Below are 115,343 nucleotides of genomic sequence, written 5' to 3'. Positions count from 1 at the left end.
GTCCCTTTAGGGACTTGATATGTGCCTTATCATATTCGCCAAATTCACCATAACTTCTGTAGGTAACACCTGCTCGCTGGCAATAGTCCCATATAAAACCGTCTTTAGGATAGGTAACAGGGCGCCCACCTTCAAAATTTGTTGTTCCACCGCGGGATCCATAACTCGTCGGCCATGTTTTTTCTACAACATCTGTCGCATACGCAGCCATACTCCAGTTATGTCCGTCGGCACTTACTTCGGCATCAACATAAAAGTTATCCAGCAACACATAATCTTGTGCCAGGGCGTGCTGGTTAGGCGTTATTTTTTCCCCGAAAAGACATAGCGAGGGATCACCATTCCCTTTTTCAACATCACCTAGTACTTGATCATAGGTTCTATTTTCTTTAATGATGTAGAAAACGTGCTTAATAGGTGATTTTTCGCCTTGTTTGCTTGGAATAGGATTGTCAGCGTCTCTTGCAGCAAAAGATGATTGATCGCCAGTAAACGGCGTATTTGCATATACCTGTTTGGTATATACTTTTTGTAGTTCTGGTTTTGGCGTGTCAATAAAAGACAATGTGCCCTTAAATAAACCTGCTATATATTGCAATCTGCTGTTCGAGGTGCTTCCCATTTGATAACCACTATTATCGGCAGGGGATATTGGCTGTGGACCCTGGGGGTTAGCCATGGAAGTGTTTCCCTTTCCATTTGTCACCAGAATTTTCGATCCCAATACTTTGACACTGGTAGGATACCAGCCTACGGGAATGAAACCTCGGCTCTCACTGTATCCAGGCTTTGTTACATCAAAAACCGCAAGACAATTGTTATCTGCATTGGCAATATATAATGTTTTTTCATCCTGACTTAATGCTAATCCATTGGTAGTAGAGCCGGTTAGTTGGGTGGGATAGAGGGTAGTTGCAATGGTCTCCACAACCTTATCGGTCAAAGTGTTAATTACCGATACGGTGTTATCATTGGCATTGGCCACAAATAGGAAGTTTCCCTTTTTATTCAGTAACAATTCGTTTGGATGATCGCCCACAGGAATCAATCGCTCCAGAGATTCGGTGAGTAGATTGATCACAGCTACAGTATGTCCTCCCCAAAGGGAGATGAATAATTGCTCACCGTCGGGAGCGAGGACACAGCTGTAGGCGATAGCCGGCAATTGAAGTTTTTTAAGGATTTTTTTGTCTGAGGGGTTGATGATGTATAGTGTGCTGTCTTCTTTTGTAACTGTGTAAAGCCGTGTGTTATCTTTATTTACGGCTATCCCTGCGGGGCTGATTTTTCCTTTAGGCCAAACAGGTCCTAATTTAATCGTATCACAGGTGTTTAAGTCGTAATTGGCTAAGTTGAAATTTAAAATCCAGTTGTCGTTTCCTCCCGAAACATATAAATGCTCCTGGTCTTTACTAAAGGCAAGCCCATACCAGGATTTACCTAAGTTCTTTTCTGCAATAATTCTTTCAGTTTTTGGATTGATCAGCTGAACAGATTGTGTACTTTGTCCGTTGTTCGTAATAGCCACATATTTCCCAGCAGCGCTGATTTGCATATTTAACGGTAAATCGCCAAGATTAATGGAATGTCCCGCCGGACTTAGCTTCCATCCGTTAGGTAAAAGAATTTGTTCCGTATGTTTAATCTTTCCAGGTAATTGGGCACTAGCAAATTGTACACTGCATAATAACCCTAAAACTAAATGGTATGCTTTCATGATATAAAATAAGGGCGAAAAGTAAAGGTCTTATATTTACCTAAAACAACCTCAGTGTTACTATAAAGTTAAGTCAATGAATTTATTCTTTATACACAATTTGATTTTTATTGAGTTGATTGGGATTGATGCAAGATGCTATTATACTGACCTTCCTCCATTGTACCATTGCTGATTCAAGATGCTTCTTGATCTGGCTAAATCGGCAACACCGGTGACCGGTCTTTCCAGGCTTCGGTACTGATAGATTCCAGAAATGCGATTACTGCCGAGCGTTCATCTTTAGACAGATTCAATCCTTTAAGTAATTTATCTTTCACTGGATACTTCGGATCGTTAAGTTGTTCTGGTTTTCGTTTTTGCTCTGGCATCCCTGCATTGTACATGTTCATCACACCTTCCATGTTACCGAACAGGCCGTTGTGGAACCAGGGGGCTGTCCGCATCACATCACGTAGTCCTGGTGTTTTGAATTTACCCACATCTTCAATCTTTTTAGTGACGTTATATCTGCCCAGATCTTCATATTTCCGTCCATAATAGGTGAGCCCGGCGTTGTGGAATTCGTTGTCGGTAAACAATGGCCCATTATGGCAGTTCATACACCTGGCTTTGGTTCTGAAAAGATGTAAACCTAGTACCTGCTGATCGGTGAGTGCCTTTTTGTTGCCTTCCAGGAAGCGGTCAAATGGGGTTTTGCGACTTACTATTGTTCGCTGGAAAACCGCCAGACTTTCAAATATTCTTTTGGTATCGATTTTATCATCCCCAAATGCAGCAGTAAAAAGTGGATGGTAGCCCTGGATCTTTTTTAACTTTTTAGGCAGCTGTTTCATGTCCTGATGCATTTCTGTAACCGATGCCACAGGCCCTTCTGCCTGTTGTTCCAGACTTTCGGCCCTGCCATCCCAGAATAATTTCTTGAAGAACCATACATTTTCCAGTGAAGGTGCATTTCTGCTTGTATTGGCATGATCATGGCCTACGGAAACTTCACGGCCGTCTGTATAGTTCAGATCGGGCGCATGACAACTTGAGCAACTGATCTGGTTGGATTCAGAAAGCCTGGGATCAAAAAATAAGATTCTTCCGAGCGCGACTTTATTTCTTGTTTGGGGATCTTTTAGGTCGACAGGCGAAGATGGCAATACACCCAATTCAGAAAATGTGACGCCAGAATCGATGGTAGCTTTAGGCCAGTTCAACGGGTTTTTTGTATATACCGTACGTAATGAGTCGATAGATAACTCGTCACCTGGATGGAAATCATATGAGCGAAAGGACAAGAAAACCAAAACTGCCATGACGCCTGACAGTGTAAGGAATACATTTTTCATAAAGCTATAAATATAGGTTGAGGGATAATTTTAAATCCAGATAACCCTGCTTGGGCACAAATGTAGCATTATAAACATCAGCTACGGTATTCAAGGGCTTCAGGTAGCTACTTTCCAACCCAAAACCTGTCTTGAATTTTTTTACCACACGCTCTGTCACGTAATTAAACCTGAAAGATGCTCTGGCAGCCTTTGCAGACCAATACAGGTAATCGGGGAATACAACACCTTTTGAAAAAACTGTCACCTGAGTTGGAGGGACGTTAAGCTGCATATCGAAAGGAATTCTGGCAGAAAACTGAAGTCCTGCGGAAATTAAATCTTTAGCATGGTTATGCCAGTACTGGCTGTGTCCTAATTGTGGCTCCAGCGTATTGTAAACCAGTTGGTGACTTGACGTAGCATCACGCTTACTGTTGTATAGGTAATTTAGTCCGGCAGACCAATCAAATTGGTGGTTAACGGCCTTGTTGTTTAGCCAACTGTAGAAGATTACTCCATTGCGACTCTCATATGTGAAATTCCTTGCGCGTTGCTGATTCAGGTTGTCATTACCAGATTGTTGTTCAAATTGTACTTTTAGTTGATGTGAGCCAAAGGTTCCACGTTTGGTCAGCAATAAATCAAAACGCGTTGTTTCCAGTTGGAATACACTAATCGTGGTATTGTTTACATTTTTATCAAGTTCGTTCTGATTTGACTCTTCATTAACTTCATAGGCTAATTTAGCATTTACAGACCAGGATTTTAACATACCGGCATAACTTGCGTTTAAGCCAGAAAACTTGTTTTTACGTTTAAAAGCAGTTGTTGAAATCTGATAAAAACCATATCCATAATTGATATAGGGGATTCTTAAGGCATCCGTGGGTAGGCCAGCGTAGTTTTCATTTTTAAACTTCATTTTTTGCACGTCCTCGTCTCCATAACCAGTAAGTAATCCTAAGCCGAGAAAATTCGACCCTAACTTATAAGTTAACTCGGGACTGAATTTGATGCGGTAGGTATAGACTATTGCTCTTGGATCTACTGATCCGGCACTTGAGTTGTAAAAGTAATCCACTCCGGTAGATAGAAACATTTTGTCCTTCAATAATGCATAAGAAATAATCCCGCCACCGTTATAAGTCTGGCGCTCGTAGTTCGAAGCTTTCTTGGCCATAAAATATAGGGGCTGTGGAGAATCCTTGATTCCCTTCATATTGAAAGAAAGACTGTCATCCTTAGTCCTGGAAAAGTTAAAAAATCCGTGCAGCTTGAATCGTCCAAGAGTATTTAAACCATCTGTATTGAAACTGGTCGAAGTGGATTTTTGGGCTTCCTGAGCCACTCTGTAGGAACCGGTTGCCTGCCTGTAGGAGATACCCGCAACGCCAGCTTTCTGCAAGGTTGAACTTTGAAGTTGCGTAGCACTAAGTCTGATAAACTGTAAAATGTTATTGCTTTGCGTATAGCTGTACAAACTATCAGCTGCCGCCTCGGCTTGAGCGAGGCAGGCAACCGGTAATCCTAAAATGAGGACTATTATCAGTCTTTTTAACATCAATTTATTTAAATACAGTTTTAGTTGCGTCTGCTAATGTCAGGTAATCAAAATCTTGCGTAGAGTTATTGGTATCTTTAAGTACTTTTCTACCGGCAAGCGTTTTACTGGTTTTGCGGATTACAGACTGTGACGAATATGCCCCAGCTGCGGTGAAGGTGAAACCGGCGTCAATAGCATCTGGTAAACGTTTGGCTGCTCTGCTTGACGCAACGGTGTGCATGAGATCAACTCCATCAATGATAGCTGATGTGGGAATCTGTAAATATAATTTACTGGCGCTGGTTAATGTTACTTCTTCAGGGTCAGGGAATTTTGGCCAGGCCAATGGATCTGTAGCAGGTTTGTATATGACAAGCGCCTCATATCCATTGTTATTCAAAATCATATCCCTGATATATCCTGTTAATAAAACATTAACGTTGGGAATGGTTGGATTATCGACATCAGATGATAAAGGATTTACACCAGCAATATTTCCGTAGTAGACTTCAAAGTCAGCCTTACTAAGATCGATCGTTAAGCTAGGATCCCTTACAGAGATAGCTGCGCCATCTGCGCCTACATAGGCGGATTTATGGTTTTGTGCGTTTTGCGCAATGATGATGCTTGATCCGGGTTGTACTGGATATTGAGTTCCGCTTCCGGGGATTTTAAATAACGTTACTCCGTAAACATAATCCGTATTGGCAGTAGTACCAGTCATACCAATGGCTTTAAGCCAGTTAAATTGACCGTTTGGAAGATAGTATGGTTTTGTGATGTCTACACTCGACGTCCGCGTGTTTTTACCGTGCACCTGAGAAATACAAAGTCCGTCGGCGTAAAGGACTTCATTAGAATTGTTAAACAATTCTACGAACTGGTCTCTGAATAGCGCGGCTTGAGTTGTGCTGGATCCTCCGTAATAGATTTGTTTGATTACCCAGTTACCCAATCTGCCTGATTTCAAAGTTAGTGGCAGAACTGCGGTTCCAGATACGATGTTTGCTTCCAGACTCGCATTGAAACTTACGTCTTCTGCGGTATAGGCGCCCGAGATCTGGCTGTATTCGGCTGCGGTAACGAGTAAACTGGCTACAATACTATAGTTACCGGGAGTTACGCTACTAAAATTTACTAGACCTTTAGCGTCGGCCTTCGCTTTAAGCACAAGTCCGTTGGCCTTATTGGTAAGCGTAAGTTCCGTATTGGCAAATGGCAGTCCAAGGTCTGCACTTTCTGTAGCAAAGCTTAGCTGGAATGATTGCGAAACCGGCTGAGCTTCTTCTAGTACATCTTTTTTACAGGAGACAATAAAAAGCACCAAAAATGCGCTCAGTAACAGTAGTTGTTTTTTCATAATGATTAAAATTTAATTGATAATTCTGCCCCTACGCTTGTGGGTGTAGAGTAGGTAATTTTCGAGCCCGTATTGGGGTTCAGGTATTGGGTTTTTATATTTAAAAAGTTATAGGCGTTTACTGAGAACCGGATCTTTTGTCTGATTTCTTTCGAAATTCTGACCGAGAGGTTTGCAACAGGAAAAGGCAAACTTGTTTTGGTATTGGCATCGCTGCTCATTTTCAGGAATCCATAGTCGGGATTAGTTGCGTCAAAAACTGGAATTTCATAACGCGTAAGCTTTTCATCTAAATAAGCAGTAGGTATTACATTGGTCAGCTGTGTTTTAGTTTCCGTTTGCCAGGTAACATCAGCCAGGAAATTGACCACGAATCCAAGTTTAGGTATATGCGTTGTTGTACTGATTTTTGTCATTAAGTTCCAATTGGTATATGCAGTTGGTGGATAAACACCAAACCATGCTTTTCTGCCAAGGTCTATATAAACCTGCTCTGCAGGGAGCACACGTTCAGTCGCGTTTTTGAAATCACTGTAACTAAAGGAATTGTTCAGGTTAATGGACGTTTCTATAGCCCTGATCTTTGGAACGGAAATACTCCATTCGAGACCGTAATTTTTAGAGTTCAGATCGTTTGCTACGTTATTGACAGCCACATACCGATTTCTGTATTTGCCATTTGGGGTAACTATTGGAGGTCCACCCTTAACATAGGTGTAATCAAACTCAGGGAGGGTGTAGGTATTATAGCTTGTCAAATTGCTGAAGCCATCTAAATCACGTTTGTAGTAACCAAACAACGATGTTGTAAAGTTGTCTTTCTTATAATTTAACCCAAGCTCCAGCTGGTTAGATTTGCTGGATTTCAATTTGGAATTATCAGCAACAATTTTATCGGTGTAAACCAGGAAAACACTTTCATTTACATATCCGGTGAAGTTATTTAACAGTACCAAATCGACGTAACTGGGCGCCGGATACCGGTGTGCCAACGATGGTCCTTTAACAGAAAGTCCATATGCTGCGTTGAAGTTGATATTGTCGTTAAGCGCATAGGACATATTTACTCTGGGCTGAACATAGCCTTTGGCATTCTGTACATCGTAACGAACACCGGGATTGAACGTTAGTGGCTTTTTAAAAAGATTGACTTTGAAATTATCTTGCAGATAGATACCATAGTTCAAAATATCCGGTAAGCTTTCATAGCTATAGGGTCTTTCATTTTGATAATTTTGATTTGCCCAGCGTGGTTTTGTCGGATCAACAATTACGCCCTGACCGTGATTTTGAGCATAATACAAATTTGTACCCAGGCTAAGTTTATGTAAAATCTTGCCGGTATAAACATCATTGGACAAGCTTAGGTTACCATTCATATTGACAGGGTTACCCTTGATGTGCTCTACAGAGAGATAGGTGCCAGGAATATAATATCCCTGATAAATTTCATTGTCAGTATCCTTATCAGCCATTCCTTTTACTTCACCGTTAAAAAACCGCTGGTTATAGGTCTCGCTGTAATTATTCGAGTAGCTAAGACTAAAATCTATGCGCTTTAGCAGATTACTTTCGACCGTTAAAGAACTTCTATTACTAACACTGAGGTTTCTGCTTTTTGCAAATGTTCTTATGGCCTGGTCGTCATCTGGATCAATTCGCACATCATCTGTACGTGTACCATAATCCAACGAAATCGTATTTTTAAAGTTCTTGAATAAATAGCTCGTCCACATCAGGTTAGCACTAACGCGTTCATAAATCTTTACCTTATCACTAGGATCTGGGTTGGCGTACAAATAATTCAGCCCATAATTGATTGCACCCCATTTTTTATCAAGGATGTAGCCTTTGGAAAGTGAGAAATTGGTGGATGCGCCATTGATCCTGGTTGAAAACTGATAAGGAGTTTTTCCGGCCTGTCTGTTCACGATGACTGCTCCTGAAGTGAGGTCGCCATATTTTGCCGGAGCCACACCAGTGATAACCTCCACACTTTCGATATTGTCTACTGGTATCTCCCGAATGTCTAAACCAGAAAATGGCACATCAAAGCGGCCGTAGGTGGTAGCTGATATTGCGGACGAATTGACGCCCCATTTTCCAACACTCCTGTTTTGCATATTGGCATTGTTGGATTGTTGTATGTCGTCAATGATAATGGCGACGCCAAAAGAATTGTTCATTGATTGCAGGCCATCTGCTTCAGAACGCAGCGTAATGTTCTGTACATTTTGTAAAGCAGGGGGTGCGAATTTTTTGCCCGGAAGGTTATTTAGAACATCGCCAAGACTAAAAGCCTGAGTTTGTTCTAATGCCTGGCGGTCAAAGATGATTGAAGAATTAGAGTTTTGTGATCGCCTAACCTGGTTGATTTCTATTTCGTTGAGGGTTAGGCTGAGGTCGACCATGTTAAAGATAGCCCCTTCAGTAAGTGTTTTAAGGCTAATTGGTCGTTCAATAGTCCGTTTTCCTACCACAGCAATTCGCAGGTCGTAGGTTGGTAAAGCCAATTTTTTGCCCACCTTGAAACTGAATCTACCAGCACTGTCTGTGAAGGTAATGGCGTCAATGTTTTTTAACGTTACCGTTGCATATTCAATCGGTTTTGAGTGCTCATCGTAAACAGTACCTTTAAGTATTGTCTGCCCTCGAACAAGAGAAAAAGAAAGTAAAAGGAAGGAAGTAAGTAAAAAGTATCTCAATTTAGAATTATTCTTAACGGCGTCAAAGGTGTTAAATTTTGAACATTATCGCAAGTTATTTAGACTAATTCTAATCAGTTGGTTGATTTGTAGCAGAATTGATACTGTTTCAAATTAAGATGAAATGATTTTAATAATTGCTAAATTGGTTCTGAAAAACCAGGCATATATAAATCTGAATGGAAGCAAATAGTGTTCACGAAATTACGATCAGGACAACTTGTGTAGCTGATTTGGCTACGCTGTTCGAGTTCCAGCTCGATGGTGAAGGACAATATCTGGCTGCTTTTATGCCTAAGAATGCTTCCGATAAAGCAGCATACATTGATAAATACACAAAATTCCTTTCTGATCCTTCAATATTTATGAAAACCATAATGATAGGAGAGACGATAGTCGGAAGTATAGCGAAATATGAAACAGAGGGAAATGCAGAAATAACGTATTGGATAGATAGGAAGTATTGGGGAATGGGGGTGGGAAGCAAGGCCCTCGAATTGTTCCTTATCCTTGAAGCTACAAGACCAATTTATGGTCGGACTGCCTTTGATAATATCGGATCACAAAAAGTGCTGGAGCGATGTGGCTTTAAAAAAATAGGTACTGACCGGGGTTTTGCATCTGCAAGACAGATGGAAATAGAAGAATACATTTACTTGCTTGCGTACAAAGCTGATCGTGCATTTATTTTTGTCGCTCTTTTAACAGCCTGTCCAGTTTTTCTTTGGTTTCAGGGATGGTAGTCAGCGATAGTGCTTTTTCGAAACTTTTGATAGCCTCGGTTTTATTGTCGGTTGCCAGATAGAAATCTCCTAAGGAATCATAGCAGTTTGCGCTTTCGGGATAGTTGACTACATTAAGCTTGAACAAGGTCTCTGCTTTCTTGAATTGTTTTGTAGCAATCATTTGATAACCGAAATTGTTGACTAAACTTTCGTCGGGCTTAATCAGATAGCCCATTTTCTCAGAAACATTGTTGAAGTGTGAAGTCAGCAGTGCGTCCAACTTGAAGTCTTTGTTTGTCAGTTCACTATCGTAGACTTTGAGTTTGTAGAAGTCAAACACAAACCGAAGCGCATCGTATTCGCCAATCAGCCTTACCGAGGGATGATTATCATCTTTATAAAACCTGGATTTGAAATGTAGACTGCTCTTGTTATTTTTGGACAGTGTTTTGATAAATGCTAGATTGCTACGGATGAGTGATGTTGAACTACTGGTGTCTTTTAATACGCTCAAAGTATCAACACCCCTTTCCAGTCGGTTGGCCATGGCCATAAATAATGATTTACCCTTGTAATTATGATTAGGTAAAATCAGGCGCGCTTCTTTTACGACTTTTTGATTATCCCACCATAAGGCACCGTCAAGGGAAACGTATGCATTAAATAATTCGGGTTTGTGCAGGAATGTATTGATAACCGTGAGGCCTCCTACGGAGTGACCAATGAGCGTTTTATAACTGGTAGTAGGGTAATTCGTATTGATGTAGGGAATAAGATCTTTCTCTATAAAAGACATGAACTCATTGCCCATGCCAACCTGGCCGGGAAATTCTTTATCTGCGCCAGTTGTTAATTCTGCCAGTCTGTTTTCCTGAACTATCCCGACTACAATTGTTGGCGGACAGAGGCTTGATTCGGCCATGTGTTCTGTAATGCTCACAACAGTATTGAAATTTTCACTTCCGTCCAACAGATAAATTACCGGATAACGGCCTCTGTCTTTAATTTTATTTCCACCGTTACTGATTGGAATATGGATCCAGACTTTCCGGTTTTTAGCAAGTACCTTCGAGGGAATCGTTTCCTCAAAGCCTGTGTTAAAAGGACTGTTTTCCTGTGCGCTTGCACAAAAAGACATCAAAAGTAGGGTAATTGAGAGGAGAAAAAAATTCCAATTTCTGGATCTGTTTACAATGTTGAGCTGACGCATTTAGGTTTTTTTTGTAAATAGACAGATCTTTTTCTATTAAGTTGCATCTTAATTGGAAAATTATTGGTGTAGAAAGTCTAGTACTGCCTTGTTAAATAGTACTGGCTTTTCCTGAGGTACATAGTGGCCGGCATCTTTAACAACCAACAATTTGCCATTTTTAATCTGATTGGCAATTTGTTGGGTATGCGCTGGCTTGACAATATCTTTTTCACCTGCTATAACCAGCACAGGCACTGTAATCTGCTTTAAATCACTTTCGGTGATGTGCGGTTCTGTGAGGAGTAATTTGAGCAAACGCTGACCGTTGTTATTGGGTTCAGTCTTTGTTTTCTCACGCTCAAAATCAGCCTGAAATTTGTTTAATAATTTAGTTTCGACGCCATCTGGGGAGCGTACGGCACCAACAGTTACTACTTTACTAACTAGTTCCGGATATTTTGAAGCCATGATTAACGCGGTGTTGCCGCCATCACTCCAGCCCAGAAGCGCTGTTTTTTTGATCTGCAGCTCATCCAGCAGTATTTTCATATCTGCCGCGAACTTTTCATAGGTGAAGGGGGCGCTGGTTTTGTCTGTACTCTTTCCTTGCGCACGTGTATCAACAGCAATCACCTGGTATGACTTGGCCAATACGGGAATTTGCTGGTAAAAGGCAGCTAGTGAAGATCCGTTTCCATGTAATAAAAGGAGTGGAGTACCTGAGCCATAAGTTTCATAATAGAGTTCGCCGTCGGGTAAATGCAGGTATTTTCCAGTTTTGCTGCTGTTGCCGTAGCCGGATGCAGCAGCTTCCGCTGCATACTTGCTGTAAGCGAGCATCTCTTTAAGACTATCAGTTATGCTTTCTTTTTCTTCAATTGCTGCGTCCTCTTCTTTTTCTTTATTCGGTTTATAGCTATTCGCAGTGATGTTAAATGCGACATGCGCTGGTGAGATCTTTTCCCAGTTTGCCTGACTTTTTTTTCTGAAAAAGACCGAGTGGAAGGGTGTCGGGAAAACAGATACACCAAAGGCCGAGCGCGCTGCAGTATCTGTCTTTACGCTTTTTATCCATTGAATGGCCACGGCAATCTCTTTATATCCTTCCAGATAAATATTGTAGCTGGTTAGATCAACCTTAACCCACCCTAATTTTTTCGTAACGTCAAAAAGAATGTCCTTATCAACAATCAGCTGATCTGGAAGGCCGTTTTTAACGCTATAAAAATTGAGTCTGAATTTCACGCTTTCAAAACGGTTGAAGGTTACCCACATATTGAAATCCTTGATAAAACTGTGTTTATCGATGGAGAAGATAGACGCTTGTTCCCTACCAAGGTTATCGCTGATCAGATTTGACTCAGTAAACATATTAGCCGTCATGATGGTATTGGCGCCGGTTCTGCCAAAAACTTTTGTTTTGTATTTTTCGGGCTTAACTGTTACAGTTTGTAAGAGTGCATCCAGCGGGGTCAGGTTAATGGTTTGTTTACCTTGTTTGAGTTTTTCGACTGAAATGTTGCCAGGTTTATACCCTATGCTGGAAATAACGAGTTGTTCATCGGCACTGATAGCCGATGGGTCAATCTTAAAGCTGAAAATTCCATTTTCGTTTGCTACCGTACCAATGCCTTTGCCCTTTATTCCTAACGTAGCAAAGGGGACTGGCTGATTCGTTTTCGCATCATTGACAACACCGGCTACAGTTAGCGTTTGGGCGAAGGCGATTTGGCTGGAAACACATACTATGATGAGGAAAGCAAGTTTAAATTTCATGTAGTTGTTATGGTTTTTGAATCACCGCTAAACTAAGGATATACATGTTATAGCTCGAACGCTCAGAAGTTAAAGAATGTTAAAGTCTGTCCAAAAAAGGCCAACATGACGCTTAAGTTGGGGATTGATCCTAATTAATGATCGGAAATAATCACTTGCTCGCGCGGTTTGTCTGAACGCTTTTTAAATACGAATATCAATAAAGGCAGGACGACAATAAACATAGATCCAATGAGACTAAAAGAATCGATATAGCTCATCAGGGTAGATTGTTTGATTACCGCAAGATCGATTAAGCTCATCGCTCTTTGTCTGGCATCAAGGTAGCCTGAACCTTTCTGTTGAAAGTATTTTGTGTAGGAATCCAAACGGCTGATGAAGGCCGGATTGGTAGGGGTAATGTGTGTTAGCAGATCGCTGCGGTGCTGTGCGGTCATCCTGAATGAATAGGTATTGATAATTGAAATCCCAAAAGACCCGCCTAGCTGTCGCATCATATTATTTAAGGCTGCACCTTGTGGAATATGAGCAGGTTCGAGTGACGAAACGGCAAGTGCTGTGAGTGGAACTGTAAGAAAAGCCATGCCTATTGCTCTGAAGATCAGGCAGACTGTGATCTCGGTAGCCGAAGTGTCCAATGTAATGCCTGTCATTCTCCAGTTGAAATAAGCAAAGCTAAGCAGTCCGGTGCCTACCAGTACGACTGTGGGCACACCACGTTGCATCAGCCTGCCACATAAAATCAACACAAAGATAGCAATGATGGCACCAGGCAGTAGCAGCTCACCTGATTGTGTGGGTGTAAATCCAAGTAGGCGCTGTGCCAGCACTGGGGTGATGTATACTGAAGTGAACATGCCTATACCGGTGATAAAGGTGAGCACAGCAGCGATACTTAGTGTTCTACTTTTGAGGACCCTGAGGTTTACAACTGGAAATTCGACCCTCAATTCCCAGATTACGAAGGCTACCAACGATAAAACTGAAATCACTGTAAAACAAATAATGTAGGGTGCAGCAAACCAATCTTCAGTTTCGCCACGTTCCAGAACTGTCTGGAGTGTGCCAACTCCTATTGCCAGTAAACCTATGCCCGTCCAATCAATTTTTCTAAGCATTGGTTTTTCTGCAGGCTCAGTCAGCAGGAAATAGCATGAAATGGCAGCAGCAATACCGATGGGAACATTGATGTAAAAAATCCATGGCCAGGAAAAATTTTCAGTAATGTATCCGCCGAGGGTCGGGCCAATAGTTGGGCCGATAAATACGCCGATTCCAAATAAAGCGGCTGCGGTACCATGTTTTTCCTTTGGGAAGTTCTCAAATATTACGGCTTGTGAAACAGAAATCAATGCGCCACCGCCTATTCCCTGAAGGAAACGGAAAAGCACGAGCACCCAGATGTTTTCTGCCTGCCCACACATGAAAGAACAAAAAGTAAAAAGTATAATTGAGCCGATATAGTAGTTTCTGCGTCCAAGTTGAGCAGTTAGAAAACCAGTCATCGGAATGATAATCACATTAGCGATCGCATATGCGGTGATGACCCAGGAGGTATCCTCCAGCGTTGCACCAAGGTTCCCACTCATATGAGACAGGGCAACATTCACAATAGAAATATCTATAAGTTCCATTACCGCTGCCAGTAATACGGTAAGAATGAGTAATTGTCGTCTAAGTGGTGACATAGTTTGTATTACTTTAATATACCGTTCGGTATATTTATGGTTAAAAAAAATGCCATTAAAAGGCATGGAAGCGTACAAAGAAATTTGTAATTATTAGTACAACAATCCGTTTGTGGCAGCAAATGTAAAAATACCATTTGGTATATTTTTCAATTCTTGGAAAAGAAATTGAATCGTGACAGTAATTTGATCAGTATTCCAGGTGCAAACAGTCGTAACCCGCTTTTTTAACCAGTTGTTCGATACTTTCGGGACTGAGATTTTCTGATTCTATACGTAAAATGTTGTCTACATCTTCTACATCGACATTCCAATCGAGAATGTAAGGCTCTGATATAAAAAAACGGCTGATCACGTTAACATCGCCTTGCTGACCAATAGTAGTCTTAAATATGAATACATCCATGATGATTGGTATTAGTTTGCCAGCAAAATTAGTAGTTGAAGGCGTGCCTGAAGTACTCAAATAACATGAATAGGTGGACAAATCACAGGTATTGTTAAGAAGCGAACGGGCGCTCGCTCCTTAACAATGAAAATTATTGAATTTTATTAACGATCAGGTCGTCGAAATAGATGTAACTGGTTTGGCTTGAGCCCCAAACGGCAACATCTTTTCCGCCTCTGAAATTGTGGAAGGATAACCTGTTGATGAGCCTTTGTGCATCGTTTGTTGTCCAACGGATCGACTGATCCAATACCGTTGTACCGTTGATGAGCACTTGTACCCAGCCATTTTTGCTGGATCCTGTGTTACTTTTTACGTATAGATGCACGGTATAGGTATTTCCTTTAACCAGGCTGCCGGATGTAGGATACGTTTTTCCGAAGGTATCTCCGCAAGGGCCGGCCATATCTCTATGGTATACATAAGGCTGGAAGTATACTCTGGAACCAGAGTTGTACCACATCAGTCGCAGACTGCCACCATTTCCGTCTGTCGCAATGTCGCAGCCAGTATTACCTTCACCAATGAGGAAGCCAAAGCCTACTTTACCACCTCTGCTCCAGTCAAACTGGCTATGAAAACGTACTTTGAATGTTGCTTCGTAGGCAGACCCATCAGAGATGTCGGCCCCAGCAATCAATCCGTTAGAAACGGAGTTTGGCGCCAGCGTTGCCCGGGCCCATCCACTAGAAATGTAAGCGCGGTCTTCATTCCAGCCGGTCAATGAGGCACCGCCGAAATCGCCGCTTGCCTCACTATAGGAGAAGGATCCGTCGGGATGATTAAACTGCGTATTGATATTACTTGGGTATGCTTGTGCTGCAGCAACAGCCATACTTTCATTTCCTGGTCGCTTTTCGGTAGGTGTGGGAACCTGATTTGATTCTGCGGCATCTTTAGAACAGCCAGCAATTGCAAATGAAAAAATTAACAAAGCTATGCCTGCTAATCTGGATGATTTAGTTTTTTTGCTCATTTTAATTTCGGTTTAATTTAATATTTGGTTAGCTAATACTGCGCAGTTGATGTCCTGGACACGATGCTGCAAAACGACGGTTAAATTTCTGGTTGCTGGAATTTTTTAAGATAATAGATGTGTTAATTGAGTGTTAAAAGCGGCAAAGTATTGTTGCTGAATAAGCAGTCCCTGTAAAAGGGACTGCTTTAAAAACCGAGGCGTATAAAAACTAAGGCAATTTGTCGAGAGCGGGTACGTTGAGTTCGTAACCAGCATAGCCTTTATTCTGATTGATTCGCCCTTCTGTATTAAATCTTTGGGCGCTTGCTGGAACAGGCCATAATACATGGTAAGGAGCGATTTTATAGTTTACACCTTGTAAGGTTGGTACTTGATTTTTATAGAAATCATTTTTTTCTATAATTCTGTCGTACATAAAATTATTATCTGAGAAGGCAGCAACGGTATAGGTCTTGCCATTGTATGCTGGTTTTCCTGTTTGCGCGAAGATGTAGGCTATGCGGGCTAGCTCAGTTTTACGTGGTTCTTCCCAATACAGCTCGCGGGCTCTTTCATCGAGGATCGTACCGATGGTAATCTGACTTGCGTTTGTGAGCAAGGTAGCATTTGCACGACTTCTAACTACATTGATGTCGGCCATAGCGAGTGCCAGGTCACCCTTCCAGTAATATGCTTCGGCCCTTAATAAATAAGTTTCAGCCAATCTGAAAACGTACCAATCGGTATTGGTACCGCGTGGCGGCGTCCAATACGGGTCGTTCGCCAGCGCATTTGTAGAGTTGATAAACACTTTGTAGTGCGGCCATCCAAACCAATGTCTGATAGTATCTAAAGCACCATTTGTAAATCGTTGTTTGATGTTAGCAGATGAGTATTCCTGAAGTGGCTGACCGTATAGAGCACGATCGGCGGCATTGGTTGATGTTTTTAATGCAGGGTTATTGTATACCAGGTCAGTCATTTCCATCCACATACCTTTTGCATGGCGGTAATCCGTATTATCTGTCCAGATGTATTTAGTACTGTACGGTGTTCCGCGGTAGCGGCCAATGCCTCTTCCATACATTCTGGTAAGTGGAATTTCCGCTGTTACGGCATCAACGATTGCAGTTGCACCAGATGGCGTTTTCACATTGGCGAAATGCCAGGCAGGAACAGTATTTCTCATGAGCTGAGACCCAAGAGCGGTAAATCCGGCGAAGGCTTCTCTATCTATCACCAGAAACAAGGCTTCGCGGTTTGATGCAATGGATTTATTGTCCATCCGATGTAAATCCCAAACCACATTCTTTGTAAGATCCGTAGCAGTACTACCAAAACGGGCTGTCATCATACCATACTTTCCACTGCCAATTACATTGGTTGCTGATGCAATAGCGTCATCAAATTTACCGAGTGCTAAGTTGACTTTTGTTAACAGGTGACTTACGGCACCTTTAGTTACTTCGCCTTTATTTCCGCCATCTAAAACCCAGGTTTGTGCAAATTCAAGGTCTGATTTCATTTTTGCGAGAATGACCTCTCTTTTGGTGGAGTAGAAATCGGCTTTCGGATTTTCCAGGTCTTTTAGCAGGAGTGGAACGTCGCCAAATTGATGAACCAGTCGGTAATAATTATAAGCTCTGAAAAAATAGGCTGCCCCGAGGATTTGATTTTTTTCAGATTCTGAGGCATAGGTCGGTCTGTCGATATTTGTGATGATTGTATTTGCCTGTCTTACGGCAACAAATTCATTGTCCCAATACCAACCGATTTTATTGAAATCGTCGCTATTTAAATTTGCGTCAGGCGTGATTCTGGAAATAAGGTCCTGTGCCGGCGTATTTTTATCAGTGGTACCATCTACGGCGACGTCGGAAAATATTGATTCCGTTAGCAGAGGTGCTGAGTCGCCAAAGAATTCCCTTCTTGTGGCCAAGCCAAGTCCATTCAACGCGGCTTTCATAGCCACAAGGTTGTTTAGGTTTTCTGGTGCATAGCTGGAAAGCTGTTCAGAATCCAGGTAGCTTTTCTTACATCCTGCGGCCGAAACCAGGGAGAGGAATGCAAGCAATACGATTATATTTTGATTTAGCTTTTTCATTTTCTTTTGACTTATAAGTTGATGTTTAGGCCCAAAGTGTAATATCTAGGTGTAGGTCCATTATTTTGTGGATCCCAATAGGTCCATTTAGGCGCGTAATAACCGGCATTATTTACGTTTGCATAAATTTTAGCACTTTTTACACGCAGTTTGGTCATTAGGTTGGAAGGAAGTGTGTAGGATAGGGCAACGGTATTTAATCTAATAAATGAGTTGTCCCAGTATACATTATAGCTTGTTCCACTGGATCCTGAATTTAGTCTCGCGTAATCGTTAATCGGGTTACTTGGTGTCCAATATGGAAGCACATAAGAAGATGAGCGGGCGAAGCCAACACTTCCAGGTTGATTTTTAGCAGAATTGTATTGCTTTAACTGTCCCCAGTTCGCCAATAATTGGAAAGAGAAGTCGAAGTTCTTGAAGATGTTAAACTCATTGCGCATCGCCAGAAAATATCGCGGAGTTTTATAACCCAGGAATTTTTTATCGGCGTCAGAGTAGGCATAATCGCCATTGATGTCCTCCAGTTTAAAATCACCTGGCTTAATAGCTGCTTTGGTAAACTTTGCTGCTTCGGTCATTTCGTTTTCCTGCCAAACGCCCTGGATATTATAATCCCAAATTACGTCAATGTCTTTACCAATAAACCAACCGTTACCAGGGTCGTCTGTTGGCAACGCAAGGGCAACGATCTTATTCCTGTTTAAGGAGAAGTTGAAGTTGGTATTCCACTTGATATTGCCAGACACCAGGTTTTTTGTAGTCAGACTGAATTCGCCACCTTTATTGTTGATACGGGCAAGGTTAGAATATACGTTAGCATAACCACTCACATTGGGTAAGGTCTGCCTAACAAGCAAATCACTGGTTTTCTTGTTGTAAGCCTCAATTGAGCCGCTGATTCTGTCGTTGAAAATAGAAAAATCAAGACCAATATTCATGGCGGTAGTTTCTTCCCATTTTAGGTCAGAGTTTGCCATTTTTGATCCGATCTGAACGGTATTTACGTCAGACGCGCTTCCGCTTGAATTGACAGTCTGGTATTTGCCACTTGCCAATTGTGCCAATGCAGCATAAGGATCTACTGTACCGTTGTCAGGATTGCGCAAATCGCGGTTTCCGTTTACCCCATAAGAAACCCTCAGTTTTCCATAGTTTAACCAGGTTTGGGATTTCATGAATGATTCATCTGTAAAGATCCATGCAAGGGCAGCGGCCGGGAATGTTGCCCGTTTAAAGTTTACGCCGAACACGGAATATCCATCTCTACGTAGCGAAAGTGTCAGAATGTATCTTGATAACAGGCTGTAGTTTAATCTTGCCATCAGCGCATCACCTGTGTAGACCTTATCTTCACTATTCGTTGTTGGTTTAATGCCGCTGGAAAGGTTATGATATCCCAATACATCTCCGGGTACGAATCCTTCATTACCAGCTTGTGTCCACCAGGTTTGGTATTTCTCAGCATTAGCAAGGAGGGTAACGTCTATCGCATGGATATTTGCAAACGTTTTATTCCACTTGATCAGGTTATCTACCTGCCAGTTGTATCGGGTTTCTGTGGCACGGGTTGCAGAACCTCCAGGGGTTACCACATCAGGGTTTTTGGAGTTCTTCCAATCGAAAGTCCTGTAGAAGTCTAATCCAGGACTAAAGTTCAGTTGATAAGTAATTCCAAAGGGTAATTTTACTTTTCCATATAGACTGGCAAAAATGGTATTTTGCTTATTCATCCGACCGTTGTAGGTCATACTTAAAAATGGATTTCTCGCATTCAGTCCGCTGTCATCTGTAGGGATTCTTCTCAATTGACCGTTAGCTTCATACTTATCGCCGTAAGGAGATAAGCTGGTTAACTGATTCCAGTCGGCCTCAGTAGATCCATCTCCTGTTCTGGCTTCGTCACGATCAGCAAACTGAACGTTGGCGCCCAGGGTAAGAAACTTTCCTGCCTCACCCTCAAGATTAATCCTTCCCCTAACAGCAGTATAATCACCGCCTTCAATAACGTTCTGGTTTTTCTGGTAATTTAGGGACATGTAATAGGTGATCTCTTGCTTTTTGCCACCAAGACTTAATGTATGATCTTGTCTGAAGCCAGTTCTGAAGATATCATCATACCAGTTTGTTGTTTTTCCGGCTAGGTAGTTGACTTTTTCATTGGCTACCAGGCCTAATCTGTTTAACCACAGGTCTACCGGATCCCCACTCTGACCATTGAGCCACTGTGTAATGGAGACTCCTGCAGGCAGGTTTCTTGGGTCGTTATAAAGGTATTCAGGGGTTGTCGCACCACTTCGTAGTACATCGCCACGCCAGGCCAGAAAGCCTTCACCATCGTAAGGCCTCATATTTTTTGCCAATTGCGCCAGACCTATATTGGTATTGAAGGTAATCGTTGGAGCATCACCTTTTCCTCTTTTGGTCGTTATAGCAATAACTCCTGTTGCGGCTTTTGCACCGTAAACAGCGAGTGAACTGGCATCTTTCAATACATCGATGGCATCGATATCATTGGGGTTGATATCTGCCAGTTGTCCGTTGTAGATGATACCATCCAGGACGATCAATGGCGAGGTACCGGCACTTAAGGTAGATTTCCCCCTAACCAATAAATCGCCACCACCTTTGGCACTAGAGCTGAGCCCTACTGATAGGCCTGGAATGTTTCCTTTAAGGACATCAGCGATGCTCTGTGGATTTTCATTTTCAAGTTGTGTGGCCTTAACGCTCGAGATTGCACCTGTAGCGTCTCTTTTGGTAGATGTTCCATAGCCGATCACGACTACTTCGTTCATCGCCTGTACTTCTTCCAATAGGGTAATGGTAATGTTTGTACGCTGATTTAAAGCGACCTCCTGGGTTGAAAAGCCAACTGCTGAAAATACAAGTGTTCCATTTGAGGGGGCAGTAATGGAAAAACTTCCGTCTGGCCCTGATGAGACAGCGGTACGGGTGTTTTTAACCTTAACAGAAATCCCTGGTATGGCTGTTCCGTTTTTGTCTTTAATGGTTCCCCTGACATTTATGTTTTGCGCAAAGCAAAAGTTAAAGGCAAGGCAAACCAAAGTAATAAGTAGGGTAAATTTTCTTCTCATGTTCAATCTGGTTTATAATGGTTAAGCACAAACCTATCCTTATTATCACCAAAATGCAAGCAAATTTATTTGTAAATATCTAGTATATAGTTAGTTGTGTTAAATAGTAATACGTTTCATACGCATTAGGTAAAATGGAAAACAGGCCTTGAAAATGTTTAAGGGGGCTTTCAGTTTTATTGACTAATACGCTTCGTAAGCATTGATTTTTTTTAAAAAATCTGATGTCCAGCTACCGTTATGATTTACTGGCGCATCAAAACGGATTGCCCAGTGCCATTTTGCTCCAGCCCTCTTCACCTGCTTTGAGCAGTTCATCTTTTCGCTCATGATACAGCTTCTGCATTTTTGAATTATAGGTCCAGCAGGTACTTTGTCTGATGGTCAGGATCTGGGAGAGTTTGTAAGACGAAATTGTTCCTTTAGAGTTGTAGACCAGAAAAAGCATATAAAGCGCTTTGTTGATCGGAATTCTGCTATTTTGAAAAACGGTGTTGGCTATAACGGATTCATCGTATCCGCATTTGGTACATCTTCTGCCATAGAGTGTTTGTCCGGATAAATAATGCGTATTTGTACATTTTTTGCAGGCATATCCTTTATTCCACTTCAGGTCAGACAGATATTTGAGGCAATGCTCCTTGTCTGGATAAACCCTGCTGAATTCTTCGAAATCGACGATCTTGGAGGTCATTCTCGCCTTTGTAACACGTTCAATGTTTAAATTTAACTCCTTATTATCTTTTTTGAGCATGGAGTTCATGATGGAGATATCCAGATTTTGCTTTTCAATAATTGCCGCTTTGGCTCTGATCTCAACTGTTCGTTGCTCAACGAGTTCTGTAAGCTCTGCATTGAGTTGCTGATTTAGCTGTTCATTAATCTGAAGTTGCTGGATGATTCTTTTTTGTGCTCTGTTTTTCTTTTTCCTGAGCGATCTGATGCTATTACCGATAGCAAATGAGACCACGACCATTTCGACAAGAAAACACATGCTTAGACTGTAATAGTTTAGTACTCCATAAGGAATCCATTGCAATTGCAGCAGGATTTTAATCGTGAACCCTGCTACTAAAAAACCGTAACCAAGTACAAGAAAACCAGCAGGTTTATAACCTTTTCTGTATACATAAATTGCTGCGGCGAAAACGAGCAACAGTGGAAAAAATTCGATCACCTTCAGGTCAAAAAGCGTGGTGTCAAAAAAGCAGGCGATAAAGAAAATCGATCTTAGCACTACCATGAGGAGCATAGCCTTGTAAAACTTCGGTGCTTTAAATTTCAAGTAAAGGAAATTAACGGTAAACAGTATGCCAAAGATGCTGCTGAGAAAGAGGGCGATACCGAAACCGTATGAATTTAATTGCGGGTAGGAGGGCCATAAGTATTGGAACGCAATTCCATCATTGCACATCTCATAAAGACCTATACTGAGGTTGTAAAGTACATAAAAAAGGTATTGTTTCCCTTTTATCGCAAAGTACATGAGGAGATTGTACAGGCAAAATACGAGGATCATCCCATAAAAAAGGCCGAAAATAAAATATTCACTCAGTGCATACCCCAGAAACCAACGCAGATCGCGAAGTACAACGATTGCGCTGACGGGATTAGGTGATTTTAACCGAATGTAATAGGTGAGGAGCTTGTCTGACTTGTTGTTTAAATCGTAGGTGAAATTTTTATGTTCGTATACGCGTTTGCCAAACCCATAATTTGTGCCAAAGTTATTGACTTCATAACTATTGAATCCGTCTGGTACGAAGAGCTGTAAGTCGGCAATAGACTGATCAAAAAACTCCAGGATCCAGCGTTTGGAAGAAGATGCGTTATGGCCGATCCTAAACCTATACCAATAAACAGATTTTGTATTTACATTTTTTGGTATTCTGTTTGAATTCGGGACGAATTTTTCCTGGTAAGTCTTTGTCAGTATTTGCCCTATATTCAGATTGCCTGAAGGATCCTCAAGTATGTCGAGTTGGTTGAAAGTGAAGATATGGTTTGAAGCATCGTCGGCAATCAAAACAGGAACCTGTGCTAGTGCGTGGCTCAGCAGAAATATCGCTGGAAACAGAAAATAGATTGTTCTTTTAAGAGTAGCCCATCTTTTTGCAAAGTGAGCGGGGCGTTCCGCGGTAATTTCTGACATGAATACATTTGGTTAGAATTCAACATGAGTATACTGATAATTTCATGCTGCGGAACCAAAATCAAGTGTTTGGGAAACGAATATTGTGTTTAGGCTGATTTCAATCGTTTGAAATGTTTTGTAGGGTTTTTGCTAAAATGTTCTTTGTAGATAAAGGAAGTATTACTAAACCTCATAAACCTATCCTGTCTGCGTTACCGGTGAGGACTAGTTATGCGTATGTGTTTCGTAATAATCCTGAACGATGTCGAATCTGTTTTTAAGTTTAAACTTCGCTTTTTGCAGTACTTTTTTAGCGGCAGTATTCTGCCTGTTAACTACCGCTGCGAGTGTTGGTATGCCTTGGTCGAGAATACTTTCTACAACCACTGGCAGGAGCTGGGTCATAATATAACAGCCACTGGCGAAACTGCTTAAATAGAATTCTATGAAATAGGGGTAGCGGTCAATTTTATAATGCTCTTTAGCTACAGCTGGAGAAATCAAATCTATAATTCCGACTACTTTATGTTCCTGTTTGCTTGTGATAAAATGGAGGAAATTGCGGCCGGTGTGAAAATTTACCAACGATATTCTGAGGAAAGCTTTGGTTTCTTCCAGATTATTAAGCCGCTTGCTTGGAATAAAGGTGAGTGTTTTTTCATCAGATAAGATAGCAAAGATTTCTTCGGCTAATTGATCCAGGCGTTCAAACTCTTCCGCACCAAAAGGGTGGATCACAAAATTATCTGTTTCAAAGTGGATCGGCTTTAACATAGGGTGGCCTAAAATAGAAAAAAAATGAATCCGAACTGATTTGTACAGTTGTTTTTTGTTCGGTCATTGATTTATTTGTATGTTAGCTAAAGGCTTATAAATATGTAATCCGTATTGTTTCAGTGGTTTGCATTCTGCCTCGGTAAGGTCAGTCATTATAAAATTACATTTCTATGCTTACAGCGTCAGCGATTCCGGAAACCAAGTTCCGCATCGAATCAATAGATATCCTGCGTGGGTTGATCATGATCATTATGGCGCTGGATCATACCCGTGACTTTTTTCATTTGTTTGGTACCGACCCAACCAATCTGGCTACAACAACACCAATCCTGTTTTTTACACGTTGGATTACACATTTTTGTGCTGCTATATTTGTTTTCTTGAGTGGTGTATCGGTGAATCTAAGCAGTGTCCGCAGGTCTAAAAAACAGTTGAGCATCTTTTTGCTCAAGCGTGGACTTTGGCTGATTGCCGTAGAATTTGTGTTTATTACTTTTGCTATTACACTTGATCCACTTTATCATTTACTCATTTTTCAGGTGATTTGGGTTATCGGTGTAAGTATGATTTTACTGGCCTTACTGATTTGGCTGCCCCTGCCTGTCATAGCAGGCATAGGTATACTGTTATTCTTTGGGCATGACCTGATTACTGGCATGAACTTACCGCTCAACGGGGTGAGTGGATTTCTCTGGAAATTGTTTTTTACAGCCTTTGGTGCTTTTATAGAAATGAATAAGACACATGCACTTATTATACTTTATGCTATTCTTCCTTGGACAGGAGTGATGCTTCTTGGTTATGTGCTGGGAGAGGTTTACCGACCAACTTTTGATCTTAAAAAACGAAAGCAAATAGTTTTGACTTCAGGTATTACGCTAACGTTATTATTTTTGCTACTCAGAACGTTTAATATCTATGGGGACCCTGCACCCTGGAAAATTCAAAGTACCACAGCCTTATCGGTTATTTCATTTTTTAACGTCAGTAAATACCCGCCGTCATTGATGTATTTATGCATGACTATCGGTCCGGGGTTAATATTCTTATCTGCAGTAGAAAAAGTTGAAAATGCATTTACCCGTATGCTGGCTCTTTATGGGAGTGTACCATTTTTTTATTATGTGCTCCATTTTTACCTGCTCAGGGTGTTGAATATTGTACTCTTCTTTATTCAGGGATATGGTGTTTCTGACATTGTGACGAAGGATTCGATTATGCTGTTTCGTCCCGAACAATTTGGCGTTAATCTATCGGGTGTGTATCTGATCTGGTTGTTGGTGATCGGGATCTTATATTTTCCCTGCCGATGGTTTAGCAAGTATAAGAAATCGCATCAGCAGTGGTGGTTAAGTTATTTATAGCTTTGCGGTTGCGTTAAAATCTGTTAAATAAAAAATAGTGAGTACCGTTAGTATTAGTTTAGACGAAAACTTAACGACCATGCGCTTATTACTATTTATCCTGCTGTGTGGGGTGGGAACTGCATCCTCACAAAATAAATCGCTGTATCCTGATACGCTTTACAACCTTGATTTTGAAAAAGTATTGACAGGTAAAATTGATGGAAAGCCAATTAGTGAAGTGGGATTAAAGAATGATTGGGACCCAGAACTTAAACCATCCATCCCTTATGGAAACAATGCTTTGGCAAGTGGGAGGGTATCTGTAAAGGATGCAAGTATTTATTATGAGCTATATGGAAAAGGCGCCCCATTGCTCTTATTGCATGGCAACAATCAATCCATCAAAGCGTTCAAGAAACAAATTAAAGTATTTTCGGAAAAATATAAGGTTATCGCTGTTGATACACGTGGACAAGGTAAAAGTACAGATACCAGCACTGGCGCACTGTCGTACGATCTTTTTGCAGAGGACATGAAAACGCTGCTTGATAGTCTGCACATTCCTAAAGTAAATATTTTAGGCTGGAGCGATGGTGGGAATACCGGATTGATTATGGCTTATAAATACCCGTCTTATGTACACAGGCTTGCTACCATGGGAGCCAATACGGAGCCTACCGAACAGGCGTTGCCGAGGCATATCCTCGATGAGGTTGCAAAGCAATTGGATCAGCTGAAAAAATCATCTGATCCAAAGGCTAAGACGACGGTCAGACTTTATACTATGATTTTACAAGAGCCACATGTCACTACAGATGACCTGCATCATATTCAGGCACCGGTGCTTGTGATGGCGGGAGAGCAAGATATGATTCTGGAGAAACATACCCGCTACATAGCGAAGGAGATTACAAATGGCAAATTGTTGATTTTTAAGGGAGCAACGCACTATGCTCCTGTCGAGATCCCAGACGATTTCAACAGTGCTGTCATTCGTTTTTTATCAATGAAAGATGCCGAAGTTGAAGACATGATGGACTTTACACCTGGGAAGTTTAACTAAGATTACCAATATACCTGACTTAGCGCTTTTTTATATTGTTCTTCATCGAAGCGATATAAGTTAGGTGCTTTATGTGCACCGCCCTTACGCGGTTCATCCAGCTTGATCAGTATATTGTACCTCATGATTTTTCTGTAAAAGTTACCACGATTAAGCTGTTCTCCCAAAATAGTTTCATAGAGCGATTGGAGCTCAGGCATGGTAAATGTTTCCGGCAAAAGATTATAGCCGATAGGTTTATGGCTGAGTTGCTCGCGCAAACTTGTTAAAGCGGTTTGTACGATTAATCCATGGTCCATTAACATAGCCGGAAGCTGATCAACAGGAAGCCACTCACAACGATCAGAAAATTCATCTATTGCCGGTGTCACGGCAGTTTGATCTACCAGTGCATAATAACCGGCAGTAACAAAACGCTGCTTGTGCCAAAGGGTATCATCGTAGGCATCGAAAAAAGATTCAGATCTGTTTAGTCCTCCGAAGATGCCGAAGGCATGGAGGAAGATTCGTTCTGCGCCACTTCGTTCATAAAGAATCCGTCGCGCGGCGTCTTCCATAGACTCGTCTTTGAATAGATACCCCCCCGGTAACATCCATGCTTCTTCTCCTTTCATTCTTAACAATAGTACATTTAAGGAATCGTTGTGAAATCCAAATACCACGCAATCTATCGATACACTCGGAACAGCTTTTTCCCAGAATATCTTGCTTAGTTCTATAATCCTATCGTCTTTTTTCATCAAACTCTTATTTTTTTATGTGGACTATTCTGACCACATAATGCCTCTTTTTAATTGTTTAAACACTGTTTCTGCAACCGGTTGCCTAGAGTTAGCAATAATAGGACTAAAATAATTATTTGCAAGTGTAAATAAAATATAATACTATTGATTCATAATGAAACAATGAGAAAGTAAAGGTCTTTTACTTTTCTAAGCCAGATATTGAAATTGCTGTTATGAACAAGAAACTACTCGTCCTCTTACTTGGGGCTTCTGGATGCTTTACCATGAGCGTTCGTGCCCAAGACAAAAAAAACACTGCTGACACCGTTAAAGTCAAGCCTGCTAAATCTTCAAACAAAGAGGAGCAAAACAGAAATGTGATGTTAAATGCCGCCAATAATACCGGCCCCAGGGAGGTAAATATCGGCCTGCCTTCCAGCGTGGGTGGAATAACAATTCTGGAAAATAACATGCCCGTTGTACATTTCTTCTGGCCTGAACTACCCACATCAAGCTGGAGACAAAGTGTAAGTCTGGGACAAACAGGTTTATTAAAACTTGGAGAAGTTGCTATTACTCAAGGTGCACTTGGATTTGCAGTTAATTCTTATAGCAGGGCCGGGTCCGATAAAACTGAGGTTTTTGGTACACTTTCCTCGAATCAATTTGGCTGGTTAAAAGGTGATTTGAGTGTATCTGGAAAGATTTCAGATGGCTGGTATTATACAGCTGGAGTATATGAAAATTTTGATCCTTCTACATACGACCTCGGTTTTGCTAAATATGTAGACAAAACACAAATTTACAGGGCAGGGATTAGCAAACACTTTAAAAAAGGGGAAGTTAATCTTTTATATAAGCATACAAAATCTGCGTCTTTAACCAATTATAGTATTTTCAATTATCAGGAAGGTGGAAATGCAGAAGAGCTGGCCAACTTCAGAATTGGCCGGGATTCTTATTTTATCAATAGTGGAATGCTGAGGTTTAAAGATGTGTTGACTGGAGATTACAAAAATGTAAGTCTGGCAGATGATGCTTATACCACAACAAATACTATCGACATTACCGGGAACTACCAGGTGAGTGACCGTTGGAAACTTAATTTTAATGCCCGCTACCATGGCGCAAAGGCGACGCAGTTATATACTATTCCATTAGCCACGCTGAGCCAGGCTGCAAATGATCAGTTTACGTATGCAAACGGATCGAAATATACAGGCGATGTACAATCTGTTTTGGGTATGCACAGTCCAAATGTACCCACTCAAACAGCAATGGCGAGGGTGGATTTAGTAAATAAAACAGCGCGGCATAATTGGCGGGTTGGGTTAACAGAATCTTATTATAATGTTGACAAATTCACTTCAAACAGAACGTTTTATTATCAGGAAGTAGGGCCTAATCCTGCTCAGCTGTTTAGGAATACCCCTGGCGGTGGTGCTTCAAATACCGATGCTGCCGGATTTTATTATTATAATGTGGGCAGTGAATACCATGACGGTTATGAGAATAAACTTGCTGCATTCTTTTCTGACGACTGGACAGTGTCTGACCGGCTATCTGTTACCTATGGACTAAATCTGCGCTATCACAAGATAAATGGTAATTACAGTACACAAGACCGGACCGATGGCGTTGTGTTGGGTAATTATCCTACGACGCCGTTAAACCACGACTGGTTTCACACTTCGTTAGATGTAAATGCGGTGTACAAAATAACACCTAAGTTCGGTCTGATTGCCGAGTTGCTTTATACCGAGAAGAATGGACAATTAGAAAGTTATTCTGGTGCTGTTGTACCTAATCTGGCTAAAACAAAAATGCCGTATGGTAGCTTTGGATTATACCTCAATGGCGATAAATTCAGTCTTGTGTCGTCCGTAAACTATCTCACACAAAACAACAACCTAACGCGTTTAAACCTGGTAAACCCAGCTAATAGTAGTCAGGCTACCTCAACAACAGTTTATTATGGCATCAAAACCATTGGCTGGACAACTGATGTTGTAACAACACCATTCAAAAACTTTAGCCTTCATTATCTGATCACGCTGCAGAATCCGATTTACCAGAACTATACTTTCGGGGCCTTTGGCAACAACTATGATTACAATGGTAAAAATGTATTGGGTATCTCTAAAACATTAATGGAAATCGATCCGAGCTATACCATGAACAAGTTCAGGTTTTGGGCAAGCTTAAGATATTATAGTAAGCAGTTTGCCAATCTGACCAATGTACTTTATTTTAAAAGTCGTTGGGAAACTTTTGCCGGCACGACTTATAAAATCAATAAAAACTTCGATTTTGGGGTTACTGTGGTAAATCCATTAAATCAGCGCGGCGCTTCAGGCACTATCTCTGGTGCTGAACTGATTACAGATCCTTCATCTTATTATAATACCATCCTAAATGGTTCTTATATTAGACCTTTCACTGTTGAAGGAACCTTAAATTTCCATTTCTAACCAAATATAAATATGAGATCAAATTACACACGTGCCAGCCTGGTTATAGCATTAGCTATTTCTGTTGCAGGCTCTCTAACCTCCAAAGCCCAGAAAGTGGAATGGGTAAGCACAACTGCCACTGCAAAATGGGAAGTTCAGAAAGATTCGAAAATTTCCAGGGACGGTGTTGCTGATGCGACTGTATTTACAGAAAAGCCGAGGCAAACGATAGAGGGATTTGGCGCTTGTTTTAATGAATTGGGCTGGACATCGTTGAGTGCACTTTCGGCAACCGACAGGAGCAGCATATTCAAAGAACTGTTTGCACCTGGTGTTGGCGCAAATTTTACAGTCTTCAGAATGCCAATTGGCGCAAATGATTTTTCGCGTCAATGGTATTCGTATAATGAGACGGCCGGTGATTTTGAAATGAAGAATTTCAGTATTGATAACGATAAAGAAACCCTGATTCCATTTATCAAGTCTGCTTTGAAATATAATCCGGAGTTAAAACTTTGGGCATCTCCCTGGTCTCCGCCGCAATGGATGAAATACAACAAACATTATGCTGGTGCGGCATTTCCTAAAAACGGGGTGACTGCCTGGAGGGACTTACGTTTTAATTTTGCCGGGCTTGACAATGGCATTCAGCCAAATCAAGTAGGGAAGGCAGGAACCAATATGTTCATTCAGGAACCCCAGTATTTCGAGGCGTACGCCCGTTACTTCTCGAAATTTATACAGGCTTATAAAAATGAGGGTATTAAGATCGCTATGGTGATGCCGCAGAATGAATTTAATTCGCCACAAACCTTTCCAAGTGCAACATGGACCGCTAAAGGACTTTCGGATTTTGTGAGTTATCTGGGCCCGGAGATGAATAAACTTGGCGTTGACATCTTTATGGGAACTGTAGAAAAGGGTAACCCTGCATTAGTAGATACGGTATTAACGACTGAAAAAAGTGGTGGCTTTATCAAGGGTGCTGGTTTTCAATGGGATGGTAAAATGGCCATTGGAGATATCCATTCGCGCTATCCGGAATTGCCGTTGTATCAAACGGAGCATGAATGTGGCAATGGGCTGAACGACTGGGCATACGCTAAGTACTCCTGGACGCTATTACAGCAATATCTCAATAATGGAGTAAAGACCTACGAATACTGGAATCTGTCTTTACCGGTAGGCGGAAAAAGCACCTGGGGATGGTATCAGAATTCATTAATTACAGTTGACGAAAAAGCAAAGACATACACTTACAATTACGAGTATTACCTGATGAAGCATTTTAGTCATTATGTGAAAGCGGGAGCGAAATATCTGGAGACTAGTGGACTGGACAAAAATATTATTGCTTTCCGGAATCCTGACAAGAGCGTTGTAGTGCTTGTACATAATGAAGCCGCTACTGACCGTAAGGTGAACATTAAAATCGGTGGATTTTCTGTTTCAGCAACCTTGAAAGGTGATTCTTTTAACACATTACTTATTAAAGGCTAACAAATAAACAAGGAAATATGAACTGGATTTCAAGTTTAAGGGTTGCAGCTGTGCTGATGCTTGGCTACAGCAGTTTATCAGCGCAAACCTATAAGGCAGATCGGCTGCTTTTTGGCGTCGCGTATTACGAAGAGTACTTGCCATATGATCGTTTAGATCAGGATATCAAAATGATGAAGGATGCGAACATCAATGTTGTTCGGATTGCGGAGTCGACCTGGAGTACACTGGAGCCGAAAGAAGGAGTGTACGATTTCTCGCATATTGACCGCGTACTGAATGCGATGCATAAAAACGGGATCAAGGTGGTGATAGGAACACCAACCTACGCTGTTCCTACGTGGCTGATTAAGAAATACCCGGCAATACTCGCCGTTACACCACAAGGACAGAACCAATATGGTGCACGTCAGAATATGGATATCACTAATGTGGATTTCAGGAGTCATGCTGAGACGGTAATCCGTAAAATTATGGAGCATGTTAAAAACCATCCTGCCATCATTGGCTATCAGGTGGATAACGAGACCAAAGCATATAGAACCAGTGGGCCAGGCGTGCAGAAGTTATTTGTGGCTTACATGAAAAAGAAGTATCCTAATCTGGATAGCCTTAATAAGAAATTCGGATTGGATTACTGGAGCAACAGGATCAACAGCTGGGAGGATTTTCCACCTGTAAATGGCACTGCGAATCAGAGTATCAATGCTAGCCTGAATGCGGAGTTTGCCAAATTTCAGCGGAAAGAAGTTACGGATTATTTAGCCTGGCAGGCTGCAATTGTGCGGGAATATAAGCGTAAGGATCAGTTTGTAACGCAGAACTTTGATTTTGAATGGCGTAATTTTTCGTATGGAATACAGCCGGATGTAGATCATTTTGCTGCAGCCAGAGCAATGGACGTTGCAGGGGTAGATATTTATCACCCTACACAAGACAAACTTACTGGGAATGAGATTTCTTTTGGCGGCGATATGGGCCGGTCTATGAAAGGGGGGCTTCCTTATTTTGTTTTAGAAACTGAGGCTCAGGGTTTTCCTCAGTGGACACCGTATCCTGGACAGTTAAGGTTGCAGGCATTTAGCCATCTTGCATCAGGTGCCTCAATGCTGGAATACTGGCATTGGTCTTCTATTCACAATTCGGCCGAAACCTATTGGAAGGGTTTGCTGAGTCACGATTTTGAACCTAATCCCACCTATGAGGAAGCAAAAACTATTGGTGCGGATTTTAAGAAACTTAGTCCGGAATTGCTGAACCTAAAGATCGATAATCAGGTGGCAATCTTATTTAGCAATGAGGCGCTCACTGCTTTTAATGCTTTTTCTTTTGGCTGGGGTAGAACGGAAAATTACAATGATATTTTACGTCCCTTCTATGACGCTTTATACCGGACAAATACTGGGGTGGACTTTGTGGATCCTTCAGTAAAAGACCTTTCGAAATACAAGTTGCTAGTGGTGCCTGCATTGTATGCGGCATCCGACAGTTTGCTACATCGCTTAAATGCATATGTTAAGGCAGGAGGTAACATCGTTTATACTTTTAAAAGTGGTTTTTCAGATGAAAATGTAAAAGTGCGATCTGGCAAACAGCCTGGATTAATTAATGAAGCCTGCGGCATAAGCTACAGTCAATTCACCTTTCCGGAGAACGTTAGTTTGAAGGGGGATCCTTATCAGGTGGGACAGGAAAACAACAAACCACAAAAGTGGATGGAGCTGATTACACCGGGAACGGCGAAGGTGCTTGCGGGTTATGAGCATCCAGTTTGGGGAAAATATGCTGCGATTACGCAGAACAATTTTGGTAAGGGTACGGCCACCTATGTGGGGTTTATGCCTGGCGCTAAGTTGTTAGACAAGATTATGGAGCAAGCGCTTAAGTCGGCAGGACTATGGTCGGCAGATCAACAATTATCTTTTCCATTGATCACAAAAAAAGGAATCAATCAACAAGGAAAAGTTATCCATTATTATTTCAACTATTCGGCGGCGAAACAATCTTTTGATTATCCGCATGGCAATGGGAAAGAACTGATTTCCGGGCAACAAACTCCAAAAGGGGCGGGAGTATCCCTGGAGCCCTGGGGTTTAAAGATTATTGAAGAAAAAGCTACAGTTAATTAATATATGATGGCGTTTGTCGCCTTTAACCAATAATAAAATGAAAAAGCACATTAAAAAAACCGCGGCCGTGCTACTATCGGGTGCGATGGTTCTCTCTTTGTCGAGCTGGAAGTCGGCTGTTAAAGCGACGGGCCAGAATTTAGTTGTTGACGGTCTGCAGTTTATAGACCTTAACGGAAATGGCAAATTAGATAAATACGAAGATACACGCTTGCCGCTGGCAGACCGCATTGTTGATCTGATCAGTAAGATGACGGATGAAGAAAAAGCGTCGATGTTGATGGGTACCGGGATGCCAGGTTTTGATGGTTTAACGCCCGTAGTTGGTGCGGTAGAAGGGCGTGTTCCGGGAGCAGCAGGAATCACTTATCAGGTAGACAGATTAGGAATTCCGGGAATTATCCTGGCTGACGGGCCTGCAGGTTTACGGATTAAGCCTATCCGGGATAACGATAAACGTACTTATTATTGCACGGCTTTTCCTGTTGGTACTGCTTTGGCTTCGAGCTGGAATACTGAGTTGATAGAAAGTGTTGGTAAAGCGATGGGTAATGAAGTTAAGGAATACGGCGTAGATGTATTGTTGGCACCTGCGCTTAATATCCAGAGAAATCCCCTTTGTGGAAGGAATTTTGAGTATTACTCTGAGGATCCACTGATTGCCGGGAAAATAGCCGCTGCTATGGTGAATGGCATCCAGTCTAACGGCGTTGGTACGTCTATCAAGCATTTTGCTGCGAACAATCAGGAAACAAACCGTTTGTCTATCAATGAGCATATTACAGAAAGAACGATGCGTGAACTTTACCTGAAAGGTTTTGAGATTGCGGTTAAGGAATCACAACCCTGGACAGTGATGTCATCTTATAACCTGATCAACGGTACATATACATCGGCTAGAAAAGATCTCTTAACAGATATTCTTCGCGATGAATGGGGTTTTAAGGGAATAGTGATGACAGACTGGTTTGGTGGATATGCGGGATTTAATTCCCTTGCCAACGGTACCAGCAATGTTGTTGAACAACTTGATGCAGGAAACGACTTGCTGATGCCAGGCTTGCCTGCACAGAAAAAAGCGATTCTTGAAAGTATGAAAAGCGGCAAACTTTCTAAAGCAGTAGTAGACCGTAACCTGACCCGCATTTTAGAGCTGGTATTTAAATCGCCGCTTGCGCTGAAATATAAGTATACCGATCAGCCGGACCTGAAAAGGAACGCTGCGGTAACACGTGCAGCGGCAGCAGAAGGAATGGTGCTGTTGAAAAACAGCAATAACTTATTGCCATATACAGTTAAAGGGAAAGACATCGCCGCATTTGGTGTAACATCTTACGATTTCATTGCCGGAGGAACAGGGAGTGGCGATGTTAATGAGGCATATACTGTTTCTTTAATCGATGGACTCACCAATGCTGGCTACACTGTTGATCAGGAGTTAAAAACCATGTACACGCCATTTGTTGCCAAAGAAAAAGCTGCTGAGTTGGAAAGCCGGAAGAAACGCGGGATCCTGGCTTTGCCGGAAAGATTACCGGAATTGGAACTAAGCAAGGAGCTGATCGACCAAAAGGCGGCTTCATCGGCACTTGCGATACTTACTGTGGGTAGAAATTCTGGCGAAGGAGGTGATCGGAATGTTGCTAATGATTTTAATCTGGCAGCAGACGAAGTGTCACTGATTGACAAAGTTAGTGCAGCATTTCATGCTAAGGGCAAAAAGGTTGTTGTTATTTTGAACATAGGAGGAGTGATCGAAACGGCGAGCTGGAAGGACAAAGTAGATGCGATTTTATTATCATGGCAGCCGGGTCAGGAAGGTGGAAATTCAGTAGCGGATATTTTCTCTGGTAAGGTAAACCCTTCGGGAAAATTGACGATGACTTTCCCGGTGAAATATGAAGACACGCCATCAGCTAAAAACTGGTTGGGTACCCCAGCAGCGAATCCAGAAAATGTGACTTATGCTGAAGGTGTTTATGTGGGATATCGTTACTTTAACACCTTCAAAGTTAAGCCTTCTTATGAATTTGGATTTGGAGGTTCTTACACCAGTTTTGCCTATTCAGATCTTAAGTTAAGTAGTACCGTTTTTAATGGAAAGCTTAGTGCTACGGTAACGATCAAGAACACTGGTAAGGTTGCAGGAAAAGAAGTTGTTGGGCTATACCTTTCTGCACCGCATGAAAAATTGGATAAGCCAGCATCGGAGCTTAAGGCATTTGCGAAAACGAAGCTGTTGAAACCGGGGGAATCTGAAACGATCAATTTAACACTGAGCCCTAAAGACCTGGCGTCGTTTATGGAGAGCAGGAGTGCATGGGTGGCTGAGGCCGGTAGTTATACTGTAGCTATTGGTGCATCTTCTTTAGATATCAAAAAAACAGCTGTATTTTCTTTAGCCAAGGAAACAGAAGTTGAGAAGGTACATAAATCGTTTGCATTGACCAGCCCTGTTAATGAGCTGAAAGCAAAATAATAATTCGTTCTTTTAAAAGGCGTTTTGTGGTTTTCATAACTGCAAGGCGTTTTTTGATATGTTTAGGGTTTAAAAAGAACCTTTAACCAGTATTTACGTTAATCATTCATGAACAAGATATGCACAGCGATTTTATTAATTGCACTTGCGATCAGCTCAAATGCTGGTCTGGCGCAAAGTAAAGACCTTAAATTAGTCTTCATCAGGCATGCCGAAAAGCCTGCCGACGGTGATAATTTAAGTTGTCAGGGTTTAAACCGTTCGCTTCAACTGCCAGCTGTGTTGATGAAGAAGTTTGGCAAGCCTTCTGCCATTTACGTTCCGGCGCTGAATCTCGGGAAGACCACTAAACGTATGCGCATGCTGCAGACGATTACGCCCTTTGCCGTTAAATATAACCTGGCAATCAATTCTAAATATACTGAGGAGGATCCCGGCGCTATGGGCGATGCCCTATTGAAAGAGGCCGGTATAGTGATTATTGTATGGGATCATAATTCCATCCAGCCGATGTTGAAGAAGCTGGGAATGAAGAAAACAGGGTCTTTAACGTGGTTGGATAATGATTACGACAGCATGTGGATCGTCTCATTCAGCACGGGTAAACCCGTGCTGAGTAAGGATGCTGAAGGAATCAGGCCTGCTGCAGGATGCAGCTTTTAGTCCATTTTATTTTTTTGAGATCCTGTAAAATTTACCGCTGTCGGTAATTGCATATAGGGCACCATCTTTACCTACTGCGAGGGCACGGAAGCGTTCTTTTTCATCCTGAAGCAGTCGTTCTTCGCCAACAACCTTATTGCCTTTAAGTACGAGTCGGGCGATATGCGTGCTGCTTAATCCACCCACAAAAAGATTACCTTTCCACTCGGGGATAACGTTGCTGTTATAAAACACTATTCCCGCTGGTGAAACTACCGGATCCCAGTAATATACTGGCTGTTGAACACCGTCTTTCTGTTGGATGGCATCGCCAACTTTTTGTCCGCTATATTCAATTCCATAGGTTACTACAGGCCAGCCATAATTTTTTCCCGCACGGATAATATTGATTTCGTCGCCTCCTCTGGGACCGAATTCCGATTCCCATAATTCGCCGGTGGCGGGATTAATCGCGAGACCTTCGGGGCTACGCAGGCCGTAGGCATAAATTTCGGGTCTTGCTCCGGGAGTTTTAGCGAAAGGGCCTCCGGCAACAGCCTTACCTGTTTTGGTGATATGGATAACTTTGCCCAATGCGGATTTCAGATCCTGAGCTTGCATACGGATATCCATTCCCGAGCGCTCACCAGTAGTTATGAAGAGGTTTCCACGCTTATCAAATACGATTCTTGATCCAAACTGGAGTGTTCCTTTATAAGCAGGGGTAGCACGGTAGATAACCTGGATGTTCTCGATTTTACTTTCGTCGGCAGCGAGTTTACCTTTGGCTACCGCTAACAGCGTACCTTCCGGAGTTTGTTCTGAGTAATCCCAGTATACCATTCTATTTGTGGTAAATTGCGGATCAATATTTACGTCAAGCAGTCCACCCTGACCGGCGGGTACCACTGCCGGCAAACCGGTGATCTTTTTTACTGTTTTACCATCTGCTGTCACAATTGCCATGGTTCCCATCTTTTCAGAGATCAGGAAACGCCCATCGGGTAACAAGCAGATTCCCCAAGGGTGATCCAAAGACTTATTGATTAGGGTAAAATTGAGTGGGGTTTTTGTTTTTACGCCACCAATACGCGTTTGTCCGGCAAAAGCAGGTTTGTATGTCGTGTTTGCAGGCTTTGTTTCTACAGGAGGGTAGGCCGTTTGAGCCTGACTGGTGTTAAAGGCAAATACAGTGGAGGTCAAGAACGCAAGGCAAAGCACTTGGTTTCTTTTGAATATAGCTAGTTGCATGAAGGTTGGTTGTTTGATAAATTAAAGCTACATCTTTCACCTGACAGACACAACATCCACATTAATTATCATACATCAAGGTTTGCGGTTTTTGAAAGATTTATTTTTGTAACATATAAAAACACATAAATTATGGAATTAGGTATAGGTATGTTTGGCGATTTATCTTTTGATGCTGCGACAGGAAAACCGCGGTCAGCAAAATTAAAGCTGCAGGAGATTCTGGAGCAGATCAAGCTTGCTGATGAGGTTGGATTGGATGTATTCGGTCTTGGCGAACACCATAGGCCTGATTATGCTGTTTCATCGCCAGAGATTATGCTGGCGGCGGCGGCAAGCATCACCAAAAATATAAAGTTAACGAGTACCGTTACCGTGTTAAGTTCTGCGGAGCCAGTTAAAGTTTATCAGGATTTTGCTACGCTGGATTTAATTTCCAACGGACGAGCAGAGATTGCTGTGGGGCGTGGAAGTTTTATTGAGTCTTTTCCCCTGTATGGATACAACTTGAAAGATTACGATCAGTTATTTGAAGAGAAACTAGATTTATTATTGGCTATTAATAACAACGAAGTTGTGAATTGGAGGGGGCAGCTGCGTGCGCCGCTGATCAATCAAACAGTGCTGCCAAGGGCTACAAACGATGGAAGGTTACCTATCTGGATCGCAGTTGGGGGAACACCGGCATCGGTACTGCGGGCGGCCAGGTTAGGCTTGCCTTTAATCGTGGCCATCATTGGTGGCATGCCGGAGCAATTCCAGCCCTTGGTCGAATTTTACAAACAGGAATATATTAAAAATGGGCATGACGTGTCTAACATGCAGATCGGGATACATTCGCACAGCTTTGTAAGTAATGAGATGGCAGTTACCGATGGGTATTTTAAGAACTATGCCTCGCAAATGGACAGGGTGGGAGCCTCACGTGGTTGGGCTCCGTACACAAAAATGCAGTACAATGCCGGCCGTGCAAAAGACGGTGCATTGTTTATCGGCAATGCATCCGAGGTAACAGAAAAAATTCTATATATGCATGAATTGTTTGGAATCACCCGGTTTCTCGGACACATGGACGTAGGTGATCCTTCACATGAAGACATGATGAAGTCTATAGAAGTCTTTGGTAAAGAGATTGCTCCTGCAGTAAGAAAAGCGTTAGCAGTTACATGGGGAGGCTGAAAGAGAATGTTGAGCCCTCCCCAATTTTACTTTCCACCCAGATTTTTCCGTGATGTCTCTGAATAACTTCTGCACAGAGATATAATCCTATTCCGAAGCCAGCAATGTTGACCGGTTGGTCTTTGACACGGTAGTAGCGCTCGAACAGTTTTTGCTGATCTTCTGGCTTAATGCCGTTACCTTGATCACGCACAGAAATTTGCGCCTGATTGTTTACTGTTGTGCAGGCTACATTGATAGTACTTCCGGCAGGTGAATATTTAACGGCGTTGCTTAGAAAATTATTGATCACCTGACCAATTTTATCCCTGTCGGCATTCACAAAAGTTTCCTCCACAGGAGCGAATATTACCGTGTGACTGCTCACTGTAAGAATGGTTTCTCCTTCAATTTCTGCCACGAGAAGTGCCATGTCAAAATGTTGATTTTCAATATGTATTTTGCCGGATTCCAGTCTGGATACGTTGAGGAAACCGTTGATCATAGTGGTCATCTTTTTCGTCTGGTTGCTGGCTTTTTCCAGCGCTCCTGCGGCAAAATTATCCCCATTAGATTTTGCTTTGGCCTGTAGAATTTGTATGTAGGCTGTTAACGAAGTGAGCGGTGTTTTCAGTTCATGGCTAACCATGGCGATAAAGTCGTTTTTCCGCTGTTCGTCTTTCATCTGTTCAGTAACATCTTGTAGCACACCGCTAAGACGAACTGCTTCCTGCTTATCATTAAACAGGGCTTTACCTTTTGCCCTGACAGTTTTGACTTCCTGCGTATGTGGATTTACGATAGAATAATGGCTGTCGTAGTTACCACCGGAATCAGCATTTAGCGCATTTTGTATCGCTGCGACAACCCTATCGCGGTCAGCCTCAGCTATTACATCTGTAGCTTTTTGTAATTCAATCTCATCCTCAGGCTGCAGTCCGAACCAGGATTTGATGAGGTCATTTCCCTTGAATTTTCCCGTTATGGGATTAAGGTCAAATGTAGCCATTCCTGCAGCATCTATCGCCAAATTTAGTTCATCCTGACTAACTTTTAATTTGTCATTCAATATTGTAAGCTGATCATTGATTAAGGCCTGTTCTTCGTTTGAAGCTGTAAGCTCTTCGTTTACTGCTGCCAGCTCTTCATTGATGTTTGCAAATTCCTTATTTAACAGGTCCAATTCAGTAGCTGATTTTTCCAGTTGTAATTTAGATAAGACAACATCAGTAACATCCGCGGCAGTATTCATCACACCATAAATCTCTCCGGATTCATTTCTCAGTGCGGTAAAGTTGTAGTTGAAATAGAAAATTGTCATTTTTCCATTTACAACTAAATCTATCCGTTGATTTCTGGCTTCAAAGGAAATCCCTGTCGTAAATACAGCATCCAATTGCGCATAAACCTCCTGATTATCCAATTCAGGCAAGACTTCGGAATATAATTTACCAACAACGTTATAGCCTTTACCCCAAACATCCATGATTGATTTGTTTACGAACGTGATCCGCATGTTACGACCAGTGTAAACGCCAATTGGAAAAGGAGCACTTTCGATGATAGACTGTGTCCTGTAATTGCTGGCGGCTAATGCATCCAGGGATCGTTCCAGATGCATTCTGCTTTCAGATAACTCTTCATTTGTCGAAACAAGCTCTTCATTTGATGCCCTTAATTCTTCGTTAAATGCTTCCAGCTCCTGGTTAAGATCAATGATTTTTTTAGTACGCTCTTCCACACGAATTTCCAAATCCCTGTTGAGTACTTGCAGACTTTCCTGTGTTTGCTGAAGTTCTTCATTGGTAGCACTTAATTCTTCCAGGGCTGCAGCAAGCTCCTCATTTGCAGCACCCAGTTCTTCATTAAGTACTTGTTCACGGTTTAATGCCTCCTGTTGTTCTTTCGCGTGCGCGATCATATTGCGGCCAAGATTGAGCTCAGTAACATCAGTAGCGGTATGTAAGATGCAGTCGATTTCTCCATTCTGATCTTTTATCGCACGGTATATGAAATCGAAATAAAACGTTTGCAATTTGCCATCAACCAGTAGTTGGGTTACTGCATCTTTACTTTCGTGGGTAACTCCCGTTAGCCAAACCTGTTTTAACAAGTCAAGAAAAGGTTGGCCTGCGAGTTCTGGAACAGCTTCTCCCAGCGGTTTCCCAATCACACTCCGATCTTTACCCCAAAAGCCGATCATTACATCATTGGCACTCTGTATAATACTCTCTTCGCCAGTGTAAATTGCTGTCGCATTTTGTGACAGTGAGAGAATCTCCAATAATTTTTCATTGGTAAACCGGTGGGACTGGGACTTCATTAAGTAGTGTTTTTTATGAAGGGATAAATATAGAAAGTGCGTGGTCGAAAAGCAAATCGGGGTTTTTAACAATCTTTTTAAATATGGTTTGGTTTTTGAGCCCATGTTGGTATGAACTCTATTATTCTCTCATCCAGACGTTATTGCCTTAGCATGTTGCTATTTAGCATAGTCCTGTTGGCTATTGCATGCAATGGAAATACAGCGGCTGAGCAGCCTTTGTCTGCTGAAAAGGTTGTTGTGTCTAAACACAGTGATCCATTTATGGATTACCTGAAACAGGTGGTAGGCTTGAGCATGAATGAATTTAATACTGAACACATCAAGTCAATTAACAGACAATATGCTGCTGAATTGCCGCTTGCACTTTATGACGGGCAACATGAGCGACCAGACTCAATCCAGGTTTCTGTCACAGCAGGCAGCGATAAAGGGCCGGCAGAACTTATACTATTACTTCCACCCGCATCAGCTGCCAGGCCGACTGTTGGCACGATCATCAAGAATTTTGGTAAGCCCGACTCGTTACCAAAAGATTTCCCAATGCCTAAAGATCCATTGCCGTTACGTTTTACGCAGTTTGATAAACAAACGGAGCTTACGATACGGTCGGGAGCAAACCAGGAAGCTTCAGCACGTGTTGAAACAATAGTTATTTTAAAGAAAAAATAGATTCGAAAAAATGCCTGAAAAATCACTCATTAAAATTAAGGAATTTGATGCCCACGGAGGTCCGACTCAAAAAATAATGGGGGCCGACGGCCATTCCCAGGATCCTACCAGGGCTGGGCGGTATGTTATCGGTGTTATAGAAAAGCATATCAGTGGAGGTAAGTATGTGATGTGGTCTGGCATTGCGTGGGGATCAGAGCTAAAAAAAACCGGTGATGTGGTTTCTGTGAAATACCGCGGTGTATGGACAAAACTTACTGATGTAAATGCTGAGTGGGGGAAATATAAGAAAAACCAAAAGGCTGTTGTCGATCTGATTACGAGATATTACCAGGATCTGCAGCCAGGTGGTGGCTTTCCGGAACGATGGATATTTAATGATTTTGGGCATATCTCGGTTAAATATTACAAGGATCTGAACAATGACAGACGTATGAATGGAAAAGAACGGATTATGGGTGATTTTATACATACTACCCCATACGATGAGGTAAGCACGACAAGGAAGGTTCCTTTTCAGCTAGGTGAGTCTCATGGCTGTATTCATGTTCGTCCATTGGAAATTGACGAAATGATCAATAATGGTTATCTTAAAAAAGGAAATACGATAGAGGTCCATGATTACACAGAGCGTCATGTGCGCAGTCTGATCAAGAGGGATAATCAAAATGTACGTTATGAGGTTCATTTTTATCCGGGGGTACATAAAATTGCAGTTTATGAACCGCTGCGCTAGCTAAAATTCGAAAAGTGTATTTCTTATCCTACATCAATCTTGGTGGAAGTAAATAGGTTTAATTTTGCTTTTATAAATCAAGACAGATATTATGAAAAAGATTTTTTTATTCATGCTTGCCCTTTCTATAAGCGCAGCATCCTTTGCACAAACTAAATGGTCAGTAGATCCAATGCATTCATTCGTTACTTTCGAAGTGAAGCACATGGGTATTTCTTTTGTTGATGGTTCTTTCAAGAAATTTGAAGGTACAATTGATGCAGCAAAGGCAGACCTTACCGATGCAAAAATTAATTTTACTGTTGATGTAAACAGTATCAATACAGACGTTGAACCTAGAAATAACCACCTGAAAACGGATGATTTTTTCAATGCTGCAAAATTTCCAACGATGACTTTTGTTAGTACTTCTTTCAAGAAAGTTAAAGATGGTAACTACGCGCTGAGCGGCAAACTTACAATACGTGATGTAACGAAAGATGTTGTTTTCAATGTTGTTTATGGCGGTACTGCTAAAGATCAACAGTCAAATGTTAAGGCTGGTTTTAACGCGACAACAACCATCAACAGGTTAGATTACAATATCAAATACGACCCAACCGGAATGGGTGTAGCTAAAGACGTTAAAATTACCTTGAACCTGGAGTTTGTACAGGCTAAATAATTTTACTGGTTAGAATGAGAGGGCTGTTGGGTGTAAAAACCTGACAGCTTTTTTGTGTCAAATGACATTTTATTCCTCCTATTACCGATAGAAATAGTTAAAATTGGACTATGAAATTTCTTCCTGCTATAGCGCTGTTCCTGCTTTGTTCGACCTGTTCTGCGCAGTCTTTGCGCACGAGAACGGCGAAGCTGATGGGAGCACGTTTTGATATTAGCATTGTTGCGAAAGATACTGCTGCTGCTGAGCGCAATATAGATACCGTAATTGCAGAAATAACGCGTATTGAAAATCTCATTTCAGACTGGATCCCTGCATCGCAAGTATCTCAGGTAAATAAAAATGCCGGAATAGCTCCTGTAAAAGTGGACCGCGAAGTTATTGAGCTAACCGAGCGGGCGCTTAAACTTTCTGAAATTACCGGTGGGGCTTTCGACGTGAGTTTCGCTTCTATGGACAGGATATGGAAGTTTGATGGGTCGATGACAGAAATGCCCTCTGAAGAAGCAATTAAGAACTCTGTGGCCAGAGTGGGCTACAAGAATATTATTGTCGATAGGGAGCAATCTACTATATTTTTAAAGTTGCCGGGAATGAAAATTGGTTTCGGCGCTTTAGGGGAGGGCTACGCGGCCGACAAATGCCGGGAGATGATGTTGCGGAAAGGCATTCGTGCGGGAATTGTTAACGGCTCTGGTGATATGGCGACCTGGGGGAAACAACCTAACGGAAAGCCATGGAACATCGGAATCACCAATCCTTTTGATGACCATCAGCTGGTTGCTGTTGTTCCATTGCGTCAGGGTGCGGTGGTAACTTCTGGCAGCTATGAGAAATTTGTAGAGTTTAATGGTAAGCGGTATGCGCATATCATCAATCCGCATACAGGATATCCTGCCACGGGATTATGCAGCGTTACCGTATTTGGGCCGAGTGCGGAAATGGCAAATGGCTTTAGCACGTCGATCATGGTTCTTGGAAAAGAAGCAGGTCTCAGGCTCATTAAAAACTATCCTGAGTTATCCTGCATCTTAATTACTGATGATGGGCATTTTTTCTCTTCTGATAATCTGGATTTGAAAAAATTCAAGCCTGCTAGAAGTTAATAGCAATCCATCAATACCTGGTTGTGCGACTGGTAAAAGCTGAGGCTTTTATCATTTTCGGACTGGCAGATCGTTTCCAGGAATTCGGTTACATTCTGCTGCATGGCAAGCGATCCGCAGATCATGATGACTCCATTTTCTTTTAATGTCTTCGCAATGAAGAATCCGTCGCGGTGTAAAAGATCCTTCACATATTGTTTTTCCTGTTCCCTGGAATAAGCGACGTTGAGCTTAGTGAGTCGTTGCTGAGCAATATGGCTATCCATCCCTTTCTGATATAATTCAAAAGATGAGGCTCCACGGAATCCACAATATAAATGGCAAGGTACGTTTCTGGTGTTTTGAGCGATCATCCCGAGAAATGGCGCGATGCCCGTCCCGTTAGATATCATGATAACCGCTGAAGCTTTCTTAGGGAAATGGAAGTGGCTATTGCCGATAATACGTGCTTTAATGGTATCTCCAGGCTGCAGGTTATATAGAAATCCTGATCCCAGTCCGTTATTATGCAGCTTCACGCTGAGCTGTACATCCTGAGCGACGCGGCCGATAGAATACTGGCGCTCCCGGTAGTCATTTGCCGGATAAATGGCCAGCAAATCACCCGAAGTAAAAGTTGTTCTCCCAGCGGGTTTTAATCGAATCAGGAAAGCACCGTCTTCATGGCTGATCTCTGTTTTTGAAATGACTGAAAGTTGTTTTAAGCGTTTTGGTTTTGACGCAAGCAGTTCCGGGGCAATGTTGATTGGTAGTCCAGATTTTTGTGACCATACATCCAGCCAAAGCTTAAAATCATCAGGAGATTTATCATTTACAGTATGGATTTCTGTTAATGGTACAGCCCATTTCTGTAAAGAAAGGTGATTGTTAACTTCGTAGGCAAACTTGCAGAAGTCGGGATAAGCATGTGAGCCAAAACCCAATACTGAGAAATTAACGGGCTGAAGCTGCGGTTTCTTTTCCAAAAGTGCCAGGAACTTACCTGCATTAGTAGGTGGATTACCAAGGCCGTATGTAGCGGTAAGGATGATGATATGCTCTGCTTTGGGATAAACGGTATACGTGTTAAGTTCGCCAACATAGGATGTGGCACCGCTTTTAAGGATCTGCTCATGAAGGGCGTTCGCATATTTGAACGTACTGCCGTTTTCTGATCCGATCAAAATGATGTACTGGGACTTGTCGCTCTTGAACTTATTTTTAATCCTGTTTTTTCTGCGGTTTAGCGTGATGGCAAATCCAGAATAAATGAAGAACAATATGTTGGCAGAGGCAAGCGCCAGGACAAGTGCCCAAAGGATGTTGGTACGCCCGGTATGGAGATCCAGACTCAGCGTGGCCATCATTGTAGTTAGTGGGTAGGGGATTTCATCGATAACCTCGCCGGTAAACTGATTTACAACAATTTCCCTATCCTTTAATTTCAGCAGGAAATAATCTTCTACATCTTCTGAAAAAGGGAATTCTACAGACTGGACGTCAGATAGCTTTGTTTTTTTGAAAATGCTGAAATCCGTCAGTTTGACTTCAGGCGCTTCTTTTAAGCTATCGAAGTCTATTTTATGACTGATCTTTTTTTCATGGATCACATTGAAGCGAACAAGGGATAGGTAGGTTCCACTGCAGGAAATGATCAGGATGGGGATTAATAGAAGGCGGCCAAGAACAACATGATAGTATTGGGCGAAACTTTCTTTAACAATTTTCTTAAAAAAGTGCTTGATGCCTCGCTGGCGTTGCAAGATCAGGACGGTGCCCGATGTTGCAATAAGAAATAACAAAAATGCAGTGATGCCGATAAAAAACCTACCTGTTTCGTGCAGGAACAATGATCGGTGCAGTGTAGTTACCCATTGGAAAAAAGCGGTTTTTTTCTCTGGTTTCCCCAGTACTTTTGCCGTTAGCGGGTCGATATAGGCTGAAACGTTCTTGCCATCCATATCTGTACCCTTGAGGGTGACAAACTGATTTGCGTCAACAGAGAGTTCACTTATTTCGAGATACTCTTTTTTGAGTACGGGCAGGGTTTCTGCCAGACTGATTTGATCAAAATTAGCGACGCGGTAGGGTTGTGTTTTTTGAAGAACAGGATCGAAAGAAAGAATGATACCACTTACAGATGCGAGTGTAAGCAACAGAAAAGAAGATATAGCCAATACTAGGTGGCTATATCTCCATATCGAAATTGTCATAGATTTACAGGCTTATATCGAACTTAAGCGTACGTAGCGGATATAGCCTTTACCTTCTGTTTTCCCTGAAAGACCTTCAGTACTCAAAGGCACTTCGATGTCTTTAACATGATATTCTTTATCTTCAACAGCAGCTTCAAAGCGGATAGAGTAACCTGCGTTCAGTTTGGAGTTTTCAATCTCCAATACGGTTACACTTCTATCTCCACCAGTGATTGACGCACCGGTAATCGCGCTGATGTTACTTGGTTTTTTTGAATAAAATTTATGCCATTCTTTGATGTCTTTGTACCATTTTTTATCAGAACCCATTACGTAAAGGGTTTTCTCATAAGCCCCTTTAGGGTTGATCAGAGAAACGGCGATGTAAGCACCTTCACCGAGGTAATTGGTCATTTGAACCAGGCATTTGTATTTTGTGGTTCCGGCAGTCTGTGCATTTGAAATGCGGGGTAAACAAAGTACTAAAAGTAGGGAAAAGCAGATTTTATAGAAATTGCGCATGATATTATTTTAGGAAATTAACAGATACATTCTTTTTAGTCAGGTATTCATTTTCGCTGGCCAGATCAAAAGGACTTTCTTTAAGGTCTGTAAGAACGTCTTTTTTTGCACCAGAAGCGATCAGATATTTCAACACGGTATCGTCATGGGCAATCAGAGCTGCTTTATGCAGTGCTGTCATGCCTTCTTTGTTTTTACCGTTGATATCTGCGTTGAATGATCCAACACGTTTGATCAGCGCCATATCATCTTTCGCTACGGCAAGGTGATAAACAGTATTGCCGTTTTTTTGAGGAGCGGCCATATCCAGACCTTTGTCCTGCAGAATTTTTACTTTAGCTTCAAATGCTTCAGCACGTTGTGGGCTGTAAGATTGAATTACATAATAGCCCAGGTTATCGCCAGCTGCATCAACAGCATTCACGTTTGCACCTTTAGCAATCAGTAAGCTAACAACTTCAGGGCTGTTGCTGCGTACGGCCATAGCTAATGCAGTAAGTCCTTTTTTGTTGGCAATGTTGATGTCTTTTATCTTAGTACCTAATAATTCGATCACTACAGGGTCTGTGTTAGATGCAGCAGCCAGCATAAAAGGTGTATTACCATCATTATCGGCTTTGTTCACATCGACACCCTTGGCAATGAAGTGGTTAATCAATTCAGCTTGTTTCGGTCTGCGTGCAATAGCGTGCAGTACGTTTTCTCCATTTTTACCAATTACCGTAGGTTTGAGGTTCAGGCTTTCCAGGTATTGAAATGTTTCAAGTGATCCTCCTGCGGCACCACGTGCTCCCTGTGCGGCTAATAAAAATGCGTTGTCGTTATATTTTACCCCTTTTTGTACCAGTGCTTTCAATAGCTCTATATTTCCTGTTCTGGTTGCATAAGCAAAGGCGGTATTACCGTTTGCATCAACAGCATTGATGTCGAGTCCTTTGGAAACAAAGTAGTTCATTAATGCAAAGTCTTTATCATTAGCGACAGAAAGCATTAATGCATTGGCACCATCACTGTTTACGTCTTTTTTAACATTGACGCCATTTTTAATCAGGATGTCGTATACTTTGGTGTTGGCCTGACTACCTGCAGCGAAAGTTAGCGGGGTAGCACCATGGCTATCCATGATATTTGTTTTTGCCCCTTTGCTGATCAGGTATTCCATAACGTCGGTATTGCCACGCATAGCCGCCCAGAAAATATAAGTTCTGCTGTCGTGCGTAATTTTATTGGCATCGTTTCCTTTTTGATCCAATAAAAATTTGATGGATTCTGTTGGAGCTTGTGAGTTGATGGCATATACCACAGGGTCAAACATGTTACTGGTAGTTTCGGCAGGATTGGCGCCTTTAGCTATTTCTGCCTGGACAGCAGCAACATTGGGTTGGTTTTTCCAGAATGACTGGTCTAATAATGCATTTTTTTGAGCCTGAGCACCAAAAGCACATAGAACGAATGCGGCAATGAAAAGTTTTTTCATAATTCGGTTATAGGAGTAGGAGTTAATATTTTATCGATTTGCTTATGCAGAATCTTAGATAGGGGCAAATCTAATAAGAATGATTTTAAATAAGAAGCCTAATTTAGATTAATTTCAAATTGTCACAAACAATTTAGCTTATTAAAAAAGCATTATAGATTTAATTATCAGGTGGATTTGCCATTATTCCGGATAATCATGATTAGGTTGAAATAAAATTAGGAGTTTAAATAATTTTTATAAATTTACAGCAACTTTAGGGGTGTCCACATATGGACTGAGATAATACCCTTTGAACCTGATGCAGTTAGTACTGCCGAAGGGAAAAGTGACAACAACGGTGTCGTCGTGCGCGTTGTTTTTTCTTTCCTCCATACGGGGCCATTCCTAAAGATTATTTTTTTAGCTACAGAATGGAAATTACCGTAAACCACCAAACGTATCAGGTTACCGATGTATGCAGTATCGAACAGATGCTTAATGTCGTATTGCCTTTATCGCAATCCGGCATTGCCGTTGCTATTAACGAGGTTATCATCCCAAAAAAATCCTGGTCATCTGAGCTGATCAAATCAAACGATCAAATCCTAATTATTAGAGCCACACAAGGCGGATAAGCCTAAAAAACATTCAGATGAAAACAGAAAAAATCCCAACAGCACAGGTATTAACTACCACACCGTTTCCGGCGTCCCGAAAAGTTTTTGTTCAGGGGCAAATTCACGACATACAAGTTGCTATGCGTGAAATCAGTTTAAGTGATACTAAACTACATGGGCGGTTTGGGGAGACAGAACCCAACCCTCCGATAACCGTTTATGATACCAGCGGACCGTATACAGATGTGGATGCTGACATTGACGTTAAAAAGGGGCTTCCGCGCCTGCGCGAAAAATGGATTATGGATCGTGGAGATGTGGAGCAGCTTGATGAGATATCCTCGCAATATGGACAACAGCGGTTACATGACAGTAATCTTGATGCCCTGCGTTTTGGTTATGTGAGCAAGCCTATGCGTGCGAAAGCCGGAGAGAACGTTTCGCAGATGCATTATGCCAGGAAAGGTGTTATCACACCTGAGATGGAATACATCGCAATCCGTGAAAATCAACGTGCTGATCTGCTGAAGGAACAGCTTAACGACCAGTATGCGGTAATGAACCATCAACACCAGGGGCACAGCTTTGGTGCAAATACACCCAAAGGAGAAATTACGGCCGAGTTTGTTCGTCAGGAAGTAGCTGCCGGACGAGCTGTCATTCCGGCAAATATCAATCATCCTGAAATTGAGCCTATGATTATCGGTCGAAATTTTCTGGTTAAGATCAATGCCAATATTGGGAATTCGGCGGTAACATCCAGCATAGAGGAGGAAGTAGAGAAAGCTGTATGGGCATGCCGCTGGGGAGCAGATACCATCATGGATCTTTCAACAGGTAAAAATATCCATGAAACACGGGAATGGATCATCCGTAATTCTCCTGTTCCTATCGGTACTGTTCCAATTTATCAGGCATTGGAGAAAGTAAACGGCAAGGCCGAAGACCTTACCTGGGAGCTGTTCAGGGATACATTAATTGAGCAGGCGGAGCGGGGTGTCGACTATTTTACCATCCATGCTGGCGTATTGCTGCGGTATGTTCCGTTGACGGCCAAGCGGATTACGGGCATTGTATCCCGCGGAGGCTCTATCATGGCGAAATGGTGTCTTGCACATCACAAGGAAAACTTCCTGTACACCCATTTTGAGGAAATCTGCGAAATCATGAAAGCATATGATGTCTCGTTTTCTTTGGGCGATGGGCTGCGTCCGGGCTGTATTGCTGACGCTAATGATGCCGCTCAGTTTGGAGAATTAGAGACGCTTGGAGAGCTGACTAAAATTGCATGGAAGCATGACATACAGACGATTATTGAAGGGCCAGGTCATGTGCCTATGCATCTGATCAAAGAAAACATGGAAAAGCAACTGGAACATTGTTCGGAAGCACCTTTTTATACCCTTGGACCGTTAACTACGGATATTGCACCGGGCTACGATCATATTACCTCCGCCATCGGCGCGGCTATGATCGGTTGGTTTGGGACGGCAATGTTGTGTTATGTAACGCCTAAAGAACATTTGGGCTTACCAAATAAGAAAGACGTAAAAGATGGTGTAATCACCTATAAAATCGCTGCCCATGCTGCAGATCTTGCGAAGGGGCACCCAGGAGCGCAATACCGTGATAATGCTTTAAGCAAGGCCAGATTTGAATTTAGGTGGGAGGATCAGTTTAATCTATCGCTGGATCCGGATACGGCTAAGGAGTTTCATGACGAGACGCTACCTGCTGACGGAGCAAAAATTGCCCACTTCTGTTCGATGTGCGGGCCGAACTTCTGCTCGATGAAGATTACACAGGATGTGCGCGAGTATGCCAAGGAGAATGGAATGGAAGAAAATGATGCTTTAGCAAAAGGAATGGCCGAGAAGTCGAAAGAATTTGCAGAAAAAGGAAGCGAGTTATATCTATAATGAAGCTAATTGTCATTACGGCACCCTGGGTTGTAGCGCAAGAAGCACAACTGATCAACGCGCTATTTGATGCCGGAATGTCTTGTTTACATCTCCGCAAGCCAAACTGGAATGTAGATCAGTTTGATAAACTGCTGCGGGATGTAACGCCGGCCTTTTATCAATATATTGTTTTACACCAGCATCATGTACTGGTTGATGAATTGAAGTTGAAAGGGGTTCACTATCCGGAATATCAGCGGTTGAAAACTCCGCCAGCGCTTATTTCTGAACATAGGAAACAAGGGCTAACTGTCAGTACGTCGATCCATAACATCACTTCACTGGCGGATACAAGCGCATTTGACTATGTTTTTTTTGGTCCGGTGTTCAACAGTATATCCAAGTCGGATTACAATGCCTTGCCTATCGAAGCCGTAAAAGACCTCCCTAAAGGGCAGGGGCCTGAAATCATAGCCCTTGGAGGTATCAATCTGGATAACCTTAGCGGGGCTTTGGAAATTGGCTTTGATGGCGTTGCCGTATTAGGACACCTTTGGATGGAACCTGAAAAGGCGCTGGAAAGATTTAAACGACTACAAACTAAATTACGATATGAATTTGGACAAACAGATTAGCAGACTGCATTATATATCTCAGGAGTCTGCAGATAAAACACATATTGCTGCGATACTTACTGCCCTGAGGGCGGGTTGTAAATGGATTCAGCTACGGGTTAAGAACCGTGCAGAAGAGGAGGTTTTAAAACTCGCTTTCGAAGTCCGGGATCTATGTAAGGAGTACAGTGCGCAGCTTATCATTAATGATTATCCTGAAGTTGCGCTGCAGGTAAATGCGCATGGATTACATCTGGGCCTTTTGGATATGCCTGTTGCTCAGGCGCGGCTGATCGTAGGCACTAAACTTGTGATTGGAGGTACTGCGAACACCTTTGATCATGTTTGCCGACGGGTAGCAGAAGGGGTTGATTACATTGGTCTGGGACCATTCCGCTTTACCAGGACAAAGGAAAATCTAAGTCCTATTTTGGGCATTTCAGGTTTCAGGACGATCATGAAACAGGTTCAGATGGCGGGCATTGCTACTCCTATTATTGCTATTGGTGGAATTACCGCGGCAGACGTACCGGAACTTCTTGATGCGGGTGTTTTCGGTGTGGCAATGTCTGGGGCAATAACGCAGTTTACCGAACCAATGGATGAGGTTGACCGCTTACATAAACAATTAGATCAAATATCATTCACGAACAGCTAACATAAAATGTTAAAAATAGCAGATAAGACCTTTCAGTCCAGATTATTTACTGGTACAGGTAAATTTAGTTCAGCCAGCCTGATGGAAGAGGCATTGCTGGCCTCGGGCTCCGAGCTTGTTACAGTAGCACTAAAAAGAGTTGATTTTAAAAATAACGAATCAGATAATCTATTGCGGCATCTGGCGTTTCCACACCTCAATTTATTGCCTAACACATCGGGTGTCAGGACGGCTAAGGAAGCTGTATTTGCCGCCCAGCTGGCCCGTGAAGCATTGGAAACCAACTGGATCAAATTAGAAATTCATCCTGATCCAAAATACCTCATGCCCGATCCGATAGAGACGTTGAAAGCCACAGAAGAACTTGCCAAGCTTGGTTTCGTTGTGTTGCCCTATATCCATGCCGATCCGGTGTTGTGTAAAAGACTGGAGGATGCTGGAACCGCTGCGGTAATGCCTTTGGGATCTCCAATAGGCAGTAACAAAGGCTTAAAGACTATAGATTTTCTGGAGATCATAATAAGTCAGAGTACCGTACCTGTTATTATAGATGCCGGCATTGGTGCTCCGTCGGATGCCGCCTGGGCAATGGAGATCGGTGCTGATGCAGTATTGGTAAATACCGCAATTGCTGTTTCCGCAAATCCGGTGCTGATGGCAGCAGCTTTCAAGATGGCTGTAGAAGCGGGAAGGACGGCCTTTGAAGCCAAATTGGCACAATCATCTCCACATGCGGTTGCAAGCAGCCCTTTAACTTCCTTTCTCGATGCATAACTTTGCTCATATATTTGATCAGTATGATTGGGATCAAACCAAAAAAAGCATTTACGCTAAAACTTCGGCAGATGTGGAACGGGCGCTGGCGTCTGACAAGCGTACATTAGAAGATTTTAAATCCCTGATATCGCCTGCGGCATCACCATATCTGGAAAAGATGGCGCAAATTAGTCAGCAGCTAACCCGAAAACGGTTTGGCAAGGTTATACAAATGTATGTGCCGCTTTATCTTTCTAATGAATGTAATAATATATGCACCTATTGCGGATTTAGCTACGATAATAAAGTAAGGCGTAAAACACTATCTGCGATAGAGATCATGCAGGAAGTAATGGTAATCAAAGCAATGGGTTTTGACCATGTGCTGCTGGTAACGGGAGAGGATAATCAACATGTTCATGTCGATTATTTTAAAATGGTACTCGAATTAATCCGGCCATATTTTTCGCATATTTCTATAGAGGTGCAGCCATTAGATACCGCAGATTACGAGCAACTGAAACCCTATGGACTGAATACGGTATTGGTCTATCAGGAGACCTACCACCGGGAGGATTACAAGAAACACCATCCCAAAGGAAAGAAATCCAACTTCGGGTACCGGCTGGATACTCCTGATCGGTTAGGTGCATCGGAAATTCATAAGATGGGTTTGGGAGTTTTGATTGGTTTGGAAGACTGGCGGACGGATTGTTTCTTCACTGCGCTTCATCTTGACTATCTGGAGAAGCGCTATTGGCAGAGCAGGTACAGCATATCCTTTCCGCGGTTGCGGCCATTTAGTGGTGGAATGGAGCCGAAGGTAGAGATGAGCGATCGGGAGTTGGTACAGCTGATTTGTGCCTATCGTTTATTTAATGAAGAAGTGGAACTATCTATCTCTACGCGGGAGACACCAGAATTCCGGAACCATATTATTAATCTGGGTATAACGGCCATGAGTGCGGGATCTAAAACGAACCCCGGAGGCTATGCAGTGGCTCCAGAATCATTGGAGCAATTTGAGATATCTGATGAGCGTAGTGCTGCGGAGATTGCTGCAATGATCAGCGCTCAGGGATATGAGCCTATCTGGAAAGATTGGGACAATTGTTTAACACATTAAAAAATATGCTGAGCAGGGAAGAATTGGGAAGATACAGCCGGCAGATGCTATTGCCAGAGATCGGCATTGCAGGGCAGGAGAAATTAAGATCGGCCAGCGTATTTGTTATTGGTGCCGGAGGACTTGGTTGTCCGGTTTTGCAATATCTGGTTAGTGCTGGAGTTGGCAGGATTGGTATTATAGACCACGATATTGTTGATCTAAGTAATCTGCAGCGGCAGATCCTATATAATGATACTGATATAGGCTTATCAAAAGCATTGACTGCAAAAAGGAAACTAGAGCTGCTTAACCCGTTTGTCATGATTGAGGCTTATCCAGAAAAGCTCGTTGCGGAAAATGCGATGACCTTGATCGGTAGGTATGACCTGGTAATTGATGGTTCAGATAATTTCCCAACGCGCTATCTTGTCAACGACAGCTGTGTTGCTGCTGGCATACCGCTTGTTTTCGGATCTATTTTAGGATTTGAAGGGCAGATTTCCGTTTTTAACTATAAGGGCGGACCTAATTATCGCGACGTTTTTACGGAGGCGCCGGACGAAGGTGAATCGCCCAACTGCACGGAGATCGGCGTAGTCGGAGCTTTACCGGGGGTTATCGGAACATATATGGCTGCCGAAGCGATCAAGATCATCTGCGGGTTTGGCGTAATCTTGTCTGGTAAACTTTTGATCCTGAATATGCTGAATCATCAGCAGCATATTTTTACCATAGGCAGCAAGAGCACGCAGTCGGAATCGAAAGCCTCTGTGAAATTCCAGGATTGCGAAATCGATATAGTCAGATTCAGGGCGTTGCAGGATGATGTTTCAGAAAATATATTTTTAGTTGATGTACGCGAAAATTATGAATTTGAAGCCGAGAATATCGGAGGTATAAATATTCCGCTTTATGAATTGCGGGAACAAATTGCGACTTTACCGTTAGACAAGAAACTGGTTTTCATTTGCGAAACAGGACAAAGGAGTAAAATGGCTGTTCAATTATTACGCCCGATGCTGTCGGCAGAGCTATACTACTTAAGCGGAAGATTTTCTGGCTAATTCAAACAAAATCGTGGTAATTTACCAGGGATGTTGTATTTTGGTGGTCAACCAAATAACAAGCACAATGCGTTTTTTTTCTATTTTAGCTGCCTTACTTTTAATACACCTAGCTGCCGGTGCGCAAACCCAGCAGCAAAGCAGTGGCTGGTTGTTTTTGCTTAACAATACAAAGATCGCAGAAAAATGGGGTGCCTATGCCGATATGCAAATCCGCTCTTCAGATAAGTGGGAAAACGTAAGGAACTTCCTGTTCAGACCCGGGGTGACTTATTACGCGAATAGCAAAAACGAAATCACATTGGGTTACCTGTTAAATCAAACTTTTACCCACAATATCGGTTCTGCCGATAATATGCTGACAGAACATAGAATCTGGGAGCAATACGTGTTCAAACACAAGATCAGTACGATCAGCGTAGCACACCGGTTTAGGATGGAGCAGCGCTTTATCGAGCGTAATGGAAAAGATGATCTGTTTGCGCAACGACTTCGTTATTTCTTCAGATTTATCTTGCCATTAGAGCAGGGGAAGCAAAACTTCGACAAGGGTGTATTTGCCGCGTTGCAAAATGAGCTGTTCTTCAATGTACAAAGCAAAGATCAGCTCAATGGTAAACTATTTGATCAAAACAGGGCTTATGTTGCAGGAGGATATCGGTTTAATAAACATCTGGATGTTGAGCTTGGTTATATGAATCAGGCGAGTAAAGGTTTAATATCGAATACCTCAAATAACATCTTGCAATTTGCAGTATATACCAAGTTTTAACAATGGTGAACCATCATCAGGATACCGCACGTGGAAAAAAATCAATAAATTTTCAGTTTTTAAGCGGTGATAATTCAGTTTAAATTTCTTGGGTAAGCATCTCTGGATGTCAGTAAAACACAAATTTTAGAATTTAATAATTATTTTAAATATCTTAAAATCAGTGTTTTGATTGTCTTTTAGCGGAGACTGCGCGTTAAACAACTTGCTCTTTTTTTTGTTTTTCGATTCGTACACCATTAGCTACTAAAGCACTCTGTTGGGTTGTTCGATTAAAAAAACTCATCGGATATTTCTTTCGTTAATTCCAGTACAAGATCGCCGCAGGCAACTGAGGTTCTTGTTAAGGGATCGCTGAAAACCTTTAAAAGAGTAGGCATTATTAAATTTTGTATTATGAATTTCCAAGAGTTAAATCAGAACGAAATGACAGAAATCAATGGTGGTGGATTATTTGGTAACAATGATTCATCAAGTACTGGAGGATTGTTAGGGAACATTGGAATTGGTAATTTATTATCATTTTCAAGTTCGACCCAAGACGGAGATGAAAGCTCTAGCTCATCATTCTCTGTAGGTAACGGTATCAACCTAGACCTGGGCGGATTGTTTAACAGCTTGTCAAGCTAAGAAACAAATTTTAATTACAAATAAAAGGGAGCACTTAACCGGTGCTCCCTTTTTTTGAAAAAACACGCTCCAATTTTTCATCCGGTTTATCCTTGATTCATCATTATGGAACACCAGCACTATATCTTTCCACAGGAAATTGTAGAAAATACAGCAGAATACCATTTCCAGCGGAACCGCTCAACGACACTCATTATTTATCAGCTGATTTTGCTTTTTCTGACCTGCGCTTTGCTAGCCATATTTTTTGTCAAGGTCGACGTAAATGTACAGAGTACGGGTCTTTTCAGACCGATACAGGAACGCACCGATATCAAGCCATTGATTAGCGGCCGCGTTGACTCCGTTTTTATCAAAGAGAATAGCCATGTGAAAGCCGGGCAGGTACTACTCACCATCAAGAGAGAATCGTTAGAAAGTAAGAACAGTTTGGTTAATCTGCAGCAGGCAGATGTGAATGCTCAGCTGGCCGACCTAGGTCAGCTTATCCATGCTTACAAGATCAACGATTGGTCTAAAAAGCTGGAACTTGAATCAGGATTATATAGTCAGCAGTACAGTTTATTTATGCAGCGTATCGTAGAGGCGCGATCGCGCTTGCAACTGGCTGCAAAGAATTACGATCGCTTTTTATACCTGTATAGGAAAAAGGCTGTTTCTGCGGCAGAATATGACGAAGTAAAACTAAAGCTCGACAACATCAAGAATGAATTGGGCCTGATAGCAGAAACACAGGGAAGTAAATGGCAAACTGAACTTAACGCGCTGAATATGCAATATCGGGAATTGAGTGCGCAGGATGAGCAGTACGAAGAAGATAAAGGATTTTATACCTTGAAGGCAACAGTTACGGGATCGGTACAGCAATTGAAGAGTCTTCAGGCGGGAAGTCTTGTTAGTGCAAATGAGTTGCTGGGAGAAATATCTCCCGACTCAGGTTTGATTGCCGAGACTTACGTTCTGCCAAAAGATATCGGCTTATTACGCAACGGTACAAAAGCCAAGTTCCAGATCGACGCCTACAACTACAACCAATGGGGGATGGTTGAAGGAAAGGTAATCTCCATATCGAGCGATATTTTTATGGATAAGGGCAACCAGCCTTATTTTAAGGTCAGGTGTATGCTGGATAAGCACCAGTTGAGCCTGAAAAACGGATATATAGGAAAAATTAAAAAAGGAATGACACTGCAGGCCAGATTTTTTGTAACACGGAGAACGTTATTTCAGCTCTTATACGATAAGGCAGATGACTGGCTCAATCCCAATGTTAAAGCAGTTGGAGATAAAGATAATGCGGCATGATGAAAGCTATTGATAATTTTAAAGAGCGACTGAAGAGGCGCTTTGCCGGGCGCAGAAAACAAAAACGTATCAGTGTTAAGCAGCATGATGTTACCGATTGCGGTGCCGCATGTATTGCTTCGGTAGCGGCCTATTACGATCTTGATCTTCCTATTGCGCGGATCCGGCAATATGCGTCAACCGACACGAAGGGGACGAATGTTTTGGGTTTGATTGAAGCATCGGTGAAGATTGGTTTCAGTGCGAAAGGATTAAAAGGAACCTTTGACCAACTACATACCGTGCCGTTGCCTGTTATCGCTCATGTTGTAGCGCATAACATGGCTCATTACATCGTTATCTATAAACTCAATAAAACGACTATTGAGGTTATGGACCCGGCGTATGGCGAAATGCAGGAGCTGAGCCACGAGGCCTTTCAGAAAAAATGGTCGGGTGTGCTGATTATGCTGCTTCCTGGTGATGATTTTTCTGGTGGCAACGACAAAGTGAGTATCGAACAGCGCTTTATGTACCTGCTGATGCCACATAAAGCCGTTTTGCTGCAAGTATTGGCCGGTGCAATTTTTTATACCATCCTGGGGCTTTCTACGTCAATTTTCCTTCAAAAAATTGTAGATAATGTACTGCCAGAAGGCAACAGCAATCTTTTAAATTTAATGGGGATTGTGATGATCCTGATTATCGTGCTCCAGGTCTTTATCAACCATGCTAAAACTATGCTGACTATCAGGACGGGCCAGCAGATTGATGCCCGACTGATTCTGGGATATTATAAACACCTGCTGAAGCTGCCACAACAGTTTTTCGATACCATGCGGGTTGGAGAGATTATCTCCCGGATGAATGATGCTGTAAAAATAAGGGCTTTCATAAACGACGTCCTTGTCGGTTTCCTTGTGAATGTATTTATTCTCATCTTCTCATTTGTACTGATGTTTACCTATTACTGGAAGCTGGCGCTGATTATGTTGATTGTAGTTCCTCTATATGCGGTGGTCTACTATTTCTCCAACAAACTGAATAAGCAAACGCAACGTAAGGTAATGGAGAAAACTGCTGAATTGGAAAATCAGCTGGTGGAGTCAGTCAATTCGGTCAGTACGATTAAGCGTTTTGGCCTGGAGGATTTTTCTAATTTTAAGACGGAGATTCGATTTATAGGCTTACTTAAGACTATTTATACCTCGGGTGTAAACTCTTTGTGGATTGGTAATTTCAGCGGGTTGATCTCTAGTTTATTTGCTGTTATTTTATTGTGGACGGGAGCGAGCTTTGTCATTGGCGGCGTAATCACACCCGGAGAGCTGCTATCGTTCTACGCGATCATCGGTTATTTTACGGGGCCTGTGCTCAGTCTGATCGGTATGAACAAAGTGGTTCAGGACGCACGTATTGCAGCTGACAGGTTGTTTGAAATTATGGATCTGGAACGGGAAACTACAGGAGCAAAGACTGAGCTAACCAGAGACATGGTTGGCGATATCAAGATTTCAAATATCAATTTCAGGTATGGATCGCGGGTTACAGTTTTTGAAGATTTCAGTTTGGGGATTCCAAAAGGCAAGATTACGGCTATTGTGGGGGAAAGTGGATCTGGTAAAACGACGTTATTGTCGCTGTTGCAGTTATTGTATCCATTACAATCAGGCAGTATAGAAATTGGTGAGTACGATATCAAATACCTGACTACGGGTAGTTTACGGAAAATTGTGAGTGTAGTGCCACAAGACGTGCATCTTTTTGCGGGTAATGTGATAGAGAATATCGCAGTGGGGGATATGGAGCCTGATATGAAAAGAATTATCAGTATCTGCGGTTCTATTCACATTATGGATTTCATAGAAAAGCTGCCGAATGGCTTTAACACGTATTTGGGTGAGAATGGGGCGAGTCTTTCTGGTGGGCAGCGCCAGCGACTGGCTATAGCGCGGGCGTTGTACCGTGATCCGGAAATCTTAATTCTGGATGAGGCAACGTCATCGCTCGACTCAGCGTCTGAAGAGCACGTTCACCATACAATTGAACTCCTGAGGAAGGAGGGTAAGACAATCATTGTGATCGCCCATCGACTAAGCACTGTTGTTGATGCTGATAAAATTGCTGTACTGAGTCAGGGTAAATTGATGGAGGAGGGAACGCATCAGGAGCTTCTTGATTTAAAAGGACAATATTCTGCGATGTGGGCTAAACAATACCGGCTTTAGGCGGGGTAATTCTATGGTGTTTTATTTTTGTTTTTTTCTTCAATCCAAAGTGCCATGTACTTGCTACTATTCAGCGTATTCATTTTGAGGATTTGTCCGAGGAAATTCTGATTTCTGTGGGTGACGAGTTGGGCGAAAAGTATGTTAACTGCTGCAATGAAGGCTTTTGAAAAGAGTTCTGAATCGTAGCGTTCATTTATAATCCTTATTCCATTTTGCTGCGCCTGCATCCAGGAAGCTTTATCTTTATAAAGTTTAGCTGCGGATTCAATAAAACGCTGAGGTTCATTCTCTATTGCACCTGGCCAGGGTAGCTTTCCAGACATTGACTCGGCACCGATATCGGTAGTTACACTCGGTGTGCCGGTTTGCATAGCATCGATAAACTTGCCCTTAACGCCGGCACCAAATTGAATCGGAGCGAGTAAAACCCGATGTTGCTGAATTGTTTCCTGGGCATGACCGGCACGGCCATGTACATAAAACCGTTCTTTAGGATTATGAAGTTGAGTAACCTTCTGACTGGTGTAAGCGCCATAAATGTGCATACCGGCATCAGGATGTTTTCTTCGGAGTTCTGGCCAGATTTTGGTTTTTATAAATTGTGTGGTATGCCAGTTAGGTTCGTGTAAAAAATTACCTATGAAGACGAATCCTGTGCGATCTTCAAATGATCTCCATGCTGATATGTGTTCTTGATTGATTTTGTTTTCCAGAAAGGGAAGGTAATAGAGTAGCGTTGCGTCTATGCGGTATTGATCCTGCAATAGCTGAATTTCATATTCGGAAATAATCAGCGACATGTCGCAGCGTAAAATGGAGGCAATTTCGCGTTTTGCGGTATCGCTTAGCGGCTTGGAGTTAGAGGTGCTGTTCAAAGCATGCTGTCTATCACGCCGTAAAAAGTGCAGGTCTTCGGTGTCAAGGATTTTTAACGCATCAGGACAAGTTTCTGTTATCCGCCAGCCATATTGTTCTTCAATCATAAATCTATCAAACAGTACAATTGAGGGATTGATCTCTGCTGTCAAGCGATCAAAAGATGCATCATTTAGTGTGATTGGCAATTCGGTTATACCGATTTCGGTAAGATTAAAACTAAATTCACTCTTGCTGGCTGCAGAGGCGAAAAATACGGCATATCCTTCATCAATAAACAAGGTAACTAATTGAATCATCCTTGTACCTGCGGCGGAGGAAGTCGGTTCTGGCCAGACCATTCCAATAATCAGCATACGTTTATCACTCATAGCCTGCAATGTTAGGCATTTGTTGACGGATATTGTTTTTGGAGAACGCTTACAGATTGCTGTACCAATGTTTTCAGGACTTCTGTATTTATATCTGCCAATTTTTTAATATAGATACAGCCTTTACTAGACTTATGTTTGCCTAATTTTGCAAGGAGATCATCGCGAAGCATGGGGTCGGATGCGAGGTAGAGCACCATTGCCGAGGTGCGTGGAGAAAATGCGGCAAGGGGTGCATCTCCGGAATGTCCGCTGGCATACACATAATGGTAACTGCCGAATCCTACAATGCTGGCACCCCACATCTGTGGCTGAAGTCCTGTTTGTGCGCTAAACAAGTCTATGATCTGATAACAATCCTGCCTTTTTTTTAAATCTGTTACCGAGTCGATAAAATCATTTACACTGGCTGCGGTTATTGTTGTTTTGTTTTTAGCCATTTTATTGGATTTAACCTGGTCAAATATAGTGGGGATGCGTTCAGATAAAAAATTGTTTTTAAGAGAACAACCAATAATTGTTAATTTTGCAACAAAGAAGGAAGACATGCTTGGATTAAAATTGCTTACAGACCCACGCTGGGCAAACATTGCTGAATCAAATCTGGGAGAAATTTTGACTGACCACGCCTGGTGTGAGCAGAAGGCGGCAACAAATGCCATTACATTGATCGCCGATAATTCTGAGCATATTGATCTTGTCGAAGAACTGACTGCGATTGCGATGGAAGAACTGCAGCATTTTCAGATGGTAGTAGCTATAATCCAACAACGTGGATACACTTTGGGGCGCCAGCGCAAGGACGATTATGTTGGGAGGTTAGTTAAGTTTAGTCGTAAGGACGGCAGCAGAAATGCTTCTTTTATCGACAGGTTATTGTTTGCAGCGATGATTGAGGCACGCAGCTGCGAACGGTTCCGGGTATTATCACAAAATATCAGCGATCCGGAGCTCGCCAAGTTTTATCATGACCTGATGGTTTCTGAAGCAGGTCACTATACAACATTCTTAAACTTTGCACGTAAATACACCATCGACATTGACGTAGAAAAGCGTTGGAAAGAATGGCTGGAATTTGAAGGGGAGTTGATTCAGAGTTATGGTAACAAGCAAGCGATTCATGGTTAATTTTTAAGCAGTCGTTCCTTTAGGTCCTTATATCTCGAACGACCAATTGGGAGGCTTTCGCCACTTTTTAAAAGTAAATCGTACCTACTTCCTGGGGCAACGATGATTTTTTCTGCCTGTTCTACGGGAATGAGATACGACTTGTGAATCCGTTCAAAATTTGAAGGAAGGAGTTGTTCCAACTTTTCTAGTGATTTATCGTGTAATGCGGAGGTTCCGTTCTTAAGATGGAGCTCTGTGTAAATTCCAGCTCCTTTAATATATTTCACCTCCTCAATATTTATGAGTTTAATGCTTCCTGATTTCTTTACCGAGAGAAATTGCAACGCTGCCTCTTGTTTTTTCTTAGGCGTTGTTAAGCGCATAAATGCCTGATCAAGGCGGTCTTCAGTAAAAGGTTTAGGCACAAAATCCAAAACGCCGTATGCAAATGCAGTGATTGCTTTTTCAGTATATGCAGAAATGATAATAGTATGAAAGGAGCAGGCTGTTACTGTTTTAAGTAGTTCAAATCCATCTTCTCCATTCAGGTTTAAATCTAACAACAGAAGATCTATTTCATGCGACTGCAGGTATTTTAGCGCTGAACCGAGTGAATCCATTACCTGAATTTGCGCTAAGTTACCACCAAAGAAAAGTGTGGTCATTCTTTCCAGTCGGCGTGCAATCCTGGCTTCGTCTTCAACAATAAGTATGTTCATCATGTGTAGATAGTAATGGTGTTTAACCAGCCGGTTTTGGTAGCCCCGGACTGGAAATCCCAGTTTTTACCATAGCTTTCTTCCAGTCGGGCTGCAACATATTTAAAACCGGTGCCACGGTTGCTGGTTATCGTTTTTTCACGATTGCGGGCGATAGTTTCCAAACTATAGATCCGTGAGTTAAGTGTTTTTTGATAGTTCAGTTTAAAAGCGACGGTATGACTGGTGTCTGGAGCACTATGGGTTATGCCATTTTCCAGAAGTGTGTGAATTATTGCAGGCGGGATCAAGTCATGCGGATCAATCCCTGACTCCTGCCAGTCGTAATTGATTTCTTTCCTAAAAGACATTAGCCTCAAATGTGTCTTGCAGAGATCTATCTCCGTTTGCAGGGGGATTAGTGTTTGGTCGGATATCGTGTTGAATAAATCAAACTCCTCGGCGAGCGCCTGGAGGAAAACGGCTCCCTGGGCAGGAGATTCTTCAACCCAGTCTATCAGTGAAGTTAGCGTATTTTTAATGAAATGGGGCTGTATGTTCTTTTTGATGAGCTCCAGTTGCAGTCTTGACGATAGTTGGATTGCAGCATCATGTGCTTTTTCCGCCTCCCTGGTTTTGACGGTGTGCAGATAGAGCATGCAGATTACAATAATGGTAAAGCTGATGAAAAGGCCAAAATCATAAACAAGAAAATAGTTGACTACTGCACTTGCAATTAGACCTGATAGAACGATGAGTCCGCCGATTTCTTTCTTGCGAATGGCATTGAGTACAATGAGTACTGTGGTGGCCCACATGGTATAGCTGAGGTACATGGCAGTGATATCATAATGTCTGAAGTTGTACCAATAAACAGCTAATAGTGCGATTAGTAATATGCAAATTATTAGGAGGCGATGCTTCAAATTGAATTGAATGGTAAAATAAAAAGGCACCAGAATCGCGATGGCGAAAGTTATCCAGCCGATAAATTCAAGTCGGAGATAGAACTTTGTATAAGGAATGTCGACATAGAATTTTACGAACTCCAGAATTAGCAGGGTGAAAAAAAGCAGACATACGACTCCAAAAACCAGAATTGAGAGATCCTTCTTGTTGCTGTTCATATACAACAAAAAGTAATAAAGCGCCGCGATAAAGAATGCTCCGGCCATGAGGTTCATGAATGACATGATTATTAATGGCACGCGTTCCAGATTTTTATAGCTATCCAGCTTGATGTCAAATCCTCTTTGTGTTGTCTGTTTGTGCGCCTGGGTAGCCCTGATAGCGATGACGTGATTTCCATTTTGGGATAAACTATCGGGAACCATGTAAGTATGGTATTCGGTGCCCGGACTTTCAGGTAGCCCTTTCATGGCCAGATTCCCATTCTTGCCGATACGTACCCCATCCCAATAAACTTCGTGTGCACCAAATGCAAACACGATCATGCCAAGCGTTTCGGTGTTTAACCCGCTTATCTGCACTGGGATTCTCACCCAGAAAACACTGTCGCGTGTAAGTCCGCGGTCAGTACGCCATCCCGCTGATTTATAATTCGGTTGTGCCCATTTCAGACTATCTCCTGTGCGGTAAACGACTTCAGATTGCTCATAGTTAACTGCAGGTGTATAGAAGGCAAAGCCCAATGAGATCAAAAGGTATAAGGTTAAGCGCATAAAGTAAAGATAGGAATAACTTGCATTGATGAATTGCAGTAGAAAAGGATATAGAGCAGTTGGCAGGTTTGTATTACACTATTGATAATCGGCGGCCTATCCTTGCTGAAGAAATAAATCAAATCATGAAATTACACGCCTTTTTATTCTTGTTTATCATTATTCAACTGCCAGGTTATCTTTTTGCTCAAGATGCAGGTACCTCCATTATTTATGGCAAAGTACTTGATTCGGTTACCAAAGCGCCAGTCCCGTATGCTACAGTTAGTATTTATAATACCAATGCTACATTGGTAGCTAGCTCCATCACTGAAGAGTCAGGCTTATTTAAGTTGGAAAAACTTCCGAAAGGCGGCTTCCTATTGACTGTTAGTTACATGGGATACCAGTCGATCCGCAAGGCGGTAAATATTACCGACGGTACACAAAATGCGGGCGGTTTGATGTTGACTCAGGATCCGGCGATGTTGAAGGAGGTTGTTGTAAATGGAGATAAGCCCGCTGTTAGTTTTAAGCTTGATAAAAAGGTGTTTGAAGTGGGTAAAGATATATTGGCACAGAGTGGATCGGCAAATGACATCCTGAATAGTGTACCTTCAGTATCAGTAAGCCCTTCTGGGGGGATAAGTTTACGGGGAAACAATAATGTGTATGTGATGATCAACGGCAGGCGCTCAGGGTTAACCCAAAATGATGCGTTGGATCAGATTCCGGCTGCTCAGATTGAGCGCATCGAGGTGATTACAAATCCTTCGTCGCGTTATGACGCTGCCGGATCTGCAGGAATTATCAACATTGTGCTGAAGAAAAACAAAAAGTCAGGTTTTAACGGGCAGGTGAGACTTGTTGGTGGCAGCCCGAACGACTCACGTATTAATCCAAGTCTTAATTATAAATCTGAGAAGATAAATATATTTTCGACGTTTGGGATCAGGAAATCAGATTATGTAGGGTTATATACAACTAATCAGCAAACGATCGTATCGGGACAGAAATCATTTCTCGATCAGGTTCAGCATGAGAAGAGGCATGATGATGGAAAACTACTTTATATGGGTGCTGATTATCTGATCAATGATAAGAACACCATTACTGCGGCGTTTCTACTGAATGCTACGCGGGATCACGACAGAACAAATCTGGACTATAATTATAGCAAAGCGACCGGAGTTAAGGATAGCGTATTGAGCAGATCAGGGGAGTCCTGGGAGAAGCGGAATTATAATCAGGTAGAGTTTAACTACACAAAACTTTTTACCAGGCCTGGGAAAAAATTTACGGTTGATATGCAATATGATTTTTGGAATAGTGACAAGGACTGGCAGCTGGCGACACAAAAGACTGAACCAACGGCGACTTTGTTTCCTGGAATCCGTACGAGCTCGATCGGGTCGAGTAAAGATTTGTTGGTGCAGTCAGACTTGGTACAACCTTTTAGCAAAGATGGAATTGTGGAATTTGGGCTGAAATTAGAAAATAGAAAGGTAACGACAGACTACCAGGCCGAACAGGAGGTGAATGGTGGGTGGCGCATCTATCAGAACATTGATAATCAATTAACCTATAATGAGCTCATCGGCGCTGCGTATGCGCAGTTGGGAAATAAGGTTGGTAAGTTTGGTTATCAGCTTGGGTTGCGGACTGAGCTAACCCGGATAAGGATTGCCGATGCAAGCAATATGTTTAATACAGAGAAAGATTACACGCGGTTATTCCCTACAGTGAATATGAGTTATGCTATTACTACCGGCGCTACAGCGCAGTTAAATTATAGCCGCAGAATTAACAGGCCGTCGCTCAATTCTTTATACCCGTTTAATGAAATCACAGATTTTAACGCGCAATATGTTGGAAATCCCGATTTGAATCCATCGTATGCACACGTTGTTGAGCTCGGCTTTATAAGAAACTGGTCAAAACTTACCTTTAATCCCGCGGTTTACTATCAATATAATAAGGGTTATATTCAGGATTATACATTCAGAAATAGTAGTGGCATTTTTATCACTTCACCAATCAACATCATTAGTGAGATCAGAAGGGGAGTGGAGCTCTCTATGTTATATAGTCCGATGAAATGGCTGCAGGTAAATGCAGAAGGGAATTGGTACGACTTTAAGCAACAAGGTCTATTTCAAGGGCGTGATCTGGATTATACCGGTCAAATTTTAACAGCCAGGCTCAACGCGCAGGTTAAATTTACTGGAGGCTTTGGTTTGCAGGGGCGCTATAATTTTAACAGTGCACAAAGCAATGCGCAAAGCCGCACTGCGGCTATCCATTTTGCAGATTTTGGGATCAGTAAGAATTTGTTTAATAACAAGTCTACATTGGTGTTTGATGTGACAAATGTTTTCAATTCCAGGAAATTTAATACGCAGACTACGGGTGAAAATTACGTCCTCAATCAGATGAACAATCCTAATGCAGCACGATATCGTTTGAGCTATGTTTACCGGTTTAACTTAAAGGATGCTAAAGAGGTGCGGCAGGCAAAAACCGGAAACCGGAATTAAATTGCGTGCGATCGCGGGAGGAAGTCTGGGTTAAAATGACCAGGGTTTTGAATAATGGAGTGATTATTGTATCTGAATTTTCAAATCTCAAATTATGCTATTTATTCTTTCCTTACTCTTAAATGCCGCAGTTTTGTTAGGGCTTTCCACCATGATGTCGACGGTAACCATTAAAAATTATACAACAGGAATTATTGTTGCATTGGTTATTGGTTTGCTCAATGCGACGATTGGTTTCATTATCAGTTTTCCTATCAATGTGATCACTTTTGGCATTCTTTCCTTCGTTGTCCACCTGGTTGTAACGGCATTAATGATTAAACTAGCAGATTACCTGCTGTCAGATTTTAAGGTAGTAGGATTCAAGCCGGCACTTATCATCGCTGTAGTTATGGCTTTTGTAGATTTTTTGTTAATGGTTTTGTAATTTTTTTATTTTAAAACTGTTATTGTCTGTTTTTCTGGTTTTTATTCTGGTATTTACTGATTTTTTAATGTAATAATTAGAATATATTGATAATTTCGGGTTATACTGGTAGTTTTTGATACTTTATTGTGTTAAATTCGCTGTATAATCTTAATATTAGTTTTGAAATCATTAACCAGGCGCGATTTTTTAGGTAAAAGTTCTATTTTGGCTGCTGCAAGTTACCCGGCGATGTTGGCTTTGGGTATTTTAAAGGCTGCACCAGCACATGCATTTAATTTTGAAGGCAAAGGTAACGGGAAAAAGCTAATTATTTTAGGTGCCGGGCTTGCTGGTATGGCAGCTGCTTATGAGTTAAATAAGCTCGGCTACCAATGTACGATTCTTGAAGCTCGGGAGCGGACTGGAGGACGATGCTGGAGTATTCGAAACGGGAGTACGCATGAAGAAAGTGGCCACGGCCCTTCAAAAGCGAAATTTGATGAGGGTTTATATTTTAATGCCGGCCCCTCAAGAATTCCACACAACCACGAGCTTACCCTTCATTATTGTAAAGAACTTGGTGTGCCCATCCAGGTATACAACAATGTGAATGAAAGCACCTATTATTTCGCCGAAGGGAAGGGGCCGTTATCAAACAAAAAAATCCGTAATCGCGAAATTCATAATGACATCCGTGGCTATATGGCTGAGATGCTTTCTAAAACTATGGATCATGGGAATCTGGATGCACCATTAACTAAAGAAGACGGACAGAAGATCATTGAGTATCTGATGGCTGAAGGAGGGCTTGATGCAGATAAGTTATATAAGGCATCTGCAAGGAGAGGTTATATCGAATCTCCTGGAGCTGGTGATAAACCGGGTCGTATTGCTGATCCTCACAGTCTTGCGGATATTATCCATTCCGGGTTAATGGATCCCGATTTCTATAACGTGGCCGAATACACCTACGAGTTACAAATGACCATGTTTCAGGCTGTTGGTGGGATGGATAAAATTGCTCAGGCCTTTGAACGGAAAATTGCACCTATGCTCAAAACCGGGGCCGAGGTTTCGGCTATTACCAATACTGACACTGGTGTAAAAGTAGTTTATAAAGATAAAACTGGTACACACGAAATGGCCGGCGACCTATGTATTTGTACCCTTCCTTTGCCGGTACTCAGCAATTTGACTACTAATTTTTCTCCTGCGGTAAGTCGTGCGATAGACTACATCACCTACAACCAAACCGGCAAAATAGGATTGCAGATGAAACGTCGTTTCTGGGAGGAGGATGAGCATATCTATGGAGGTATTACACATACCAATAACGAGCTGACTCAGCTTTTTTATCCTTCTTATGACTATTTAGATAAGAAAGGTATTTTAATCGGTTACTATAATTTTAACGAAAAGGCACAACAGGTTGGCGAATTGAGCTATGCAGACCGCGAGCGTCTGGCTCTGCAAAAGGGACGTCTTATCCATCCGCAGTATGACAAGGAATTTGAAAGTTCATTTTCTGTGAGCTGGCATAGAACGAAATATAATATGGGCGGATGGGCAGTTTACTCGGCGGAGACGCGAAAAAATGCTTACCCAGCATTATTGAAGCCCGATGGGCATGTATATTTTGCTGGAGAGCACCTGACGCATCTTAATGCCTGGATGGCCGGGGCGTTGGAATCCGCAAGGAGTGTTGTTGCCAATATCCATAGCCGGGTTACAGAATCACGCGTAAACTACCCTACAACAGAAATCAAAGGATAACCAAAATAAAAACAATCAAAATTATGGCAAACTCATTCAACCGCAGGACCTGGATTAAATCTACAGCCCTGATCGCCGGAGGCGCGGCGTTTTTCTCAGGAGGTATTACTCAATTGATGGCTATGCCAAAGCGTCTGCAACAAAGTTGGAGCGATAGACTTAATGATGAGGCGGCGGTATTGGAGCCAGCACCGGTAATGAAAGCTAGACTATCTGCAAACGAAAACCCTTTCGGCCCGTCGCCGGCAGCAAAGAAAGCTATTCAGGAATCTTTGGAGCTAAGCTATCAATATCCTTTTATGCGGATGCGTGAGCTGACTGGTAAAATTGCCGAATATGAAGGTGTTAAGCAGGATCAGCTGTTTATGGATGCCGGTTCTTCGCCGATTCTGCTTGCTGCGGCAATGTTCTATGGTAAAAATGGAGCTGAAATCATTTCTGGTGATCCTTCTTATAACGATCTTCCTTCAGACGCACAACGGCATGGGGCTACCTGGATCAAGGTTCCGTTGACAGCAGATTATAAGTTGGATCTGGACGCAATGGAAGCCAAAATAACCAGCAAAACAGGTTTGGTCTATATCTGCAATCCCAATAATCCAACTGCTACAATGCTGGACACTGCTAAACTGAAAGCTTTTTGTGAGCGGGTTAGTAAAAAAGTTCCTGTGTTTGTTGATGAAGCCTATATCGATTATATTCCTGATCCACAAAGTGTAAGTATGATTGATATGGTGAAGAAGGGAAATAACGTTATTGTTGCCCGTACCTTTTCCAAGCTATATGGCTTTGCGGGACTGCGTTGTGGTTATATCGTTGCCCAGCCCGAAGCGATCAAGGATATTTCCAAATATGCTGTGGGTTCAATGAGTCTGTCGGCACCTACTGTAGCTGCTGCTATCGCGGCCTATCAGGAGAAAGAATTTCTGCAAGATGCGCTGAAAAAGACGATGGCTTCAAAAGAATATCTGTATAGTGTTCTCAAAGCAGAAGGGTACACTTATATCCCCTCCTCGGCAAATTTCGTTATGTTCCCCTTGAAAATGGAGGGGTCTAAATTCTCCAAAGAAATGTCTAACCGTGGTGTGAGCATTCGTACCTGGAAAATCAACGGTGCCGAGTGGTGCCGGGTAAGCATTGGACGCATGGACGAAATGCAAGCCTTTGCCGAAGCTTTTAAACAACTTTCTTAATACCAATTAATTATTATGCGTAAATTATTACTCCTGTTGTTATTGTTGCCTGCTACACGATTTGTATATGCTCAGGCAAAACCTGTTAATCCCCGGCCGATTACCTTGGCGGAATATGAAAAGGCGAAAGTGTATTCTGTTGCTGACCTCGATAAGGATACGTACGTAAAGTTTGATAATATGTATGTTCTGGATAGATATGAGGGACGTAAACCTTATTTCATTACCGGTGATGACGGCTTGAAAAAGCGGATAGACTTGTATAAACTTATTGCTAAAGAAGGAATGCAGGAGCTTGGACTGATGGTGTTTTATACTACAGAGAAGGGGAAGATCTATAAAGCACTTGTTCCCGATTTCACGGCTGATGGGAAGGTTTGGGAAAAGTATTTCCAGGATATCGATAACATCAATAAGGAAGAGAAGAATTTTGTACTTAAACTATCTTATATCCTGTCCAAGGAACTGAGTTTTCAGCAGTATAAGGTGTTGAACACTGGAAAGGATATTTCAGAGGAAGCAGGTACCTATGGTAGTGACATTTGTTTTCCAGGTGATGAAGAAGTGGCAATGGCTGATGGTTCAAAGAAAATGCTGCGGGATGTTAAGGCAGGGGATGAGGTAATCACACTTGATCCGATGACAAATGTGCCATCGGCGGTAAAGGTGAGCGAACTGACTGTGCATGAAGCAAAAAACTATGCATTGACCAGTTTGGTGTTAATTTCAAGCCATACAAAAGAGGATTTAAGTGGGAAGCAGGTTTCTCTAAGCACTAAGGTGTTACAGGCTACGCCAAATCATCCGATGGAAACAAAAGCAGGTACAATTAAAATGGGCGAAGTAAAAGTTGGTCAGGAGCTGATCTGTCTGAATGAAAAAACCGGAAAATATGATGTTTATACCGTGTGGGATCGTGAAGAAAAGGCTGGGGGTACACAGAAAGTATACAACATGGTAGCTAGTGGAGGTACTACGTTTATTATGAACGGTGTTATGGTAAGACAAAAATAAAGCCCGTTCCTGGAAAAAAGCGTGGCCGGTTCTTATGCCGGCCACGCTTTTTTATTTTGTAATTCCTTCGAGACTGAAGATGAAAGCGTAGTTTAGTGCGACATCTTTTAGGTAGTCGAATCTTCCTGAAGCACCTCCGTGTCCGAAATCCATATCAGTTTTAAGTAAAAGGAGATGTTTATCTGTTTTTGTCGCCCTCAGTTTGGCAACCCATTTTGCAGGCTCAAAATATTGAACCTGACTGTCGTGCAGACCCGTTGTGACTAACATATTTGGGTAGTCTTTTTTCTCCACATTTTCATATGGCGAATAACTTTTCATGTACTGATAAGCATCTTTGTTTTTAGGATTTCCCCATTCATCAAATTCATTGGTCGTTAAGGGAATGCTTTCGTCTAGCATGGTGTTTACCACGTCGACAAAAGGCACATGTGCCAGAATCCCATTCCATAGGTTTGGCGCAAGGTTGGCAACAGCGCCCATTAGCAAGCCGCCGGCACTACCACCTTGAGCATACAAATGCCCCTTACTGGTAAACTGTGAATCGATCAGGAATTGTCCGCAGTCGATAAAGTCTGTGAAGGTGTTCATCTTTTTCATCATTTTGCCATCATCGTACCATTGACGTCCCATTTCCTGTCCGCCGCGTATATGTGCTATTGCATATACGAAACCTCTATTCAATAAGCTAAGGGCGTTGGAGGAGAACGCTGCATCCATGCTCATGCCGTAAGAACCGTATGCATAGAGCAGGAGGGGAGCTGTGCCATCCTTTTTAAGGCCTTTTTTATAGACCAGCGAGATAGGGATTTTTGTTCCATCCTTTGCCGTCGCATAAATGCGTTCAGTGATGTAATCTGTTTTGTTGTATCCACCGATTACTTCCTGCTGTTTCTTCAGTATCTGCTGTTTTGTCGACATATTGTAGTCATATGTTGACGAAGGTGTCGTCATAGAAGTATAACGGTATCTGAAGGTGTTGCTGTTAAATTCAGGATTGGCACCCACGCTTGCAGTATATGTTGGTTCATCAAATTTGATATAATGTTCATGACCATTGAAATCCATCACGCGTAGCTGTGCAAGGCCATTTTTACGTTCGGCAAGAACCATGTAATCTTTAAATTCCTCTACACCAGATAAAAGTACGTCTTTTCGGTTCGGGATTATTTCCTTCCAGCTGTCTTTGCCGGTATTGTTAAAAGGAGCTTCCATCAAACGAAAGTTATGTGCGTTCCAATTGGTCACAATCAAAAATTTGTGTTCCAGGGGAATAATATCATATTTAACATCCTTCATCCTTGGCTGAAATACGTTAAAAGGAGCGTCAGGCTTGTCGGCCTCTATCATCCTGATCTCGTCAGACATTGTTGCGGAGGAATAAATGAAGATGAATTTTCCTGATTTTGATTTAGCTACACCGATATAGTTTGATTTATCTTTCTCTTCATAAACCACAACGTCATCTTTTGGATCGCTACCAATCCTATGTTTTTTTATTTTTTCACTTAATAGTGTGACAGCGTTCTTATCCGTGTAAAAAATCGTTTTATTGTCCTGAGCCCAAACGGCATCTCCCTCAGTATTGGGGATTTCATCCTTCAATATTGCGCTAGTTTCCAGGTTTTTGATGTACAGTGTGTACTGTCGGCGGGATACCTCATCAACGCCATATGCCATTAGTTTGTTGTCAGGACTAATGCTAAATCCCGACACGCTGAAATAAGCATGTCCTTTAGCCATTTCATCTACATCTGCCAGGACTTCTTCTTTGGCATCCATGCTACCTTTCTTACGGCAATATTTATAGTATTGTTTACCGTCTTCAGTTTTGCTGTAATAGAAATACCCATTTTTGAAGACCGGAACTGATTCATCTTTTTCCTTGATCCGACCTTTTAATTCTTTGAAAAGATCTTCCCTGAATGCTTTGGAACCGCTCATCATGGTATCCAGGTATTTGTTTTCGGCCTTTAAATAATCGACTACCTTAGTACTGTCTGGACCCTTTTTGAAGTAGTCAATCATCCAGTAGTAGTTGTCTATCACGGTATCTCCGTGCAAAATACGTTTGTGCGGGTTAATTTCGGCTACCGGAGCGTTGGCATCCGGCCATTTGTATTGCGTCATTTTTGTTTCTTTGGTGCTACAGCTTATTACTGTAAAAGGTAATAGCAATTGGATTAGTTTTGTTTTGATTGACATCCGAGTAAGCTTATAATCAGATGTTAAGGTAAGTTTTTTTACCTGGATTCCATATTTCTGATTATGCATAAGATGTTTGCTCCGCCAATATCTATATTTATCTCCGGATTAATAAATTATTAAAGGCGATGTATTTCGAATTCGGATTAAGAAGTTCTGTACTGCTGATATTTTTCACACATCTGCTGGTTTACGCCCTGCTTACCTGGAGGAGAAGTATTAAACAGAGCCGCCTATCAGATCGTTTTCTTGCCATTTTCTTATTGCTTTCTGCGCTTTTTATTTTTCCATGGATGTCTGGCTTTGCCGGTTGGTACGATACACAGCCTTACCGGGAAATCCTTTTCTATACACCTTTTATCCAGGCTTACTTTTTCGGGCCGCTACTGTATTTGTATGTTAAAAGTTTAACGGATGCGAGCTATCGCATACAAAAAAGAGATTATCTGCACTTTATTCCTGGTTTTCTTTATCTGATCTGGTCTGTCGTTGTAGTTATTGCCGATAAATTCATAATAGGGCATTACTTTTTAATGAACGGGCGAACTGACCCTGATTTTGATAAATGGTATGGTTATACCTGGTCTTTAAGTGTGTTGATCTATCTGGTTCTTACAATTCGCTATTATTTAAAGTATAGGATATACACTTATTTTGAACTATCATTTGCTGATACCGCCGGATTTAAGTGGTTAAGGAATTTTCTTTATGCATTTTCCCTGTTGACTATTTTATTTGTTTCAGAGCAGATCATCTCCAGTTTCGTCAATCTGATGTATATCCGTTCCTGGTATTATTTCTTTGCTTTTGCCATAATTGTGTACTGCATGGCTATCGGTGCCTACCATGCGCCAACGACAGGATTGTTAAAACTCAATTTTAAACCTGAGCTTTTATCGACATATCAGCAATTTGAGCTCGAAATTGAGAAATCGGATATTGATATAGACTATGAGCTGGTGACCTCGGTTGCACGAGACCATGAGTGGATGGATCCCTGGGAGCAAGCGTTACTTTATCAGATTAGCGTCGAGAAAGTCTACCTCAATCCTAGTCTGACATTAACAGAATTGGCGAAGAAAATGGGTACAAATGCTTCTTTGTTGAGTAAAGTGATCAATAGCCGTTTTGGAATTAGGTTTAATGAGCTGATTAATAAATACCGTGTTAAGGAAGTAATCACGTTAATGAAAGATCCGGCTTATAAAAATTTGAATTTGCTTGCCATTGCATACGATGCTGGTTTTAATTCTAAATCGACTTTTAACCGGGCTTTTAAAAAATCTACAGGTGCTAGCCCAAAGGACTATCTGGTGCGATAGAAATTCGGCCCAAATTGGTGTCAAATCATGTTTTGAAGCGATCGACAATTATTTACTGTTGATTTTGCGATCAAAAAAAACATGAAATCATTTTTATTTACTGTGCTCAGCATATGCTGTCTTCAGGCATCTGCACAAACAGATACCGCTAAGATCAAACTCAACGAGGTTAAGATTGTTGGAAGGCAGTCGCTGATCCAACAAAGGACAGATCGGTCTGTTATAGTTGTTAACAACCAGATCAGGCAACTTGCAGATCACGCGTTAGATTTGCTTAGACTGGCTCCGGGGATCACAATATCTGATAACGAAGATGCGCTGCAGATGAACGGTAAAGATGCTGTTGAGGTCATGATTAACGACAAAGTTGTGAAGATGTCCGGTCGCGATTTGGTTAAGTTGCTCAAATCGCTGCCGATTGCTACTGTAGCGCAATTGGAGATTATGACGAATCCATCAGCGAAATATGATATATCGGGAAATTCCGGGTTACTGAACATTAAAACTAAGCGGATCAGTAACAATGGCATTACTGGAAATGTAGATTTATCTCACTCGCAGGCGGGTCATAGCATGGGTGATTTATCTAATACACTTAATTACGGAGCCGATCAACTCGCGGTATCGTCTTATCTGGCTTATCATTACGGTAATTATCCTAGCAGGAGCAATCTGGAACGTTTGGTGGATCAGGGAAAGCTGGATCAAGTTAAAAATAGTGCAGATAAATGGCGGGATCCGGCCTTACGTTTGACGGCTGAGTACTACATCGATGATAAACAAATACTTGGGGCTTTACTAGCCTATGAGCGGAGCAGAAATACAGGTTCGTATGAAGCTGATGCAACCCTCTTTCCAGATTTTGGCGTACCAACAAAATCCCACACACGGTCGTTTGGACCTAATACCAGCAATTGGAAAACTTATAATCTGAATTACCGGTTTGCGGATACGCTAGGTACAGAATTCAGTCTGGATCTGGATAGGTCCTTATTCCATAAAGATAACCTGAATACAGTGACTACAACGTTTTCTATTCAGGAATTGGACGATATAAATTACCAGACTTTTACTGGTATTGCAATCAATTCGTTGAAAGGCGATTATTCTAGAAATTGGAAAACTAAACTGAAACTGGAAGCCGGTTTCAAAATCTCTGGGGTACGCACTGATAATGAGCTTTCTGTACATGCGGCCCCAATGAAGGGTGGCTTGGTTGAACGTAGCAAGGATAACTTCCTCTACCGTGAGGATGTAAACGCTGCCTATGTTAACCTTGGCAAAAGTTATCTGAAATGGGGATGGCAAATGGGATTACGGCTGGAGCACAGTAAAATTAAAGGAATGGCCACTTCGGATAACGAGTCGGTGCTGATAAAACCTGATTCGGTATATTGGAACCTGATGCCTGCGGTATACCTTACATTCAGACCATCAAGTGTGCACAATTTCAGACTTTCAGTTAACCAACGAATTAAAAGGCCGAATTATACAGCATTGAGGCCGTTTACCTATCAGATCGATGCATTCAATGTGGAGACTGGTAATCCCGGTCTGAGGGTTCAAAAAAACACCAATGCAGAATTAAGCTATAGCTTTAAAGACAGAATTACGATCAGTGCCTCCTATGCACATACTGACGATTTTTTTACGCCGGTGCTTTTTTTGCGGGAAGATGTATTTTACCAAACTACGGCGAATGCCGGAACGATGGACAATTGGAATTTCCTGTTGAACTATCCGGTTAAGGTTAGTAGATGGTGGAATATGGTCAATAAGCTAACTGGTTTTCATAATCAATTTAACGGACAGCTTTTTCAAGGTGTCCTTGATGATGGTAAATGGAGCTACGGAATGTCGACTGCTCAGCGTTTTAATTTGCCTAAAAACTATCTCGTAACATTGAATGCGCGGTATACATCTTCGTTAAAAAACTTGATTTACAGTCAGAGGGACAATGCGAACGTCAGTATTGGCATCAGCAAGAAGTTATTTAAAGAACAGGCAAGCTTTCGTATTGGTGTGAGCGATTTGTTTGAAACACAACGGACCTATACCGATGTGAATTTTATGAACCTGATTTATTCAGAATGCGAAACCTGGGAAAGTCGTAGGTTTTCGATGGGATTTAGCTGGCAGTTTGGGAATAAAAAGGTAAGGCAGACTAAGGAAAGAAGTATCGGTGGTGCGGATGAAAAGAGCCGGAGTTAGCTGTTAACCCGGATGTCACTAAACAGACAAAGCAGACCTATGGCCTGCCTGTCAGTTTAGTGACTAGCTGTCTCCGTGATCGCCGTTTTTTCAACCGGGGTTGTTGGAGTAGCGAACTTTATCGATATCGTTTTGTTTGCTGTTACTTGTTTGTCTTTTTTAACTATTGGAGGTGGAAACTTGACCTGATCTGTTTTTTTTACACCAGACTTTGGCCTCGGTTCAATTGGCGGTGGCGGCGGTGCGATCTGATCAGGTTTCTTTACATTGGATTTTGGTCTTGGTTCTACAGGTGGGGGTGGCGGTGCGATTTGATCTTTTCTTACAATCGGAGGGGGGAATTTAACCTGATTTTGTTTTTTTACTTTGTTTTTTGGCTTAGGTTCTACTGGTGGCGGTGGGGGAGCCTGCACATCTGATTGATGTTTGATGTCGATGACAGTTGGAATTCCTGATTTTTTTGTTTGGATATCAAGTACTACAGGAACTTCTACCTGGTATGGCGTCTGTGTTTTCCTTGTGGTGTCTTGAAGGTTTGCATTAACCGGATATAAATCCAGTACGCCATAATCTTTTGTAAATGCCATAGTCGACATGCAGATCATGCCTCCGGCAATGGGCAGCGCCAGCAGTAGTTTTAGTCTGGCTGCTCCGCCTGATTTTTGTTTGTTTAACATGTTGATTCTTTTTTTAAGTACAGATTGATTAAATATTTGATTTGTTAGTGAATTCGATGGGGCACCAAAGGAATGCTGGATCAGCAACATTGCATACTCATGTTTTGGAATGGCAGCCCTGGTTGTGAGGTCATCCGCAATATATTCGTGGATCAGTTTGATATCCTTTTTGTACAGATAGGTAACAGGGTTAAACCATCCAGCAATTTGCACGAGCTCAAAGAACAGCACATCGATACTATGCTTTTGCTGAATATGAACCAGTTCATGCCTAATAACTGCCTCCTTTTCGGGGATATTGGGATTTATAAAGAGCAGTCCGAAGAAGGAGAAGGCAGTCTGTTCACCTTCTAGTTCCAGGTAATGCATTTTGGAATATTCTTTCCTTTTTGCAGTATTAGCGAAGACAAGAATCCGGATAATTCGTGTTGCGAGTGCAGTAAACAGAACCGCAGCAATAGCCAGATATGTTAGTGGAAGAAGGAACTCCGGGGATAAATAATCTATTTTCCCGACCATCTCAGCTGCTGTTTCTGGATATGCTTGCATATTTTGGGCTGGGAATCCGAACAACGTGAACAGGTATCCAATTTGTATCATCGGCATGCCAAAAGCGAGAACCGTTGTTAATAACAGGTAGTATCTATTAAGTGTATAGAAAGTTTCTTTTTGAAGAAATAGTCTGTAAAATGTATAGAAAACAACCAGATAAAGATTGGCTTCTAAAAGATAGTAGATCCAGTTCATGATTTCTTGTTTTTAAGTTGTTCGGCCAATCTGATCAGCTCGTCCAGATCATCCATTTCCATTTTCTTCTCATTCACCAGAAAGGAAACCAGACTTTGGTAAGAGTTTTCAAAATAGTTGTTCATCACCTTGTCCAGCGCAAAATGTTTGTATTCTTCTTCAGTAATTAATGGAAAGTAGATGTGCGTGTTGCCAATTGCTTTATGGTTGATGAAACCTTTATTTTCTAAGACACGAATTACAGTGGATACCGTATTGTAAGCCGGTTTAGGTGCATCCATTCGCTCGATTACATCTTTAACCAGACCTTCTTTCATCTCCCATAAAATCAACATTACTTGTTCTTCAGCTTTAGTCAGTTCTCTCATTACTATTGTTTGTATCGTTAATTAAAGTTACGACTATTTTTATAGTTGACAAACTATTTTAATAGTTTGATTATATCTATCTGATTTATAGATGTATAATTTTTTATTCAGCCATTAGGTAGATGAATATGATCCTAATCAGGCTCTAACTTTTTCCTTCTCTTAATGATTTATTTCCATTTTTGACTATTAAAAAGTGAAGGATATATCCTGGAAAAAGAAGGACAACGCAATTGCCTTACTTTGGGATGACAATCCACATATGCATATTCGACACGGGGTCGACAAGGCATTAACGCGCCCTTTAGCCGGGGTAATGCCGCGTCAAGGGCGCGTCAACCCCCCGTGTGTGCCCCGTTTGCCTATAATTTGTCGATAACGTTTTAAAAACTTGCCCTAAACTAGCTGCGACGCCGGCAGCACGCTGCCTTCAGCTTTCTTTTACCCGGATTACTGCCTTTGGATTAAATAAAAAAAACTAATTTTACCACTGATGAAATTGTTTGGCAACGCCCAGAATTCAGATCCTATGACCGATGAATTGCTTTTGAAGCGATATCTTGAAACAGGTGATCTTAAGTTTCTGGGTACCTTGTATCAGAATCATGCGGCGATGGTGTATTACGTATGTATGAAATATCTGCAGGACAGTGAACTTAGCAAAGATGCAGTAATGCAGATCTTTGAAGAGCTGATCGTGAAGGTGAAGAAGCAGGAAATCAGGAATTTTGGCAGTTGGCTTCATATCGTAAGCAGAAACTATTGTTTGATGCAATTGCGGGCAGGTAAAAAAATGCAGCAGGTTTCTTTCGATGATGTTGTGGAATTTCCTGTGGATTTGCATCAGGAGGAAGCCGGTGCAAAAGAAAGGCAACTTACGGCACTGGAGCGCTGTGTTGAACAACTTCCGGAGAAACAAAAGCAAAGTATAGACCTGTTTTTTCTGAAGGAAAGGTGTTATAAAGAAATAGTTGATGATACTGGATATAGCTTAAATGATGTTAAAAGCTATATACAGAATGGAAAAAGGAATTTGAAAATTTGCATGGATAAGAATCGTGAAGCCTAACAGACCCGACATATCACTAATCAGGAAGTACCTAAACGGGGAGCTTGATGAAAGAGCTATGTACCAGCTGGAACGGCAGGCACAGGATAATCCGGCATTGCTGGATTTGATCGAAGGCATGGGAATGGGTGATCAGGTCAGAGATGAAGCTACTCTGCTTGAAATTAATTCATTAATTCAGCAGAGATCCCAAGCCGAAAAAACTGTGAAATTTGTGCCATGGAAAACATGGTCAGTAGCCGCATCGCTCTTGGTTTTATGCGGTGTAGGCGTATTGTGGCTGCAACAAAGAAAGCCAGACGCCACACAAGTTGTACAGAAAACGAAAAAAATGCCGGTACCGCAGGATCAGCCCTTGATTCCTGAAGCTGCAGTCAGTGCAAAATTGTCAGAGAATAAAGAAGTTATTGCATCGGTCATCCATAAGCAAAAAGCAAAAATACCTGAGATTAATACGTTAATACGTATAGAATCACCGGCAATGGAAAGTGCTCAGCCTGCGCCGATCGAAGCTAACAAAACAGCATCGGCGAGGATGTCGACGAGCGTATTGGCGAAGAGAATGGATTCAGCTTTCCAGTCAGATGGGGATTTACATGAAGTTGTTGTCGCAGGTTATGGCGCACAAAAAAAATCAGTTGATGCCAGGAGTATGTTGAAACCAGATTCCATTGTTGCTAGTACTGCATTAGCAGGAAAGGTAGCTGGCGTATCCGTACAATCGGCTGACCAGCGTGCAATTCGTATCAGGGGGAAAAGTTCCATTGACAACGCCGAGCCTGAATCAGGCTGGAAGGCCTACTCAAGATATCTTGAGAAAAAGGCCAAAAAAATTAATGGCGTTACCGGGATTGTTGTGTTAACTTTTAATCTTGATCAGGAGGGTAGGCCCATTGAAGTCGTAGTGCTAAACGGGCTTACTGATGCAGCTAACCAAAAGGCCATAGCGCTATTAAACAAAGGATCGAGATGGAAGCGGCAAGCGGGTACTGACGGTAGAATCACATTAGTTATCCAATTTCATTAATTAGTGTTTCACCTTGAACTGAAGTAACGCCCAGGTAGGCAGATCAAGGTATTTCAGTAATGTCCTTTCATATTTATCCTCCTGAACAGATTCACAATATTTCCTGATCCGCGGCACTAACGATTTGTTCTTAGCAGGGCTGTTGTTATAGGGATCCAACTGAATTGTTTTAAAGAGAAGTTTTTCTGATTTTAGTTGTTTTAATTTTTGTTGAAAAAAGCGTTTGTAGGACCTGATTTCATAAGTGAGAAATGTTGCATTTTTCAATTCGTAATGAATAATGATCTGGAGTAGCCGGACAGCTTTATATACTGGAAGAAGTGCATACTGGGCGCTTTCTGGAGTAATATCAATCAGATATTTTAGCGCTTTTTTATACTCCTTCTGCCCAAAGAACGCTAGACTGCAATAAAAATGAAGTTCCATTCTTTTCTCTACGTTGATCAGGTGGTATGCAGCCCAGAGGTTTGGTTCCAGTGTTTTAATATAGGCGATTGCTTCACTATAGTTCTGATTCTGGATTAACAGCTTTAGGCTGTAAACGGCAATTGTTTTTTGTAAGAGGTAGCGAAAATGGTCTGGACACGAGGTTACGTCGATTCCACTGATCTTATCGATGTAAAACGGCATTTGTTCATAATGTTGATTGGAATTCAAACTATCCAGAATGCCATCTAGCGAACTAAAATAGGCAATTGGCGGGTGTTCCTGTAAGTCAGTATTCTGCTCGAAAAGCTTATTTAGCTCCTGGAAAGTTTTCAAAGCAGATTTATGGTCGCCTGTATGTGTAAAGAAGAAACTTTGAAACAGGAGGTGGAGTTTTCGCGATTCAAAGCTGTTTTTAACCTTGCCGGCTACAAGGCTAACTTCGCTCAGCAACAGGTCATTGAGTTTCTTTTTGTCGTCGTCGGATTTTATGCCTCCATAATGAATCAATCTGTATTTAAGCAATTCATATAGTGAATAATGGCCTTCTATATGATGCATGGTACGTAATGATTCTTTAGCTTTCATCTGCATTTCCACAAGGTAAGTATCGCTCATGCCCGGAAAATCAACTTCGGAAAGATAATTCAGCTCGTATCGGAATGTCATATATTGTACAAAGTGGTTTTGAGATTCCTCGGCTTTCTTTCTGATTTTTTTTAATTCATGATGTGCTTCTTCTGCCAGTGAGCGTTCTTGAAGGATTTTAACACGCATCAGGCGCTGGAACAGATGAAAGAGGTTATCTTTTTCAATTTTAGACTGAATCAGCGAGTCGGTTATGAGTTTGACGAGATATCTTGACGCCGTATCCAGAGAAGACCCTGGAAACATTTTTTGATAGGCCTGGGCAATCGATCTGGTGTCTGTCAGCGCCTGATCAGCAATGAGGTCAAAAAGTCCCTGATAGTCTTTTTCGCCCTGTTGTTTTTCGGAGAATAATTTAAAATGTCTCTTTTCAGATCCTGATAAGGAGTTGATGAGTTTTAATGCGGTGAATGTGCTCGACATAAATCCTGCGGTCTATAATTTGGTTGTTATAAAAATACGATCATTTAAGCGTATGTTAATCAGATATATAAATTGTATTATAAAAATTACCTATTGAATCAGCATTATGAATTTTTATGAATTTAGGTGAAATATTAATATTTCAATCTGATATTTTTGATTCATAAACCATTTATAAACTTTCTATGGACCAAAAAAAAATTATCGTAGTTGGTAGTACCAACATGGATATGGTGGTTAAAACGACACATATTCCTGTACCCGGAGAGACCGTACTCGGCGGCTCATTTTTCATGAATCCAGGCGGCAAAGGGGCTAATCAGGCAGTAGCAGTAGCACGCTTGGGTGGCGACGTCACTTTCGTTTCCAAGATGGGGAACGACGTTTTTGGAAAACAGTCTTTTCAATTGTTAGTAGAAGAAGGTATCAATACAGCTTATATTGTTTCAGATGATGAACTGCCTTCAGGCGTAGCGTTGATTACTGTTGATGAATCCGGACAGAATAGTATTGTTGTTGCTCAGGGTGCCAATGCGACATTGATTCCTGAGGACATCAAACAAGTATTACATGAAATAGAGCACTGTACAATTGTGTTGTTGCAACTGGAAATCCCAATGGCTACTGTTGAGTTTCTCGTGGAATTTGCTGCTGCTAAAGAGACCACGGTGATATTAAACCCTGCACCAGCTGCACAATTATCTGATGCCATGCTTAAGCATATCGACATCATCACTCCTAACGAATCGGAAGCATCTATTTTATCGGGAATTCCCGTAACGGATATTGAGAGTGCCAAGCAGGCGGCTTTGGCAATCCAGAAACTTGGCGTTAAGACAGTGATCATTACATTAGGCCCACAGGGGGCTTTAATTCTCGATCAGTCGGAATTCCAGATCGTGCCAGCTAGGGTTGTAGAAACTGTAGACAGCACTGCAGCTGGTGATGTATTTAACGGCGGACTTGCGGTAGCTCTTGCCGAGGGTAAAAGCATTGCCGATGCAGTTGGTTTTGCCTGTGAGGCAGCAGCTTTTTCTGTAACCCGGTTGGGTGCGCAATCATCAATACCGTATCGGAATGAACTCATTGCAAATACACTAGCTATCTGATCAGACATATTATTTATACTTAGCAATCCACACCATGTTTATTGTAGAAAATTATTCTTTAGCCATTTTGTTTTGTTCGATCACCATGCTCTGCTGGGGATCCTGGGCAAATACACAAAAACTCGCCACTGGGAAATGGCGCTATGAACTCTTTTATTGGGATTATGTTTGGGGTATTGTCCTTTTCGCAATTATTTCTGCTTTGACGATGGGTAGCACCGGAGATCAGGGCAGGGGATTTATTGCTGACATCCAACAGGCGAGCGTGAGCAATATGACCAGCGCATTTATTGGTGGCGTAATCTTCAACCTGGCGAATATCTTATTAACATCTGCGATCTCAATTGCAGGGATGTCGGTAGCATTTCCGATTGGAATTGGGATTGCTTTAATCCTGGGAGTCGTTGTTAATTATATCGGAGTACAGAAAGGTGACCCAGTACTTCTGTTTGCAGGGGCGTTTCTGATCACTGTAGCAATTGTACTGAATGCTGTGGCTTACCGCAAGGCGAGCTCTGAAGCAGCGCAAAAAGCAAGTAAGAAAGGGATCGTCCTTTCTATTATTGCTGGTGTGCTGATGTCATTCTTCTACCGTTTCATTGCAATCGCTATGGATCTGGAGAATTTCGTTGATCCCGCACCGCTTAAGATGACACCATACAGCGCATTTGTAGTATTTGGCATCGGAATCTTGATTAGCAACTTATTTTTTAACACCATCATGATGAAGAAGCCTTTGGAAGGGCCCCCACTTACCTATAAGATGTATTTTAGCGGTCGGTTTTCTTTGCACCTCATTGGAATTTTTGGTGGCGCGATCTGGGGATTAGGCAACCTCTTCAATTTATTAGCGGCTGGCAAAGCAGGACCGGCAATATCATACGGACTTGGGCAGGGGGCGACACTTGTTGCTGCAGTTTGGGGCGTATTGGTTTGGAAAGAATTTAAACATGCCAAAACAAATGTAAACGGACTATTGATCGGTATGTTCGTTTGCTTCATCGTCGGACTTGCATTTATTATACGATCAGGGGCTTAACCAACCTCGAAAAATCTAAACAGATTAACCAAATATAAAACTTGTTGAATATGAAATTAAAACTAAAGCTAAGCTTTAGCGCGTGCCTGCGCACGCTCTTTTGCTATTTACTCTTGGTTTCTACACATGCTTTTTCACAGTCCGGTACCACAAAACAGGTAAAAGGAATCGTGAGGGATAAAGTAGGACCGCTTCCCGGAGTAAGCGTTAAACTAAAGGGAACAAATCAGGGAACAAGTACTGATGCTAACGGGCAGTTCTCTATCGGCATTCAAAATGGGCAAACACTCATTTTTACAGCCATAGGCTTCGAATCCAAAGAAATTGCCTACAATGGGCAGGCACAGGTAAGTACAACGCTGACCGAAACCTTTGCTAATCTTGATGAGGTAGTTGTAGTTGGATACGGTACAACAACTAAAAAGGAGGTCACCAGCGCCATTACTTCTTTAAAGCCTGACGATTTTAATAAAGGAAATATTGGAAACCCAGTAGGGCTGATCCAGGGTAAGGTAGCTGGCTTGAACATCTCAAGACCTGCGGGTGGTGATGTGAACGGGGGATACGACATTCAGCTCCGCGGCTTAACAACTTTATCAGGTGGTCAAGGTCCGCTGTTCGTAATCGATGGGATTATTGGTGGGGACCTCAACAGCGTAAATAATGATGAGATTGAGTCTATCGACATTCTGAAAGATGGTTCGGCAGCTGCAATTTATGGTACACGTGGTACCAATGGCGTAATCTTGATTACCACCAAGAAAGGGAAGGCTGGTGTGAATTCCATTGAATATTCTAACTATGCCTCTATCCAAACAGTAGCAAAAAAACTAAGAAATCTGAATGCGGACGAATTCAGGCAGGCCATTGCTACACAATACCCGGGTAGGAGTAAGGAATTTGATTTTGGCGCCAACACAGACTGGTTTGATGAGATTACGCAAACCCCGGTTGATATCTACAACAACGTATCTATGACTGGTGGTACAGAAAATTTCAATTATCGTGCTGCGGTGAATTACCGGGATGCAAAAGGTATTGTGCGTGACAACAATAATAAACGGATGCAAAGCAAAGTCTCTATCACTCAAAAGGGTTTCAATAACAAATTGACAATCAATTATAACTTAAGTTATACAGATACGAAAAGGGATTTTACAGACCAGCAGATCATGCAACAGGCCTTCAGAAGGAATCCAACGGAGCCTGTTTATGATCCGGCAAATACTATTGCGGGTGGGTATTACAGGAATACTGGTCCATTTGAGTACTATAATCCTGTGGCAATGATCAACGAGGAGATTAATGGCGGAAAGCAGCAGACCTTTACCGGGAGTGCTAAACTAACCTATGCTATTTTGGATGGCTTCAATGTGTCTGCTTCGGGCAGTACAGTTAGGGACTCGTATAAGAATGCACAATATCAATCACGCTATTATCCAATCGGCATAGGAAATAACGGACGAGCGTACATTGGTACCGGAGAGACAAATAACAGGCTGCTGGAGTTAAGTTCTGATTATCGTAAGAAGATCGGCAAACATGATATTCAGGCTGTTGTAGGTTATTCCTTTCAGGATGCAACGGATGAAAGCTTCACCGGATCAAATAACAACTTTGATGTGGATTTGTATACTTTTAATAACATCGGTGCGGGCGCTGCCTTGTCGCAGGGTTCAGCATCACTATATAGTCATAAAGAATCAAACCGGCTGATTGCCTTCTTCGGTAGGGTGGTGTACAATTTTAACGAAAAATACCTCGCTCAGATTTCGTTAAGACATGAGGGTTCATCCCGATTCGGTGTGAATAACAAATGGGGTAACTTCCCAGCAGCGAGCGTGGGCTGGAGAGTTAATAAAGAAAATTTCCTGACCAATGTGAGCTGGTTATCTGACTTAAAATTACGTGGTGGTTTTGGGGTAACGGGAAACCAGGATATCGGAAATTACCGGTCGCTACAACTCTTGGCTGCAGGGGGAAGGATCTTGTATAATGGAACATGGATCAATACTTATCCGCCAGCGAGTAACCCCAATCCGGATTTGCGTTGGGAGAAAAAGGAGGAGCTCAATGTCGGCGCCGATTTTGGTTTCCTGAAAGGGAGAGTTAGCGGTAGTGTGGATTATTATGTGAGAAATACAAAAGATTTATTATGGACATATGCTGTTCCGGTACCACCAAATCTGTATAACACTTCCTATGCAAATGTGGGTACGATAAGAAACAGTGGGCTTGAAGTGACATTAAACCTGATCCCTGTTAAAACAGCATCTTTTTATTGGAATGCTTCCGTGCTATTTAGCAGAAACAGAAATAAACTGGTATCCTTCTCTAATCCAGATGCGGGTTATAAGCTGAACGACCTCAAAACCGGTTATATCGGATCTGATGTTCAGACCTGGACGCACCAAATTAAAGAGGGTGGGGCATTGGGAAATTTCGTAGCGCTAAAATTTCTCGGTATCGATGGCGGAGGAAATCCGATTTATCAGGATACGGATGGTAATGGCGTGATTAACGAAAATGACAGACAAATTGTGGGGAATGCATATCCTAAATTCCAGCTTTCTTTTGCTAACACTTTTAACTACAAGAATTTTGATCTGTCATTTAATTTCCGGGGATCTTTTGGAAACGATGTGCTCAACATCCACCGGTTATATTACGAGAACTTCGGTTATCTCGGTGGAAAGAACATTCTTTTAAGTGCACTTGATTTTCCAAATTTTAAAGGCAAGGCAGAGTATTCTTCACGGTATGTAGAGAAAGCATCATATGTCAAACTAGATAACCTTTCTCTAGGCTATAATTTCAACATCAATAAACTGATTGTAAAAAAGATCAGGATTTATGCCACAGGGCAACAGCTGCTAACATTCACTAAATATAAAGGAGTTGATCCTGAAGTGCAGCTTGCGGGATTGTCGCCGGGTATAGACGCCTATAATTATTATCCGCGTACCAGAACATATACTTTGGGTTTAAACATGGTTTTTTAGGTCTAGTCAATTCGTATCATTAATTAAAATACAATGAAAAATCGCATATTTAAATGCATCATCATCGCAATTTGTCTGTCGAACTTATGTTCCTGCACAAAGCTTGATGAGGAGGTGTACTCGTCTATACCGGCAGATAACTTTTTTAGAAACGAAGCAGAGGTAATTACTAATGTTGGTCGTATCTACGCGCAGATGCGCAAAATCACTGATCGTTTTGGCGCCGGAAGCCTGGATCTGATCGGTACCGATGAATGCATTATTCCATTTAGAGAGACCAATCTTTGGTATGATAACGGCTTATGGATAGCACTGCATCGTCATGCATTTAACCCAAACTTATCGGTAATGAATGGTGGTTATACTTTCTGTTTTGATGGTATTGCCATGTGTAATCAGATTTTGTACCAGTTGCAGGAATCTAAAGTTGAGTTTGCAGGGAAAGATAAGATCTTCGCTGAGGTGAAGGTAGCCCGGGCATACTTTTATTACAAGGCGATGGATTGGTTTGGTAATATTCCAATATCCACAGATTTTAAGGATGTCACTTTACCAAAGCAGCGTACGAGAACAGAAGTGTGGAATTTTATTGTAAAGGATATCAACGATAACCTGGCTCTATTAGATGACGCACCATCAGCAAAAAATTATGGCAGAACGAGCACAAAGGCGATGGCAAACATGCTGCTTGCAAAGTTATACCTTAATGCTGAGAAATGGACCGGCGTGGCAAAATGGGATGAAGCCATTGCTGCATCGGCAGCGGTTATTGCAACCCCGGGCTATACGCTTTCTCCTGATTATTTTACTAATTTCAAGGCGGTAAACAATGCGTCTACAGAGAATATCTTTGTGGTGCCTTACGATAAAACCCAGACTCCCGGGGCTATATTACAGATTCATTGCTGGACATTGCATACACTTAGTCAGCAGACCTTCGGCCTGATTGCATTTACCTGGGATGGTTATGCAGCAATGGAGGATTTTTATAAATCTTATGATGCGCAGGATAAACGCATCGGTTCGTGGCTTGTGGGGCCACAAGTTAGCTCGGCAGGAAAACCATTAATGCTTTCTTCGACGCGTCAGTTGGATTATCGGCCTCATATCAAAGCGTTATATAACACACTAGATCCCGCATTGGTTGATGATGGTGTACGTTTTAAGAAGTACGAATATGAAGCGGGGTTAAAAGACAATGAGAGTATGAGTAACGACTGGGTTGTGTTCAGATATGCTGATGCACTGGCAACAAAGGCTGAGGCATTGATGCGTAAGAATGGCAATCAGGCAACTCCTGAGGCTGTTACGCTGATGAACCAGATCAGGTTTCGGGCTTTTGGCGATCATAACCATGATTATACTACAGGTACGTTGACCATGAACGAATTGTTGGCCGAAATAGGTAGAGAGTTTGCCTGGGAGTTTCACCGCAGGCAGGATCTGATCCGCTTTAACAAATACAATGATGCCTGGTATGAAAAGACTGCAGGAAGCGCATTTCAAGAATTGTATCCTCTACCAACTAATGCATTAAATGTGAATTCCAACCTAAAACAAAATCCGGGTTATTAACACTTAACGAAAAATCAATATGATGACTTCAATTAAAAAAACAATGCTGGTGGTGCTTGCAATAAGTTGCAGCCTTGGAGCTCCAAAAATGCTATCAGCACAACAGCCTTCTACAGGATCGGTATTACGCTTAACAAAAACAGCACTTCAGGATAAAATTAAAGGTGGCTGGGCCGGACAAACCGTTGGCGTGACCCTTGGTGGGCCATATGAATTTAAGTTCAATGGGACTTTTATTCAGGACTATCAGCCGCTTACCTGGAATAAAGAATCATTAAAAAAAGCGATGACAGAGAGCCCGGGACTATATGATGATATCTATATGGATTTCACTTTTGTACATGTACTGGAAAAGGTTGGTCTGGACGCTCCGGTAGATTCTTTTGCAAATGCATTCGCCGGTGCTGGATACGACTTATGGTTCGCCAATCAGGCGGCACGGTACAACCTGCTCAATGGATTAAAGGCACCACAGTCTGGACACCCTGAGCATAACCTGCACGCTGATGCGATTGACTACCAGATCGAAGCTGACTACTCCGGATTGATGAATCCGGGTATGCCCAATTCGGCCAGTACAATTAATGACAAGGTAGGACACATTATGAACTATGGTGATGGTTGGTACGGAGGGGTATTTGTAGGTGCAATGTATAGCGTAGCTTTTACTACCAACGATGTATCCACTGTAGTAAGCGAAGCCCTAAAGACTATTCCAAAACAAAGTGAATTTTACAAATGTATCAATGACGTTATAAGCTGGCATAAGCAATATCCTAAAGACTGGACGATGACATGGTATGAACTACAGAAAAAATGGGCTGATGATAAAGTTTGTCCACAAGGTGTGTTTAGAGCGTTCAATATCGATGCGAAAATTAATGCCGCTTATGTCGTTTTAGGTTTGTTATATGGAAATGGTGACTTTACTAAAACTTTGGAAATTTCGACCCGGGCAGGACAGGATGCAGATTGTAATCCTTCGACTGCCGGTGGGGTTTTAGGAACCATATTAGGGTATGATCATATCCCGGCATATTGGAAGCAGGGATTAAAGGAGATAGAGGATATGAATTTTAGTTATACTACCATGTCCCTGAATGCGGTATATGGAATCAGTTATAAACATGCATTGGAGATGATCAAACGGAACGGTGGAAAAGTAACGGATACTGGCGTCGAAATTAAAGTCCAGACTCCGGCTACCGTGCGATTTGAAGAAAGTTTTCCGAATGTTTATCCGTCGGAGAAAACAGGGATATCTGATAAAGATGGCAAAGGAGTAAGCTTCAGTTTTGAGGGAACCGGTTTTGCTTTATTGGGCCAGGCCATGAAATTACAAAAAGATGCGCCCGATTACGTTTTTGAAGCAGATTTGTATATTGATAATGTAAAAGTGGAAACTGCCAAATTACCGACGGCAATGCGAACACGCAGACATGAATTGTTTTGGAAACTCAATCTGCCAAAAGGGAAGCATGATGTGAAAATGGTAATTAAAAATCCAAATACTGCTTATAAACTAAGGTCAGAGGAATATGTAACGTATACAGACCAGCCTTATCAGGCAAAATACTAATTGGGGGTTGGCACATGAGCAGGCTGTTTAAATAGCAGTCTGCTCTGTTGTATTACTTGTGAAGGCCTTACTTTGACCGGATGTGTTGTATTTCTGATTTAAGCTCCTTCATCTGGATATTCATTTGTCTGTTTTCCAGGTAGAAATAAATAGCGAAACCGAGAAAAATCTTACCAAGCACAAACACTGCTGCAAAAACCCATCTCCAGAGCTTGTGGATACGCATATGGCTTGATGCACCTTCAACTTCTATAAACTGGCTAGGCGCTTTATCTGCGTTAGGATTATAGGTTTTTTGTTCAGCGGGCGTGGTTACTTTAAGTTTATTTGATGAGCTGCGGACAATTTCATTAATACTATCTTCTACTTTCAACCAGGTTGTTGGCGGTGGAGTAATGGCCATGTGTTGCGCAATGCGTTCAAGATCCAACTCCAATTCCAGTAGTGCGTCGTCTACCTCTGCGTATCGTGTTCTCAGCTGGAGCAGCTCTCGTGTTTCTTTGTCTGAAGCCGAACCTAATACATATGCTTCAAGTATTCCGCTTTCTATGTATTCATTAATTTCCACCACTTCTTCTCATTATAGCGAAAGACTCTTTTAGAATCTTCCTGGTTAAATCCTCTGATTGGTTTAATTCTACAGCAATTTCATGGATCGTTCTTCCATGGTAGTATACATCACAAAAAATTCTTTTTTGTTCCTCATTAAGTATTTCCAAATACCTATTACCTGAAAATTGTTTTAGGCTGGCCTGATCGATAGGATCACATGTTTGTATAGAACTGACAAACACCGCCAATCTATTTTTAGCAAAACGCTGGAGAAACATCCAATTTTCTGCGGCTTCCAGATTCCTATCGTCCGGTTGCATTGCAATATCCTGGAAAATCTTAACCAAGTAGTCTTCTGCAATTTTGTGATCCTTTACAACCTCGTATATATATCCAAATAGCTTGCTGCTATGCCGGGTATAAATTCCCCGTAGCCGCTCTTGTTTTGTTTGTATTAAGGTATGTTGCTCAGTTTTAAGCATAATTTTCGGTATTCATCAGCACAAATCTTCTTCTCCCGGGATACTCTCGGTTAACTAAGATACTTTAAAGCTATGAAAGTAAGTAATTTTTGTAATATCTGAAACTTATAAGAACTTTATAATCTCTTAGTTTCCCAGTCAATTAACCTCTGAATTAAATGGTCATGAATTTCCTGTTAGTGGGATTTTACACAGTTAATACAGTTAAGTGAGTGGCTGCACATATATAAAGAAATGAGATTATAGCGGCGATTTTATTTTTTATAAAAAAAATACCCTTAAATTGATAATATCTTGTACTCGTGGTGTAATACCTTTTGATTCTTTCAAAAGAAAAATTTTAAAGTGTGGGATACAGTTTAAATTGTTTCTGAGTTTTTTTTGCTAAACTTACAAAAAAATGAAATTTTTGATCTATTAGTTATGCTAAAAAAGATAACTCAGTTATTTCTTATTGTGCAATTATCTGGAAGCTTAGTGGCATATGGACAGTCTGTGCCTAATGATACTTCACTGATAAATAAGACTTATCAGCAAGCAGTTTTGAATTTTAATAAGGGGATAGGTCAGCAGTCCAGGTTATACAATGGCCCTGCCTACGATTTTTATCCATTTAATTCTGAAACTTCGGCATATTTTAATGATTTACGGACATTTGACCGGGGGACAGTTGTTTATGATGGTTTTAGATTTACCAACATCCCATTATTATATGATTTATACAAAGATTTGGTTATCACTATACTTCCAGACAGTGTATCAAAATATAGCCTGATCAGTGAACGGGTAACTGATTTTTATCATCTTGATCATCATTTCGTACGGGTAGTACCAGATAGTTTGTCTGCTAAAAACGGTTTATCATCGGGTTTTTACGATTTAACTTACGACGGTAGATTGAAGATTCTCGTTAAGCGCTATAAAACTATTAGCGAGACAATTGACAGCAGAGAGTATAGGAAATTCTTTGTCCCGGGTGTGACTTATTTTTTGGAGAAGGATAATGCTTATTATAGAGTTAATAGTGAAAGTGCATTCTTATCATTATTTCCAGCCCGAAAGAAAGAGCTTCAGCGTTACTTGAAGTCTAAGAATATAAAATTCAGGAAGACACCAGAGCTTGCGTTACAAACGCTTGCAAATTACTACGACAATTTATCTAATTGATATGCGTTATTTTTTACTTATAGCTTTCTTTTTTTCTTTTGGTACTACTTTCAGTCAGGATATTGGAACCAGGTTGGTTAGTGTTGATTATAGGCAATCGGACATTAAGAGTGTGGTCTCCGATCTTGAATCTAAAACCGGACTTCGGTTTTATTACGATCCGGTAGTTATGGACAGCCTGAGCGTTACATTTAAGGCTGACCAGAAGCGGTTGAGTTTGGTGCTGGATCAGATCTTTACAAATGATTACCACTATATTTTACAGCAAAATACTGTATTTCTGACCCGGGAGCGTCAGATTCGTACGCAACTGGCGCCAGGATTTTTGCCAGAGGGGGCTGAAAAGCAACGAAAACCTGCATCATCAGAAATTTTGGACTATGTAAACACCGGGGCAGGTGAGAAGGTGCCTGAAGCAACGACAGAAAATAAATTGTATGCTATCGGCGTCAGATCAAATGACCTCAGTGGTAAGGCAACTATGGCAGGATATCTTCGAGATAGTAAGACGGGTGAGCCAATTAATGGTGCAAGTATCTATGCTACCGATGTTAAGATAGGTGGGGTTTCAGATCAATATGGATTTTATTCATTAACACTACCTAAGGGAGCGCATACCCTGCTGATTAAATCAGTTGCGACGCGTGATGCCCGGCGCCAGATAGTCCTTTACACAGACGGTAAACTGAATATAGATTTACAGGAACAGGTAATGTCCTTAAAAGAGGTGAAAATCTCATCAGACAAGGTTGCGAATATTAAAAGCCTGGAGATGGGTGTAAACAGATTGGATATTAAAAGTATCAAGCAAGTACCTTCGGTATTTGGTGAAGCCGATGTTTTACGAGTGGTGCTGACTCTACCAGGAGTACAGTCAGTTGGAGAAGCAACCACTGGGTTTAGTGTCAGGGGAGGTTCTACCGATCAGAATTTGATTTTGTTGAATGATGGTACTATCTATAACCCATCTCATTTTTTTGGATTCTTTTCTGCCTTTAACCCCGATATCGTGAAGGATGTACAATTATATAAAAGTTCTATTCCTGAAAAATTTGGTGGAAGACTGTCTTCTGTACTTGAAGTAACAAACCGTGAAGGAAATAAAAAAGAATTTACTGGCAGCGCAGGCATTGGACTAGTGACCAGCAGATTTAATATTGAGGGGCCGATAGATAGCAACAAGACCTCTTTTATCTTTGGAGGGCGAACAACTTATTCGAACTGGTTACTTAAGCTACTTCCTGATGATTATAAAAATAGCAAGGCATCTTTTACGGATTTAAACCTAGGTATCAGCCATCAAATCAATGAAAAAAATAATATTTACTTATCAGGATATTACAGTAAGGACAATTTTAAGCTGAATAGTGATACAGCGTATAAGTACAGCAATAGAAGTGCCTCAATCAAGTGGAAACACACCTTTAACAACCGCATTTACGGTGTTTTCACTGCAGGTACCGATCATTATGACTACAATATCAACAGTGAAAATAATGTAGTAAATGCATATAATTTAGGGTTTGATATCAACCAGACTAATTTTAAGGCTGATTTTAGTTACTATCTTAACAGCAATCACTTATTAAACTTCGGGCTTTCCAGCATCTATTATAAATTACATCCTGGTGATCTTGAACCCGTAGGAGACCAGTCTCTTGTGTCACGGGATGTTGTTCCTGCAGAGCAGGCTCTGGAGAGCGCTTTATATATCGGAGATAAATATGATATCACGAATAATCTTTCGGTAAGTGCCGGGTTGCGTTATTCCTTATATAATTATTTGGGTCCGCAAAGTATCAACATATATGGTGCTAATTTGCCAAAAACCACAGTTAATCAGATCGGCACAACCGTTTACGATAAAGGAAAAATAATCAATACCTATCATGGACCGGAGATCAGAGCTTCTGCGCGCTATAACCTGACAACGGATTTTTCTGTCAAGGCATCTTACAACACATTGAGACAATATATCCATTTGTTGTCAAATACAACAGCGATTGCACCGACAGATGTATGGAAACTCAGTGATCCAAATATAAAACCGCAGTTCGGTAGTCAGGTGTCCCTTGGTGTATATAAGAATTTCAAGGATCAGACAATAGAAACATCTGTTGAGGTTTATTATAAGAAGCTAAAGGATTATTTAGATTATAGAAGTGGGGCAGATCTGGTACTGAATCATCATATAGAGACTGATGTCATCAATACTGCGGGTAAGGCTTATGGGGTAGAGTTCTTTGTTCGTAAAAATACTGGAAAGTTGAATGGGTGGGTAAGTTATGCGTATTCACGTACTTTGCTTAAAATGGATGACGCTCAGGTGGGTGCCTTGGTAAACAACGGCGATTATTATCCAGCGAACTATGACAAACCGCATGCTTTTAACTTTACTGGAAACTACCGTTTCAAGCATCGTTACAGCCTTTCGATAAACGTCACTTACAGTACGGGAAGACCTATTACGCTTCCAATAGCAAAATATTACTATGCTGGTGGAGAGCGTGTTTATTATTCTGCGAGAAACGCGTACAGAATTCCGGATTATTTCCGTTCTGACATTGCTTTTAACATTGATGGAAATCACAAAGTACACCAGTTGACCCACAATTCCTGGACTATAGGTGTGTACAATGTTACAGGAAGGCAAAATGCTTATTCCACTTATTTTACGCAGGAAGGTGGTGTGATCAATGGTTATAAACTGTCGATCTTTGCTACTGCAATTCCTTTTATCAATTACAACATTAGATTTTAAGTATGAGGAAGTATAATATATTATTTTTGGTCTTTGCGGCTTTGGCTTTTTTTGGCTGTAAGAAGCCCTATACACCCGAGGTTACATCGGTAAATAATAATCTCCTGGTTGTTGATGGAACCATTAACACCGGGGCAGATTCAACTATCTTTAAATTGAGCAGAACGGTACTTGTGTCAAGTAAAGTAACCACTAAGCCTGAACTCGCCGCGGTGATTACGGTAGAAAGTGACGCTAATGAGAGCTATGTACTAACTGATAAAGGTGGCGGCTTGTATATTCACCCCGGGCTAAATGTGAGCCCGACTAAAAAATACCGGGTAAGAATCAGAACAACTAAAGGAGCAATTTATCTATCTGACTTTGTAGAAAGCAAAGTGAGCCCAGCGATAGACAGCGTGTCTTGGGAGGCAAATGATGTGGGGCTCCATGTTTACACAAATACGCATGATGATAGCAACAAAAGCAAATACTATCGTTGGGAATACCAGGAATCCTGGGTCTTTTATGCGAAATATCAATCTGAGTTTATTTATAAGGATAAAAACATTGTTCAGCGCGATCTTACTACAGAAAACATTTATCAATGCTGGGCTGGCAGTGGATCGAGCACGATTGTGTTGGCATCGTCTGTAAAGCTTGCAAAAGATGTTATAAGTAAAAACCCACTTACCACAATACCATTTTATTCTGAAAAGGTGTCGTCCAAGTACAGTGTTTTAGTTAAGCAATATGCCTTAACGAAGGAGGCATTTGATTTCTGGTCTGCATTGAAGAAGAACACTGAAAGTTTGGGGTCGATTTTCGATGCACAACCGTCTGAGCTTACCGGTAATATTCATAATACTGCGAGTCCAGAAGAGCCGGTGATAGGATATATAGGAGCGGGAACGACTACTTCCCAGAGAATTTTTGTTTCAGCTGCGCAATTGCCAAGATGGACTTTGAGATATCCTGCAAGCTGCGCGGATCCTGATACTGTATTGAATAACAGTCGTGTGCCGGGTTTTAGCGCTTTAGATGTGTTTAAAGATCCGGCAAATGTTCCCACCCGTGGTGTTTATAATGATGCTGGACTACTTCAGGGATATTTCCGTTCTACCAGGACATGTGCAGATTGCACTGTTAGAGGAACCAATAAACGGCCAGCTTTTTGGCAATAAGTATAGTTAACATATGAATAAGATTCTATATATATTATTTATTCCTGCGATTTTACTCTGCCGTTCAACTACGGCGATTGCGCAGGTTTCGCCAGATATCAGGAGTGCTTTTGATATTTACCAGCAAAACAGACCACAGGAGAAAATATTTGTTCAGACCGACAAAGACTTTTACTTAACAGGTGAGCTGATCTGGTTTAAGATGTACACGATAAATGCACAGACTAATTTGCCAGCAGACTTAAGTAAGGTTGCCTATGTTGATGTGCTTGACAAAAACAATAATTCATTATTACAAGCAAAAGTAGCACTTAAAAAAGGAACTGGAAGTGGGTCTTTTTATATCCCTGTTACAGCGATGAATGGTAATTACAAGTTGCGGGGCTATACAAGCCTGATGAAGAATTATGGTCCCGACTTTTTCTTTGAAAAGCCAATAACTATTGTCAACCCCCTGAGCGATCCTGCCCCGCACAAGATCACAAAGGCAGAAGTTGACCTTCAGTTTTTCCCAGAAGGGGGAGATCTGGTTGAGGGAATGCATTCAAAAATAGGTTTTAAAGTTACCGGGTCAGATGGCCTTGGTAAAGTTTTCGCCGGAGTTGTGGTTAATCAGCGCAATGATACAGTTGCGCGATTCAGGACATTAAAATTTGGAATCGGTCAGTTTGATTTTACTCCAGCGATCAATAGTAGTTATAAAGCTATTGGGCGTACTACGCAAGGAGAAATCGTAATCAGGGAGTTACCCGTAACCAGAAAGCAGGGAGCAGTACTCAGTGTCACGTCTGGGGAGGCTGGAAAGCTTAACATACAAATTGCCAGCAATCTACAGGATCCCCAAGTGTATTTATTCATACACAGCGGCAAGAAAATTATTGCTGCAGAAAAGCTGCAAATTAATAATAAGCAGACCTCTTATACTATAGATTTGCAAAAACTAGGAGAAGGAATTAACCATATAACACTATTTAACGTTAATGGGCAGCCTGTGGCCGAACGACTTTACTTTAAAAAACCTTTACAAAAACTTAATATTCTGGCGTCTTTAAATGCTGGTAGTTTCCAGGCCCGTCAGAAGGTAGATCTGGAACTTTTTGCAACAAATGAAAGCGGAGCGGCTCTTTCTGCTGATTTGGCATTATCAGTTTACAAACTTGATTCCCTTCAAGGGAAGGATCCTGCAGATATTGTGAGTTATTTATGGCTCAGATCAGAGTTACATGGTAATATAGAAGACCCTAACTATTACCTTCAGAATAATACGGCCGAGTCGACTGAGGCGTTAGATAATCTATTGCTTACCCAAGGTTGGCGAAGATTTCTATGGTCAGAGGTGCTTTCTGGGAAGCCCGCTCCATTGCGCTTTTTGCCAGAGTATAACGGCCATTTGATTGAGGGAAAAATCGTTGACAAGAACGGTACTAATGCAGCAAATACAGTGGTTTATGCTGGTATGCCAGGTAAGAGGATTCAGTTTTATAGCGCTTTGAGTGATTCCAGCGGTCGCTTCTTGTTTAACACTAAAGACCTGTATGGTCAGAATGAATTGATTGTTCAAACAAATTATGAGCGTGATAGTTTATATAAGATTAATATTACTCAGCCTTTCTCAGAACAATATAGTAAGCAAGAATTACCGCTTTTCAATGTAGCTTCGGCACTGGCAGAGTCGTTAAGAGCACAAAGTATATCTACGCAGGTTCAAAATATTTATAATGGCTCTAAGTTTAAACAGTTTTATTATCCTGGTATCGATAGTACAGCTTATTTTGGAAGCGTCGCGAAAACTTACAAATTAAGTGACTATGTCAGATTTACTACGATGGAAGAGGTATTCAGGGAATACGTGAGAGAGGCGTTCGTGTCAAGAAGGCAAAAGCACTTCCATATTAAGGTGATGACTGCAACAACTCTTTTGGAAGATGACCCATTGGTGTTGTTGGATGGAGTTCCATACTTCAATCTTGACAGGGTATTCGCTATAGATCCATTAAAGATCGAAAAAATGAATATAGTCAATACCAAGTATTACTATGGTCCGGCTATTTCCGAAGGGATAATTAGCTTACAAACCTACAAAGGTGATCTTGGTGGTACTGAAATTGACCCGCACGCTATTATACTTGATTATGAGGGGATGCAGCTCCAGCGGGAATTTTATGCTCCTGTATACAATTCAGAGTTATTAAAAAACAGTAGACTACCGGATTTTAGAAATGTATTGTATTGGTCTCCAAGTGTTCCGATTGATGAAAAAGGAAAAGGAAAGATAAATTTTTATACTTCAGATCTGTCAGGTTCCTATCTTGGCATTATACAGGGAATCAGTGCTCAAGGAATTCCGGGAATACGTTACTTCAGTTTTGATGTGAAATAAATATATCTATCAATTTCTGTGTCTTAAATAGTTGAAAAAACACGATAGTCAGTTAAAGTAACTACTTACTTACGTTTTTTAGGGTAAATTATTGTGCTATAAGTAATATCTTGTAGGTAATAACCTTAAACAACTAAACAATGAACTTAAATACCAAATTATTGCTTGGATTTCTCGCGCTAAGTGGGACTTCTTATGCTCAAACTGCTGGTCAGAGCCCAGGTTCTGGTAGAAATGAGACTAGATCGGCAGCTACAATTTCCTCCATTACCCAAGGACTTAAAAAGTATGAGGGTTATTTCAATTTTTACTACGATGAGAAAACGGGTAAAATTTATTTGGAAATCGACAAGTTAAACCAGGACTTTTTATATTTCAGTTCCTTGTCGACTGGTGTAGGAAATGGTGGTCCGGAACGTGGCCAGGGATCCTCAGCTATCGCTAAGTTTGTGAAAGAAGGAACAAAAGTCCTATTAGTTGAACCGGTATATAACTATCGTGGTATAAGCAATAATAAAGACGAGCAGGATGCTGTGACAAACAACTTTGCCAAGTCTGTGATCTTTGGTTTTGTGCCGGTGGCTACAGAAAATGGGAAAATATTGATTGATCTAACCGCTTTTATTATCCGGGACAGTCAGAATATCGGTGCCCGTTTAGGCATCAGTCAGCTTGCAGGTTTACGTTCGTCTAGTTCCGCTGGTGCAAGTTATCGGATGGACGATACACGATCCACAATCTTTATGGGTAATACAAAAAATTTCCCTAAGAATACAGAGTTTGAGGCCTTGATCACCTTTGTGAGTTCAGGTGGTGGAGGAGGAGGAAGAGGTATTGCTCCGGATCCCTCAGCAGTAACGGTAAACATGCATCAATCTTTCGTACAACTTCCTGAGCCAGGTTTTAAAATGCGCAAGTTTGATCCACGCTCGGCATCAGGACAGTTTAGCTACATGGATTTTTCTGCACCTATGTCGGAACCAATGGTAAAGAAATTTATCAGAAGACATCGGTTAGAAAAGAAGAACCCTGATGCTGCAGTGAGTGAACCGGTAAAACCAATCATGTATTATGTTGATCGGGGAGCGCCGGAGCCAATCAAGAAAGCGTTAATTGAAGGGGGAGCATGGTGGAATCAAGCATTCGAAGCTGCTGGCTATAAGAATGCATTTATTGTTCAGGAATTACCCGAAGGAGCCGACCCAATGGATATAAGATACAATATTGTGAACTGGATTACACGATCAGGCAACCCTGCCAGGGCCTTTTCTACAGGACAGTCCTATATTGATCCGCGCACAGGCGAAATTATGAAGGGCGTAGTTACCCTGGGATCAGACAGGCATAGACAGGATTATCTGATAGCTGTAGGACTCTTGCAACCGTATACTGATGGTAAACCAGTGTCAGATGTTATGGAGAAGCTCGCGATTTCTAGAATTAAGCAATTATCGGCACACGAAATCGGCCATACACTTGGTTTTAGTCACAACTTTGCTGCCAGCCCCAAAGACCGTGCTTCAGTTATGGACTATCCATATCCTAGATTTTCTTTAAAAGCCGATGGTACAGTGGATTTATCTGATGCTTATGCTAAGGGTATAGGATCATGGGATAAACGTTCTGTAATGTGGGCTTACACGGAGTTTAAGAAAGGAGCCGATGAAAACAAGGAGCTCGACAAGATTATGGCCGAGACGCTAAAACAAGGTTACCAATATATTCCTGACATTGGTGGCAATACACATCCGAACTCAAACCAGTGGGAGGATGGTGTAAATACCATTGATCAGATGACAAACATCATGACCGTGAGGAGAAAGGTACTTGACAACTTTTCTGAAAAAGCAATCCGTGAGGGTGAACCAATGGCGACAATAGAAGAAGTATTAGTTCCAATTTACTTGTTGCATCGCTATCAGATTGAGGCGGTAGCAAAATCTGTGGGTGGACTTTACTTCACGCATGCGGTGAAAAATGATGGGCAGATACCAACTAAAATGGTTGCACCTGCCGAACAATGGCGTGCTTTTGAATCTTTGATGAGTACTATCACACCTGATGCGTTGGCATTACCAGAACAGTTGATTCAAAAAATTGCACCACGTCCATCAGGTTATCAATCCACGGTAGAGAATTTCTCTGGTCATACCGGTCCAACATTTGATCCAATCGCTGCTGCTGAATCTGCTGCGAGCACAACATTATCTTATCTTTTGGATGCTGAACGTGCGGCACGATTGATCGAATTTTCAGGTAGAGACGTATCTCAACCCGGATTTATGCCTGTGGTTGATAAGCTGATTGATAGGACATGGAAGGCACCGGTGCTTCCGGGTTACAAAGGCGAGCTGCAGACGATGGTGAACAATCAGGTGCTGAAGTATCTGCTGCAGTTGGGAGCAAATACCAGGGCTTCCGAAATTGTTCGTGGCCAGGCTTTATTAAAAATTGAAGATCTGAAAAGTTGGATGACTAGCACGCAATCTAGTGCTACACCTGCGCAAAGGGCAAGCATGCTGTTCGCGCTGACACAGATTGACGCTTTTAAACAAGACCCCAATAAGTTTCAACCGCCAGCAGCTACTGATATGCCGCCGGGGGCTCCGATTGGAATGCCTAATATGAGTTTCTTTAACGAAGGACCGTCCTACTAGTCAGACTGAATGAAAAAGCTATTTGAAATCAGGTTATTTCTCTGAATTCAAATAGCTTTTTCATTAAAATAACAGTAAGTTTATTTCTAAATCCAATTAAAGATGAAAAATATTTTACTGTTATTGGTGTTATTCAGCTTTTCGGCCAAAATATCACATGCGCAGGATAGGCCTAAAATTATATTGTTGATGCGCCATGCGGAGAAAGCATCTAATGGTGGTTCAGATCCTGATCTTTCTGAAAAAGGTAAAGCATTTGCAACCCTGCTAAATACTAATTTTGCTGAATTGAAAATAGACGCTGTGTACGCAACGGATTACAAAAGGACGAAGCAAACAGTAATGCCTCTTGCCGAAAAAAATGCGTTGGAGATTAAAGTTTATGATGCAACTAAAAGTGCAGATCTTGTAAAGCGCATTGGCGATTCCAAAGACCAGGTGATTGTTATCGCTGGTCATTCCAATACTGTTAATTTGGTATTCAACGAACTGGTTAAATCCACACAGCTCGCAGCATTGCCCGATGACGAATATGGAAAAGTATTTATCATCTACTATGACAAAGGCAATCCTGCAAATAGTTCATTTGTTAAGATGAGGCTATAGGTCAGATTTTAGCCAACCGGTAATGCTCATTCGAGGCTTGTTTGTTAACGCTACCTCGTGCAACAGTTCGCTGCTTTTAAAAAACACACTTTTCCCGTTTAACGGCGTGATTTTTTGTTCAAAAGTATCGTGATGAATACAGAGTTCACCACCGTCTCCGGTCTGCCAGCTTTCGTTTAGGTACATAATCATAGAGAATTGACGACTGTCATTATTTCGAAATTGATCAATATGTTTCTTGTAAAAACTTCCTTCTTCATACAGGGCGTAATGAAATTCATAGCTTGTGATTGAGGTGTAGCACGTACTGTTAAGGTGTTTAACAAAATCATCAATTAACGCGAAAAATTCATCTTCATAGGGGTCGTTGTGACTAGGGTCGAGCCAATAGATCTGATCACTTCTAACAGCTTTATTTTGAACAGCAAGTGCCTCATTTCCAGTTCCTGCATTTTGCATCTTCCGGTTTTGGTAAAGCAGGGCAAGATTTTCCTTGAGATGTGCCGCCAGACGTTTAGTCAGGAAGCCTTCTGTAATACCTACACTATTATCAATGTAGCTATCAATTAGGGTATTAAAGATTTTTTGCACCGATGGTGGCTTAGGCACTGTGAATGACTAAGCTACATAAATGAAACTCAATTAGCTATTTTAAGCCTATTTATAATATCTGTTCAGGATTTCCTGAAGTTCGGCAGGCTTAAGTGGTTTTTTCAGTAGCTTGACAACATATGGATTGGCCTCTGCTTTTTGAATATCTCCGAAATCAAGTGTTGAGGAAAGCATGGCTATCCAGCACGTTTGAGTGAAGCTAACGGGGAGTTTTCTATAATGTTCAAGAAATTCAAATCCATCCATTTCCGGCATTTGAATATCGAGCAAAATAAAATTAGGTAAAATTTGGTTATCGCCAAGATTACGCTGCAGAAAGTTAAGCGCTTCTTCTGCTGATTGACAAATGATGACCTCGTCAAACAATTTAGTAATTGAGATAATTTTTGAATTGATTTTTAGGTCAACTTCATTATCATCAATAATCATTACACGCTTTTGATCACTGATTTGTGCCATTGGGAATTTTTATTTTAAATGTGGTACCAATCGCGATGTCGGAGATCACTGATATTTTTCCATTTATTTTGTTAAGCGCTTCTTTCACAATGAACAGTCCGAGGCCGCTACCATGGTGATTTTTACTTTTAAAGAATTGCGTAAATATTTTTTCCAAATGCTCATTCAAAATCCCCATACCGTTATCATTAATGCTGATTTCGACATGTTGTGTGGTAACTACAATATCTATGTTGACTTTTTTATTAGCTTCCGTTGTTTTTTGATATTTAATAGCATTAGAGATCAGATTACCAAGGATAACCTCAATACGAAATGCGTCTCCCATGAAATCGACTTCCTGATCTATTTTGATATTAAACTGCGTTTCCCGATCTGTATAGGAGTATAAATCTATGAGTTCTGAAATCAGTTTTCTGAAGTCAACTTGAGAGTGTTCAGTTATGTTTTTATTGTTCTTATAATACTGCAGTGTTTTTTGAATATAATAATCAAGTTTATTGGAGCAGGTTTCTATGAGGCTCCAGTACTCTCCGCTGGATTCGAAAAGGTCTTCCATCTTGACAAGATTAACAATGCCAATAACAGATACCAGTGGAGCCCTCAGCTCATGCGAGATTGAATAAATAAATCTATTGAGTTCGTCATTGGTTTTTTCGAGTTCAGCAATCTTATTTCGTAAATCTATTTTTGATTTATAGGCATCGTAGGCATTTTTGATTGAATTATGTAACTCGAGATCACTCCAGGGCTTAGTGATATACCTGTAAATATCTCCATGATTGATGGCGTCTGCGAGAGCTTCTATATCGGTATAACCAGTTAAAAGTATCCGTACAGGGTCTGGAAAGGTGTGGGTAATGCTTTTAAAAAACTGTACTCCCGTCATCTCTGGCATTTTTTGGTCAGCAATAATGACATGGACATCAATATTTTCGAGAATTTTTAAACCTTCCGCTGCAGATGTTGCGGTGTAAATTTCGTATTGTCTTCTAAAGCTGGCTTTGAAGGCATTTAAGTTATTTTCCTCATCATCTATATACAGAACTCTTACAGTTGGAGCATTCATATTAAATGGGTTATAGTGTATTTAAAGGCAAGGTAATAATAAATTCAGTACCAAAATCTACTTTTGAAATAACTTCAATCGTACCATGATGACTTTCGATAATTCTGAACACAATTGATAAACCCAGGCCGGTACCTTCGCCCACGTCTTTGGTTGTAAAGAAAGGTTCAAAGATCTTTTGTTTCACTTGATCATCCATTCCTGTACCCGAGTCTCGGATACTTACCTTAGCAAATTTTCCTTCTTGCCAGGTTTTTATTTCCAGAAGCTCAGTTTCGGACGGTACCGTCTTGGATTTGATAGCCTGAACGGCATTAGTAATCAGGTTCATAAAGACCTGGTTAATTTTGCCTGGTAAACATTCGACATTATCCAGTTCACTGTAATTCTTGATTACAGTTAGATTTGAAGGAAATGTACTTTTAACCAACACGAGAGTTGAGTCCAGTCCCTCGTTGAGATTGATTGGTTTGGTATCGCTTTCATCAAGCCTGCTGAAGTTTTTGAGACTTCGTATGATCTCGGCTGTTCTTCTGGCGCCTTCATCTATACCTGAAAGCAAGGCCTGTATTTCTGTTTTTACGAAGTCGAGATCAATCTGTTTTTTAAACTTAGCTATTTCGGCGAGTTGCTCCTGCAGATTTCCATCAAAATCAAGTGCTTCATATTGCGCAATAACCTCATTCAGATCGTTTATGTCGAGCTGCAGAGGTTTAATATTAGAGGTGACAAAATTGATCGGATTATTGATCTCATGTGCTATACCAGCTGTAAGCTGACCGAGCCCAGCCATTTTTTCTGATTCTACCAGCTGCGATTGCGCCTCCTTCAAGTTATCTAGTGCATGGCTTAGAGAATCATTGGCATTTACGAGTTCTTCTGTTCGTTCTTTTACGTTTTTCTCCAACACAATGTTCTGCTCGCGCACGAGTTTTTCATTTTCTGTCAGGATACGTAAAGCGTCTGCCTGTGATGCTTCTTTTTCTTTTTTCAACGTGTTGATACGGTCGGCGAGCGCAAAGGAGAGCAAGGTTACTTCCAACGCAGATCCGAAAGGCATCATGTTAAAAGTAATGGTATTATATGGAAGTATATTATAATCCTTTAATACAAAAATGCATAAACCAAGAAGAAACACGCTCCAGGCCACAATGAAGAATTTTGCTGAACGGTATCCTTTTTTTGATATCAAATAAGCTGTAACCAGCATTGTCAGTGCAATTGTTATTGCGGCGACCTGTAATAATTGATAGGATTGATTTAAATTTCCCAGGAGCAGTTGGATAAACGCAAAAGCATAAGGAATATAAAAGATGTTCAGGTACTTATGTAATTTTGGAAGATATTCGGAAGTATGCAGAAACTTCTTCATAAACTGCAATCCCGTTAATGCTGCCAGGGGCGTTAATATATAGACCGCATAGGTTGACAGCAAAACATTGTGTGGCCAAAGATATTTAAAGGGAAATCCTTGAAAATTAGCCTGGAGCAAGCCTATGAAGAAGATATTAATGATGTAATAAAGATATGTGTTATCCTTTGTTGATATAAACAGAAAAAGGTTGTACACAAACATGGCAACAAATACACCTACGAAAATCCCAAAAATGAGAAAGGAGTCGGCATTGCTGTTCATGATAATTTTGCTCTGACAGAGGGTCAAAGGCACCTGAAGTTGTTCACTTCCTTGTATACGAAGTAACAGCGTTGTTTCCTGATTTGGGTTGACATTAAATCTAAATGTACTGAAGGGATTATCAAAACGTCTGTTATAATATGGTCGCCGGTCTCCGATATACTCAACATCTACTAGTTTATCCTGTTGGTCAAATTGATAAAAATCGACGAAATCCAGTGTAGGCAGTGGAATTTGCAGGATGAGTTGTGGATCTTTTGTGTTATTTCTAACCCGTATTTTAATCCAGTATGCGGCTTTGCTGATTCCAAGATTTGGGACTGCAGTCTCTATTGCTTTATACGCATTGCTCTTAAAGGCAGTTATTGCATTTAGGCGGTGGTTTGTATCTGTGAGGAGTACTACTTGGGTTCCGAAGTTATTAACGGTTTCATTTTCATTGAGTATGATACGCTGTTGTGCTGAAAGCGGAAGGGCGCTAAGCATTAAGAAACCGAGCACAAACGAAAGGACAACCGGAAATTTAATCATATACAGGGAGCAATAATTTATAGTCGATATCAACATCGCCTTTAGGGCCTGGCTCTATGGTATGCTGTATAGGGTTGTTGCGCAGATCGAATATTCTATTTCTATCATATTCGTCGGCTGTTTCCAGTGTCTCCGCGTTCATCTTTCTCAGTACCCGAGCGATATAGCTGTCTTTTGGGTAAATAAATTCACCTCCATCGCCGAGAGAATCCTCAACGATAAAGCCAACCCGCGTTACCATAGGCATGGTGTAATCACCGCAAATTGTAAATAATGAGGCGAGGCGGATCTGGTTTACGATAGCAATACCTGCCCGGACCAGAAATAAACTGATACCTATTCCCGCAACGCTTTTAGCATTCCATAATCCACAAAGCTCACCTGTACCGTCGTCAAAATACTCATTGATAACTGATGCAACTTTAGGATCCATATATCCCACGGCTTTCTCTACGGGCAGGGGATGCGTTCCATCAGCTATGTGTACGCGTACACCACCGACAATTTTTCCTTCTTCATCAATGGCCACAATACCGTGAACATTTGGGAGGTCCATCCATTGTCTGTTGTTGGTTGTAATGTTGGTTATTCCGTAGTCCTGTAATACAGAAACATGCCCCTGAAGGTATTCTTCACAGGTTGCCTGATCTTTAATTGCAGTGAATGACCGAAAAGTTATTTTTCTCATAATTTTAGGAAAACTGTAAGATATCTTCCAGGGGTCTTTTGAGAGATCGGGTAGAGGCTGCATCCGCATAGGAGAGGCGAAACATAAATAATGGCGTACGCGTATTTAGCACAGTAAATACTTCTCGTAGTTCATCTTGAAGTTGGTGTAGTTCGTCTATCATATTTTGTGGCATTCCTTCACCGCCAGTTTGATTTAGTCGGTCAAAGATAAACAATCCCCCGCTTAGCGGTTGAAAGGCGAGTCCGTTGAGGTTTGCTTTAATCCAGGCACGTTGGAGGGCTTCTCCGCCTTTGATGAAGTTCTCATTGGAATAGGTGGGCATCGTAACCATTCCTATTGCCGAAGAGCTCAACACAGAACCTCTGGATATTTTTTCAAATGCAGCGCCGCCGCCCCATTTATTCAGTAAGGTTATGACTTCGGGGTTTGAGGCAACCATCAAGCCCGTACGGTCACTCTCGGAGATTTCGAGTGTTGCGATATCAAGTCCTTCCAGGATAGGAGTGCCAGCCGCATCTGGGAATTTAAGCTCCTGAGCAAACAACTCATAATGGCCCTGTGGATAAAGGAACCTGATTCTTTCGACGGCGGATACGATATGTGCAATTTTGGCGATCGATACATTATCGTCGATAATCTCAAGTGTAGCCTCTGGATTCAGATTTACAATTTCCTTAAGTTCTTGTTTTAGTTCAGTTGGGAGCACTTTTTGACTGCCTTTCTTACGGTTTGTTAAACGCAACCCCAATCCTGAGCTCAGCTCTGGACAATAAGAAGAACCGTTAGATTCGCTGAACGTAAACGCAGCGATGAGTTTGGTATCTTCAGGATTCGGGAAAGGGTAGTATTTTACGGAAAGGCCAATACTGCCTGCTTTAATTTTAAGATTTTCGATTGATGCACCGAGGGAAATATAAGATGCGGTATTTTTAAAATCTATCCATGAGGCAGACTGTTTTTCATCATGAAAAAGGAATAGATGTCCCTGATCAAATAACCACTTCCAGGGTTGATTATTTCCGCCTGAAGGCGCAGTAGCTGCAGCAGTAACCAATTGGTTAACTTGTGTCTCAGAAAGAACAGTTAAGTGTTCGGGCAGTTCTCCAAGATTACGTACCGCTTCTTTCATGACCTCCAACGTTAGCTCAGGTGCGGAGTATCTTATATAAGTATAATCATTATTTTCAGGTTGTTTTTTATCAGCTATAAGCGCTTCTAAGTCCACCCAGTATCTTCCTGAATCGGTATATTGGCCGAGGATAATCCTGCGGGATACATCTGCGCCAAGGGCACCGCCGAGCGTAACCGCTGATGCGAGCTGTGGCCATGTCGTTATCGACTGGCCCACTTCAACCATAGACGCTTTTAAACGTGCAGAAGCAGTCTCCAATCCTACCATAGGCAGGAGGTATGGTATTTTTTCTTCGTTTGTTTTGAGTTCTTTTATTTTCGTATGATCCAGGTGGTCTATTAATCCATGTAAAATAGGACGATCTGGCTCGAGATCAAATCTTTCAACATCCAAGGTTCCTTTATCACTTGCATCCATCACCACAGGAACCTGAAGCGCTTTAGCTTTATGTCTGAGTAATATTTTAATGTCCAGTCCATCACATTCATCAATAATGACATCAAGCTTTCCTCCGTCAAGAAAAAAGCTATCCATGTTTTCTTCCGTAAGGCCGTCGCCAAAACTGGTGACTTTTAGAAAAGGATCAATTTCTTTAATCTCACGTGCTACGATAACAACTTTAGGGAGACCAAGATTATGCACTCCAGTACGAATGCGGTTAAGATTTGTTAGTTCCAATAGGTCGAAGTCAGCCAATCTAATTTCGCCAAAGCCACGTTCCATTGCCATCGTAATCGACACAGACTGACCTACAGATAAGCCCACTACGCCGATTTTTTTACTTGCTAAGATGTCGCGCTCCTCCCGGGTAATTTTGTACATATTGCGATTGGTACGCATTTCTATAAATTCAGCTTCGTCTAGCAGGTGAACAAGTGTTTCTGACCATGGGTAGTATACCCAGACACCATATTGTAAAAAACTAAAATTGCCGATATGTTGTTTCTTAAGCGCGTTTAATTCATCAGGTTCAGGCTTTTTCTTTGGATACCTGGATTTGATTAACTCATCAAGTTGCGAGTCGATCTGGTCGTGAATGCGAATGTGAGGTTTAGCCTCTAAAAGTCTTTCAAGTTTATCCTGATCTTCTTTAATATGAATTCTAAAAAATTGAGGCTCAATGGAGAAGTCGTTCTCGGTCAGATAGTTTTCGAGTTGTAACATGAATAGATAATGTGCTTAGGGCTAAAAATAAGGATTTTTATAATACAAAAATAGCTATATTTCATAGATAATTATCATTTCCGATGGTATTTGTTGACTTTTGTGTAAATTTGTTCAGGATGGATACAAACACGATTAACATACTCTATATAGACGATGAGCCGCACAATCTGAATGCTTTCAGGGCATCTTTCAGGAGGTCGTTTGGTGTCTTTACTGCCGAATCTGGTGCTGCTGCTTTGCCTATTTTAGCGAGCGAAGATATTCACATCATTATCACTGATCAGCGGATGCCGAATATGACGGGTGTGGAATTTCTTGAGTCGATATTAACGACGTATCCAGATCCGATCAGGATCTTGCTTACCGGGTATTCCGACCTTTCTGCGGTAATCGACGCGATCAATAAAGGGCAAGTTTATCTTTACGTTACTAAGCCATGGCAGGAGGACGAGTTGCGGTTGAATCTTGAAAAGGCATTTGAGGTCTTTGCGCTCAGAAAAGAAAATAAGGTTTTGAATGATCAGCTGATGCTTGTGAATGAACAGTTGGAATTTATGCTGAGACAGAAACTACTATCTTAATCAGATATATAGAAGCTGTTTTAGCGATACTTACATTTCTTTGACCAGATTAGTTTCTTAGTACTCATAAAAGAAATATCTTTAGTAATTAAATATAACAATGGCAGACAATACCATTAACGTTTTATATGTAGATGACGAGGCTCATAACCTGAATTCCTTTAAAGCAGGTTTCAGACGGAAATTCAATATTTTCATCGCTGACTCTGCAGTTGAGGGAAGGAAGATTCTCGAAACAGAAGATATACATGTGATTCTTACAGATCAACGCATGCCTGTGACTACGGGTATTGAATTTCTTGAATCTATAATTCCAGATTTCCCTGAGCCTATAAGGATATTGATGACAGGCTATGCAGATATCAATGCTGTTATTGATGCAATTAATAAGGGTAAAGTTTATAAATATATTCAGAAACCCTGGATGGACGAAGATCTTAGAATCAATGTTGAAAAAGCATTTGAGATATTTGCGTTGAGGAGAGAGAAGCGCGAGCTTACAGAAAAACTGCTTCTAGCAAACCAGCAGTTGGAAGACATGCTCGAAAAAAATCTTCCGCACTAGCGCTATGCTTTTATGAAACCTTTGTGGCGGATAATATTGTGTTTTTTTTGTTTATGCTTTGCCAGCTCAGCAAGCAAAGCGCAAAGCGTGTCAAACGAAGGTTTGGATTTCTGGGCTGTCTTTCCAACGCATATTCCGTCAAATGGGGCATTTGCACAAATGTCCATCTACATTACTGCAACTAAAGCAAGTAGGGGAAACGTATTAATCGGTAGTGCTGCAATACCCTTTACGGTATCTGCCAATCAGATTGTAGAGATCCCCATTCCATATGATTTGGCAAATATCGCTGATTCGGATGGAAATAAAGTACTTAGCGATAAGTCGATCCATATTGTTGTTGATACGGGTCAGCCTAAAGTAGCGGTTTTTGCACTGATCTCTGCTCAGGCACGTTCGGAGGCTTACCTTGTACTTCCTACTGAAGTAATGGGACAGCGTTATTATGCGATGAGCGAAGCTTCTCCTACAGTTGCTGGCTTTAATGGAATCAGCGGAAAACCTTATATTATTGTAATTGCTACTGAAGACAACACTGACATTACACTGAAAAATAATAATGGTATCGACGTTTCGGTGCATTTGAGTAAGAAGGGAGATATGTATGAGTTTTTGGATGTCAAAGACGTTACCGGTACACTGATTCAAACCAACGGTTGTCAGAAATTTGCTGCATTTTCCGGACATTCCGGTATCGCGATCCAGGGAAATAGTGCAGATCCGCTAATACAGCAGCTATACCCTCTCGAAAGCTGGGGCAAGACTTATGGTATTATTCCCTTTATAGACCGAAATTATTATTACAAAATTATAGCGGCCGAGAACAATACAAAGATCAGTATTGATGGCGTGCAAACGGCTAGCTTAAACGCTGGTGAGGTTTATGTGCCCGCTGCATTACCACTTACGACGCCTTATCTTGTTACCGCGAACCTCCCGATTTCTATTGCCCAATTTGCCTACTCGCAATCTTCATTGTCTGCAAGCTCTGCTCCGGTTACAGGAGATCCCGATATGGTTATTCTGAATCCCGAGGAGTATAACATTAAGCAAATTACGTTGTTTGCGTCTTTCGTAAGAACGGTTCAGGAGTTTTACCTTAATGTTTTTATGAAGACCAGCGGTGTTTCTACATTTAAAATAAATGGTGTTCCAGCTAACGCGATCTGGAAACAAATGGGCTCCAATCCTGCATATTCGTATGCCCAAATCCCCTATTCGAACTCCACAAGTCTCACACTTTCTGCTGACGAGGGATTTAATGCCATGGCCTACGGATTTGGTAATGTTGAGTCTTACGCTTATTCGGCGGGAACTAATTTAGCTGTGAGTAACTTTTTGAAACTAACAAACGTGAATGCGAACGTTACCGGGGATGATGGATGTATCGGGCAGCCGCTTACTGTGAAAGTTATTTTGCCGGGAGCCGCTAAAACATTAAACTGGAAGTTTGAAGATGCCAGTTTAAATAAAACAGTTACAAATCCTGTGGCTACAATTACGACTTCTGCTGAGGGTATTTTGCAATATGAATATGTCTATCCCGGGCGTGTAACGTATGGCACTTTGGGCACGCACCGGGTTACACTTAATGCTGATCTGGAAGCGGGATTAAATCCTTGTACTTCAGGGAATGTTACTTACACCTATGACTTTGAAATTGTGCAGCCGGAAATTTTTTTACCGGATGTGGTTAAAATTCTCCCTGGCGGTGTCACTAACATCAAAGGGTCAACGAAGAATCTTAACTTAACGTACAAATGGAGTCCTCAAACTGGTCTAAGCGATCCGTCGATCATTAATCCTAATGTTTCCACAACCCATGATCAATTGTATACGTTGACAGCGACATCTGATTTAGGCTGCATAACTACAGCGGAAGTGTTGGTACAGGTTGTGGATAGTTTCGATATTCCGAATACTTTTTCTCCAAATGGAGATGGAATAAATGATGTTTGGAATTTGCAATTACTAAATACTTACTTAAATTCACTGGTTGAAGTATTTAACCGAAATGGGGAAAAGGTATTTTCAAGCATTGGATATGCAAATCCCTTTGATGGTAATTACCAGGGAAAGGCATTACCAGTGGGAACCTATTATTATATTATTACACCGAGAAATGGAAAACAAAATAAAACAGGTCCATTAACTATAATCAGATAACGTGAGCTACAAAATTGGACTTGTCTTTGTTTTTGTTTTAACTATCGGGTATTGTTCTGCTCAGCAAAAACCACAATACACGCAATATATTTTCAATAATTATCTTTTGAATCCAGCTTTGAGTGGGATAGAGAATTATACAGATGTCAAACTTGGATTTAGGCAACAGTGGCAGGGTATAACAGACGCTCCACGAACTAGTTTTGTATCTGCCAACTGGGCCCTCGGTGATGATTATTTGTGGAAGAACCCCTTGACGATGCCTGCGAATGGCGAGCCACCAATGAGTAGAAACTACATGCAAAACTATATGTCATCACCCGCCCATCATGGAGTAGGTTTTGTAGCGGTAGTGGATAAGGCGGGTCCAATAAGTACAGTTAATTTAAATGCAACCTATGCTTATCATCTGGAATTAAACGATGCCCTAAACCTATCCGTTGGTGTTGCCGCAGGTTTTAACAGAGTTGCTTTGGATGCTAATGCGTTACAGCTCGAAAACCCGCAGGATCCTGCTTTATCCAATACGATTATTAGTCAGTTTAAGCCCGATGTAGGTCTCGGTATATGGTTATATGGCGCTCGTTTTTTTGCTGGTGCTTCCGCCCAACAAATTCTTCCTCAGAAACTGTCATTTACAAGTGATCCGGCGTATACCCAGGGAAAAGAAGTGGCACATTACTTTGTGACCGCTGGTTATAAGTTGTTTTTTAACGAAGATATTTCTGCTATTCCATCATTGATGTTCCGTCATGCAAAAGCTACACCACTCAGTGTAGATGCCAATCTTAAGATTTCCTTCAAAGACAGGTTTTGGATAGGAGGTAGTTATAGGAAAAATGACTCCTATGCTGCGCTCGCAGGCATCAATATCAACAACTTCATGAACTTAACATATGCGTATGATCTGACAACTTCTGAATTGAGAAGTTATACCAATGGTAGTCACGAGATTGTACTTGGTTTTCAACTTAACAATATTTACCATGTGTTAAGCAGTACGCGGATGTGGTAAGTGTTTAAAGTTCCTTGCGCAATCTAGCTACAGGAATATTCATTTGTTCCCGGTACTTGGCAACAGTCCTTCTAGCGATATTATAACCACGGTCTTTAAGGATTTCAGTCAATTTTTCATCTGCAAGGGGTTTGCGCTTATCTTCATTCCCTATACAATCTTCCAGAATCTTCTTTACTTCTTTGTTGGAAACTTCTTCACCACTTTCAGTTTGTATTGCTTCGGAAAAGAAGGATTTAAGGAGAAAAGTACCAAATTCTGTTTGTACGTATTTTGAATTTGCTACGCGAGACACCGTAGAGATATCCATATCTATTTTATCTGCGATGTCCTTAAGAATCATCGGACGCATTTTACGCTCATCGCCTGTTAAAAGATATTCATACTGATATTGCATAATAGCGTTCATCGTTTTTAACAAAGTTTGTTGCCTTTGTTTTATAGCATCGATAAACCATTTTGCGGAATCCAGTTTCTGTTTTACAAATTGAACCGCTTCTTTCAGCTTTTTATCCTTCTGTGCTGCTTTATCATAATGATCAAACATATCAATGTACGACCGGCTTACTCTAAGTTCAGGTGCGTTTTTTGAATTTAGTGTCAGGATAAGTACACTATCGTTATTAGAAATATGAAAATCAGGAATTACCTGAAGTTGCTTAGTTGTAACCTGATTAGAATCGCCCGGTTTTGGATTGAGCCTTAGGATTTCATTGATGATTTCTTTTAGGTCTTCACTATTCAACCCTAGAGATTTCTCCAACTTGTCGTAATGCTTACGGGTAAACTCATCCAGATAATTTTCTACGATAACAATAGCTTTTAAAATGATCGGATTATTTGTGTCTTTACGTTTCAATTGGAGGGTGAGACACTCCTGCAGGTCTCTTGCTGCGATCCCTGGGGGATCAAAGCTCTGAATTACTTTAAGCATTTCGAGCACATCCTCTTCTTCCACCATAACATTTTGAGAGAACGCAAGGTCATCGATCATGGAAGTTATAGGTCTGCGGAGATATCCGTCATCATCAAGGCTTCCAATGATTTGTTTCCCGATGATAAAATCACTATCTGATAAAGGCACGAGGTCAAGTTGTTCCTGAAGACTTTCAAAGAAAGTACTTTCGATAGCTATCGGCGTTTCTTTTTTCTCTTCGTCGTCATCTCCATTGTTGTAAGATGTACTGTAGTCATTCACACTGTCGTCTTGCAGATAATCATCCACATTAAATTCGTCGGTATGCTCTTCTTTTGCTCCTGCATCGAAGTCATCAGGTGCATCATTTAAGTCATCATATTCC

At 41.5% G+C, this 115,343-nt stretch carries 86 protein-coding genes and 1 riboswitch (2 of these 87 running past the window's edge); of the genes, 49 read left to right on the top strand and 37 right to left on the bottom strand.

Annotated features, from left to right (window positions below; all coding sequences use genetic code 11):
- The 5 genes from CLV32_RS03795 to CLV32_RS03775 form a co-directional block, all read right to left on the bottom strand.
- On the bottom strand, positions 1 to 1,717 hold the 5' portion of the coding sequence (locus CLV32_RS03795; RefSeq protein ID WP_133552533.1) for a bifunctional YncE family protein/alkaline phosphatase family protein. It extends 722 nt beyond the left edge of the window; 1,717 of the gene's 2,439 nt are visible here — the first part of the coding sequence; it begins with the start codon at positions 1,715 to 1,717; its stop codon lies off the left edge, out of view.
- Between the two features lie 197 nt (positions 1,718 to 1,914).
- Positions 1,915 to 3,054: a cytochrome-c peroxidase gene (locus tag CLV32_RS03790; RefSeq protein ID WP_133552531.1), complete on the bottom strand. Its 1,140-nt coding sequence runs from the start codon at positions 3,052 to 3,054 to the stop codon at positions 1,915 to 1,917.
- Between the two features lie 4 nt (positions 3,055 to 3,058).
- The gene (locus CLV32_RS03785; protein WP_133552529.1) at positions 3,059 to 4,597 is read right to left on the bottom strand and encodes a DUF6850 family outer membrane beta-barrel protein; all 1,539 of its coding nucleotides are present in this window, start codon (positions 4,595 to 4,597) and stop codon (positions 3,059 to 3,061) included.
- Between the two features lie 4 nt (positions 4,598 to 4,601).
- Positions 4,602 to 5,939, bottom strand: coding sequence for a DUF4876 domain-containing protein (locus CLV32_RS03780; protein ID WP_133552527.1), 1,338 nt, complete (start codon positions 5,937 to 5,939; stop codon positions 4,602 to 4,604).
- Positions 5,940 to 5,944: 5 nt separating this feature from the next.
- Positions 5,945 to 8,644 carry a TonB-dependent receptor gene (locus CLV32_RS03775; RefSeq protein ID WP_133552525.1) on the bottom strand — a complete coding sequence of 900 codons (2,700 nt, stop codon included), beginning with the start codon at positions 8,642 to 8,644 and terminating at the stop codon, positions 5,945 to 5,947.
- A gap of 179 nt (positions 8,645 to 8,823) precedes the next feature.
- On the opposite strand from CLV32_RS03775, the gene CLV32_RS03770 reads away from it, so the two are divergent.
- Positions 8,824 to 9,387, top strand: a complete 564-nt coding sequence (locus tag CLV32_RS03770) for a GNAT family N-acetyltransferase (protein WP_133552523.1) — start codon at positions 8,824 to 8,826, stop codon at positions 9,385 to 9,387.
- Here CLV32_RS03770 and CLV32_RS03765 read toward each other — a convergent pair.
- The 9 genes from CLV32_RS03765 to CLV32_RS03725 all read right to left on the bottom strand — a co-directional run bounded on the left by CLV32_RS03765 (position 9,329) and on the right by CLV32_RS03725 (position 23,541).
- Complete coding sequence (locus CLV32_RS03765) at positions 9,329 to 10,579, bottom strand: alpha/beta hydrolase-fold protein (protein ID WP_133552520.1); 1,251 nt, start codon at positions 10,577 to 10,579, stop codon at positions 9,329 to 9,331. The two genes, CLV32_RS03770 and CLV32_RS03765, sit on opposite strands and share 59 nt — an antisense overlap.
- 60 nt (positions 10,580 to 10,639) lie before the next feature.
- Positions 10,640 to 12,337: an alpha/beta fold hydrolase gene (locus tag CLV32_RS03760; protein WP_133552518.1), complete on the bottom strand. Its 1,698-nt coding sequence runs from the start codon at positions 12,335 to 12,337 to the stop codon at positions 10,640 to 10,642.
- Positions 12,338 to 12,471: 134 nt separating this feature from the next.
- Positions 12,472 to 14,025 (bottom strand): DHA2 family efflux MFS transporter permease subunit, encoded by a 1,554-nt coding sequence (locus CLV32_RS03755; RefSeq protein WP_133552516.1) that lies wholly within the window; start codon positions 14,023 to 14,025, stop codon positions 12,472 to 12,474.
- Positions 14,026 to 14,215: 190 nt separating this feature from the next.
- Entirely contained in the window at positions 14,216 to 14,431 is a 216-nt protein-coding gene (locus tag CLV32_RS03750; protein WP_133552514.1) for a hypothetical protein, read from the bottom strand.
- A gap of 133 nt (positions 14,432 to 14,564) precedes the next feature.
- Complete coding sequence (locus tag CLV32_RS03745) at positions 14,565 to 15,449, bottom strand: polysaccharide lyase (protein ID WP_133552512.1); 885 nt, start codon at positions 15,447 to 15,449, stop codon at positions 14,565 to 14,567.
- A gap of 211 nt (positions 15,450 to 15,660) precedes the next feature.
- Positions 15,661 to 17,535, bottom strand: a complete 1,875-nt coding sequence (locus tag CLV32_RS03740; protein ID WP_133552510.1) for a RagB/SusD family nutrient uptake outer membrane protein — start codon at positions 17,533 to 17,535, stop codon at positions 15,661 to 15,663.
- Between the two features lie 11 nt (positions 17,536 to 17,546).
- Entirely contained in the window at positions 17,547 to 20,633 is a 3,087-nt protein-coding gene (locus CLV32_RS03735) for a SusC/RagA family TonB-linked outer membrane protein (protein WP_133552508.1), read from the bottom strand.
- 256 nt (positions 20,634 to 20,889) lie between these two features.
- Positions 20,890 to 22,785, bottom strand: a complete 1,896-nt coding sequence (locus CLV32_RS03730) for a 7TM diverse intracellular signaling domain-containing protein (RefSeq protein WP_133552506.1) — start codon at positions 22,783 to 22,785, stop codon at positions 20,890 to 20,892.
- A gap of 207 nt (positions 22,786 to 22,992) precedes the next feature.
- A complete protein-coding gene (locus CLV32_RS03725; RefSeq protein WP_133552504.1) occupies positions 22,993 to 23,541 on the bottom strand; it encodes a GNAT family N-acetyltransferase in 549 nt (182 codons plus the stop codon).
- Positions 23,542 to 23,714: 173 nt separating this feature from the next.
- On the opposite strand from CLV32_RS03725, the gene CLV32_RS03720 reads away from it, so the two are divergent.
- Both CLV32_RS03720 and CLV32_RS03715 read left to right on the top strand, forming a co-directional pair.
- Positions 23,715 to 24,908: a DUF1624 domain-containing protein gene (locus CLV32_RS03720; RefSeq protein WP_133552502.1), complete on the top strand. Its 1,194-nt coding sequence runs from the start codon at positions 23,715 to 23,717 to the stop codon at positions 24,906 to 24,908.
- 79 nt (positions 24,909 to 24,987) lie between these two features.
- Positions 24,988 to 25,953, top strand: a complete 966-nt coding sequence (locus CLV32_RS03715) for an alpha/beta fold hydrolase (RefSeq protein ID WP_133552500.1) — start codon at positions 24,988 to 24,990, stop codon at positions 25,951 to 25,953.
- Between the two features lie 2 nt (positions 25,954 to 25,955).
- Here the strand turns inward: CLV32_RS03715 and CLV32_RS03710 are convergent, their stop codons facing one another.
- Positions 25,956 to 26,693 (bottom strand): NUDIX hydrolase, encoded by a 738-nt coding sequence (locus tag CLV32_RS03710; protein WP_133552498.1) that lies wholly within the window; start codon positions 26,691 to 26,693, stop codon positions 25,956 to 25,958.
- A gap of 218 nt (positions 26,694 to 26,911) precedes the next feature.
- Here CLV32_RS03710 and CLV32_RS03705 point away from each other — a divergent pair, with 218 nt between their 5' ends.
- From CLV32_RS03705 to CLV32_RS03685, 5 genes are all read left to right on the top strand, one after another.
- Positions 26,912 to 29,149, top strand: coding sequence for a TonB-dependent receptor (locus tag CLV32_RS03705; protein ID WP_133552496.1), 2,238 nt, complete (start codon positions 26,912 to 26,914; stop codon positions 29,147 to 29,149).
- Between the two features lie 12 nt (positions 29,150 to 29,161).
- Positions 29,162 to 30,631: a glycoside hydrolase family 30 protein gene (locus CLV32_RS03700; protein ID WP_133552494.1), complete on the top strand. Its 1,470-nt coding sequence runs from the start codon at positions 29,162 to 29,164 to the stop codon at positions 30,629 to 30,631.
- A 17-nt stretch (positions 30,632 to 30,648) separates the two neighbouring features.
- The gene (locus CLV32_RS03695; RefSeq protein ID WP_208110946.1) at positions 30,649 to 32,760 is read left to right on the top strand and encodes a beta-galactosidase; all 2,112 of its coding nucleotides are present in this window, start codon (positions 30,649 to 30,651) and stop codon (positions 32,758 to 32,760) included.
- 37 nt (positions 32,761 to 32,797) lie between these two features.
- Positions 32,798 to 35,239 (top strand): glycoside hydrolase family 3 N-terminal domain-containing protein, encoded by a 2,442-nt coding sequence (locus CLV32_RS03690; protein ID WP_133552492.1) that lies wholly within the window; start codon positions 32,798 to 32,800, stop codon positions 35,237 to 35,239.
- A 108-nt stretch (positions 35,240 to 35,347) separates the two neighbouring features.
- A complete protein-coding gene (locus CLV32_RS03685; protein ID WP_133552490.1) occupies positions 35,348 to 35,902 on the top strand; it encodes a histidine phosphatase family protein in 555 nt (184 codons plus the stop codon).
- A 6-nt stretch (positions 35,903 to 35,908) separates the two neighbouring features.
- Here CLV32_RS03685 and CLV32_RS03680 read toward each other — a convergent pair whose 3' ends face one another.
- Positions 35,909 to 37,132 (bottom strand): PQQ-dependent sugar dehydrogenase, encoded by a 1,224-nt coding sequence (locus CLV32_RS03680; protein WP_133552488.1) that lies wholly within the window; start codon positions 37,130 to 37,132, stop codon positions 35,909 to 35,911.
- 132 nt (positions 37,133 to 37,264) lie between these two features.
- On the opposite strand from CLV32_RS03680, the gene CLV32_RS03675 reads away from it, so the two are divergent.
- The gene (locus tag CLV32_RS03675) at positions 37,265 to 38,311 is read left to right on the top strand and encodes an LLM class flavin-dependent oxidoreductase (protein WP_133552486.1); all 1,047 of its coding nucleotides are present in this window, start codon (positions 37,265 to 37,267) and stop codon (positions 38,309 to 38,311) included.
- Here the strand turns inward: CLV32_RS03675 and CLV32_RS03670 are convergent.
- Positions 38,295 to 40,613 (bottom strand): ATP-binding protein, encoded by a 2,319-nt coding sequence (locus CLV32_RS03670; protein ID WP_166641870.1) that lies wholly within the window; start codon positions 40,611 to 40,613, stop codon positions 38,295 to 38,297. The two genes, CLV32_RS03675 and CLV32_RS03670, sit on opposite strands and share 17 nt — an antisense overlap.
- A 111-nt stretch (positions 40,614 to 40,724) precedes the next feature.
- Between CLV32_RS03670 and CLV32_RS03665 the strand changes: the two genes are divergently transcribed.
- From CLV32_RS03665 to CLV32_RS03650, 4 genes are all read left to right on the top strand, one after another.
- Entirely contained in the window at positions 40,725 to 41,285 is a 561-nt protein-coding gene (locus tag CLV32_RS03665; RefSeq protein WP_133552481.1) for a hypothetical protein, read from the top strand.
- A gap of 10 nt (positions 41,286 to 41,295) precedes the next feature.
- Positions 41,296 to 42,021 carry a hypothetical protein gene (locus tag CLV32_RS03660; protein WP_133552480.1) on the top strand — a complete coding sequence of 242 codons (726 nt, stop codon included), beginning with the start codon at positions 41,296 to 41,298 and terminating at the stop codon, positions 42,019 to 42,021.
- A 91-nt stretch (positions 42,022 to 42,112) separates the two neighbouring features.
- Positions 42,113 to 42,685: a YceI family protein gene (locus tag CLV32_RS03655; protein ID WP_133552478.1), complete on the top strand. Its 573-nt coding sequence runs from the start codon at positions 42,113 to 42,115 to the stop codon at positions 42,683 to 42,685.
- A gap of 110 nt (positions 42,686 to 42,795) precedes the next feature.
- On the top strand, positions 42,796 to 43,791 hold the full coding sequence (locus CLV32_RS03650; protein ID WP_208110945.1) for an FAD:protein FMN transferase: 996 nt from the start codon (positions 42,796 to 42,798) through the stop codon (positions 43,789 to 43,791).
- Here the strand turns inward: CLV32_RS03650 and CLV32_RS03645 are convergent.
- Genes CLV32_RS03645 through CLV32_RS03635 form a run of 3 tightly spaced genes read right to left on the bottom strand, consistent with a single transcriptional unit; the run spans position 43,788 to position 47,964 of the window.
- Positions 43,788 to 45,983: a PepSY domain-containing protein gene (locus CLV32_RS03645; protein WP_133552476.1), complete on the bottom strand. Its 2,196-nt coding sequence runs from the start codon at positions 45,981 to 45,983 to the stop codon at positions 43,788 to 43,790. The genes CLV32_RS03650 and CLV32_RS03645 overlap by 4 nt on opposite strands.
- 12 nt (positions 45,984 to 45,995) lie before the next feature.
- Entirely contained in the window at positions 45,996 to 46,487 is a 492-nt protein-coding gene (locus tag CLV32_RS03640; RefSeq protein ID WP_133552474.1) for a DUF2271 domain-containing protein, read from the bottom strand.
- Positions 46,488 to 46,491: 4 nt separating this feature from the next.
- Positions 46,492 to 47,964, bottom strand: a complete 1,473-nt coding sequence (locus tag CLV32_RS03635) for an ankyrin repeat domain-containing protein (RefSeq protein WP_133552472.1) — start codon at positions 47,962 to 47,964, stop codon at positions 46,492 to 46,494.
- Between the two features lie 248 nt (positions 47,965 to 48,212).
- Positions 48,213 to 48,306, top strand: a riboswitch (TPP riboswitch).
- Positions 48,307 to 48,377: 71 nt separating this feature from the next.
- Between CLV32_RS03635 and thiS the strand changes: the two genes are divergently transcribed.
- The 11 genes from thiS (at position 48,378) to CLV32_RS03580 (ending at position 59,578) form a co-directional block, all read left to right on the top strand.
- On the top strand, positions 48,378 to 48,581 hold the full coding sequence (gene thiS, locus CLV32_RS03630) for a sulfur carrier protein ThiS (RefSeq protein WP_133552469.1): 204 nt from the start codon (positions 48,378 to 48,380) through the stop codon (positions 48,579 to 48,581).
- A gap of 17 nt (positions 48,582 to 48,598) precedes the next feature.
- Entirely contained in the window at positions 48,599 to 50,482 is a 1,884-nt protein-coding gene (gene thiC, locus CLV32_RS03625; RefSeq protein ID WP_133552467.1) for a phosphomethylpyrimidine synthase ThiC, read from the top strand.
- The gene (locus tag CLV32_RS03620) at positions 50,482 to 51,099 is read left to right on the top strand and encodes a thiamine phosphate synthase (RefSeq protein WP_133552465.1); all 618 of its coding nucleotides are present in this window, start codon (positions 50,482 to 50,484) and stop codon (positions 51,097 to 51,099) included. The genes thiC and CLV32_RS03620 overlap by 1 nt, the downstream gene beginning before the upstream one ends.
- Positions 51,077 to 51,736 carry a thiamine phosphate synthase gene (locus tag CLV32_RS03615; protein ID WP_133552463.1) on the top strand — a complete coding sequence of 220 codons (660 nt, stop codon included), beginning with the start codon at positions 51,077 to 51,079 and terminating at the stop codon, positions 51,734 to 51,736. The genes CLV32_RS03620 and CLV32_RS03615 overlap by 23 nt, the downstream gene beginning before the upstream one ends.
- A 6-nt stretch (positions 51,737 to 51,742) precedes the next feature.
- Positions 51,743 to 52,510: a thiazole synthase gene (locus tag CLV32_RS03610; RefSeq protein ID WP_133552461.1), complete on the top strand. Its 768-nt coding sequence runs from the start codon at positions 51,743 to 51,745 to the stop codon at positions 52,508 to 52,510.
- Positions 52,503 to 53,618 carry a 2-iminoacetate synthase ThiH gene (gene thiH / locus CLV32_RS03605; RefSeq protein WP_133552459.1) on the top strand — a complete coding sequence of 372 codons (1,116 nt, stop codon included), beginning with the start codon at positions 52,503 to 52,505 and terminating at the stop codon, positions 53,616 to 53,618. The genes CLV32_RS03610 and thiH overlap by 8 nt, the downstream gene beginning before the upstream one ends.
- Before the next feature lie 5 nt (positions 53,619 to 53,623).
- Entirely contained in the window at positions 53,624 to 54,664 is a 1,041-nt protein-coding gene (moeB, locus tag CLV32_RS03600) for a HesA/MoeB/ThiF family protein (protein ID WP_133552457.1), read from the top strand.
- 67 nt (positions 54,665 to 54,731) lie between these two features.
- Positions 54,732 to 55,436 carry a DUF2490 domain-containing protein gene (locus CLV32_RS03595; RefSeq protein ID WP_133552455.1) on the top strand — a complete coding sequence of 235 codons (705 nt, stop codon included), beginning with the start codon at positions 54,732 to 54,734 and terminating at the stop codon, positions 55,434 to 55,436.
- 396 nt (positions 55,437 to 55,832) lie between these two features.
- Positions 55,833 to 56,066: a hypothetical protein gene (locus CLV32_RS03590; RefSeq protein WP_133552453.1), complete on the top strand. Its 234-nt coding sequence runs from the start codon at positions 55,833 to 55,835 to the stop codon at positions 56,064 to 56,066.
- Between the two features lie 105 nt (positions 56,067 to 56,171).
- On the top strand, positions 56,172 to 57,371 hold the full coding sequence (locus tag CLV32_RS03585) for an HlyD family secretion protein (RefSeq protein ID WP_133552451.1): 1,200 nt from the start codon (positions 56,172 to 56,174) through the stop codon (positions 57,369 to 57,371).
- Positions 57,368 to 59,578 carry a peptidase domain-containing ABC transporter gene (locus CLV32_RS03580; protein WP_317130232.1) on the top strand — a complete coding sequence of 737 codons (2,211 nt, stop codon included), beginning with the start codon at positions 57,368 to 57,370 and terminating at the stop codon, positions 59,576 to 59,578. Before CLV32_RS03585 ends, CLV32_RS03580 begins: the two co-directional genes overlap by 4 nt.
- 11 nt (positions 59,579 to 59,589) lie before the next feature.
- Here CLV32_RS03580 and CLV32_RS03575 read toward each other — a convergent pair whose 3' ends face one another.
- The gene (locus CLV32_RS03575) at positions 59,590 to 60,828 is read right to left on the bottom strand and encodes a glycosyltransferase (protein ID WP_133552449.1); all 1,239 of its coding nucleotides are present in this window, start codon (positions 60,826 to 60,828) and stop codon (positions 59,590 to 59,592) included.
- 11 nt (positions 60,829 to 60,839) lie between these two features.
- The gene (locus tag CLV32_RS03570; protein WP_133552447.1) at positions 60,840 to 61,268 is read right to left on the bottom strand and encodes a DUF1801 domain-containing protein; all 429 of its coding nucleotides are present in this window, start codon (positions 61,266 to 61,268) and stop codon (positions 60,840 to 60,842) included.
- A gap of 106 nt (positions 61,269 to 61,374) precedes the next feature.
- Here CLV32_RS03570 and miaE point away from each other — a divergent pair, with 106 nt between their 5' ends.
- Positions 61,375 to 61,956 carry a tRNA-(ms[2]io[6]A)-hydroxylase gene (miaE, locus tag CLV32_RS03565; protein WP_133553513.1) on the top strand — a complete coding sequence of 194 codons (582 nt, stop codon included), beginning with the start codon at positions 61,375 to 61,377 and terminating at the stop codon, positions 61,954 to 61,956.
- Here miaE and CLV32_RS03560 read toward each other — a convergent pair.
- Positions 61,953 to 62,660, bottom strand: a complete 708-nt coding sequence (locus tag CLV32_RS03560; protein WP_208110944.1) for a LytR/AlgR family response regulator transcription factor — start codon at positions 62,658 to 62,660, stop codon at positions 61,953 to 61,955. The genes miaE and CLV32_RS03560 overlap by 4 nt on opposite strands.
- Entirely contained in the window at positions 62,657 to 64,318 is a 1,662-nt protein-coding gene (locus tag CLV32_RS03555; RefSeq protein ID WP_133552445.1) for a histidine kinase, read from the bottom strand. The genes CLV32_RS03560 and CLV32_RS03555 overlap by 4 nt, the downstream gene beginning before the upstream one ends.
- Positions 64,319 to 64,443: 125 nt before the next feature.
- On the opposite strand from CLV32_RS03555, the gene CLV32_RS03550 reads away from it, so the two are divergent.
- The 5 genes from CLV32_RS03550 to CLV32_RS03530 all read left to right on the top strand — a co-directional run bounded on the left by CLV32_RS03550 (position 64,444) and on the right by CLV32_RS03530 (position 71,223).
- Positions 64,444 to 66,834 (top strand): TonB-dependent receptor domain-containing protein, encoded by a 2,391-nt coding sequence (locus tag CLV32_RS03550; protein ID WP_133552443.1) that lies wholly within the window; start codon positions 64,444 to 64,446, stop codon positions 66,832 to 66,834.
- 94 nt (positions 66,835 to 66,928) lie between these two features.
- Positions 66,929 to 67,261, top strand: a complete 333-nt coding sequence (locus CLV32_RS03545; RefSeq protein WP_133552441.1) for a phage holin family protein — start codon at positions 66,929 to 66,931, stop codon at positions 67,259 to 67,261.
- A gap of 162 nt (positions 67,262 to 67,423) precedes the next feature.
- On the top strand, positions 67,424 to 69,016 hold the full coding sequence (locus CLV32_RS03540; protein WP_208110943.1) for an FAD-dependent oxidoreductase: 1,593 nt from the start codon (positions 67,424 to 67,426) through the stop codon (positions 69,014 to 69,016).
- A gap of 23 nt (positions 69,017 to 69,039) precedes the next feature.
- A complete protein-coding gene (locus CLV32_RS03535; RefSeq protein ID WP_133552439.1) occupies positions 69,040 to 70,209 on the top strand; it encodes a pyridoxal phosphate-dependent aminotransferase in 1,170 nt (389 codons plus the stop codon).
- Positions 70,210 to 70,224: 15 nt separating this feature from the next.
- On the top strand, positions 70,225 to 71,223 hold the full coding sequence (locus tag CLV32_RS03530) for a Hint domain-containing protein (protein WP_133552437.1): 999 nt from the start codon (positions 70,225 to 70,227) through the stop codon (positions 71,221 to 71,223).
- Positions 71,224 to 71,274: 51 nt separating this feature from the next.
- Here the strand turns inward: CLV32_RS03530 and CLV32_RS03525 are convergent, their stop codons facing one another.
- Positions 71,275 to 73,353, bottom strand: coding sequence for a S9 family peptidase (locus CLV32_RS03525; RefSeq protein WP_133552435.1), 2,079 nt, complete (start codon positions 73,351 to 73,353; stop codon positions 71,275 to 71,277).
- Between the two features lie 203 nt (positions 73,354 to 73,556).
- Here CLV32_RS03525 and CLV32_RS03520 point away from each other — a divergent pair, with 203 nt between their 5' ends.
- Together CLV32_RS03520 and CLV32_RS03515 are read left to right on the top strand one after the other, a co-directional pair.
- On the top strand, positions 73,557 to 74,750 hold the full coding sequence (locus tag CLV32_RS03520) for a helix-turn-helix domain-containing protein (RefSeq protein WP_133552433.1): 1,194 nt from the start codon (positions 73,557 to 73,559) through the stop codon (positions 74,748 to 74,750).
- Between the two features lie 81 nt (positions 74,751 to 74,831).
- The gene (locus CLV32_RS03515; protein ID WP_133552431.1) at positions 74,832 to 76,961 is read left to right on the top strand and encodes an outer membrane beta-barrel protein; all 2,130 of its coding nucleotides are present in this window, start codon (positions 74,832 to 74,834) and stop codon (positions 76,959 to 76,961) included.
- Between the two features lie 56 nt (positions 76,962 to 77,017).
- Here CLV32_RS03515 and CLV32_RS03510 read toward each other — a convergent pair whose 3' ends face one another.
- Positions 77,018 to 78,385 (bottom strand): M56 family metallopeptidase, encoded by a 1,368-nt coding sequence (locus tag CLV32_RS03510; protein ID WP_133552429.1) that lies wholly within the window; start codon positions 78,383 to 78,385, stop codon positions 77,018 to 77,020.
- On the bottom strand, positions 78,382 to 78,753 hold the full coding sequence (locus CLV32_RS03505; RefSeq protein WP_208110941.1) for a BlaI/MecI/CopY family transcriptional regulator: 372 nt from the start codon (positions 78,751 to 78,753) through the stop codon (positions 78,382 to 78,384). The genes CLV32_RS03510 and CLV32_RS03505 overlap by 4 nt, the downstream gene beginning before the upstream one ends.
- Before the next feature lie 493 nt (positions 78,754 to 79,246).
- Here CLV32_RS03505 and CLV32_RS03500 point away from each other — a divergent pair, with 493 nt between their 5' ends.
- Positions 79,247 to 79,822, top strand: coding sequence for an RNA polymerase sigma factor (locus CLV32_RS03500; protein WP_133552424.1), 576 nt, complete (start codon positions 79,247 to 79,249; stop codon positions 79,820 to 79,822).
- Positions 79,812 to 80,849 carry a hypothetical protein gene (locus CLV32_RS03495; protein WP_133552422.1) on the top strand — a complete coding sequence of 346 codons (1,038 nt, stop codon included), beginning with the start codon at positions 79,812 to 79,814 and terminating at the stop codon, positions 80,847 to 80,849. Before CLV32_RS03500 ends, CLV32_RS03495 begins: the two co-directional genes overlap by 11 nt.
- Here the strand turns inward: CLV32_RS03495 and CLV32_RS03490 are convergent, their stop codons facing one another.
- Complete coding sequence (locus CLV32_RS03490) at positions 80,850 to 82,346, bottom strand: hypothetical protein (RefSeq protein WP_133552420.1); 1,497 nt, start codon at positions 82,344 to 82,346, stop codon at positions 80,850 to 80,852.
- A gap of 185 nt (positions 82,347 to 82,531) precedes the next feature.
- Between CLV32_RS03490 and rbsK the strand changes: the two genes are divergently transcribed.
- The 5 genes from rbsK to CLV32_RS03465 are packed head-to-tail and all read left to right on the top strand — an operon-like array spanning position 82,532 to position 90,650.
- On the top strand, positions 82,532 to 83,455 hold the full coding sequence (rbsK, locus tag CLV32_RS03485; RefSeq protein WP_133552418.1) for a ribokinase: 924 nt from the start codon (positions 82,532 to 82,534) through the stop codon (positions 83,453 to 83,455).
- Between the two features lie 34 nt (positions 83,456 to 83,489).
- On the top strand, positions 83,490 to 84,494 hold the full coding sequence (locus CLV32_RS03480) for a GRP family sugar transporter (RefSeq protein ID WP_133552416.1): 1,005 nt from the start codon (positions 83,490 to 83,492) through the stop codon (positions 84,492 to 84,494).
- 50 nt (positions 84,495 to 84,544) lie between these two features.
- Positions 84,545 to 87,496: a SusC/RagA family TonB-linked outer membrane protein gene (locus CLV32_RS03475; protein ID WP_133552414.1), complete on the top strand. Its 2,952-nt coding sequence runs from the start codon at positions 84,545 to 84,547 to the stop codon at positions 87,494 to 87,496.
- Between the two features lie 33 nt (positions 87,497 to 87,529).
- The gene (locus tag CLV32_RS03470; protein WP_133552412.1) at positions 87,530 to 89,071 is read left to right on the top strand and encodes a RagB/SusD family nutrient uptake outer membrane protein; all 1,542 of its coding nucleotides are present in this window, start codon (positions 87,530 to 87,532) and stop codon (positions 89,069 to 89,071) included.
- Between the two features lie 19 nt (positions 89,072 to 89,090).
- On the top strand, positions 89,091 to 90,650 hold the full coding sequence (locus CLV32_RS03465; RefSeq protein ID WP_208110940.1) for an ADP-ribosylglycohydrolase family protein: 1,560 nt from the start codon (positions 89,091 to 89,093) through the stop codon (positions 90,648 to 90,650).
- 67 nt (positions 90,651 to 90,717) lie between these two features.
- Here CLV32_RS03465 and CLV32_RS03460 read toward each other — a convergent pair whose 3' ends face one another.
- Together CLV32_RS03460 and CLV32_RS03455 are read right to left on the bottom strand one after the other, a co-directional pair.
- On the bottom strand, positions 90,718 to 91,218 hold the full coding sequence (locus CLV32_RS03460; RefSeq protein WP_133552410.1) for a hypothetical protein: 501 nt from the start codon (positions 91,216 to 91,218) through the stop codon (positions 90,718 to 90,720).
- Complete coding sequence (locus tag CLV32_RS03455) at positions 91,208 to 91,684, bottom strand: RNA polymerase sigma factor (protein ID WP_133552408.1); 477 nt, start codon at positions 91,682 to 91,684, stop codon at positions 91,208 to 91,210. Before CLV32_RS03455 ends, CLV32_RS03460 begins: the two co-directional genes overlap by 11 nt.
- A 423-nt stretch (positions 91,685 to 92,107) precedes the next feature.
- Between CLV32_RS03455 and CLV32_RS03450 the strand changes: the two genes are divergently transcribed.
- The 6 genes from CLV32_RS03450 to CLV32_RS03425 all read left to right on the top strand — a co-directional run bounded on the left by CLV32_RS03450 (position 92,108) and on the right by CLV32_RS03425 (position 102,418).
- Positions 92,108 to 92,851 (top strand): hypothetical protein, encoded by a 744-nt coding sequence (locus CLV32_RS03450; RefSeq protein ID WP_133552406.1) that lies wholly within the window; start codon positions 92,108 to 92,110, stop codon positions 92,849 to 92,851.
- A 1-nt stretch (position 92,852) separates the two neighbouring features.
- Positions 92,853 to 95,612: a TonB-dependent receptor gene (locus CLV32_RS03445; protein ID WP_133552404.1), complete on the top strand. Its 2,760-nt coding sequence runs from the start codon at positions 92,853 to 92,855 to the stop codon at positions 95,610 to 95,612.
- A gap of 2 nt (positions 95,613 to 95,614) precedes the next feature.
- The gene (locus tag CLV32_RS03440) at positions 95,615 to 96,775 is read left to right on the top strand and encodes a DUF4249 domain-containing protein (protein ID WP_133552402.1); all 1,161 of its coding nucleotides are present in this window, start codon (positions 95,615 to 95,617) and stop codon (positions 96,773 to 96,775) included.
- Between the two features lie 13 nt (positions 96,776 to 96,788).
- The gene (locus tag CLV32_RS03435; RefSeq protein ID WP_133552400.1) at positions 96,789 to 99,155 is read left to right on the top strand and encodes a hypothetical protein; all 2,367 of its coding nucleotides are present in this window, start codon (positions 96,789 to 96,791) and stop codon (positions 99,153 to 99,155) included.
- Positions 99,156 to 99,295: 140 nt separating this feature from the next.
- Entirely contained in the window at positions 99,296 to 101,812 is a 2,517-nt protein-coding gene (locus tag CLV32_RS03430; protein WP_133552398.1) for a zinc-dependent metalloprotease, read from the top strand.
- A gap of 102 nt (positions 101,813 to 101,914) precedes the next feature.
- A complete protein-coding gene (locus CLV32_RS03425; protein ID WP_133552397.1) occupies positions 101,915 to 102,418 on the top strand; it encodes a SixA phosphatase family protein in 504 nt (167 codons plus the stop codon).
- Here CLV32_RS03425 and CLV32_RS03420 read toward each other — a convergent pair.
- From CLV32_RS03420 to CLV32_RS03395, 6 genes are all read right to left on the bottom strand, one after another.
- On the bottom strand, positions 102,413 to 103,009 hold the full coding sequence (locus tag CLV32_RS03420; RefSeq protein WP_133552395.1) for a 2OG-Fe(II) oxygenase: 597 nt from the start codon (positions 103,007 to 103,009) through the stop codon (positions 102,413 to 102,415). The genes CLV32_RS03425 and CLV32_RS03420 overlap by 6 nt on opposite strands.
- A gap of 66 nt (positions 103,010 to 103,075) precedes the next feature.
- The gene (locus CLV32_RS03415; protein WP_133552393.1) at positions 103,076 to 103,489 is read right to left on the bottom strand and encodes a response regulator; all 414 of its coding nucleotides are present in this window, start codon (positions 103,487 to 103,489) and stop codon (positions 103,076 to 103,078) included.
- Positions 103,473 to 104,558, bottom strand: a complete 1,086-nt coding sequence (locus CLV32_RS03410; RefSeq protein WP_133552391.1) for a hybrid sensor histidine kinase/response regulator — start codon at positions 104,556 to 104,558, stop codon at positions 103,473 to 103,475. The genes CLV32_RS03415 and CLV32_RS03410 overlap by 17 nt, the downstream gene beginning before the upstream one ends.
- Before the next feature lie 10 nt (positions 104,559 to 104,568).
- A complete protein-coding gene (locus tag CLV32_RS03405; protein ID WP_166641869.1) occupies positions 104,569 to 106,725 on the bottom strand; it encodes a sensor histidine kinase in 2,157 nt (718 codons plus the stop codon).
- Positions 106,718 to 107,413 carry a hypothetical protein gene (locus CLV32_RS03400; RefSeq protein ID WP_133552387.1) on the bottom strand — a complete coding sequence of 232 codons (696 nt, stop codon included), beginning with the start codon at positions 107,411 to 107,413 and terminating at the stop codon, positions 106,718 to 106,720. Before CLV32_RS03400 ends, CLV32_RS03405 begins: the two co-directional genes overlap by 8 nt.
- A gap of 4 nt (positions 107,414 to 107,417) precedes the next feature.
- Entirely contained in the window at positions 107,418 to 109,712 is a 2,295-nt protein-coding gene (locus CLV32_RS03395; protein WP_133552385.1) for an Rv1355c family protein, read from the bottom strand.
- A gap of 119 nt (positions 109,713 to 109,831) precedes the next feature.
- Between CLV32_RS03395 and CLV32_RS03390 the strand changes: the two genes are divergently transcribed.
- The 4 genes from CLV32_RS03390 to CLV32_RS03375 all read left to right on the top strand — a co-directional run bounded on the left by CLV32_RS03390 (position 109,832) and on the right by CLV32_RS03375 (position 114,042).
- On the top strand, positions 109,832 to 110,296 hold the full coding sequence (locus CLV32_RS03390; RefSeq protein ID WP_133552383.1) for a response regulator: 465 nt from the start codon (positions 109,832 to 109,834) through the stop codon (positions 110,294 to 110,296).
- Positions 110,297 to 110,396: 100 nt separating this feature from the next.
- Positions 110,397 to 110,861 carry a response regulator gene (locus tag CLV32_RS03385; RefSeq protein ID WP_133552381.1) on the top strand — a complete coding sequence of 155 codons (465 nt, stop codon included), beginning with the start codon at positions 110,397 to 110,399 and terminating at the stop codon, positions 110,859 to 110,861.
- Between the two features lie 87 nt (positions 110,862 to 110,948).
- A complete protein-coding gene (locus tag CLV32_RS03380; protein ID WP_166641868.1) occupies positions 110,949 to 113,027 on the top strand; it encodes a gliding motility-associated C-terminal domain-containing protein in 2,079 nt (692 codons plus the stop codon).
- 1 nt (position 113,028) lies between these two features.
- Positions 113,029 to 114,042, top strand: a complete 1,014-nt coding sequence (locus tag CLV32_RS03375; RefSeq protein WP_133552377.1) for a PorP/SprF family type IX secretion system membrane protein — start codon at positions 113,029 to 113,031, stop codon at positions 114,040 to 114,042.
- Between the two features lie 4 nt (positions 114,043 to 114,046).
- Here the strand turns inward: CLV32_RS03375 and rpoN are convergent, their stop codons facing one another.
- On the bottom strand, positions 114,047 to 115,343 hold the 3' portion of the coding sequence (gene rpoN, locus CLV32_RS03370; RefSeq protein ID WP_133552375.1) for an RNA polymerase factor sigma-54. It continues 176 nt past the right edge of the window; the window shows 1,297 of its 1,473 coding nt (coding positions 177–1,473); its start codon lies off the right edge, out of view; the stop codon is at positions 114,047 to 114,049.

The organism is Pedobacter duraquae, from assembly GCF_004362245.1.
GTDB classification, from domain to species: Bacteria; Bacteroidota; Bacteroidia; order Sphingobacteriales; family Sphingobacteriaceae; genus Pedobacter; species Pedobacter duraquae.
This window is presented reverse-complemented; position numbering and strand designations above follow the sequence as displayed.

Excerpts from the sequence above, each read along its gene's own strand:
- CLV32_RS03790 (WP_133552531.1), bottom strand. The coding sequence starts at position 3,054 with ATGAAAAATGTATTCCTTACACTGTCAGGCGTCATGGCAGTTTTGGTT.
- CLV32_RS03785 (WP_133552529.1), bottom strand. The coding sequence starts at position 4,597 with ATGTTAAAAAGACTGATAATAGTCCTCATTTTAGGATTACCGGTTGCC.
- CLV32_RS03780 (WP_133552527.1), bottom strand. The coding sequence starts at position 5,939 with ATGAAAAAACAACTACTGTTACTGAGCGCATTTTTGGTGCTTTTTATT.
- CLV32_RS03770 (WP_133552523.1), top strand. The coding sequence starts at position 8,824 with ATGGAAGCAAATAGTGTTCACGAAATTACGATCAGGACAACTTGTGTA.
- CLV32_RS03765 (WP_133552520.1), bottom strand. The coding sequence starts at position 10,579 with ATGCGTCAGCTCAACATTGTAAACAGATCCAGAAATTGGAATTTTTTT.
- CLV32_RS03760 (WP_133552518.1), bottom strand. The coding sequence starts at position 12,337 with ATGAAATTTAAACTTGCTTTCCTCATCATAGTATGTGTTTCCAGCCAA.
- CLV32_RS03755 (WP_133552516.1), bottom strand. The coding sequence starts at position 14,025 with ATGTCACCACTTAGACGACAATTACTCATTCTTACCGTATTACTGGCA.
- CLV32_RS03750 (WP_133552514.1), bottom strand. The coding sequence starts at position 14,431 with ATGGATGTATTCATATTTAAGACTACTATTGGTCAGCAAGGCGATGTT.
- CLV32_RS03745 (WP_133552512.1), bottom strand. The coding sequence starts at position 15,449 with ATGAGCAAAAAAACTAAATCATCCAGATTAGCAGGCATAGCTTTGTTA.
- CLV32_RS03740 (WP_133552510.1), bottom strand. The coding sequence starts at position 17,535 with ATGAAAAAGCTAAATCAAAATATAATCGTATTGCTTGCATTCCTCTCC.
- CLV32_RS03735 (WP_133552508.1), bottom strand. The coding sequence starts at position 20,633 with ATGAGAAGAAAATTTACCCTACTTATTACTTTGGTTTGCCTTGCCTTT.
- CLV32_RS03730 (WP_133552506.1), bottom strand. The coding sequence starts at position 22,785 with ATGTCAGAAATTACCGCGGAACGCCCCGCTCACTTTGCAAAAAGATGG.
- CLV32_RS03725 (WP_133552504.1), bottom strand. The coding sequence starts at position 23,541 with ATGTTAAAGCCGATCCACTTTGAAACAGATAATTTTGTGATCCACCCT.
- CLV32_RS03720 (WP_133552502.1), top strand. The coding sequence starts at position 23,715 with ATGCTTACAGCGTCAGCGATTCCGGAAACCAAGTTCCGCATCGAATCA.
- CLV32_RS03715 (WP_133552500.1), top strand. The coding sequence starts at position 24,988 with ATGCGCTTATTACTATTTATCCTGCTGTGTGGGGTGGGAACTGCATCC.
- CLV32_RS03710 (WP_133552498.1), bottom strand. The coding sequence starts at position 26,693 with ATGAAAAAAGACGATAGGATTATAGAACTAAGCAAGATATTCTGGGAA.
- CLV32_RS03705 (WP_133552496.1), top strand. The coding sequence starts at position 26,912 with ATGAACAAGAAACTACTCGTCCTCTTACTTGGGGCTTCTGGATGCTTT.
- CLV32_RS03700 (WP_133552494.1), top strand. The coding sequence starts at position 29,162 with ATGAGATCAAATTACACACGTGCCAGCCTGGTTATAGCATTAGCTATT.
- CLV32_RS03695 (WP_208110946.1), top strand. The coding sequence starts at position 30,649 with ATGAACTGGATTTCAAGTTTAAGGGTTGCAGCTGTGCTGATGCTTGGC.
- CLV32_RS03690 (WP_133552492.1), top strand. The coding sequence starts at position 32,798 with ATGAAAAAGCACATTAAAAAAACCGCGGCCGTGCTACTATCGGGTGCG.
- CLV32_RS03685 (WP_133552490.1), top strand. The coding sequence starts at position 35,348 with ATGAACAAGATATGCACAGCGATTTTATTAATTGCACTTGCGATCAGC.
- CLV32_RS03680 (WP_133552488.1), bottom strand. The coding sequence starts at position 37,132 with ATGCAACTAGCTATATTCAAAAGAAACCAAGTGCTTTGCCTTGCGTTC.
- CLV32_RS03675 (WP_133552486.1), top strand. The coding sequence starts at position 37,265 with ATGGAATTAGGTATAGGTATGTTTGGCGATTTATCTTTTGATGCTGCG.
- CLV32_RS03670 (WP_166641870.1), bottom strand. The coding sequence starts at position 40,613 with ATGAAGTCCCAGTCCCACCGGTTTACCAATGAAAAATTATTGGAGATT.
- CLV32_RS03665 (WP_133552481.1), top strand. The coding sequence starts at position 40,725 with ATGAACTCTATTATTCTCTCATCCAGACGTTATTGCCTTAGCATGTTG.
- CLV32_RS03660 (WP_133552480.1), top strand. The coding sequence starts at position 41,296 with ATGCCTGAAAAATCACTCATTAAAATTAAGGAATTTGATGCCCACGGA.
- CLV32_RS03655 (WP_133552478.1), top strand. The coding sequence starts at position 42,113 with ATGAAAAAGATTTTTTTATTCATGCTTGCCCTTTCTATAAGCGCAGCA.
- CLV32_RS03650 (WP_208110945.1), top strand. The coding sequence starts at position 42,796 with ATGAAATTTCTTCCTGCTATAGCGCTGTTCCTGCTTTGTTCGACCTGT.
- CLV32_RS03645 (WP_133552476.1), bottom strand. The coding sequence starts at position 45,983 with ATGACAATTTCGATATGGAGATATAGCCACCTAGTATTGGCTATATCT.
- CLV32_RS03640 (WP_133552474.1), bottom strand. The coding sequence starts at position 46,487 with ATGCGCAATTTCTATAAAATCTGCTTTTCCCTACTTTTAGTACTTTGT.
- CLV32_RS03635 (WP_133552472.1), bottom strand. The coding sequence starts at position 47,964 with ATGAAAAAACTTTTCATTGCCGCATTCGTTCTATGTGCTTTTGGTGCT.
- thiS (WP_133552469.1), top strand. The coding sequence starts at position 48,378 with ATGGAAATTACCGTAAACCACCAAACGTATCAGGTTACCGATGTATGC.
- thiC (WP_133552467.1), top strand. The coding sequence starts at position 48,599 with ATGAAAACAGAAAAAATCCCAACAGCACAGGTATTAACTACCACACCG.
- CLV32_RS03620 (WP_133552465.1), top strand. The coding sequence starts at position 50,482 with ATGAAGCTAATTGTCATTACGGCACCCTGGGTTGTAGCGCAAGAAGCA.
- CLV32_RS03615 (WP_133552463.1), top strand. The coding sequence starts at position 51,077 with ATGAATTTGGACAAACAGATTAGCAGACTGCATTATATATCTCAGGAG.
- CLV32_RS03610 (WP_133552461.1), top strand. The coding sequence starts at position 51,743 with ATGTTAAAAATAGCAGATAAGACCTTTCAGTCCAGATTATTTACTGGT.
- thiH (WP_133552459.1), top strand. The coding sequence starts at position 52,503 with ATGCATAACTTTGCTCATATATTTGATCAGTATGATTGGGATCAAACC.
- moeB (WP_133552457.1), top strand. The coding sequence starts at position 53,624 with ATGCTGAGCAGGGAAGAATTGGGAAGATACAGCCGGCAGATGCTATTG.
- CLV32_RS03595 (WP_133552455.1), top strand. The coding sequence starts at position 54,732 with ATGCGTTTTTTTTCTATTTTAGCTGCCTTACTTTTAATACACCTAGCT.
- CLV32_RS03590 (WP_133552453.1), top strand. The coding sequence starts at position 55,833 with ATGAATTTCCAAGAGTTAAATCAGAACGAAATGACAGAAATCAATGGT.
- CLV32_RS03585 (WP_133552451.1), top strand. The coding sequence starts at position 56,172 with ATGGAACACCAGCACTATATCTTTCCACAGGAAATTGTAGAAAATACA.
- CLV32_RS03580 (WP_317130232.1), top strand. The coding sequence starts at position 57,368 with ATGATGAAAGCTATTGATAATTTTAAAGAGCGACTGAAGAGGCGCTTT.
- CLV32_RS03575 (WP_133552449.1), bottom strand. The coding sequence starts at position 60,828 with ATGAGTGATAAACGTATGCTGATTATTGGAATGGTCTGGCCAGAACCG.
- CLV32_RS03570 (WP_133552447.1), bottom strand. The coding sequence starts at position 61,268 with ATGGCTAAAAACAAAACAACAATAACCGCAGCCAGTGTAAATGATTTT.
- miaE (WP_133553513.1), top strand. The coding sequence starts at position 61,375 with ATGCTTGGATTAAAATTGCTTACAGACCCACGCTGGGCAAACATTGCT.
- CLV32_RS03560 (WP_208110944.1), bottom strand. The coding sequence starts at position 62,660 with ATGATGAACATACTTATTGTTGAAGACGAAGCCAGGATTGCACGCCGA.
- CLV32_RS03555 (WP_133552445.1), bottom strand. The coding sequence starts at position 64,318 with ATGCGCTTAACCTTATACCTTTTGATCTCATTGGGCTTTGCCTTCTAT.
- CLV32_RS03550 (WP_133552443.1), top strand. The coding sequence starts at position 64,444 with ATGAAATTACACGCCTTTTTATTCTTGTTTATCATTATTCAACTGCCA.
- CLV32_RS03545 (WP_133552441.1), top strand. The coding sequence starts at position 66,929 with ATGCTATTTATTCTTTCCTTACTCTTAAATGCCGCAGTTTTGTTAGGG.
- CLV32_RS03535 (WP_133552439.1), top strand. The coding sequence starts at position 69,040 with ATGGCAAACTCATTCAACCGCAGGACCTGGATTAAATCTACAGCCCTG.
- CLV32_RS03530 (WP_133552437.1), top strand. The coding sequence starts at position 70,225 with ATGCGTAAATTATTACTCCTGTTGTTATTGTTGCCTGCTACACGATTT.
- CLV32_RS03525 (WP_133552435.1), bottom strand. The coding sequence starts at position 73,353 with ATGACGCAATACAAATGGCCGGATGCCAACGCTCCGGTAGCCGAAATT.
- CLV32_RS03520 (WP_133552433.1), top strand. The coding sequence starts at position 73,557 with ATGTATTTCGAATTCGGATTAAGAAGTTCTGTACTGCTGATATTTTTC.
- CLV32_RS03515 (WP_133552431.1), top strand. The coding sequence starts at position 74,832 with ATGAAATCATTTTTATTTACTGTGCTCAGCATATGCTGTCTTCAGGCA.
- CLV32_RS03510 (WP_133552429.1), bottom strand. The coding sequence starts at position 78,385 with ATGAACTGGATCTACTATCTTTTAGAAGCCAATCTTTATCTGGTTGTT.
- CLV32_RS03505 (WP_208110941.1), bottom strand. The coding sequence starts at position 78,753 with ATGAGAGAACTGACTAAAGCTGAAGAACAAGTAATGTTGATTTTATGG.
- CLV32_RS03500 (WP_133552424.1), top strand. The coding sequence starts at position 79,247 with ATGAAATTGTTTGGCAACGCCCAGAATTCAGATCCTATGACCGATGAA.
- CLV32_RS03490 (WP_133552420.1), bottom strand. The coding sequence starts at position 82,346 with ATGTCGAGCACATTCACCGCATTAAAACTCATCAACTCCTTATCAGGA.
- rbsK (WP_133552418.1), top strand. The coding sequence starts at position 82,532 with ATGGACCAAAAAAAAATTATCGTAGTTGGTAGTACCAACATGGATATG.
- CLV32_RS03480 (WP_133552416.1), top strand. The coding sequence starts at position 83,490 with ATGTTTATTGTAGAAAATTATTCTTTAGCCATTTTGTTTTGTTCGATC.
- CLV32_RS03475 (WP_133552414.1), top strand. The coding sequence starts at position 84,545 with ATGAAATTAAAACTAAAGCTAAGCTTTAGCGCGTGCCTGCGCACGCTC.
- CLV32_RS03470 (WP_133552412.1), top strand. The coding sequence starts at position 87,530 with ATGAAAAATCGCATATTTAAATGCATCATCATCGCAATTTGTCTGTCG.
- CLV32_RS03465 (WP_208110940.1), top strand. The coding sequence starts at position 89,091 with ATGATGACTTCAATTAAAAAAACAATGCTGGTGGTGCTTGCAATAAGT.
- CLV32_RS03455 (WP_133552408.1), bottom strand. The coding sequence starts at position 91,684 with ATGCTTAAAACTGAGCAACATACCTTAATACAAACAAAACAAGAGCGG.
- CLV32_RS03450 (WP_133552406.1), top strand. The coding sequence starts at position 92,108 with ATGCTAAAAAAGATAACTCAGTTATTTCTTATTGTGCAATTATCTGGA.
- CLV32_RS03445 (WP_133552404.1), top strand. The coding sequence starts at position 92,853 with ATGCGTTATTTTTTACTTATAGCTTTCTTTTTTTCTTTTGGTACTACT.
- CLV32_RS03440 (WP_133552402.1), top strand. The coding sequence starts at position 95,615 with ATGAGGAAGTATAATATATTATTTTTGGTCTTTGCGGCTTTGGCTTTT.
- CLV32_RS03435 (WP_133552400.1), top strand. The coding sequence starts at position 96,789 with ATGAATAAGATTCTATATATATTATTTATTCCTGCGATTTTACTCTGC.
- CLV32_RS03430 (WP_133552398.1), top strand. The coding sequence starts at position 99,296 with ATGAACTTAAATACCAAATTATTGCTTGGATTTCTCGCGCTAAGTGGG.
- CLV32_RS03425 (WP_133552397.1), top strand. The coding sequence starts at position 101,915 with ATGAAAAATATTTTACTGTTATTGGTGTTATTCAGCTTTTCGGCCAAA.
- CLV32_RS03415 (WP_133552393.1), bottom strand. The coding sequence starts at position 103,489 with ATGGCACAAATCAGTGATCAAAAGCGTGTAATGATTATTGATGATAAT.
- CLV32_RS03410 (WP_133552391.1), bottom strand. The coding sequence starts at position 104,558 with ATGAATGCTCCAACTGTAAGAGTTCTGTATATAGATGATGAGGAAAAT.
- CLV32_RS03405 (WP_166641869.1), bottom strand. The coding sequence starts at position 106,725 with ATGATTAAATTTCCGGTTGTCCTTTCGTTTGTGCTCGGTTTCTTAATG.
- CLV32_RS03400 (WP_133552387.1), bottom strand. The coding sequence starts at position 107,413 with ATGAGAAAAATAACTTTTCGGTCATTCACTGCAATTAAAGATCAGGCA.
- CLV32_RS03395 (WP_133552385.1), bottom strand. The coding sequence starts at position 109,712 with ATGTTACAACTCGAAAACTATCTGACCGAGAACGACTTCTCCATTGAG.
- CLV32_RS03390 (WP_133552383.1), top strand. The coding sequence starts at position 109,832 with ATGGATACAAACACGATTAACATACTCTATATAGACGATGAGCCGCAC.
- CLV32_RS03385 (WP_133552381.1), top strand. The coding sequence starts at position 110,397 with ATGGCAGACAATACCATTAACGTTTTATATGTAGATGACGAGGCTCAT.